87 protein-coding genes, 1 tRNA gene and 1 pseudogene (1 of these 89 running past the window's edge) are annotated in these 98,485 nt (G+C 69.8%); 48 read left to right on the top strand and 41 right to left on the bottom strand.

Annotated elements, in window-relative coordinates:
• Positions 1–243 precede the first annotated feature (243 nt).
• Complete coding sequence (locus tag ACFHNC_RS16360) at positions 244–699, top strand: YHS domain-containing (seleno)protein (RefSeq protein ID WP_437170297.1); 456 nt, start codon at positions 244–246, stop codon at positions 697–699.
• Between the two features lie 434 nt (positions 700–1,133).
• Here ACFHNC_RS16360 and ACFHNC_RS16355 read toward each other — a convergent pair whose 3' ends face one another.
• The 4 genes from ACFHNC_RS16355 to ACFHNC_RS16340 all read right to left on the bottom strand — a co-directional run bounded on the left by ACFHNC_RS16355 (position 1,134) and on the right by ACFHNC_RS16340 (position 6,018).
• Entirely contained in the window at positions 1,134–3,671 is a 2,538-nt protein-coding gene (locus ACFHNC_RS16355; protein WP_437170296.1) for a DNA translocase FtsK 4TM domain-containing protein, read from the bottom strand.
• A gap of 107 nt (positions 3,672–3,778) precedes the next feature.
• Positions 3,779–4,192 carry an alternative ribosome rescue aminoacyl-tRNA hydrolase ArfB gene (gene arfB / locus ACFHNC_RS16350; protein ID WP_437170295.1) on the bottom strand — a complete coding sequence of 138 codons (414 nt, stop codon included), beginning with the start codon at positions 4,190–4,192 and terminating at the stop codon, positions 3,779–3,781.
• A gap of 91 nt (positions 4,193–4,283) precedes the next feature.
• Complete coding sequence (locus tag ACFHNC_RS16345) at positions 4,284–5,639, bottom strand: ammonium transporter (RefSeq protein ID WP_437170294.1); 1,356 nt, start codon at positions 5,637–5,639, stop codon at positions 4,284–4,286.
• 40 nt (positions 5,640–5,679) lie between these two features.
• Positions 5,680–6,018 (bottom strand): P-II family nitrogen regulator, encoded by a 339-nt coding sequence (locus ACFHNC_RS16340; protein WP_304813622.1) that lies wholly within the window; start codon positions 6,016–6,018, stop codon positions 5,680–5,682.
• Positions 6,019–6,216: 198 nt separating this feature from the next.
• Between ACFHNC_RS16340 and ACFHNC_RS16335 the strand changes: the two genes are divergently transcribed.
• Entirely contained in the window at positions 6,217–7,500 is a 1,284-nt protein-coding gene (locus ACFHNC_RS16335; protein ID WP_437170293.1) for an FAD-dependent monooxygenase, read from the top strand.
• Between the two features lie 182 nt (positions 7,501–7,682).
• Here ACFHNC_RS16335 and ACFHNC_RS16330 read toward each other — a convergent pair whose 3' ends face one another.
• From ACFHNC_RS16330 to metZ, 9 genes are all read right to left on the bottom strand, one after another.
• Positions 7,683–8,048, bottom strand: coding sequence for a gamma-butyrobetaine hydroxylase-like domain-containing protein (locus ACFHNC_RS16330; RefSeq protein ID WP_437170292.1), 366 nt, complete (start codon positions 8,046–8,048; stop codon positions 7,683–7,685).
• A complete protein-coding gene (locus ACFHNC_RS16325; protein ID WP_437170291.1) occupies positions 8,048–8,245 on the bottom strand; it encodes a Trm112 family protein in 198 nt (65 codons plus the stop codon). Before ACFHNC_RS16325 ends, ACFHNC_RS16330 begins: the two co-directional genes overlap by 1 nt.
• A 34-nt stretch (positions 8,246–8,279) precedes the next feature.
• Positions 8,280–8,939, bottom strand: a complete 660-nt coding sequence (locus ACFHNC_RS16320; RefSeq protein ID WP_437170290.1) for an LON peptidase substrate-binding domain-containing protein — start codon at positions 8,937–8,939, stop codon at positions 8,280–8,282.
• A gap of 83 nt (positions 8,940–9,022) precedes the next feature.
• Positions 9,023–9,991, bottom strand: coding sequence for a tetratricopeptide repeat protein (locus tag ACFHNC_RS16315; RefSeq protein ID WP_437170289.1), 969 nt, complete (start codon positions 9,989–9,991; stop codon positions 9,023–9,025).
• A 70-nt stretch (positions 9,992–10,061) separates the two neighbouring features.
• Positions 10,062–10,568 (bottom strand): prolyl-tRNA synthetase associated domain-containing protein, encoded by a 507-nt coding sequence (locus ACFHNC_RS16310; RefSeq protein WP_437170288.1) that lies wholly within the window; start codon positions 10,566–10,568, stop codon positions 10,062–10,064.
• Entirely contained in the window at positions 10,568–10,981 is a 414-nt protein-coding gene (gene apaG, locus ACFHNC_RS16305; RefSeq protein WP_437170287.1) for a Co2+/Mg2+ efflux protein ApaG, read from the bottom strand. Before apaG ends, ACFHNC_RS16310 begins: the two co-directional genes overlap by 1 nt.
• A gap of 45 nt (positions 10,982–11,026) precedes the next feature.
• On the bottom strand, positions 11,027–12,601 hold the full coding sequence (locus tag ACFHNC_RS16300) for a GMC family oxidoreductase (RefSeq protein ID WP_437170286.1): 1,575 nt from the start codon (positions 12,599–12,601) through the stop codon (positions 11,027–11,029).
• A gap of 72 nt (positions 12,602–12,673) precedes the next feature.
• Positions 12,674–13,282 (bottom strand): LysE family translocator, encoded by a 609-nt coding sequence (locus ACFHNC_RS16295; protein WP_437170285.1) that lies wholly within the window; start codon positions 13,280–13,282, stop codon positions 12,674–12,676.
• Positions 13,283–13,302: 20 nt separating this feature from the next.
• A complete protein-coding gene (gene metZ, locus ACFHNC_RS16290) occupies positions 13,303–14,673 on the bottom strand; it encodes an O-succinylhomoserine sulfhydrylase (RefSeq protein WP_437170284.1) in 1,371 nt (456 codons plus the stop codon).
• A gap of 294 nt (positions 14,674–14,967) precedes the next feature.
• Here metZ and ACFHNC_RS16285 point away from each other — a divergent pair.
• Positions 14,968–15,042 (top strand) — tRNA-Gly (locus tag ACFHNC_RS16285).
• Positions 15,043–15,106: 64 nt separating this feature from the next.
• Positions 15,107–15,985, top strand: a complete 879-nt coding sequence (gene yghU, locus ACFHNC_RS16280; protein WP_437170283.1) for a glutathione-dependent disulfide-bond oxidoreductase — start codon at positions 15,107–15,109, stop codon at positions 15,983–15,985.
• 8 nt (positions 15,986–15,993) lie between these two features.
• Here the strand turns inward: yghU and ACFHNC_RS16275 are convergent, their stop codons facing one another.
• The 6 genes from ACFHNC_RS16275 to ACFHNC_RS16250 all read right to left on the bottom strand — a co-directional run bounded on the left by ACFHNC_RS16275 (position 15,994) and on the right by ACFHNC_RS16250 (position 22,085).
• Complete coding sequence (locus ACFHNC_RS16275; protein ID WP_437170282.1) at positions 15,994–16,692, bottom strand: SDR family oxidoreductase; 699 nt, start codon at positions 16,690–16,692, stop codon at positions 15,994–15,996.
• Between the two features lie 24 nt (positions 16,693–16,716).
• Complete coding sequence (locus ACFHNC_RS16270) at positions 16,717–17,037, bottom strand: ArsR/SmtB family transcription factor (RefSeq protein WP_437170281.1); 321 nt, start codon at positions 17,035–17,037, stop codon at positions 16,717–16,719.
• A 40-nt stretch (positions 17,038–17,077) separates the two neighbouring features.
• Entirely contained in the window at positions 17,078–17,668 is a 591-nt protein-coding gene (locus tag ACFHNC_RS16265) for a GNAT family N-acetyltransferase (RefSeq protein ID WP_437170280.1), read from the bottom strand.
• Between the two features lie 2 nt (positions 17,669–17,670).
• The gene (gene rpoD / locus ACFHNC_RS16260) at positions 17,671–19,593 is read right to left on the bottom strand and encodes an RNA polymerase sigma factor RpoD (protein ID WP_437170279.1); all 1,923 of its coding nucleotides are present in this window, start codon (positions 19,591–19,593) and stop codon (positions 17,671–17,673) included.
• A 95-nt stretch (positions 19,594–19,688) separates the two neighbouring features.
• Positions 19,689–21,545: a DNA primase gene (dnaG, locus tag ACFHNC_RS16255; protein ID WP_437170278.1), complete on the bottom strand. Its 1,857-nt coding sequence runs from the start codon at positions 21,543–21,545 to the stop codon at positions 19,689–19,691.
• A 75-nt stretch (positions 21,546–21,620) separates the two neighbouring features.
• Positions 21,621–22,085: a GatB/YqeY domain-containing protein gene (locus tag ACFHNC_RS16250; RefSeq protein ID WP_437170277.1), complete on the bottom strand. Its 465-nt coding sequence runs from the start codon at positions 22,083–22,085 to the stop codon at positions 21,621–21,623.
• Positions 22,086–22,193: 108 nt separating this feature from the next.
• On the opposite strand from ACFHNC_RS16250, the gene carA reads away from it, so the two are divergent.
• The 7 genes from carA (at position 22,194) to ACFHNC_RS16215 (ending at position 30,308) form a co-directional block, all read left to right on the top strand.
• Positions 22,194–23,579 (top strand): glutamine-hydrolyzing carbamoyl-phosphate synthase small subunit, encoded by a 1,386-nt coding sequence (gene carA / locus ACFHNC_RS16245; RefSeq protein ID WP_437170276.1) that lies wholly within the window; start codon positions 22,194–22,196, stop codon positions 23,577–23,579.
• A 23-nt stretch (positions 23,580–23,602) separates the two neighbouring features.
• On the top strand, positions 23,603–24,280 hold the full coding sequence (locus ACFHNC_RS16240) for a hypothetical protein (RefSeq protein ID WP_437170275.1): 678 nt from the start codon (positions 23,603–23,605) through the stop codon (positions 24,278–24,280).
• A gap of 10 nt (positions 24,281–24,290) precedes the next feature.
• The gene (locus ACFHNC_RS16235; RefSeq protein WP_437170274.1) at positions 24,291–24,926 is read left to right on the top strand and encodes a LysE family translocator; all 636 of its coding nucleotides are present in this window, start codon (positions 24,291–24,293) and stop codon (positions 24,924–24,926) included.
• Positions 24,923–25,189, top strand: coding sequence for a hypothetical protein (locus ACFHNC_RS16230; protein WP_437170273.1), 267 nt, complete (start codon positions 24,923–24,925; stop codon positions 25,187–25,189). Before ACFHNC_RS16235 ends, ACFHNC_RS16230 begins: the two co-directional genes overlap by 4 nt.
• Position 25,190: 1 nt before the next feature.
• Positions 25,191–28,436, top strand: coding sequence for a carbamoyl-phosphate synthase large subunit (carB, locus tag ACFHNC_RS16225; protein WP_437170272.1), 3,246 nt, complete (start codon positions 25,191–25,193; stop codon positions 28,434–28,436).
• A 142-nt stretch (positions 28,437–28,578) separates the two neighbouring features.
• Positions 28,579–29,052, top strand: a complete 474-nt coding sequence (gene greA, locus ACFHNC_RS16220) for a transcription elongation factor GreA (RefSeq protein WP_437170271.1) — start codon at positions 28,579–28,581, stop codon at positions 29,050–29,052.
• Between the two features lie 17 nt (positions 29,053–29,069).
• A complete protein-coding gene (locus ACFHNC_RS16215) occupies positions 29,070–30,308 on the top strand; it encodes a threonine ammonia-lyase (RefSeq protein ID WP_437170270.1) in 1,239 nt (412 codons plus the stop codon).
• Positions 30,309–30,312: 4 nt separating this feature from the next.
• On the opposite strand, the gene ACFHNC_RS16210 is transcribed toward ACFHNC_RS16215, so the two are convergent.
• Together ACFHNC_RS16210 and ACFHNC_RS16205 are read right to left on the bottom strand one after the other, a co-directional pair.
• Positions 30,313–31,641, bottom strand: coding sequence for a hypothetical protein (locus ACFHNC_RS16210; protein WP_437170269.1), 1,329 nt, complete (start codon positions 31,639–31,641; stop codon positions 30,313–30,315).
• Complete coding sequence (locus ACFHNC_RS16205; protein WP_437170268.1) at positions 31,638–32,126, bottom strand: Lrp/AsnC family transcriptional regulator; 489 nt, start codon at positions 32,124–32,126, stop codon at positions 31,638–31,640. Before ACFHNC_RS16205 ends, ACFHNC_RS16210 begins: the two co-directional genes overlap by 4 nt.
• Positions 32,127–32,307: 181 nt before the next feature.
• Between ACFHNC_RS16205 and trxB the strand changes: the two genes are divergently transcribed.
• The 3 genes from trxB (at position 32,308) to ACFHNC_RS16190 (ending at position 37,088) form a co-directional block, all read left to right on the top strand.
• A complete protein-coding gene (gene trxB, locus ACFHNC_RS16200; RefSeq protein ID WP_437170267.1) occupies positions 32,308–33,279 on the top strand; it encodes a thioredoxin-disulfide reductase in 972 nt (323 codons plus the stop codon).
• A gap of 172 nt (positions 33,280–33,451) precedes the next feature.
• The gene (locus ACFHNC_RS16195) at positions 33,452–34,360 is read left to right on the top strand and encodes a LysR family transcriptional regulator (RefSeq protein ID WP_437170266.1); all 909 of its coding nucleotides are present in this window, start codon (positions 33,452–33,454) and stop codon (positions 34,358–34,360) included.
• Positions 34,361–34,781: 421 nt separating this feature from the next.
• Complete coding sequence (locus ACFHNC_RS16190) at positions 34,782–37,088, top strand: M10 family metallopeptidase C-terminal domain-containing protein (RefSeq protein WP_437170265.1); 2,307 nt, start codon at positions 34,782–34,784, stop codon at positions 37,086–37,088.
• Here ACFHNC_RS16190 and ccmB read toward each other — a convergent pair whose 3' ends face one another.
• Together ccmB and ccmA are read right to left on the bottom strand one after the other, a co-directional pair.
• Positions 37,089–37,748, bottom strand: coding sequence for a heme exporter protein CcmB (gene ccmB / locus ACFHNC_RS16185; protein ID WP_437170264.1), 660 nt, complete (start codon positions 37,746–37,748; stop codon positions 37,089–37,091). It abuts the gene before it with no gap.
• Complete coding sequence (ccmA, locus tag ACFHNC_RS16180; RefSeq protein ID WP_437170263.1) at positions 37,745–38,335, bottom strand: heme ABC exporter ATP-binding protein CcmA; 591 nt, start codon at positions 38,333–38,335, stop codon at positions 37,745–37,747. The genes ccmB and ccmA overlap by 4 nt, the downstream gene beginning before the upstream one ends.
• A gap of 230 nt (positions 38,336–38,565) precedes the next feature.
• On the opposite strand from ccmA, the gene acnA reads away from it, so the two are divergent.
• The 3 genes from acnA to ACFHNC_RS16165 all read left to right on the top strand — a co-directional run bounded on the left by acnA (position 38,566) and on the right by ACFHNC_RS16165 (position 43,146).
• Entirely contained in the window at positions 38,566–41,262 is a 2,697-nt protein-coding gene (gene acnA, locus ACFHNC_RS16175) for an aconitate hydratase AcnA (protein WP_437170262.1), read from the top strand.
• A gap of 139 nt (positions 41,263–41,401) precedes the next feature.
• Positions 41,402–42,382, top strand: a complete 981-nt coding sequence (locus ACFHNC_RS16170) for a diacylglycerol/lipid kinase family protein (RefSeq protein ID WP_437170300.1) — start codon at positions 41,402–41,404, stop codon at positions 42,380–42,382.
• Positions 42,379–43,146, top strand: a complete 768-nt coding sequence (locus ACFHNC_RS16165) for a metallophosphoesterase family protein (protein ID WP_437170261.1) — start codon at positions 42,379–42,381, stop codon at positions 43,144–43,146. Before ACFHNC_RS16170 ends, ACFHNC_RS16165 begins: the two co-directional genes overlap by 4 nt.
• A 1-nt stretch (position 43,147) precedes the next feature.
• On the opposite strand, the gene ACFHNC_RS16160 is transcribed toward ACFHNC_RS16165, so the two are convergent.
• Both ACFHNC_RS16160 and ACFHNC_RS16155 read right to left on the bottom strand, forming a co-directional pair.
• A complete protein-coding gene (locus tag ACFHNC_RS16160) occupies positions 43,148–44,293 on the bottom strand; it encodes an MFS transporter (protein ID WP_437170260.1) in 1,146 nt (381 codons plus the stop codon).
• A 120-nt stretch (positions 44,294–44,413) separates the two neighbouring features.
• On the bottom strand, positions 44,414–45,460 hold the full coding sequence (locus ACFHNC_RS16155) for a HAMP domain-containing protein (protein WP_437170259.1): 1,047 nt from the start codon (positions 45,458–45,460) through the stop codon (positions 44,414–44,416).
• Between the two features lie 422 nt (positions 45,461–45,882).
• Here ACFHNC_RS16155 and ACFHNC_RS16150 point away from each other — a divergent pair.
• From ACFHNC_RS16150 to cysD, 5 genes and pseudogenes are all read left to right on the top strand, one after another.
• Positions 45,883–48,177: pseudogene (locus tag ACFHNC_RS16150) on the top strand (helicase-related protein); the annotation flags it as partial.
• An 858-nt stretch (positions 48,178–49,035) separates the two neighbouring features.
• The gene (locus ACFHNC_RS16145) at positions 49,036–49,332 is read left to right on the top strand and encodes an RNA-binding S4 domain-containing protein (RefSeq protein ID WP_437170258.1); all 297 of its coding nucleotides are present in this window, start codon (positions 49,036–49,038) and stop codon (positions 49,330–49,332) included.
• Between the two features lie 124 nt (positions 49,333–49,456).
• Positions 49,457–49,789 carry a ferredoxin FdxA gene (gene fdxA / locus ACFHNC_RS16140; protein ID WP_437170257.1) on the top strand — a complete coding sequence of 111 codons (333 nt, stop codon included), beginning with the start codon at positions 49,457–49,459 and terminating at the stop codon, positions 49,787–49,789.
• A 313-nt stretch (positions 49,790–50,102) separates the two neighbouring features.
• A complete protein-coding gene (locus ACFHNC_RS16135) occupies positions 50,103–50,804 on the top strand; it encodes a CarD family transcriptional regulator (RefSeq protein WP_437170256.1) in 702 nt (233 codons plus the stop codon).
• 15 nt (positions 50,805–50,819) lie between these two features.
• Positions 50,820–51,740 carry a sulfate adenylyltransferase subunit CysD gene (cysD, locus tag ACFHNC_RS16130; protein WP_437170255.1) on the top strand — a complete coding sequence of 307 codons (921 nt, stop codon included), beginning with the start codon at positions 50,820–50,822 and terminating at the stop codon, positions 51,738–51,740.
• A 60-nt stretch (positions 51,741–51,800) separates the two neighbouring features.
• On the opposite strand, the gene thpR is transcribed toward cysD, so the two are convergent.
• Both thpR and ACFHNC_RS16120 read right to left on the bottom strand, forming a co-directional pair.
• Positions 51,801–52,337 (bottom strand): RNA 2',3'-cyclic phosphodiesterase, encoded by a 537-nt coding sequence (gene thpR, locus ACFHNC_RS16125; protein WP_437170254.1) that lies wholly within the window; start codon positions 52,335–52,337, stop codon positions 51,801–51,803.
• Between the two features lie 30 nt (positions 52,338–52,367).
• Positions 52,368–52,925: an arylesterase gene (locus tag ACFHNC_RS16120; protein ID WP_437170253.1), complete on the bottom strand. Its 558-nt coding sequence runs from the start codon at positions 52,923–52,925 to the stop codon at positions 52,368–52,370.
• Positions 52,926–53,061: 136 nt separating this feature from the next.
• Between ACFHNC_RS16120 and ACFHNC_RS16115 the strand changes: the two genes are divergently transcribed.
• From ACFHNC_RS16115 to ACFHNC_RS16065, 11 genes are all read left to right on the top strand, one after another.
• Positions 53,062–53,772 carry an ABC transporter ATP-binding protein gene (locus ACFHNC_RS16115; protein WP_437170252.1) on the top strand — a complete coding sequence of 237 codons (711 nt, stop codon included), beginning with the start codon at positions 53,062–53,064 and terminating at the stop codon, positions 53,770–53,772.
• 5 nt (positions 53,773–53,777) lie between these two features.
• Positions 53,778–56,294 (top strand): ABC transporter permease, encoded by a 2,517-nt coding sequence (locus ACFHNC_RS16110; protein WP_437170251.1) that lies wholly within the window; start codon positions 53,778–53,780, stop codon positions 56,292–56,294.
• 21 nt (positions 56,295–56,315) lie between these two features.
• Positions 56,316–56,834: a deaminase gene (locus tag ACFHNC_RS16105; RefSeq protein ID WP_437170250.1), complete on the top strand. Its 519-nt coding sequence runs from the start codon at positions 56,316–56,318 to the stop codon at positions 56,832–56,834.
• 129 nt (positions 56,835–56,963) lie between these two features.
• Positions 56,964–57,767 (top strand): Bax inhibitor-1/YccA family protein, encoded by an 804-nt coding sequence (locus ACFHNC_RS16100; protein WP_437170249.1) that lies wholly within the window; start codon positions 56,964–56,966, stop codon positions 57,765–57,767.
• A gap of 95 nt (positions 57,768–57,862) precedes the next feature.
• The gene (locus ACFHNC_RS16095; protein ID WP_437170248.1) at positions 57,863–58,237 is read left to right on the top strand and encodes a DUF2946 family protein; all 375 of its coding nucleotides are present in this window, start codon (positions 57,863–57,865) and stop codon (positions 58,235–58,237) included.
• Between the two features lie 39 nt (positions 58,238–58,276).
• On the top strand, positions 58,277–58,786 hold the full coding sequence (locus tag ACFHNC_RS16090) for a YcnI family protein (protein WP_437170247.1): 510 nt from the start codon (positions 58,277–58,279) through the stop codon (positions 58,784–58,786).
• Positions 58,787–58,796: 10 nt separating this feature from the next.
• Entirely contained in the window at positions 58,797–59,147 is a 351-nt protein-coding gene (locus ACFHNC_RS16085) for a hypothetical protein (RefSeq protein ID WP_437170246.1), read from the top strand.
• Positions 59,148–59,157: 10 nt separating this feature from the next.
• Positions 59,158–59,655, top strand: a complete 498-nt coding sequence (locus tag ACFHNC_RS16080; protein WP_437170245.1) for a copper chaperone PCu(A)C — start codon at positions 59,158–59,160, stop codon at positions 59,653–59,655.
• Positions 59,656–59,707: 52 nt separating this feature from the next.
• A complete protein-coding gene (locus tag ACFHNC_RS16075; protein ID WP_437170244.1) occupies positions 59,708–60,187 on the top strand; it encodes a cupin domain-containing protein in 480 nt (159 codons plus the stop codon).
• 35 nt (positions 60,188–60,222) lie between these two features.
• On the top strand, positions 60,223–61,356 hold the full coding sequence (locus ACFHNC_RS16070; protein WP_437170243.1) for an MFS transporter: 1,134 nt from the start codon (positions 60,223–60,225) through the stop codon (positions 61,354–61,356).
• On the top strand, positions 61,353–62,051 hold the full coding sequence (locus tag ACFHNC_RS16065) for a trypsin-like serine peptidase (protein WP_437170242.1): 699 nt from the start codon (positions 61,353–61,355) through the stop codon (positions 62,049–62,051). The genes ACFHNC_RS16070 and ACFHNC_RS16065 overlap by 4 nt, the downstream gene beginning before the upstream one ends.
• Positions 62,052–62,055: 4 nt before the next feature.
• Here ACFHNC_RS16065 and ACFHNC_RS16060 read toward each other — a convergent pair whose 3' ends face one another.
• Positions 62,056–64,593: a response regulator gene (locus ACFHNC_RS16060; protein WP_437170241.1), complete on the bottom strand. Its 2,538-nt coding sequence runs from the start codon at positions 64,591–64,593 to the stop codon at positions 62,056–62,058.
• Positions 64,594–64,813: 220 nt separating this feature from the next.
• On the opposite strand from ACFHNC_RS16060, the gene ACFHNC_RS16055 reads away from it, so the two are divergent.
• The 4 genes from ACFHNC_RS16055 (at position 64,814) to ACFHNC_RS16040 (ending at position 71,209) form a co-directional block, all read left to right on the top strand.
• Positions 64,814–65,572 carry a substrate-binding periplasmic protein gene (locus ACFHNC_RS16055; RefSeq protein WP_437170240.1) on the top strand — a complete coding sequence of 253 codons (759 nt, stop codon included), beginning with the start codon at positions 64,814–64,816 and terminating at the stop codon, positions 65,570–65,572.
• A gap of 144 nt (positions 65,573–65,716) precedes the next feature.
• Positions 65,717–66,673, top strand: coding sequence for an acetyl-CoA carboxylase carboxyltransferase subunit alpha (locus ACFHNC_RS16050; RefSeq protein WP_437170239.1), 957 nt, complete (start codon positions 65,717–65,719; stop codon positions 66,671–66,673).
• Between the two features lie 30 nt (positions 66,674–66,703).
• A complete protein-coding gene (locus ACFHNC_RS16045; RefSeq protein ID WP_437170238.1) occupies positions 66,704–68,218 on the top strand; it encodes an MFS transporter in 1,515 nt (504 codons plus the stop codon).
• A gap of 216 nt (positions 68,219–68,434) precedes the next feature.
• A complete protein-coding gene (locus ACFHNC_RS16040) occupies positions 68,435–71,209 on the top strand; it encodes an MHYT domain-containing protein (protein WP_437170237.1) in 2,775 nt (924 codons plus the stop codon).
• 119 nt (positions 71,210–71,328) lie between these two features.
• On the opposite strand, the gene secA is transcribed toward ACFHNC_RS16040, so the two are convergent.
• Positions 71,329–74,064, bottom strand: coding sequence for a preprotein translocase subunit SecA (gene secA / locus ACFHNC_RS16035; protein WP_437170236.1), 2,736 nt, complete (start codon positions 74,062–74,064; stop codon positions 71,329–71,331).
• Between the two features lie 233 nt (positions 74,065–74,297).
• On the opposite strand from secA, the gene ACFHNC_RS16030 reads away from it, so the two are divergent.
• Positions 74,298–75,260 carry a peptidylprolyl isomerase gene (locus tag ACFHNC_RS16030; protein WP_437170235.1) on the top strand — a complete coding sequence of 321 codons (963 nt, stop codon included), beginning with the start codon at positions 74,298–74,300 and terminating at the stop codon, positions 75,258–75,260.
• 14 nt (positions 75,261–75,274) lie between these two features.
• The gene (argJ, locus tag ACFHNC_RS16025; RefSeq protein ID WP_437170234.1) at positions 75,275–76,513 is read left to right on the top strand and encodes a bifunctional glutamate N-acetyltransferase/amino-acid acetyltransferase ArgJ; all 1,239 of its coding nucleotides are present in this window, start codon (positions 75,275–75,277) and stop codon (positions 76,511–76,513) included.
• Between the two features lie 63 nt (positions 76,514–76,576).
• On the opposite strand, the gene ACFHNC_RS16020 is transcribed toward argJ, so the two are convergent.
• Entirely contained in the window at positions 76,577–77,590 is a 1,014-nt protein-coding gene (locus tag ACFHNC_RS16020) for a chemotaxis protein CheB (protein WP_437170233.1), read from the bottom strand.
• A gap of 446 nt (positions 77,591–78,036) precedes the next feature.
• Here ACFHNC_RS16020 and ACFHNC_RS16015 point away from each other — a divergent pair, with 446 nt between their 5' ends.
• The 3 genes from ACFHNC_RS16015 to folE all read left to right on the top strand — a co-directional run bounded on the left by ACFHNC_RS16015 (position 78,037) and on the right by folE (position 80,661).
• A complete protein-coding gene (locus ACFHNC_RS16015) occupies positions 78,037–79,014 on the top strand; it encodes a bifunctional GNAT family N-acetyltransferase/(deoxy)nucleoside triphosphate pyrophosphohydrolase (protein WP_437170232.1) in 978 nt (325 codons plus the stop codon).
• A 46-nt stretch (positions 79,015–79,060) separates the two neighbouring features.
• Positions 79,061–79,822 (top strand): competence/damage-inducible protein A, encoded by a 762-nt coding sequence (locus ACFHNC_RS16010; protein WP_437170231.1) that lies wholly within the window; start codon positions 79,061–79,063, stop codon positions 79,820–79,822.
• A gap of 197 nt (positions 79,823–80,019) precedes the next feature.
• A complete protein-coding gene (gene folE / locus ACFHNC_RS16005; protein ID WP_437170230.1) occupies positions 80,020–80,661 on the top strand; it encodes a GTP cyclohydrolase I FolE in 642 nt (213 codons plus the stop codon).
• A gap of 236 nt (positions 80,662–80,897) precedes the next feature.
• On the opposite strand, the gene ACFHNC_RS16000 is transcribed toward folE, so the two are convergent.
• From ACFHNC_RS16000 to ACFHNC_RS15960, 9 genes are all read right to left on the bottom strand, one after another.
• Positions 80,898–81,287 carry a RidA family protein gene (locus ACFHNC_RS16000; protein WP_437170229.1) on the bottom strand — a complete coding sequence of 130 codons (390 nt, stop codon included), beginning with the start codon at positions 81,285–81,287 and terminating at the stop codon, positions 80,898–80,900.
• Positions 81,284–81,937: a hypothetical protein gene (locus ACFHNC_RS15995; protein ID WP_437170228.1), complete on the bottom strand. Its 654-nt coding sequence runs from the start codon at positions 81,935–81,937 to the stop codon at positions 81,284–81,286. The genes ACFHNC_RS16000 and ACFHNC_RS15995 overlap by 4 nt, the downstream gene beginning before the upstream one ends.
• Positions 81,938–81,999: 62 nt before the next feature.
• Entirely contained in the window at positions 82,000–82,986 is a 987-nt protein-coding gene (locus ACFHNC_RS15990) for an Hsp33 family molecular chaperone HslO (protein WP_437170227.1), read from the bottom strand.
• A gap of 187 nt (positions 82,987–83,173) precedes the next feature.
• Positions 83,174–83,722, bottom strand: a complete 549-nt coding sequence (locus ACFHNC_RS15985) for a DUF3035 domain-containing protein (RefSeq protein ID WP_437170226.1) — start codon at positions 83,720–83,722, stop codon at positions 83,174–83,176.
• Complete coding sequence (gene lspA / locus ACFHNC_RS15980; RefSeq protein ID WP_437170299.1) at positions 83,719–84,216, bottom strand: signal peptidase II; 498 nt, start codon at positions 84,214–84,216, stop codon at positions 83,719–83,721. The genes ACFHNC_RS15985 and lspA overlap by 4 nt, the downstream gene beginning before the upstream one ends.
• A 5-nt stretch (positions 84,217–84,221) precedes the next feature.
• Positions 84,222–87,029, bottom strand: a complete 2,808-nt coding sequence (gene ileS, locus ACFHNC_RS15975) for an isoleucine--tRNA ligase (protein ID WP_437170225.1) — start codon at positions 87,027–87,029, stop codon at positions 84,222–84,224.
• A gap of 156 nt (positions 87,030–87,185) precedes the next feature.
• A complete protein-coding gene (locus tag ACFHNC_RS15970; RefSeq protein WP_437170224.1) occupies positions 87,186–87,500 on the bottom strand; it encodes an AzlD family protein in 315 nt (104 codons plus the stop codon).
• A gap of 267 nt (positions 87,501–87,767) precedes the next feature.
• The gene (locus ACFHNC_RS15965; RefSeq protein WP_437170223.1) at positions 87,768–88,511 is read right to left on the bottom strand and encodes an AzlC family ABC transporter permease; all 744 of its coding nucleotides are present in this window, start codon (positions 88,509–88,511) and stop codon (positions 87,768–87,770) included.
• 10 nt (positions 88,512–88,521) lie between these two features.
• Positions 88,522–89,160 (bottom strand): RecX family transcriptional regulator, encoded by a 639-nt coding sequence (locus ACFHNC_RS15960; protein ID WP_437170222.1) that lies wholly within the window; start codon positions 89,158–89,160, stop codon positions 88,522–88,524.
• A gap of 137 nt (positions 89,161–89,297) precedes the next feature.
• On the opposite strand from ACFHNC_RS15960, the gene ACFHNC_RS15955 reads away from it, so the two are divergent.
• Positions 89,298–90,053, top strand: a complete 756-nt coding sequence (locus tag ACFHNC_RS15955; protein WP_437170221.1) for a PRC-barrel domain-containing protein — start codon at positions 89,298–89,300, stop codon at positions 90,051–90,053.
• Positions 90,054–90,080: 27 nt separating this feature from the next.
• The gene (locus ACFHNC_RS15950) at positions 90,081–90,440 is read left to right on the top strand and encodes a hypothetical protein (RefSeq protein ID WP_437170220.1); all 360 of its coding nucleotides are present in this window, start codon (positions 90,081–90,083) and stop codon (positions 90,438–90,440) included.
• Between the two features lie 67 nt (positions 90,441–90,507).
• Here ACFHNC_RS15950 and ACFHNC_RS15945 read toward each other — a convergent pair whose 3' ends face one another.
• Complete coding sequence (locus ACFHNC_RS15945) at positions 90,508–90,957, bottom strand: hypothetical protein (RefSeq protein WP_437170219.1); 450 nt, start codon at positions 90,955–90,957, stop codon at positions 90,508–90,510.
• Between the two features lie 201 nt (positions 90,958–91,158).
• Between ACFHNC_RS15945 and ACFHNC_RS15940 the strand changes: the two genes are divergently transcribed.
• Genes ACFHNC_RS15940 through ACFHNC_RS15925 form a run of 4 tightly spaced genes read left to right on the top strand, consistent with a single transcriptional unit; the run spans position 91,159 to position 96,067 of the window.
• A complete protein-coding gene (locus ACFHNC_RS15940; RefSeq protein ID WP_437170218.1) occupies positions 91,159–92,373 on the top strand; it encodes an aspartate aminotransferase family protein in 1,215 nt (404 codons plus the stop codon).
• Entirely contained in the window at positions 92,370–93,323 is a 954-nt protein-coding gene (gene argF / locus ACFHNC_RS15935) for an ornithine carbamoyltransferase (protein ID WP_437170217.1), read from the top strand. The genes ACFHNC_RS15940 and argF overlap by 4 nt, the downstream gene beginning before the upstream one ends.
• Before the next feature lie 60 nt (positions 93,324–93,383).
• The gene (locus tag ACFHNC_RS15930) at positions 93,384–94,814 is read left to right on the top strand and encodes a M16 family metallopeptidase (RefSeq protein ID WP_437170216.1); all 1,431 of its coding nucleotides are present in this window, start codon (positions 93,384–93,386) and stop codon (positions 94,812–94,814) included.
• Positions 94,811–96,067, top strand: a complete 1,257-nt coding sequence (locus tag ACFHNC_RS15925) for a M16 family metallopeptidase (protein WP_437170215.1) — start codon at positions 94,811–94,813, stop codon at positions 96,065–96,067. The genes ACFHNC_RS15930 and ACFHNC_RS15925 overlap by 4 nt, the downstream gene beginning before the upstream one ends.
• 8 nt (positions 96,068–96,075) lie before the next feature.
• Here the strand turns inward: ACFHNC_RS15925 and ACFHNC_RS15920 are convergent, their stop codons facing one another.
• Positions 96,076–98,485 carry the 3' portion of an ATP-binding protein gene (locus tag ACFHNC_RS15920; protein ID WP_437170214.1) on the bottom strand. The gene runs 596 nt beyond the window's last position, so only the last 2,410 of its 3,006 coding nucleotides appear in the window; its start codon lies beyond the right edge, outside the window; the stop codon is at positions 96,076–96,078.

Genomic DNA, 98,485 nt, shown 5'->3' with positions numbered 1-98,485 from the left:
CGGCAGCGCCGTGACCGGGCGCTCGGACCGGTCAAGAGACCGGTCCGCTGGTATCAGCCGCTGCGTGCTGGCGGTGCGCGAGCGGATGGTGGCCGACATCGCAGAAGATCTGGGCACGGAGGCGCTGGCCGCTGCGGCCGGCCTGCCGCTCCACGATGTCCGGCACAATTCCGCGTCGCTGCGGCGTAACCAAGCAGAGGCGGGCTGCGAAGGAGGGCACGGGAGCAACAGGAAAGGTCCCCAATGCCCATCATCCTCAAGCGCCGTGGCCTTGCCGCAATTGCGCTGCTCGGCGCCACTGCCGGCCTCATCGGCAAGTCACGTGAAGCCGTGGCGGGCAATCAGCTGGCGGTCGCCATCAGTGGCTATGACGCAACCAGCTACCAGAGCGGCACCGCACAGCGCGGCTTGGCGAGGTTCAACGCCACACACAACGCTGGAATCTGGTTCTTCCAGTCGGAAGCGACGCGCGACCTGTTCAAGGCGGATCCTGTTCGCTACGCGCCGCAGTTCGACGGCTACTGCGCCTGGGCAGCTTCACAGGCCTACAAGGCGCCGGGCAACCCGGAGATCTGGCGTATCGTGGACAACAAGCTGTACCTGCAGGTCCATGAACAGGCGCAGCAGATGTGGCTGCGTGACGTGCCCGGCAATATCGCCAAGGGCAACACGAACTGGCCGCGCATCCACCCGTTCTGAGCCGCGGCGGGCCGCCCCTCGCGGGGTTGTCGTGAGTGTCCGATGCCCTGGGCGGGAACGCCGAGGGCATCATAGGCAGTTTCAGAACAGGCAATTTACGGCGAGATGGGATGATACCAGCGGACCGGTCTCTTGACCGGTCCGCTGGTATCACATCCAGCCGCGGTGCGCGCGTGCTGCGCTGTAAGGCGACCTGCGACAGAAGCCCTGCGCGGCGGAGCCCATTGCAGGGCTGTTCAACGCTGGGCGGCACCCGCATCAACCCCAACGTCTTCGCGAGGCTCCGCAGCTTCGCCGCGGCTCACGCAACCAGGACCGATTCCGCGCCGCCATCGGCGACCTTGAGCGATTGCTCAACCTGCTCCGCATTCCAGAGCGTTGAACACCTTGGCCCTCTCCGCCCTTTTGGCTGGAGAGGGTTCCTGGCAGCCCGCCTATTCCCGCGCCCCAGGCGCCAGCACTTCCCGCTTGCCGACATGGTTGGCCGCCCCCACTACGCCGTTCTTCTCCATCTGCTCGATCAGCTTGGCCGCGCGGTTGTAGCCGATGTTGAGGTGGCGCTGGACGAAGCTGGTGCTGGCCTTGCCTTCCCGCGTCACCAGATCCACCGCCTGGTCATACAGCGAGGCCTCGCCATCCGTATTGCCGCCCAGCATGCCGGACAGGTCCGGCCCGGCCGCATCCTCATCGACCTCGGTGACTTCCTCGATGTAGGACGGCTCGGCCTGTTCGCGCAGGAAGGCGACCACGGCCTCCACCTCGTCATCGGTCACGAAGGGGCCGTGCACGCGGCTGATGCGGCCGCCGCCGGCCATGTGCAGCATGTCGCCCTGGCCCAGAAGCTGCTCCGCGCCCATCTCGCCGAGAATGGTGCGGCTGTCGATCTTCGACGTGACCTGGAAGCTGATGCGGGTCGGGAAGTTCGCCTTGATGGTGCCGGTGATGACATCCACCGAGGGCCGCTGCGTCGCCATGATCACATGGATGCCGGCGGCACGCGCCATCTGCGCCAGGCGCTGCACCGCGGCCTCGATATCCTTGCCGGCGACGATCATCAGGTCCGCCATCTCGTCGATGACGACCACGATCATCGGCAGCGGCTCCAGCGCCAAGGGCTGGTCCTCGAACAGCGGCTTGTTGGTCTCCGGATCGAAGCCGACCTGCACGCGGCGCGTCATCACCTCGCCCCGGTCGCGCGCCGCCACCGCCTTTTCATTGTAGCCGCCGATATTGCGGACGCCGAGCTGGGACATGGCGCGGTAGCGCTTCTCCATTTCCCGCACGGTCCACTTCAAAGCCCCGATCGCCTTTGCGGGTTCGGTGACGACGGGGGCCAGCAGGTGCGGGATGCGGTCGTAAACGGACAATTCCAGCATCTTCGGGTCGATCATGATGAAGCGGCACTCATCCGGCGTGAACCGGTAGAGCAGCGACAGGATCATGGTGTTGATGCCGACCGACTTGCCCGATCCGGTGGTGCCCGCGATCAGCAGGTGCGGCATGCGGGCCAGGTCCGCGATCACCGGCGCGCCGCCGATATCCTTGCCGAGCGCCAGCGGCAGCTTCGCCTGGTGGCGGTGCCAATCCTCCGCCATCATCATCTCGGAGAAATACACCATCTCCCGCTTGCTGTTAGGCAGTTCGATGCCGATGACGTTGCGGCCCGGAACCGTGGCGATGCGCACCGCGGTGACGGACATCGACCGCGCGATGTCGTCGGCCAGGCCGATGACGCGGGCGGATTTGGTGCCGGGGGCGGGTTCCAGTTCGTACAGCGTGACCACCGGGCCGGGACGGATCTCGGCGATGCGGCCGCGCACGCCGTAATCCTCCAGCACCGTCTCCAGCATCCGCGCATTGCCCTGGAGTGCTTCCTCCGAAGGGCCGGTGGCGCGGCGGGCGGGCGGCGGCGTCAGCAGGGACAGCGGCGGGTAGCGCCAGGTGCCGTCCGGCAGGTCCAGCATGCCCTGGCGCGCATTGGGGACGGGCTTCGGCGGCGCGACGCGGTCGGCCACGCGCGGCGCAGCGGGCTTGGCACGCGAGGCCGCGGCGGCGGCCGGGCGCGGCGGCGCATCCTCCGGCGCGGCATCGCCGGCGAAGGACGGTTCGCGGCGGCGCGGGGGCGGGGCGTCCTCGACCAGTGCATCGGCGTTGCGCAGCAATTCGGCCAGCGGCGTCTCCCGCTCCCGCCGCCGCCGCACCGCGCCGCCCACGGCGCGGCCGATTGCCTTGAAGGGCCAGGACAGGGCGCGGCTGAAGAAGCCGGGCGGCACACGCTCCCCCACCTGCCCCCCTACCTGGCGCGCGCCGGCCGCGGTGACGCGGGCGGTGGCGCTGGCGGCGGAGCCCGCCACGGCGCCGGCCCGGCGCCATTCGCCGAGCGTCAGGCCGAGTGCGACAAAGGCCAGCAGCCCCGTCAGAGCCGCCAGCACCACATGCGCGATGCCGGCCCCGGCCGGGCCGAGCAGGTCGCGCATCAGCCCCGTCAGCGCCTGCGCCACCACCGGCCCGGCCGCACCGCCGGGGCCGGCCGCGGCCGGCACATCGGTGGGCAGCGGCAGCAGGATCAGCGTGGCGGCCAGCAGCGGCATCGCCGCCAGCAGGCAGGCCAGCCGCAGGACGAAGGGCGCCAGGCCCCGATGCGTCGCCAGCCGCCAAGCCCAGGTCATCAGGCAGGCCACCAGCAGGAAGGCGGCATAGCCGAAGGCCTGCAGCAGCAGATCCGAGGCATGGGCGCCGATCGGCCCGGCCAGGTTGCGGGTGAGCTGGGCGGTGGCTGTGGAGAAGGACGGGTCGGCCGGATCATAGCTGGCCAGCGCCAGGCCAAGCACCAGCCCGAACACCACCAGCACCAGCGCCAAAAGCTCCGCCAGGCGCCGCTGCAACGCGGCCATGACGGCGGGCGAGGCGAAGCGGCGCCCGGCTGCGGCAAGCCGGTCGCCCACGGCCGGGGTGCTGGCGGTGCGGGCCATCTGGGTGGTTCCTGAAGCTTTGAGGGAACTCTACACCGGAAGTCGTTCGGAATGAACGGTGTTGCGATGGGTGCGGCAACGCCGGGCGGGGGGTGTGGCTTGGCTGCTCAATCCGCCGGGGGCTTGTTGCCGCGCAGCTTCTTCACGCCGGCGCGCAGCTTCTTCCCCTCCAGCCGGCGCATCTGCGAACCGTAGCTGGGCTTGGTGGCGCGGCGGGTCGGTGGCGGCGGCTCGGCGGCCTCGGCCAGCAGCGCGTCCAGCCTTTCCCTTGCATCCGTCCGGTTGCGGTCCTGGGTCCGAAAACGCTGCGCCTGGATCACCAGCACGCCATCCTGCGTGATCCGCCGGCCGGCCAGCGTCGCCAACCGGCGGGCCATGTATTCGCCCATATCCAGCCGCCGCAGGTCCAGCCGGAGTTCGACCGCCGTCTCCACCTTGTTGACGTTCTGCCCGCCGGGGCCGGAGGAACGGACAAAACGTTCCTCCAGCGCGTCGTCGGGGATGGGGGGGATGCGGGACATGCGCGCCTCATGGCGCGTCGCGGCGGGCCGCGCAAACAAAAAGGGCGCCGGAGGTTCCCCCCGGCGCCCGGTTCTGTCGATGCCGATGGCGTCAGCCGAGGCGCTCGCCGTGCAACGTCACGTCCAGGCCCTCGCGCTCCTCCTCCTCCGTCACGCGGAGGCCGACGATGGCGTCCACGATCTTGAGCAGGATGAAGGTGGCCACCGCGGTGAAGATGAACACCGCCACCACCGCGTAGATCTGCGTCAGGAACTGCGCAAAGGATCCGCTGATGCCGCCCGGATCGGCCGCGGTGCCGGAGAGCGGGCCATAGGCCAGGAAGCCCACCAGCAGCGCGCCGACGATGCCGCAGATGCCGTGCACACCGAAGGCGTCCAGGCTGTCGTCATAGCCGCACCAATGCTTGAGCGCGGTCGCGCCCCAGAAGCCGGCCAGGCCCGCCACCACGCCGATGACCAGCGCGGAACCCGGCAGCACGAAGCCCGCCGCCGGGGTGATGGCCACGAGGCCCGCCACCGCGCCGGAAATCGCACCGAGCACGGAGGGCTTGCCCTTGGTCGCCCATTCCGCGACCAGCCAGGCCAGCACCGCGCCGGCGGCCGCCACCTGCGTCACCAGCATCGCCATGCCGGCGCGCGCACCGGCGCCGACGGCGGAGCCTGCATTGAAGCCGAACCAGCCCACCCACAGCATGCTCGCGCCGATCACGGCGAAGGCCAAATTGTAGGGGGACATGTTCTCCGTCCCGTAGCCGACCCGCTTGCCGAGCACGATCGCCGCCACGAGGCCGGCCACGCCGGCATTGATGTGCACCACCGTGCCGCCGGCGAAGTCCAGCGCGCCGAGTTCGAAGATCCAGCCATTCGGGTGCCAGACCCAATGCGCCACCGGCGAATAGACCAGCAGGGTCCACAGCGTGATGAACAGCATCAGCGCGGAGAACTTCATGCGGTCCGCCACCGCGCCGGTGATCAGCGCCGCGGTGATGATGGCAAAGGTCATCTGGAAGGTGACGAAGACGCTTTCCGGAATGGTGGTCGCCACCGCGGAATCGCCGGAGCCCAGCACAAAAGGCGCGTCCCAATTCGCCCCCATGCCGCCCAGGAACAGCTTGGACAGATCGCCGATATACGCATTGCCGTCACCGAAGGCGATGCTGTAGCCCGCCACCATCCACAGCACGCCGACGAGGCCGCAGACCGCGAAGGACTGCATCATGGTGGCCAGCACGTTCTTCTTGCGGACCATGCCCGCATAGAACAGCGCCAGGCCTGGCACGGTCATCATCAGCACGATGGCCGTGCTGGTCAGCATCCAGGCGGTGTCGCCGGTGTCGATGGTCGGCGTTGGCTCCGGCGCCGGCACGACCGCGACCTGCGCGAAGGCCGCGCCGGACAGAAGCAGCGCCGGCAGCGCCATGGCAGCGGCGCGCGCAATCCTCGTCATTCCCCCGTTCCCCATCAATGTGTTGTCGCCCGACATGCGGCTACAGCGCCTGGTCATCGGTTTCGCCGGTGCGGATGCGCAGCGCGCGCTCCACGTCCAGGACGAAGATCTTGCCATCGCCGATCTTGCCGGTGCGCGCCGCGCCGGCAATCGCCTCCACCACCGCATCCACCATCTCGGCGGCCACGGCGACTTCGATCTTGAGCTTCGGCAGGAAGCTCACGTGGTATTCGGCTCCGCGATAGATTTCGGTCTGGCCCTTCTGCCGACCGAAACCCTTGACCTCGGTAACCGTAAGCCCCTGCACGCCGAGCGGAGTGAGCGCATCGCGCACCTCGTCCAGCTTGAAAGGCTTGATGATGGCCATGACCAGCTTCATCGCGCCGTAGTTCCCCTTCCCAAGGCGGTATCGAGGTGGTGCAATCCAAGGACCGTGCCACGGGCTTCGTAGACCGTTTTACGCAGAGTTCCGCGCGGTCACGCACCGTTGCGCCGCTGCACCGCAAAAAATCCGCCTATTTTATAGGCAATTGCCTCCCTCTTGCCGAAACGCCACCGCAGCGCGACTTTCACGCGCATGAGCGAGATCGAGACCACCATCTGCATCGTCGGCGCCGGCCCGGTCGGCGCCACCCTGGCCGCCACCCTGGCCGCCGCCGGCATCCCCACCGCGGTGCTGGATCGCGCGCCGTTGCCACCGATGGAACTGCCGGATTTCGATGGCCGCGCCTATGCCATCGCGCTCACCAGCCAGCGCCTGCTGGCGGCATCCGGCATCTGGGACCGGCTGCCGGAGCCGCCGCAGCCGATCCACCACATCCGCGTGGCGGATGGCCGGCCGGGCCATGCCCCCTCCCCCCTCAAGCTGGACTTTCGGAGCGAGGAGGTCGGCCCCGACCCCTTCGGCTGGATGGTGGAGGCACGGTCACTGCGCGTGGCCCTCAACGCCCGCCTGCCGCATCTGCCCAACCTGCGCGTCTTCGCCCCCGCCGAGGCCAGCATCGAACGCCTGCCCGAAGGCGCCCGCATCCGCATCACCAGTGGCCCCGATGCCGGCACGGTGCTGACCGCCCGGCTGGTAGTGGCGGCGGAGGGGCGGGACAGCGCGCTGCGCCGGCAGGCCGGAATCGGCGTGCAGCGGCATGATTACGGCCAGACCGGCATGGTCGGCGCCTTCGCGCATGAGCGCCCGCACAACGGCACGGCGCTGGAGATGTTCCTGCCGAACGGCCCCTTCGCCCAATTGCCGCTGGCCGGCCCTGGCAGCTTCGGCACGCCGGAGTTACCGCACGCCTCCGCCTTCGTCTGGTCCGATCGCCGCGACCTGGCCACCCGCTTCCTGGCGATGGATGATGCCGCCTTCGGGCGGGAGTTGACGCGCCGCCTGGGCGACCACCTCGGCGCCATCCGGCCCATCGGCCGGCGCTGGTCCTATCCGCTGACGGCGCTATGGGCGCAGCGGCAGACGGATACGCGCCTGGCGCTGGTCGGCGACGCAGCGCACGGCATCCACCCGATCGCCGGCCAGGGCCTGAACCTCGGTTTCCGGGATGTGGCCGCGCTGGCGGAGGCCGTGATCGAGGCGGTGGCGGCCGGGGAGGATCCGGGCGGCGCCATGGTGCTGCGCCGCTACGAACGCCGGGCCCGGCCGGATGCGGCGATCATGCTCGGCGCGACGCATGTGCTGGAGAAGCTGTTCGGCAACGACTTCGGGCCGGTCCGCCTGGCCCGGCGGCTTGGCATCGCGGCGGTGGACCGCATGCCGCGCCTCAAGCGCGCCTTCGCGCAGCGGGCAATGGGCATGGCCGGCGCCAGCGGGCTGCTGGGTGGCCAGGGGTTGATGGCGCCGCCGGCCCCATAACCGGCGCGCCCCATGGACGCGGTGCCGCCGCTTCGTTACGCGCAAGCCGAAAGGCGCGAAACTACGGCGCGTCCGCAAGTCAACCAGTCGAAGGCGCTGGGGGGCGGGCGGAGGCCCCCACCCAACCAGCCATCGGCGTTGCGGCAGTGCCACAACCCCCCCGCAAGGGCGGGGGAGGGCTTTCAGGGACGCTTGGGGGGGTCGCGGCTCAGGCCCTTCGCCGCCAGCGCGGCCTCATAGGCGGCCCAGCGATCGGCCTGTTGTTCACCCAGCACCCGAAAGAAGTCCCAGCTATAAATGCCGGTGTCGTGCAGGTCGTCGAAGACCAGCCGTACGGCGTAATGCCCCACCGGTTCGATCCGCATGATGCCGACGTGGCGCCGGCCCGGCACTGTCACGCGCTGACCCGGCCCATGCCCCTGCACCTCGGCGGAGGGGCTTTCGACGCGCAGATATTCCGCCGGCAGGGCGAAGGTCACGCCGTCATCCCAGGCCAGATGCAGCACCTGCTCCGCCCGGCTCAGGCGGATCTCGGTGAGGGTCGGCATCAGGCCGGCAGCTTGCGGGCCTCGTCCGGCAGCATGATGGGGATGCCGTCGCGGACGGGATAGGCCAGGCCCGCCTTCTCGCTCACCAGCTCCCCCGCCTCGCGGTCGTAGCGCAGCGGGCCCTTGGTGACGGGGCAGACGAGGATTTCCAGCAGGCGCGGGTCCACCGCGCCAAGGCTCGGCTCAGGGGCCGTCATCGCATCAACTCCAGAAACATCCGTGCTGATGGATTTAGCTCGGCCGGCCCTCGGGCGCCATGCCGTGGCTGTCCATCTGCATCAGCGCCACCAGCATCTCCGCCCGCGTCTCGGTCGATCGCGATTCCAGCAGGGCCTGCTTCTCCCGCACCTCGAAGGGGCACAGCATGGAAAGCGTGGTGACCAGCATGGCGTCGTCCGTGCCCTCCACCGCCTCCCAATTCGCCTCGATGCTGCGTGCCTTGAAATATACGCGCAGCGCCGCCAGCAGCGCGCCGCGGTCGATTTGCGGGGCCAGGCCGTCCAGCATCAAATCCGGCGCGTAGTCGCCGTATTCGACGCGGGCGCGCCGGTAGCCGCGGCGCAGCCCCACCTCCTCCAGGATGCGGTATCGGATGATGCCGGTCAGGGTGATGAGGAAGCGCCCATCCTCCGTCTCGGCGAAGGAGGTCAGGCGGCCGAGGCAGCCCACCTGGTAGGTCTGGCTGCCGAGATCCGTGCGCGTAAGGCTCGGGTCCGGCTGCACCATGCCGAGGAAGCGGCCGCCGGCCAGCGCATCTTCCGTCATCGCCAGATAGCGCGGCTCGAAGATGTTCAGCGGCAGGCGACCGCCGGGCAGCATCAGCGCGCCCGCCAGCGGAAAGATCGGGATCTCCGACGGCAGGGCGTCGAAGGCGGGATGGAAGGCGGACATATGCTCCGTTTCAGCCACCGCGCGGTCCGGCCGCGCGGTGAACCCTGTTTCCCCCGCGCGGCGATGACCCGGGCCGGGGCGACTTAGCGAAACAGAAGGGTGGAGAGCTTCCGGCGTCCCGCAAGGGTGGCGGGGTCGTCGAATCCCCAGGCCTCGAAGAACTTCAGCAATTGCTTGCGCGCGGCTTCCTCGTTCCAGGTGCGGTCGCGCTTGATGGCGACCATCAGCGCGTCCACCGCCTCCGCCCGCTTGTCCATGGCGTTCAGCGCCACAGCCAGGTCGATGCGGGCGGCGTGGTCATCGGCGTCGGCTTCCAGACGGCGCTCGAACTCGCCCAGCTTCTCCCGCGCCTCACGGCCTTCGCGGGCGAGCTGGAGCTGGCTGCGGACGGAGGCGATCTCGGCGTGGCCGGTGATCTTTTCCGGCACCTGGTCCAACACCTCCTGCGCCTGCTCCTCCTCACCGAGTGCCATCAGGCAGCGGGCGAGGCCGGCCAGCGCCTCGGCGTTTTCCGGCTCGGACTGGGCCAGGGCGGCGAACAGCTCCACCGCGCTGGTAGGGTCGCCGGCTTCGACCAGCGCCTTGGCCTCGGCCAGCAGATCGGCGCCAGGCAATTGGCCGCCGGAGACCTTCAGCAGGTTCTCGATGAACTTCTTCACCTCGCCTTCCGGCAGGGCGCCCTGGAACAAATCCGCGATCTGGCCTTGGGCGAAGCCGACCACGGTGGGAACCGATTGCAGCGGCAGGCCCATCTGCGCGAGCTGCGCGACCAGCTGCTTGTTCTTGTCGATGTCGATCTTGACCAGCTTCACCCGGCCGCCGGCGGCGCGCACCACCTTCTCCAGCGTCGGCGTCAGCGACTTGCAGGGGCCGCACCAGGTGGCCCAGAAATCGACCAGGACGGGGGTTTCGCGGCTGGCCTCGATGACATCAGCCATGAAGGTGCGCTGGTCGCCATCCTTCACCGGGTCGGGGGTGCCGTTGGGCAGGGAACCGGCAGGGCTGGCGCCGCCGGGGGCGGCCTGGCGGGTCGGGTCGAAGATCAGTTCCATGGCAGGCAATTCCTCATGCTTGCCGCATAGATGCGCGACGTGAGGCGCGAAGCAAGCGGTTGCGGGCGGATCACGCGGGATTGGGCATCTCGACCACCTCCGGCGCATGGCCGAGGGCGCGCAGGAAGCGCAGCAGGTCGTCCGGGCGAATGGCGGTGGTCATGGTGTTGGTAAGGGGGTGGATGTTGATCCAGTCGTGATCCTGCATCAGCCCCCGGTCGAACACCGCCCGCACCGCGCCGGGGGCCGCGTTGACCAGGCCGAAGGGGGTGACGGAGCCAGGCTGCACGCCAAGCTGCGCCCGCAGCGCCTCGGCCTCCGCGAAGCCGGAACGCGGCAGGCCGAGGGCGCGGACCAGGGCGTTGACCTTCACGGGCCGGTCCTCCTCGATCGAGGCCAGCAGGAAGGGGCCGGCGGCCTTCTCCGGCTTGAGGAACAGGTTTTTCACATGGCCGCCGGGCAGGTCCGGGCGCAGCGCCTTGCTTTCCGCCACAGTGAAGACCGGTGGATGGGTGACGGTGTGCGCCTCGATCCCCAGCGCGGCGAGGCGTGCCAGCAGGCTTTCGGGCGTTTCCATCAATGCAGTTGGCTGGTGGGCTGGTGCGGGCTGTCCAGGCTGAAGGCAGGCACGGCGACGTCAAACGCCTCCCGCGTCTCGGCTACCACCATGTGGTAGGTGCCGGCCATGAAGCCGGAGGGCGTGTGGAGCGGGGTGCCGGAGGTGTATTCAAAACGCTCCCCCGGCGCGAGCACCGGCTGTTCGCCCACCACCCCCTCGCCATGCACCTGCTGGCTGCGGCCGAGCGCATCGGTGATCTGCCAGCTTCGCTTCAGAAGCTGCACCGTCTCCGCGCCTTCGTTCTGGATGGCGATGCGGTAGGCCCAGACGAAATGGCCGCGTGCCGGTTCCGACTGGTCTTCCAGGTAGAAGCTGCGGACCGTCACACGGATGCCGCGGGTGGTTTCGCTGAACTCATCGGCCTTGGCCATTACGGTTCTCCCCGGCCACGCATTGTCGGCCGGATCGCGGCTGCGTCAACCTTGGGAGGGGTCGGCGCGCATGCGGCGGGCCAGCGCCTCCCCGATCATCACGCAGGTGAAGTGCAGGTTGGCGCGGCAGTCGGTCGGCATGATGGAGGCATCCGCCACGCGCAGCCCCGCGATGCCGCGCACCCGGAGGTCCGGGTCCACCACGCCGCGCGGTTCCTCATGCGCCGTCATGCGACAGGTGCCGGCGGCATGCTGGATGTCCGCCGCCTCGGCCAGCATGATGGCGTCGAGCGCGTCATCCGGCAGGGCGGCGGCTTCGGCCATGGGCAGGCCGGTTTCGCCGAAGGTGATGGCATCCGTGAGGCCCGACAGAGGCGCCAGCGCGGTCAGGCGCGCCAGGCGGCGCACGCCGTCCCGCAGGCGGGCGCGGTCGCGCGGGTCGTCCAGCATGTTCTCCTCCACCACCGGCTGCGCCTCCGGATCGGCGGAGGTCAGCGCGAGGGTGCCGCGGGAGAAGGCATCATACAGCGCGAGGCCCACTGCGCCGCCTCCCGCCGGGCTGCCATCGGTGGTCAGGCCGCGATGGTTGTAGGCGATCATGATCATGTCGCGCTCACCGCCCATGCCGCTGCTGTAGGTCAGGCAACAATTGGTGTGGCGCGCATCGGCGCCTTGCGCGCGGTGCTGCGGCTTCAGGGCGAGGGTGGCACGCAGGATGGGGTGGTCCATCAGGTTCTGGCCGACCCAGGGCAGGTCCTGCACGAGTGGGATGCCGAGGGCCGAAAGCGCCGCCGCCGGGCCGATGCCGGAGCGCATGAGGATGGCCGGGCTGTGGATGGCGCCGGCACACAGCACCACCTCCCGCCCCGCAATCTCCTCCCACGCCCCGCCGCCGAAGCGCACGCGCACGCCGGTGGCGCGTCCGTCGCGCACCAGCACGCGATCGACCAGCGCCTCGCCGCGGATGGTCAGGTTCGCGCGGCCGCGGGCAGGCTCCAGGTAGCCGTCATTGGTGGTGACGCGCTGGCCGCCGCGCAGGTTGATCGGGTTGCAGGAAATGCCCTCCCCCTGCGGCGCGTTGAGGTCGGGTTTCCAGCGGTAGCCGGCGGCGAGCGCCGCATCGCGCAGGCCGAGATCGACGGCGCCCCAATTCTCGACCGGCATGCGGAACACCGGCAGCGGTCCGCCCTGGCGGATGCCCGGCGCCGTGCCGGTCTCCGCATCATCCTCGATCGCGTCGAAGATCGGCAGCACATCGGTGGCGGACCAGCCCTCGCAGCCGGATTCGGCCCAGGCATCGAAGGCCGCCGGCACGCCGCGGATGGCGATCTGCGCATTGACCGTGGAGGACCCGCCCATCGCCTTGCCGCGCCAGTAGAAGCGCGGCGCCTGCGCCTTGGTGCGGCGGGTCATCAGGCCGGGCCATTGCCATGCGGCCTGGTGCGCCGGGTCATGCATGAAGGGGATGATGTTGGCGCTGCGCAACGCCGCTGGCGCTTCGGCCGCGCGCCAGTCCCGCCCGGCTTCCAGCAGCAGCACGCGGCGGTGCCCGTCCTCGGACAGCCGCGCGGCGAGCGGGGCGCCGGCGGAGCCGGCTCCGACCACGATCACGTCATACATGCTGAGCCCCCACATTCCGAAACCGGACCGTAGCGGACCAGTTTTCGGCGCCGGAGGCGAGGGGTGGCGCGCTCAGCCGCGCCGCAGCGCCACCGCCAACCCGGCCCCCATCAGCACGCCGCCGCCCACCCTGTTCAGCACCCGCCGAACCGAAGGCCGCCGCACCGCGCCGGAAAGCCGCCCGGCGAGTGCCGCGTAGATCGCCGCATTGGTCGCGCCCAGCGTCACGAAGGTGGCGATCAGCACTGCCGCCTGCACCAGGAAGGGCCGTGCCGGGTCGATGAATTGCGGCACGAAGGCCACGAAGAAGACGATGCCCTTCGGGTTCAGCGCCGTCACCAGCCAGGCCTGGCGCAGCGCCTTCCCGCCGGCCAGTGGCGGCGCCGCGCCGGCGTCCACCGGCGCGCGCCACATCTTCACGCCGAGCCACACCAGATACGCCGCCCCCACCCATTTCAGCGCGGTGAACAGCGTGGCGGAGGTGGCGAGGATGGCGCCCAGCCCGGCGAGTGAGAGCGTTATCGCCGTCAGGTCGCCCAGCGCCACGCCGGCCACGAGCGGCAGCGCATTACGCGCGCCGCCGCCGAGGCTCTGGCCGATGACCAGCAGGATGGTCGGACCCGGGATCAACAGCATGACAATGGCCGCGGCGCAGAAGGCCAGCCAGATGTTGAGGTCCATCGCCGCCTGTTCCCTTCGGCCTATTTCTTCGGGCCGGGGGCTTCCGGCAGGTCGCCCACCATCTCGAACAGCGTCGCGTCGGCCTGCGGCTTCGGCTTGGCCGGCTTCTTCGGCGCGCGCGCCGGGGCCGGCTCGGCTTCCACGGCGGCGGGCGTCTCGATCACCACCTTGGCGCGCTTCACCGGCTTCGGCGCGGGGGCGATGGCGTCCAGCGCCTCCGACAGATCCGCGATCAGATCGGCCACATCCTCCAGCCCCACGGACAGGCGGATGGTGCCGTCGGTGATGCCGAGCTTCGTGCGTTCCTCAGCGCCAATCCGCATATGCGTAGTGGTGGCCGGATGCGTCACCAGCGACTTCGCATCGCCGAGGTTGTTCGACACGTCGATCAGCTTCAGCGCATCGAGCAGGCGAAACGCTTCCGCCTTCCCGCCCTTCACGTCGAAGGTCACCAGCGTGCCGCCCGCGGCCATCTGCGCCTTGGCGAGCGCCTGCTGCGGATGGTCGATGCGGAAGGGATACAGCACGCGCGCGATCTCCACCCGCTCCGCCAGGAAATCGGCGATGGCGGCGGCGGCGCGGCACATGGCGGGCAGGCGCAGATGCAGCGTCTCCAGCCCCTTCAGGATGACCCAGGCGTTGAACGGGCTGATCGAGGGGCCGGTGTTGCGGATGAAGGGCTGCAGCACCTCATCCACCCACTTCTTGCGGCCCAGCACGGCGCCGCCGAGCACGCGACCCTGGCCATCCATGTGCTTGGTCAGCGAATAGACGACGACGTCGGCGCCGAAATCCATCGGCTTCTGCAGCAGCGGCGTGGCGAAGACATTGTCCACCACCACCAGCGCGCCGGCCGCATGCGCCAGGTCGCAGACCGCGGCCAGGTCCACCAGGTCCAGCATCGGATTGGAGGGCGTCTCCAGCAGCACCAGCGTGGCCGGTGTCTCGAACGCCGCCTTCCATTCCTCGAGGTTGCCGCCATCGACGAAGGTGGTGGTGATGCCGTAGCGCGGCAGCAGGGTGGAGACGATCCAGTGGCAGGACCCGAACAGGGCGCGGGACGCCACGACGCGGTCGCCTGTCTTCAGATGCGACAGAAGGGCAGCATGCACCGCGGCCATGCCGGTGGCCGTCAGCCGGCAGGCCTCCGTGCCTTCCAGCGCCGCCAGCCGGTCTTCCAGCATGGTGACGGTGGGGTTGCCGAAGCGGGAATATTGGTAGTGCTGGGTGGTGCCGAGGAATGTTTCCTCCGCTTGGCCCGCGCTTTCATAGACGAAGCCGGAGGTGAGGTAGAGCGCCTCCGACGTCTCATCGTGGTTGGAGCGCATCTGCCCACCGCGGACCAGCAGCGTGGCGGGGCGGAGCGGGCGGTCGGGCAGGGTTCTGGCCATGAGGGACACCTAAAAGCTGCAGCAGGATGGCTGCGACCACAGGACGTCCGGCCCCCTTCCGGGGCAACAGGACCGCATAGGGCGGACCCCGCGACCCTTTAGCGCGCTTATTTTCAGAGGACCTGAGTCCCCCGCCCGGTACACCAGGACCTCGCCGCAATCAGGCCGGACAAATCGCGAGGGGCGCTTGCGCGCCTGATTGTGGCTTAGGGGCGGGGCTGGCGCCGGTCAAGCACGGCGTGATGCGCGGGCCGCTTGCGGGGTTGGCACGGGGCCGGATATAGAAGCAATGCTGCGGGCGTAGTTCAGAGGTAGAACGTCAGCTTCCCAAGCTGAATGTCGGGGGTTCGATTCCCCCCGCCCGCTCCACGCCCTTGCCCTCCCGCCACGCCGCGCTCACCTACCATCCAAGCATGGTCAGGACCCCGCCCGCATGAGCGACTCCCCCGAATACACGCCCCCGAAGATCTGGACCTGGAACAAGGCCAATGGCGGCCGCTTCGCCAATATCAACCGCCCCATCGCCGGCCCGACGCATGACAAGGACCTGCCGGTCGGCCGCCACCCCCTTCAGCTCTACTCGCTGGCCACGCCCAACGGCGTGAAGGTCACGGTGATGCTGGAGGAACTGCTGGCGGCGGGCCACCAGGGCGCGGAATACGATGCCTGGCTGATCCGGATTGGCGAGGGCCACCAGTTCGGCAGCGGCTTCGTCAGCGTCAACCCCAACTCCAAGATCCCCGCCTTGCTCGACCGCAGCGGCCCCACCCCCATCCGGGTCTTCGAATCCGGCGCCATCCTGGTGCACCTGGCGGAGAAATTCGGCGCCTTCCTGCCGAAGGACCGGGCGCCGCGGGCCGAGTGCCTGTCCTGGCTGTTCTGGCAGATGGGTAGCGCGCCCTATCTCGGCGGCGGCTTCGGGCATTTCTACGCCTATGCGCCGTCCAAGATGGAATACCCGATCGACCGCTTCGCCATGGAGGTGAAGCGCCAGCTCGATGTGCTGGATCGCCGCCTGGCCGAATCCGAGTTCCTCGCCGGCCCGGACTACACCATCGCCGACATCGCCGTCTGGCCCTGGTATGGCGGGCTGGTGAATGGCTGGCTGTATTCCGCCGCGGAGTTCCTGCAGGTGGATGAGTACAAGAACCTCCGCCGCTGGACGGACACGATCGGCGCCCGCCCGGCGGTCCAGCGCGGCCGCATGGTCAACCGCGTACAGGGCGAGCCTTCCAGCCAGCTCCATGAACGCCACGACGCCAGCGATTTCGAGACGAAGACGCAGGCCAAGCTGGCCCCTGCGGCCGAGTAGCCCCACGCCTATTCCGCGTAGATCATCTTCCGCGTCATCCCGCCATCGGTGACGAATTCGGCGCCGGTGACGAAGCCGCTCTCTGGCCCGACCAGCCAGGCGACCAGCGCCGCCACATCCTCCACCCGACCGACACGTCCGGCCGGGTGCTGGGCGTGGTCCTCGGGCCGCAGGGCATCCCCCTGCGTGTCGATCCAGCCGGGACTGACCACATTCGCCCGCACATCCGGCCCCAGGCTGACCGCCAGCGCGTGGGTCAGCGCCAGCAGCCCGCCCTTCGATGCCGCGTAGCTTTCGGTATCCGGCTCCGACTGATGCGCGCGGGTGGAGGCCATGGTCACCACGGACCCCCTTGCCGCGCGCAGCATTGCTTCCGCGGCGCGCACCAGAAGGAAGGTCGCGGTCAGGTTGGTGGCGAGCACGGCGGACCATTCGGCCAGGCTGAGCTGCCCGATCGGCTTGCGGATCATGAAGCCGGCATTGGAGACCAGCGCATCCAGCCGGCCCTCCCGCTGGGCGATGCCATGCACCAGCGCGGCCACCGCCGCCTCATCGGCCACATCCGCCTGCACGAAACGCGCCGCCAGATCCGGCGCCGGGCCTTCGCGGTCGGCCGCCACCACGGTCCAGCCATCCGCCACAAGCCGCGCCGAGATGGCAAGCCCGATGCCGCGCGCCGCACCGGTCACCAGCGCTACCTTGCCCATGCCGGATCCTCCTGTGGCCGCCGGTCAGCCCAGCTTTGGCGCGCAATACAGGCGGTACAGGGTCTCCAGCACCGCCTCCACCTCCGGGCTGGCCAGGCGGTAGTGGATGGTCTGGCCGTCGCGCCGCGTCTCCACCAGGCGCAGATCGCGCATCCGCCCCAGATGTTGCGACAAAGCGGTGGGCGAAAGCCCGATCAGGGCGGCCAATTGGCCCACGGATTTCTCGCCCTCCACCAGATGGCACAGCGCCATCAGCCGCTTGCCATGCGCCAGCGCGCCGAGAAGGCGGGCTGCTTCCTCGGCCTTGGCGGCCAAGGTTTGCAGCGCATCGTCAGGCATCGCCATGGTCATCGCCATCTGCTCACCTTTGGGTGGTGCCGTCCGCTCAACCGGCATGCAGCCGCCCCGGAATTGGCAGGCCGAGGCGCAACGGCACCGGCCACACCTCGCGCAGCGTCCGCATGACCCGGAAGCCGGCCTCGACATAATTCGGCAGGGCGCGTGGGTGGTCGGCGGTGCAGGTGTTCACCGTCAGCAGGCGGGGGCTTTCCGCCCAGGCGCCATCAATGGCGTGGCGCAGCAGGGCGCGCCCCGCGCCGCGGCCGATGGCGTGCGGCATCAGCCCGAAATACGCCAGGTTGGTGCCGTGCTCCGCGCCGCGGCGTTCCAGCTCGTAGAAGCCCGCCGGCTCGCCGGCCTGGTACAGCACATGGATGCTGATCTCCGGCCGCTCCAGCAGTGCCGCGACCTCGGCATCCGGGGTGGTGCGGCGCAGCCACCAGACATAATCGCGGCCGACCGTGTCATACAGATAACGATAGAAGGGCACGGAACAGCGTGCCAGCCGCACCACGCTGCACCCGGGTGGGAAATCCGGCGGCGTGCCGGTGGGCGGCGCATCCATGCGGAGGAAGGTGACATCCACCTCGATGCGCTGCACCGGTTCTCGGATGCCGCTGCGCGCCGCCGTCGCCATGGTCAGTTGTCCAGGAAGCTGCGCAGCTTGCGGCTGCGGCTGGGGTGTTTCAGCTTGCGGAGCGCCTTCGCCTCGATCTGGCGGATACGCTCGCGTGTCACGTTGAACTGCTGGCCGACTTCTTCCAGCGTGTGGTCGGTGTTCATGCCGATGCCGAAGCGCATCCGCAGCACCCGTTCCTCACGCGGCGTGAGGCTGGACAAAACCCGCGTGGTGGCTTCGCGCAGGTTGGACTGGATCGCGGCATCCAGCGGGATGATGGCGTTCTTGTCCTCGATGAAATCGCCGAGGTGGCTGTCCTCCTCGTCACCGATCGGCGTTTCGAGGCTGATCGGCTCCTTCGCAATCTTCAGAACCTTGCGGACTTTTTCCAGCGGCATGCCGAGCTTTTCGGCCAGTTCCTCCGGCGTCGGCTCGCGGCCGATCTCGTGCAGCATCTGGCGGGAAGTGCGGACCAGCTTGTTGATCGTCTCGATCATATGGACCGGGATGCGGATGGTCCGCGCCTGGTCGGCAATGCTGCGGGTGATCGCCTGCCGGATCCACCAGGTGGCGTAGGTGGAGAACTTGTAGCCGCGGCGGTACTCGAACTTATCGACGGCCTTCATCAGGCCGATGTTGCCCTCCTGGATCAAATCCAGGAATTGCAGGCCGCGATTGGTGTATTTCTTGGCGATCGAGATGACGAGGCGCAGGTTGGCCTCGATCATCTCCTTCTTCGCCTGCGTCATGTCCCGCTCGCCGCGCGACACGGTCTGGTAGACGCGGCGGAAATCCGGCACCGGCAGGCCGGTATCGGCGGCCACGCGAGCGATCTCGGCGCGGATCGCCTCCGCATCGTCCTTCGACCGCGCGACGAAGGTCTTCCAGCCGCGGGTCTGCAGCTTGCTGATGCGCTCGAACCAGGCCGGATCCAGCTCGCTGCCGCGCCACTGTTCCAGGAATTCCTCGCGCTTGACCTTCTGAGCTTCCGCCAAACGCAGAACCTGGCCTTCCAGCGTAGTCTGGCGGCGGTTCAGGCCCTTGAGCTGGTCGACCAGCTCCTCGATCCGGTTGTTGTGGAGGTGCACCTTCTCCACCAGCGCCACCAGTTCCTGGCGCTGCTTCTCATAGGTCTTCTCGGAACGCTGGGAGTTCTCGCCGCCCGAGGTGTAGGCATCCATCCGCTTGGAGGACAGCTTCTGCAATTTGCCGAACAGGCTCTCGATCTGCTCGAAGGCGACCAGGGCTTCTGGCTTCAGCTTTTCCTCGAGCGCCGAGAGCGAAAGGCCCACGCCTTCGGCGGCCTCGTCGCCTTCCTCATATTCTTCCTCCGGCGGCGGCGTGCCTTCCGGGGTGTTGGCGCCGGCGGTGGCTTCCAGATCGATCACGTCGCGCAGCAGCATGCGGCCTTCCTTGACCGCATCGTGCCAGGCGACGATGGCCTTGAAGGTCAGCGGGCTTTCGCACAGCCCGCCGATCATCATGTCCCGCCCGGCCTCGATCCGCTTGGCGATGGCGATCTCGCCCTCGCGGGACAGCAGCTCGACGCTGCCCATCTCGCGCAGATACATGCGAACCGGGTCGTCGGTGCGGCCCAGATTGGCCTCATCGACATTGCCGCCGCTTTCTTCTTCATCCTTCTCGTCGTCGTCGGATTTGGCCGCAGGCTTCTCGGCCGCGGCCTCGCCATCCTCGCTTTCCTCGGATTCCACCACATTGATGCCGAGCTCATTGAGCGTCGCCATCGTGTCCTCGATCAGCTCGGAGGACACCTGTTCGGAGGGCAGTGCGGCGTTGAGTTCGTCATAGGTGACGTAGCCGCGTTCCTTGCCGCGGGCGATCAGCTTCTTGACCGCGGCCGTCAGGGTATCCAGCAGCACGCCTTCCACCGCCTCGTCGCGTCCTTCTGCCGTGTCGGCGCCATTCGCGGCCTTGCTCGCCATGCCTTTTCCGCTCCGTCAACGGCGCCCTGGCGAGGCCGGGCTTTTGCCCAACCTGCCCGCGCGAATTCGCCCGTTACCCGCGCCACCGCGCCCGCTCAATTACCACCCATGGCGTGCCCATCCTGTAATCCGGCCGGGCCGGCCGCATCCTCCGCCATTTCTCCGCGGTGCTGCGCTTCCAGCAGCATCGTCAGCCGGATGATCCGTTGCTGGGCGCGGGCCTGGGCGACCGGATCGGTCGCCTCGACCCAGGCGCGCCCTTCCCGGGCCTGGTCCTCCTCCAACTCCGCCCTGCCGCGCAGCAGGCCGTAGAAGTGCCACCATGCATCCAGCGCGTCCTTCGGCTGGGCATCGACGGAAGCGGCTTCCGGCACCCCGGCGCCCCGCAGCAGGCCGGTCGCAAGTTCCGCCATCCCACGGCCGGCGAGTTGGTCCATCAGCCGGGTTGAGTCAAGTTCATGGCCCTCCGCCAACCAAGCCAGCACGGCATCCCGGCACTCGGCCAATGCGGCATCGCCGAGATCCACCGCCGCGAAACATTCTTCCACTTCGCCCAGCAGCCAGGGATGGCGCAGCGTGATGGCCATCAGGGTCGAGGCCTGTTCGTTGCGCGTCCTCTCCCGCGTGATCGCCGGGCGGGCGCGCGGTGCGGCCGGCGGTTTGCGGCCCGCACCCAGGCCGCGGCCCGGCTGGGGCCGGCTGGCGGCGAAGAAACGGTCGAGCAGGCTGCGGCGATACTCCGCCGCCAGGGACTTGTCCGGGATGGCATTGGCCACCGCGGCCAGCCGGTTGCGCAGCGCCGCGCGCTGCTCCGGCGTGGTGGCGGGGCGGCCTTCCGTCAGCAGGGCGTACAGCGCCTCCGACAACGGCCTTGCGCCATCCAGCACCGCGGCGAAGCCGGCCGGGCCGCGGCGGGAGACCAGCGTATCCGGATCCTCCCCCGCCGGCAGGGTGGCCAGCTTCAGGCTGCGTTCCGTCGTCAGCAGCGGCAGCGCCGCCTCCGCCGCCTTGGCCGCCGCGCGGCCGCCGGCGGCATCGCCGTCGAAGCACAGCACCGGCTCCGGCGTCAGGCGCCACAACTCCTCCATCTGCTCCGCCGTCAGCGCGGTGCCGAGCGGCGCGACGGCGCCGGTGAAGCCCGCCTGGTGCAGGGCGATGACATCCATGTAGCCCTCCACCACCACCACCGGTGCGCCCCGGAAGGCACCTTCGCGCGCCAGGTCCAGGCCGTAGAGATTGCGGCGCTTGGAGAACAGGCTGGTCTCCGGCCCGTTGACGTATTTCGGCTGGCCATCGCCCAGGATGCGCCCGCCGAAGGAAATCACCCGGCCGCGCCGGTCGCGGATAGGGAAGATCACGCGGTTGAAGAACAGGTCGGAAAAGCCCTCGCCATCCTCGCGCTCGCGCACCAACCCGGCCTCGGCAAGCTGCTGCGGGGTGATGCCATCGGCCTTCAGCTCCGCCGCCAGCACGCCGCGGCCGCCGCCGGACCAGCCGAGGCCGAAGCCAGTGATGGTGTCCTCGCGCAGCCCGCGGCGCTTGAGATAGGCCAGCGCCGCCTCCCCCTCCGGCAGCCGCAGGCGGCGGCGGAAGGCGGCCTCGGCGGCGTCCAGCACGCCATACAGGTCGCGCGCCCGGCGTTCGCGGGCGGCGGCCTCGGGGGTTGCCTGGGGGACCTGCAGGCCGGCCTCGGCGGCCAGGCGTTCCACGGCTTCCGGAAAGCCCAAGCCCTCGGCCTGCATGACGAAGGTTATCGCATCGCCATGCGCGCCGCAGCCGAAGCAGTGGAAATGGTCGTCATAGACGTAGAAGGAGGGGGTCTTTTCCCCGTGGAAGGGGCAGCAGCCCTTCCAGTTCCGCCCGGATTTGGTCAGCCGCGTCTTCCGCTGAATCAGCGGGGCCAGCGGAGTCCGCGCACGCAGCTCCTCGAGGAAGTTGGGGGGCAGGGCCATGGGTGCTGACCCTATTAGCACCGGACCCGGCTGGGAGAATGGGCGCGGCGCGAATTCTTCGCCCGCGCCGGCGGATCAGCCGCCCAGCGCCGCCTTCACCAGCGGCCCGGCCTTGGCCATGTCCAGGCTGGCGGCGTGCTTTGCCCGCAGCACGGCCATGACCTTGCCCATGTCCTTCACGCTGCTGGCGCCCGCTTCGGCCACCGCGTCCTGCACCGCAGCCTGCATCGCGGCATCATCCATCTGCTGCGGCAGGAAGGATTCAATGATGGCGATCTCCGCCTCCTCCTTCTCCGCCAGTTCGGGGCGGTTGCCCTGGCGGTACATTCCGGCGCTTTCCGTGCGGGACTTCACCATGCCGCGCAGCATGGAGATGATCTGGTCATCCGGCACCTTCTCCACGCCCGATGGCCGCGCGGCGATGTCGGCGTCCTTCAGCTTGGCGGTGATCATGCGGATGCCGGAGACGCGCGCGGCTTCCTTGGCCAGCATCGCGGTCTTCAACTCGGCGGTGAAACGGGTGCGGAGGTCGTCGGCCATAGGGGTTCTCCTTGTCAGCGCGCTGTAGCATGACGGGCCGATTGGGAAAAATATTCCCGGGGCGCGATCCCGCTTGTCCTGGGAAGAAAATTCCCACATTCTGTCGCCATGCGAACCGTCGAAGAGATCATCACCCTGATGGGTGGCCCGGAAGCCGCGGCCCAGCGCCTCGGCATCGGCACGGAGGCCGTGCGGAAATGGCGCCAGGCCCGCGCCGTGCCGGCCAAGCACTGGTCCGCCATCCTGGCCGCCACCGGCCTCAGCCTGACCGACCTGCCCCAAGGGGATACCACCCCCCGCCCCGCCCCGCATCCGGAGACCCGCCCCGTGAGCCAGACCGACACCCCCCCGACTGGCGCGACCGCCGCCCTGGTGCTGGCCGATGGCAGCGTGTTCTGGGGCCGCGGCTTTGGCGCGCAGACCACCACCGTCGCCGAGATCTGCTTCAACACCTCCATGACCGGGTACCAGGAGGTGCTGACCGATCCCTCCTACGCCGGCCAGACCATCTGCTTCACCTTCCCGCATATCGGCAATGTCGGCGCCAATGCGGAGGATATCGAGGCGATCACGCCCGCCGCGCGCGGCCTGATCGTGAAGCAGGACCTGACCGAGCCCTCCAACTACCGCGCCACGCGGCATCTGGATGACTGGCTGAAGTCGCATGGCGTGCCCGGCATCGCCGGCATCGACACGCGCGCGCTGACCATCCGCATCCGCGACGGCGGCGCGCCGAACGGCGTGCTGGCGCATCCGGCCGACGGAAAATTCGACATCGCGGCGCTGGTGGCGCAGGCCAAGGGCTGGCCGGGGCTGGAGGGGATGGACCTGGCGAAGGAGGTCACGACCCGGCAATCCTATAGCTGGGACGAGGCCGAATGGGCCTGGGGCCAGGGCTACGCCACCCAATCCGCGCCGCGCTTCAAGGTGGTCGCGGTGGATTATGGCGCCAAGCGCAACATCCTGCGCTGCCTGGCCGCCGCCGGCTGCGCCGTGACGGTGGTGCCGGCGACTGCCACCGCCGAGGATATTCTGGCGCACAAGCCGGATGGCGTGTTCCTGTCGAACGGCCCTGGCGACCCCGCGGCGACGGGTGAATATGCCGTGCCGGCGATCCGCGGCGTGCTGGAGACCGGGCTGCCCGTCTTCGGCATCTGCCTCGGCCATCAGTTGCTGGCGCTTGCTTTGGGCGCCAAGACCTTCAAGCTCGACCGCGGCCATCGCGGCGCCAACCAGCCGGTGAAGGAACTGGCGACGGGCAAGGTGGAGATCACCTCGCAGAACCACGGCTTCGCCGTGGACGATGCCAGCCTGCCGGACGGCGTGACGGTAACGCATCGCAGCCTGTTCGACGGCTCCAACGAGGGCATCGCAAGCAGCACGAAGCCGGCGTTTTCGGTGCAGTACCATCCGGAGGCTTCGCCGGGGCCGACGGACAGCCACCACCTGTTCCAGCGTTTCGTCGGGATGATCGAGATGCGGAACGCTCGTTAAAGTGCGGAAAGGCGGCTCTGATAGTGATCAAGCGTTGGACAAGTCATGAGCTTCGGCGTGCAATATTTGCGACGCTTTACCTGCATTTAATTGAAGACACACGCAGCATTTGGTCCCTCTCCGATTTGAGTAATTTTCTCGGAAGTCGTGCATCTCTATATATGCTGCGCATGATAATCGACGATTTAAATAATAGCGGATTTCTAAGGAGTTATTCTGGCGAAGACGTGGAGTTTTTACCCAAAGGTCTTTCTGCAGCAGAACAAACTTTGGTCGACCACGATGGCGCAATAAGGACCCTTGAACAACTTGGGGTAAGAATCTCAAGGCAAGTTGATGAAGACACAGCAGTTGATTCGGAGGCAGCGGCCGGCGTTTCAGAGGCTTGGGAACCTCTTCCACTGGATAGGGATTCATACGATTTCAAATCGGCGGTAGAGAACACAGAAAATTTGATAGAGCGTGTGCGCGGGGACAATGGTTTTGCTGTGGCGAAGCCTCAACAACACGCAGGTATGCTTTGGTCTTTGCAGACAGGCCTGCAAGCTCTGAGAGCCGCTTGCCCGTCCAAAGCTCAGCTCGCCGCACTGCTTTTGGCTCCCATGCGATGGCTAGTAGAGAACTTTACAAAAAACGCTGTTGGCGAATTAGCAAAGCAGGCCGGGCAACAAGTCGCCAGGTTAATCGGTTGGACAAACTAAGACAAACCCCATGCCCTCCCCTGAAACCCTGCTGATCTTCGCCGCCCTGTCGCTTGGCCTCGCGGTCACGCCCGGGCCGAACATGATCTATTTGATCTCGCGTTCCCTCGCGCAGGGTACCGGGGCGGGCATGGTGTCGCTGGTCGGCTGCCAGTTCGGGTCCTTCACCATCATGGTCTGCGCCGCCGCCGGCATCACCGCGGCGCTGCTGGCCGTGCCCTATGCCTGGGACATTCTGCGGCTCGGTGGCGTCGCCTACCTTCTGTACCTCGCCTGGCAGAGTGTGCGGCCCGGTGGGCAGCCGATCTTTGCCGCCCGGAAAATGCCGCGGGAACCGCGGGCGCGGCTGTTCTGGGTGGGGTTTGCCACCGCGGCGCTGAATCCAAAGGTGGCGCTGTTCTACATGGCGGTGCTGCCGCCCTTCCTGGATCCGGAGCGGGGCAACCTGTTCCTGCAGGCCGCCATCCTCGGCTTAGTGCAGATCGCCATCTGCACGGCGTGGGACGCGGTGCTGGTCTGGGGCGCCGCGGGGGCCGCGCGCTTCCTCGGCGAGAACCCCACATGGATGGCGGTGCAGCGCTGGGTGCTCGGTGGCGCGCTGGCATTGCTGGCCGTGAAGCTCGCAACGGAAGGCCGCGCCACATGATCACCTTCGCCTTCGCGCTGTTCGCGCTCGCCTATTCGGGCCTGGTGCTGTTCACCGTGGCATCATCCCTCCGTCGGCTGACGTCCCCGATGCGCGCCGCGCTTGGCGCCTTCGCGCTGTCCGTTGTGGTGCATGGCGCGACGACCTTGCTGCTGGCGGAGGAAGCGCCGCTGGCCGTGTATTTCTGGGGCATCCCCCATTTGCTGATCCTGCCGCTGCTGCTGCTGAGCGCGCGGCGCCAATCCAACTCGACCGGAGCCTGACATGCCGAAGCGCACCGACATCAAATCCATCCTGATCATCGGCGCCGGCCCGATCGTCATCGGCCAGGCCTGCGAATTCGACTATTCCGGCGCCCAGGCCTGCAAGGCGCTGCGCGCCGAGGGCTTTCGCGTGATCCTGGTGAACTCCAACCCGGCCACGATCATGACCGATCCGGGCCTGGCGGATGCCACCTATATCGAGCCGATCACGGTGGAGATGGTCGAGAAGATCATCGCGAAGGAACGCCCCGACGCGCTCCTGCCCACCATGGGCGGCCAGACCGCGCTGAACACCGCACTGAAGCTCGATGCCGCGGGCATCCTGACGAAATACGGCTGTGAGCTGATCGGCGCCAAGGCGGACGTCATCGACAAGGCGGAGGACCGGCTGAAGTTCCGCGATGCCATGTCCAAGATCGGCATCGAAAGCCCGAAATCCGCCATCGCCCATTCCATGGAGGAAGCCCGCGCCGGGCTCGATCTGGTCGGCCTGCCCTGCGTCATCCGCCCGAGCTTCACCCTCGGCGGCACAGGCGGCGGCATTGCCTATAACCGCGAGGAATTCGAGCAGATCGTCACGGCGGGCCTCAGCGCCTCCATGACCACGGAAGTGCTGGTCGAGGAAAGCGTGCTGGGTTGGAAGGAGTATGAGATGGAGGTGGTCCGCGACAGCGCCGACAACTGCATCATCATCTGCTCCATCGAGAATCTGGACCCGATGGGCGTGCATACCGGCGACTCTGTCACCATCGCCCCGGCGCTGACGCTGACGGACAAGGAATACCAGCGGATGCGCGATGCCTCCATCGCGTGCCTGCGGGAGATCGGCGTCGATACCGGCGGGTCCAACGTGCAGTTCGGCATCAACCCCGTCGACGGCCGCATGGTGGTCATCGAGATGAATCCGCGCGTTTCGCGTTCCTCCGCGCTGGCCTCGAAGGCGACGGGTTTTCCGATCGCCAAGATCGCGGCAAAGCTGGCGGTGGGCTACACGCTGGACGAGCTCAAAAACGACATCACCATGGTCACGCCGGCCAGCTTCGAGCCGACGATCGACTATGTCGTGGTGAAGATCCCGCGCTTCACCTTCGAAAAATTCCCGGGCACGCCGGCGACGCTGACCACCAGCATGAAGTCGGTCGGTGAGACCATGGCGATCGGCCGCAGCTTTGCCGAGGCCTTGCAGAAGGGCCTGCGCGGGCTTGAGACGGGGCTTTCGGGCCTCGATGAAATCGAGGTGCCCGGCGATGGCAGCCACGCCGCCATCCGTACCTCGCTGGCCACGCCAAAGCCGGACCGTTCGCTGGTGATTGCGCAGGCGTTGCGCGCCGGCATGTCGGTGGAGGAGATCCACGAGGCCTGCCGCTTCGACCCCTGGTTCATCCGCGAGATTGGCCGGATTGTCGATGCCGAGACGCGCGTCAAGGCCGAGGGCCTGCCGAAGACCGCGGATGGGTTCCGTGCGTTGAAGGCACTCGGCTTTGCCGATACGCGGCTGGCCAAGCTCACCGGCAAGACCGAGGCGCAGATCTTTGCGGCACGTGACGCGCTCGGCGTGCATGCGGTGTTCAAGCGCATCGATACCTGCGCGGCGGAATTCGCCTCCGACACGCCCTATATGTATTCCACCTACGAAGGCGGCTTCGGCGCGCCGGATTGCGAAAGCCGGCCCACAGCTCGGAAAAAGATCATCATCCTCGGCGGCGGCCCGAACCGCATCGGCCAGGGTATCGAATTCGACTATTGCTGCGTCCATGCCTGCTACGCGCTGCGCGATGCCGGTTACGAGACCATCATGGTCAACTGCAACCCGGAGACGGTCTCCACCGACTACGACACCTCCGACCGCCTGTATTTCGAGCCGCTGACGGCGGAGGACGTGCTGGCGATCTGCCGCAAGGAACAGGAATCCGGCGAGCTGCTGGGCTGCATCGTGCAGTATGGCGGCCAGACGCCGCTGAAGCTGTCCCAGGCACTGCACAAGGCGGGCATCCCGATCCTGGGCACCTCCGCCGAGGCCATCGACATCGCCGAGGACCGCGAGCGCTTCCAGCTTCTTCTGAAGTCGCTCGGCCTGAAGCAGCCGCAGAATGGCATTGCGCGCGACCTGAACGAAGCCCTCGTCGAGGCTGAGCGCATCGGCTACCCGGTCGTCGTGCGCCCGTCCTACGTGCTCGGCGGCCGTGCCATGGAAATCGCCTACAACAAGGAACAGCTCCGCCGCTTCGGCGCGGAAGCCGTGAAGGTGTCCGGCGAGAACCCGATCCTGATCGACCAGTATCTGGCGGACGCCATCGAGGTCGATGTGGACTGCATCGCGGACGAAACCGGCGATGTCTATGTCGCTGGCGTCATGGAGCATATCGAGGAAGCCGGCATCCATTCCGGCGACAGCGCCTGCTCCCTGCCCCCCTATTCCCTGCCCCCCGCCATCATCACCGAGTTGAAGGCGGAGACGGAGGCGATGGCGAAGGCCCTCAAGGTCAAGGGCCTGATGAACGTGCAATACGCGGTCAAGGACGGCGAAATCTTCGTGCTGGAGGTGAACCCCCGCGCCAGCCGCACCGTGCCCTTCGTCGCCAAGGCCACCGGCATCGCGGTGGCCAAGATCGGCGCGTTGGTGATGGCCGGCGCGCATCTGAAGACCTTCGGGCTGGATGATACCGCCGTCTCCCGCCACGTCGCGGTCAAGGAAGCCGTCTTCCCCTTCAACCGCTTCCCGAATGTGGACGTCATCCTCGGCCCGGAGATGAAGTCGACCGGGGAGGTGATGGGCCTCGATTTGTCCTTCGAGAAAGCCTTCCTGAAGTCCCAGATGGGCGCGGGCGTGAAGCTGCCGGAGGCCGGGACGGCCTTTCTGTCGGTCAAGGATGGCGACAAGGCCGGCGCCGTCACCCTCGCCCGCCGGCTGATCGAGATGGGGTTCAAGGTGCTCGCCACCCGCGGCACCGCGGCCCGGTTGCGGGAGGTCGGGCTGGATTGCGCGGTGGTCAACAAGGTGGCCGAGGGCCGGCCGCATTGCGTGGACGCCATCAAGTCGGATGCCATCCAGCTTGTCATCAACACGGCCAGCGGCGGGCAGAGCGTTTCTGACAGTTTCGATATCCGTCGCAGCGCCCTGACGCACGGTGTCCCGCACTACACGACACTGGCCGGCGCGCGGGCCGCGGTGCACGCCATCGCGGCGCTGAAGGGCGGAACCCTTGATGTGACGCCCCTGCAAGCCTACTTTACCCGTTCATTCTGAGCGGGCGGGGCGGGGGCAGCACCCCTTCCCCGCCTCGCCTGTTTCAGCGCGCCCCGCGATCCGCTTGCAAAAGCCCAGCCCCATCCGGGACACTGGGCCAAAGGCAGGACCGGGCGCGGGATGCCCGGAGGAAGGACGCGACGTGCAGAAGTTCCCCATGACCGCGGAAGGCCTGGCTCGACTGACGGAGGAGCTGCGTGAGCTCAAGGTCGAGGAACGACCTGCCGTGATTCGCGCGATCGCGGAGGCGCGTGCCCATGGCGATCTGTCCGAGAACGCCGAATACCACGCCGCCCGGGAACGCCAATCCTTCATCGAGGGCCGCATCGCGGAACTGGAATCCGTCATCCCCTCCGTCGAGGTGATCGATCCCACCAGCTTCAGCGGCACCAAGGTGCTGTTCGGCGCCCACGTCACCGTGGTGGATGAGGAGACGGAGCAGGAGAAGACCTACCGCATCGTCGGCCAGTATGAGGCCGACATGAAGAACGGGTCGATCTCCAACTCCTCACCGCTCGCCAAGGCGCTGATCGGCAAGAAGGTCGGCGACAGCGTCGAGGTTCCCGCTCCGGGCGGCGCCAAGGTGTATGAGATCGCCGGCGTCCGCTTCGTCTGACCCGGCCCCGAGAAATCATGTCTCCGCTTGAGAGCCTGCGGGCGGTGGATGCGCCATCCATCACGCTTGCCGATGTGCGCGCCGCCGCCACCCGCATCCGCGGCGCCGTGCTGCGGACGCCGACCATCTATTCGGATGCGCTGTCGCGCGCGACCGGGGCGCGGGTCCACCTCAAGCTGGACAATCTGCAGGCCACCGGCGCCTTCAAGGAGCGTGGCGCCGCCAACCGCATCGCCCTGCTGACGGCGCGGGAGCGGGAAGCGGGCGTCATCGCCATGTCCGCCGGCAATCATGCCCAGGCCGTCGCGCGGCACGCCTCGCTGGCCGGCATCACCGCCACCATCGTCATGCCGCGCTTCACCCCGGCCACCAAGGTGACCCGCACCGAGGGCTGGGGCGCGCGCGTGGTGCTGCATGGCGAGACGCTGGCCGAAGCGGCGGCGCATGCGCATGAACTGGCGCTCAAGGGCGGGCTGACCTTCGTCCACCCCTATGACGATGTCGCCGTCATCGCCGGCCAGGGCACCGCGGCGCTCGAAATGCTGGAGGATGTGCCGGAGCTCGACACGCTGATCATCCCGGTCGGCGGCGGCGGGCTACTGACCGGCTGCGCCGCGGCGGCCCGCGAGCTGAAGCCCGGCATCACCGTGGTCGGCGTGGAGGTGGAGGGCTATCCGGCCATGCACCAGCGCCTGGCCGGCCTGCCCGTCTCCGTCGGCGGCCCCACCGTGGCGGAGGGCATTGCGGTGCGCGATGTCGGCGAGGTGCCCTTCGCCTGGCTGAAGCGCATGGGGATCGAGGTGCTGCTCGCCCCGGAACGCAGCGTGGAACAGGCCATCGCCCTGCTGGCCGAGGGCGCCAAGGTGGTGGCGGAAGGCGCTGGCGCCGCAGGCCTCGCCGCGCTGCTGGCGCATCCCGAACGCTTCGCCGGCCGCACCATCGGCATCCCGATCTGCGGCGGCAACATCGATGCCCGCGCGCTGTCCAACGTGCTGCTGCGCCAGTTGCTGCGGGATGGCCGCATCCTGCGCCTGCATTTCGACATTCCGGACCGCCCCGGCATGCTGGCCGACATCGCCGCCCGCATCTCGGCGCTGGGTGGCAACGTCATCGAGGTGAACCACCAGCAGCTTTTCGGCGCCCCGACCGTGCAGAGCACCGAACTGTACCTGATGGTCGAGGTCCGCGACGGCACCCAGGGCAACGCCATCATCGCAGCCTTGCAGGCGGCCGATTACGTGGTCCGGCGCGGGTAGGCTCTCAGCGCGGATTGACGCGGCTGGTCCAGGGCTGCGGCTGGTAGCCCGGCAGGATGCGGCAGGACCCGGTCTCGGGGCCCGCCAGCGTGTCGCAACGGCCGCGGAGGTCGGCCGGGGTCGGACGCCGGCGCAGCTCGGCCCAGTCGCGCAGCGCCGCGGCGGCGGCGGCGTAGATCGGGCCGGCGAGCTTCGAATGCTCCATCTCCTCGGTGAAGACCTGCACCAGCAGATGGTCGGTGCCGGCGCGGGCGAGCGTCTCGCGGTAGGCCGCCTGATGCTCGACGAAGACGGTCATGTCCCCTACCCCATGCAGCGTCAGCACCGGAATGGCGATGCGCCCGTTCGGGTCGCCATCCTCCGCCAGCCGCGCCGCGGCGTCCGGGTCCGGCGTGATGCGGGGAATGCGGGCGTTCAATCCCGCATCGTCGGAGGTGCCGGCATAGTGCACCCCGGCATTCCCGAAGGCGCTGCGACCCCCCATCATCTGCCAGGCGATATCGGCGAATTGCGTGGTGGCCCAGGCGAGGTGCCCGGGGATGGCCCATTCGGGAATCCGGCTGGCGGCCGCCAGGTCGGCCAGCGCCTGGCGCTGCGCCGGGCTGCGGGCCTCGGCCGCCCGGTCGGCACCGGTGCAGGACAGGTAGCGCCCCATCAGCTCCTCCCGCGCCATGCGGGCGCCCTGCGCCAGGCCGAGGGTGACCGGGTATTGCGGTTCCTCCGGCCTCGGGTGGCTGCCGCAGATGGCCTGGAAGGCGGCGCGCAGATCCACCCGCATGTCATAGGCGCGGCTGGGCCCGGCCAGCACGCCGGAGGTCAGCAGCGCCGCCTGGAAGGGGCGCCGGCCCTCCGGCCCCGCCTCATTCAGCGTCTCGATCGCCTTGGCCGCGACGGCCGCACCCCAGGATTGGCCATGCAGCAGGCTGAAGCGGACGGGGCCGAGCGCCTGTTCCGCGATGCCGCGCACCGCCAGCGTATCCTCCGCCGCGCGACGGATGCCGTAGCCGGCGCGGCGGCGGCTGGTGGATGCCCAGGCCCAGCCGGCACGCAGGAATTCGGCGTAGCGCAGCAGATCCTCATCGGTGGTGCCAGGGCCGGGGGCGGCCATGCGGGGGCCGCCGAAGATGTGCGTCACCAGCCCGCCATGCCAGTTCGCGGGGCGGGCCAGCAGCAGCCAGGCCCCGTTCGCGTCGCGACCGCGCAGGCAGCTTGTGCCCTCCGGCAGGCCGGGTGGGCAGGCGGCCTCATGCGGTGGGGCGCTGGCGGAGGCCGGGCCGGTTAGGGCAGCGAGGCAGATGGCAACGAGAAGCCGCCCCCAACCCGGCAGCTTCACGCCGGCAGGCCCTCCACCGGCACGCCGCTTTCGTCCTTGGTGGTGCGGATGGTCTGCAGGGTCTGCACCCGCAACACGCTGGGCGCATCCGTCAGCTTGGCGGTCAGCGCGTTCTCATGCGCCGTGTCGCGTGCCACCAGCCGCAGCATGAAGTCGCCGCCGCCGCGGATCATGTGGCATTCGCGCACCTCCGGCCATTCACAGACCATCGCCTCGAAGGCGGACAGCACGGTCTGCTTCTGGGTCTCCAGCCCGACCAGGGCGAAGAAGGTGATCTCCCAGCCCAGCACCTGCGGGTCGAGGTCGGCGTGATAGCCGCGGATCACCCCCTGCTCCTCCAGCCGCCGCACGCGGCGCAGGCAGGGCGGCGCCGAGAGGCCGACGCGGCGGGCGAGTTCCACATTGGTCATCCGGCCATCGGCCTGGAGCTCCGCCAGAATCTGGCGGTCCACCTCGTCGATATCCGGCGGAAGGGCGTCCGTCATCTAGTCCGTCATGTCCTGGTTTGGCTGTCGGACGCAATATCCTTTCGACACGCGCGATCTACAAGACGCGGACCTCCATTTCCTGCGTAACCGCGCCGGAACCGCCCGCGCGGGTTGAGCATCGGCACCGCACGGCCGATATGAGGGATGCACATCCCCCGCTGCTGGAATCGATACCGCCGTGTCCCAGACCCACCACACCCGCCTGCTGATCCTCGGCGCCGGCCCCGCCGGCTACACCGCGGCGATCTATGCCGCCCGCGCCGGCCTGAAGCCGCTGGTGGTGGCCGGGCTGCAGCCGGGCGGGCAGCTCACCATCACGACCGAGGTGGAGAATTTCCCGGGCTTCGCCGAGCCGATCCAGGGCCCCTGGCTGATGGAACAGATGCAGGCCCAGGCCACCCATGTCGGCGCGCAGGTGATCCAGGACGTGATCACCCAGGTCGATCTCGGCCGCCGGCCCTTCCGCTGCCTGGGCGATTCCGGCGCGGTGTATGAGGCGGAGGCGCTGGTGATCGCGACCGGCGCGCAGGCCCGCTGGCTCGGCATTCCGGGGGAGAAGGAGCTGTCCGGCTTCGGTGTCTCCGCCTGCGCCACCTGCGATGGCTTCTTCTACCGCGGCAAGGATGTCGCCGTGGTCGGCGGTGGCAATTCCGCGACGGAGGAGGCGCTGTATCTGTCGAATCTGGCGCGCCACGTCACGCTGATCCACCGGCGGGACAGCCTGCGGTCGGAGAAGATTCTGCAGCAGCGGCTGTTCGAGCGGCCCAATGTCTCCGTCATCTGGGACACGGCGGTGGATCAGGTGCTGGCCGATTCGAGCGGCCGGGTGGCGGTGGCGCGGGGCTTGGCGCTGCGCCACCTGAAGACCGGCGCCACCAGCGAATTGCCGGTGCATGGCCTATTCGTCGCGATCGGCCACGACCCGGCCACGGCTTTGTTCAAGGGCCAGATCGGCATGGATGCCGAGGGCTATATCCGCACCACCCCCGGCACCACGCAGACGAGCATCCCGGGCGTCTTCGCGGCCGGCGACGTGCAGGACAAGATCTTCCGCCAGGCCGTCACCGCCGCCGGCACCGGCTGCATGGCGGCGCTGGAGGCAGAGAAGTTCCTGGCGCATCTGCCGGCGGTGGATGCCGCAGCGGCCTGACACGGAAGGCCGGGGGCAGAAGCGGGCTGCAATCGCCGTCACTTCGGTATTTTTCGGCCAGGATCGGCAATGCCGGGGAAAAAAACGCCCCGTTTGCAACTGACATGCTACTCAAAACCTGCCCGTGCATGTCATTTTGCCGGGCTTCGGGAACAGGGAATCGGGCGCCGGCATGCCGTTGGATTGGGACAAGCTGCGCGTTTTCCACGCTGTCGCCGAAGCTGGGTCCTTTACCCATGCCGGAGAGACGCTGAATCTTTCGCAATCCGCCGTCTCCCGCCAGATCCAGGCGCTGGAGGAGGCGCTGGCCGTTCCGCTGTTCCACCGCCACGCCCGCGGCCTGATCCTGACCGAGCAGGGCGAAACCCTGAACCGCGCGGTGCGGGAGGTTTTTGCCAAGCTGGCGATGACGGAAGCGCTGCTGACCGAAAGCCGCGAACGCCCGACCGGCAGGCTGAAGGTCACCACCACCACCGGTTTCGGCAGTGTCTGGCTGGCGCCCCGTCTGCGCCGCTTCATGGCGCTGCACCCGGATGTCACGCTGACCGTCGTGCTGGATGATGCCGACCTCGATCTGGCGATGCGGGAGGCCGATGTGGCCATCCGCCTGCATCCGCCGCGGCAGCCGGACCTGATCCAGCGCAACCTCGGCACCTTCGGCTGGCGCGTCTGCGGGTCGCCGGACTATCTGAAGACCGCCGGCATGCCGACCCGGGCCGAGGACCTCGATGCCCACCGGATGATCGTCTACGGCGATTATCGCCCACCGGTCGACTCGGTGAACTGGTTGCAGGAGGCCGGGCGCCGCCCCGGCTCCACCCGCCGCGCGGTACTGGAAATGAACAGCCTGCCCGGCATCCTGGCCGCCGTGCGCAGCGGCCTCGGCATCGCCGCCCTGCCGGACTACATGGGCGATGAGCTGGACGGGCTGGTGCAGGTGCTGCCCGAGCTGAAATCCCCCCGGATCGAGGCGTATTTCGTCTATCCGGAAGAACTGCGCCATTCTAAGCGCGTCGCGGTGTTCCGCGACTTCCTGGTGGCGGAGCTGGCCTCGCCGTCGCGGTTGCAGGCGGCGAGCTGATTCGCCACCCTGGGTGGAGTGATCGTGGAATTCGCTCGCAGTGTTGAGCTGCGTGATTAACGAGGTTGTATTTCGCCTCCATGCACTCAGTGCATGGCCGCTCATCGGAATACGCCCAACCACAATGATGCACTGCACCGTATGTAGGCGTGGTCACGGCGGCGACGCCGGGTCAGGGTCCCTCGAGCCAGTCTCGAACCCCTTCGTCTCCCAGACGTGAAGCCTCCCTGTTTGACTTAGGCCGCTACCCCAACGGGTTGGCGGCCTTTTTTTTGCGCGGGTCACAAGATCGTTTCGCCAAAAGAAATATTATGTGCAGCCTGAAGCGAATCGTTAAACCTTCCTGCAGATTCAGGGAGGGTACCCGGCCATGTGTCTCGTCTGCGGTGCAATCGGATTGCGGCAGTCCGATTCGGCCTTGATGCATGCCTCCCTCGGCTTCACCGCGTCAGGGCCAACCCCCGCCAACCGCGAAGTGACCGGCGTGCCCTATACCGGGGAAGCCACGATCGATTCGCTCCTGGCCGGTACGCGCTGGAGCAGCCAGGACCTGACCTACGCCCTGCCGCCGGACCAGGCCGCCTGGGGCGCCGCCTTTCCCATCGGCCTCGGCAACGCGGCCTTGGCGCCCACCGAGTCGCTGACCCGGGCGCTGGACCTGATCCTGGCCGGCGAATCGGATCTGCCGGGCGGCCAGGCGCAGCGCCTCACCTCCCTCGCCGCCTTCACCAACCTGCAGCTGACCCGAACGGAGGACCATGAAACGGCGACGCTTCGCTTTGGCGCCGCCGCCGCGCTGACCGACCTGTTCGGCTTCGCCGGCTTCCCCGGCATCGAGCGTTTCGAGGCTGCCGAGGTGACCGGCGCCTACGGCTCCGGCGTCCGGGGCGGCGACACCTGGCTGTCCAGCACGATGTTCGAGGACGGCCCGGGTGGGCTGCTGGACCCGATTCCGGGCAGCGTCGCCTGGCACGTCATCATGCACGAGCTTGGCCACGCGCTGGGCCTGTCGCATCCGCATTCGGACAATTCGCGGCCCGGCGGTTCGCTGTTCCAGATGCCGGCCGCCCGGGACAGCGTCGAATTCACCAACATGGCCTACCGCATGCCGGTCGGCGGCGGCACCGGCGACCAGCAGTTGCGGGGCAGCTACGACATGCCGCAGACCTGGATGACCCTCGATATCCAGGCGCTCCAGCATCTCTACGGCGCCAATTACGCGACCCATGCCGGCAACACGACCTATCGCTTCGACCCGGCGACGGGGGAGGTCTTCGTCGATGGCATCGGCCAGGGCGCACCCGGCGCCAACTTCATCCTGCTGACCATCTGGGATGGCGGCGGTATCGATACCTATGATTTCTCCGCCTATGGCACCGATCTGCGGATCGACCTGACGCCGGGCGCGGGCTCGATTCTCGCCGAGAACCAGCTTGCCGACCTCACCCCCGCCAATACCGGGGAGGCGCGCGGCACGCATATGGCACAGCGCAGTCTATACAACGCCCTCCTGCACCAGGATGACCCGCGGTCGCTGATCGAAAATGTGGTGGGCGGCAGCGGCAACGACCATATCCTGGGCAACCAGGCCGCCAACTGGCTGCAGGGCGGCGCCGGGGCGGATACGCTGGATGGCGGCGCCGGCGCCGATACGCTGGATGGTGGGGCGGGCATCGACCTGAGGCGTGGCGGCACCGGCAACGATACCTACCTGGTCGATCACCAGCTGGACCGGATCTGGGAACGGCCGGGCGAGGGCATCGACACCGTCATCGCCAGCACCGGCTATCGCCTCGGCCTGAACCTGGAGGTGCTGCGGCTGACCGAGGCCGCGGGTGCCGCCTTCGGTCATGGCAATGACCTGTCCAACCACATCGTGGGCAACAGCTTCGACAATTTCCTGACCGGCGGCGACGGCAACGACAACCTCAACGGCCTCGACGGGGATGACCGGCTCGATGGCGGCGCCGGCGACGATCTTCTCTATGGCGGCGCGGGGAATGATCGCCTTTATGGCGGGAACGGCAACGACGTGCTGTCGGGCGGCACCGGCAATGACCTCATGCTGGGCGGTGCCGGGGACGACGTCTACCGGGTGGAGGATGCCGGCGACCGCGTCATCGAATTGGCCAATGAGGGATACGACAAGGTCCTGGCCAGCATCGACTACCGCCTGACGCAGCATGTGGAGCGGCTGGACCTGGTGGGCTTTGCAGTGAACGGCTACGGCAATGCCGAGGCGAACTGGATCGTCGGCAATACGCTGGACAATCTCCTTGCCGGGCATGACGGCGCCGATACCATCCTCGGCGGCCTCGGCAATGACACGCTGGTGGGCGGGCGCGGCGATGACGTCCTGATCGGCGGGGCCGGCCATGACCGGCTGCTGGGCGGCGATGGCGCCGACTCGCTGAGTGGCGGGTCCGGCAACGACACGCTGATTGGCGGCGCCGGCGCGGATCTTTTTGGGTTCGACGCGGAAAGCACCGGCCACAGCCTGATTTCCGATTTCGACCTCACCGAGGACCGCCTGGATGCCTCCGAGCTGTTCAGCGATGTCATGTCGCTGATGGCCGCGCTGGTCGATCTGGGCCGCCATACGCGGCTGGATTTCGCGCAGACCGGCGGGTCCGTCTTCCTGCGGAACATCGCCGTGGCGGATATCACCGAGACGATTTTCGTGTTCGAGCCGCCGGAGCCTGCACAGATGAATATCTGGATGGCCTGATCACTCCCCCCGGAGCGCCGCCCCCGCCGCCAGCGGGGCCAACGGCGCGGCGAGCGCCAGCAGGGCTGCCAGCAGCAGCAGATAGGGCCGCGGCGTCAGCCCAGCCGCCGCGGCCTCGATCGCCGCGGCGCCGAAGATCACGGCGGGGATGGACAGCGGCAGCACCAGCAGCGGCAGCAGCACCCCACCGCGCCGCGCCCCCAGCGTCAGCGCCGCACCCGCCGTGCCGAACAGGGACAGCACGCCGGTCGCCAGACCAAGCGCCATCATCGCCGCCCCCCAGGCCTCCACCGGCAGGTTCAGCATGGCGGCCGCGATCGGCGTCGCGGCCAGCAGCGGCAGGCCGGTGACGATCCAGTGCCCCAGCGCCTTGGCGCCCGCGAGCGCCGAGGGTGGCAGGCCGGACAGCAGCAACTGGTCCAGCGACCCATCCTCCGCCTCCGCCCCGAATTGCCGGTCGAGCGGCAGCAGCGCCGCCAGCAGCGCGGCCGCCAGCAGCGCGCCGGGGGCGATACGGGCCAGGATTTCGGGGGAGGGTCCGATGCCAAAGGGGAACAGCGCGCAGACCAGCACGAAGAACAGCACGGCGGCCAGGGTATCCGCCGGGTGGCGCAGCGCCAGCCGCACCTCCCGCCCCAGCACCGCCCAGAAACCCCTCACAACGCCAGCTCCCGCGCGCCGGGCAGGGGCAATGGCAGGTGGGTGGCGGCGATCACGGCGCCGCCGGCGGCGCGGTGGGTTGCGAGCAGCCCGCCGAGACGGGTGACGGAGGCCGCGTCCAGCCCCACCGTCGGCTCATCCAGCAACCACAGCGGCGCCGGCGCCAGCGCCAACCGGGCCAGCGCCAGGCGGCGCTTCTGGCCGGAGGACAGCACCCGCGCCGGCAGTTCCGCCAGATCCGCCAAACCCACGGACTCCAGCGCCGCAGCAACATCGCCGCCCCACAGTTTCGCGTAGAATTCCAGGTTCTCCCGCGCCGTCAGGCTCGGCTTCAGCGCGTCCTGGTGGCTGAGGTAGCGCAGCCGGCCGGCATGGCCGACGCGATCGGCCAGCGCATCGGCGCCATCCCACAGCAATTCCCCCTCCGCCGCCGGGATCAGACCGGCCAGCAGCCGCAGCAGGCTGGATTTGCCCGCGCCATTGGCGCCGAGCAGCAGCAGCGCGCCGCCCGCCTCCAGCGTGAAGGACAGCCCGGCGAAAATTGCGCGGTCGCCCCGCCAGCAGGCCAGATCCCGCGCTTCCAGCACCTCGTTCTCCCCAACCCCGACTCACGCAAGAAAACAACCCGAAAGGCGCCGCCCGCCGCACAACCGGACGTAACCAGCCTGTAGCGGATGGACCGCCTCCGGTCCCTGTGGTTTAAGCCGCCTGCTGCGGTCGCGAAAGCGGCACGGCGGAACCGCGCCAGGCTTGGCGGAGGCGCCCCGCTTCCGGGGTGGCACCCAACCCGGCGCCACGCGAACGGGGACCCCGGACCATGCGGATGATCGGGCAGGACAGCCTGAAGACCCGCCGTACCCTTCAGGTGGACGGCAAGGACTATCATTATTTCAGCCTGCCCGAGGCTGCTGCCGCCATCGGCGACCCGAGCCGGTTGCCGGTCAGCCTGAAGGTGCTGCTGGAGAACGTGCTGCGCTTCGAGGATGGCCGCAGCTACACGGTGGATGATGCCAAGGCCGTGGTTGCCTGGCTCGAGAAGGGTTCCTCCACCAAGGAAGTTCCGTTCCGCCCGGCCCGCATCCTGCTGCAGGATTTCACGGGCGTTCCGGCCGTGGTCGACCTGGCCGCGATGCGCGATGCGCTGTCGAACCTTGGCGGTGATCCGAAGAAGGTGAACCCGCTGGTGCCGGTCGATCTGGTGATCGACCACTCCGTGATGGTGGACTTCTCCGGCACCGCGAACGCGCTGCAGAAGAACGTCGATGTGGAGTTCGAGCGCAACGGTGAGCGCTATGAATTCCTGCGCTGGGGCCAGTCCGCCTTCGCCAATTTCCGCGTCGTGCCGCCGGGCACCGGCATCTGCCACCAGGTGAACCTGGAATACCTGGCGCAGGTCGCCTGGACCGCGCAGGACGGGCCGGACACCTATGTGTTCCCGGATAGCTGCTACGGCACGGACAGCCACACCACCATGGTGAACGGCCTGGGCGTGCTCGGCTGGGGCGTCGGCGGGATCGAGGCCGAGGCCGCGATGCTCGGCCAACCCATCGCCATGCTGATCCCGGACGTCATCGGTTTCCGCCTGGTTGGCAAGGTGCGCGAAGGCGTGACGGCCACCGACATGGTGCTGACGGTCACGCAGATGCTCCGCAAGAAGGGCGTGGTCGGCAAGTTCGTCGAATTCTACGGCCCGGGCCTGGAGGACATGGCGCTCGCCGACCGTGCCACCATCGGCAACATGGCCCCGGAATACGGCGCGACCTGCGGCTTCTTCCCGATCGACCAGACCACCATCGACTATCTGCGCCTGTCCGGCCGCGACGAGCATCGCATCAAGCTGACCGAAGCCTATGCCAAGGCGCAGGGCCTGTGGCGCGATGCCTCCACGCCCGACCCGGTGTTCACGGATACGATGGAACTCGACCTGTCGACGGTCGAGCCCTCCATGGCCGGCCCGAAGCGGCCGCAGGACCGCGTGCCGCTGACCCAGGTTTCCACCAGCTTCGGCAAGGACTTGGCCGCTGGCACCATGGGTGTGCCGGGCGACAAGGCCGATCTGCGCGTGCCGGTCGCGGGCAAGAACTACGACCTCGGCCATGGGGATGTGGTGATCGCGGCGATCACGTCGTGCACCAACACCTCCAACCCGTATGTCATGGTCGCGGCCGGCCTGGTCGCGCGCAAGGCGCGGGCGCTGGGGCTGACGCCGAAGGCCTGGGTCAAGACCTCGCTGGCGCCTGGCTCGCAGGTGGTCACCGAATATCTCGACAAGGCCGGGCTGACGGCGGATCTGGATGCGCTCGGCTTCCAGACCGTGGGCTATGGCTGCACCACCTGCATCGGCAATTCCGGCCCGCTGGAAGACCCGATCCTGGAGGCCATCGAGGACAACAAGCTGGTCGTCTCCAGCGTCCTTTCCGGCAACCGCAACTTCGAGGGCCGCGTCCACGCCAATGTCCGCGCGAACTACCTGGCCTCCCCGCCGCTGGTGGTCGCCTATGCGCTGGCCGGGACCGTCAAGCTGAACCTGACCACGGACCCGATCGGCACCGGCAGCAACGGCCAGCCGGTGTACCTGAAGGACATCTGGCCGACGCAGAAGGAAGTGAACGACACCGTCCACTCCGCCGTGTCGCGCGAAATGTTCATGGATCGCTATGGCGATGTGTTCAAAGGCCCGGCGCAGTGGCAGGCGATCCGCGTCGACACGGATAGCGACACCTACCGCTGGAATGGCGGCTCCACCTACGTCCAGAACCCGCCCTACTTCACCGGCATGACGATGGAGATCCCCGCGATCCCGCCGATCACCGGGGCGCGCATCCTGGCCGAGCTGGGCGACAGCATCACCACCGACCACATCTCCCCGGCCGGTGCCATCAAGAAGGCGTCCCCGGCTGGCGATTACCTGCTGGAACACCAGGTCCGCCAGAATGACTTCAACAGCTACGGCGCCCGCCGCGGCAACCATGAAGTCATGATGCGCGGCACTTTTGCGAATACCCGTATTCGCAATGAGCTGGTGCCGGGCATCGAGGGCGGCATGACCAAGCACCAGCCCTCGGGCGAAGTGCTGCCGATCTATGATGCGGCGATGAAGTACAAGGCGGAGGGCGTGCCGCTGGTGATCTTCGGCGGCAAGGAATACGGCACCGGCTCCTCCCGCGACTGGGCGGCCAAGGGCACCTTCCTGCTCGGCGTGAAGGCGGTGATCACCGAGAGCTTCGAGCGCATCCACCGCTCGAACCTGGTCGGCATGGGCGTGCTGCCGCTGGTCTTCCAGAATGGCGAGACCCGCCAGTCGCTGGGCATCACCGGCGCCGAGATCATCGACCTGGAAGGGCTGGAAACGCTGGCCGCCCGGATGCAGGTGGGCATGGTCATCCACCGCCCCGACGGCACCACCCACCGCACGTCGCTGCTCTGCCGCGTCGATACGGCGGATGAGGTCGAGTACTACAAGAATGGCGGGATCCTGAACTACGTGCTGCGTGGCATGGCGAAGGCGGCCTGATCCGGCCTTCGCTATCGTGTAGGAAAAGGCGCGGTCCGCAGGGGCCGCGCCTTTTTTCTTGGGCTGGTTGTAACATCGCGAATGCGGAACCTTCGGCCGCCCCCGCCGCTGTCATCACGCCACGCTTTCGCCACGGAGCCTGATCCTGCCGCCTTCGCCCCCTGATGGCCCCTCCCCCCGCCGGGTCGCCGTCGTCATCAATGCCGCCTCCGGCACCGCCCTCGGCCGCGACACGATCGAGGCGGAGGTCGCGCGCCACCTGGCCGCGGCGGGCGTGGAGGCGGTGCTGGTGCCCGACCATGCGGAGGGCCTGCTCGCCCGGCTGGATGAGGCGGTGGCGATGGGAGCGGAGGCCGTGGTGGTGGGCGGCGGCGACGGCTCCATCATGGCGGCCGCCGAACGGATGATGGGCAAGCAGGCCGCGCTCGGTATCCTGCCGCTCGGCACCATGAACATGCTGGCCAAGGATCTCGGCATCCCGCTGGAACTGGAAGCGGCGGCGGCGGCGCTGGCGCATGGCACCATCCGCGCCATCGATGTGGCGGATGTGAACGGCCATGTCTTCCTGTGTTCCTCCGTGCTCGGCAGCCCGTCCTGGTTAGGCCGGCACCGGGAACGCGGGCGTGGCAAGCGGGGGCTGCGGCCGCGGCTGGTCTTCCTCCTCGCTGCGCTGCGCTCCGAATGGCGGCACCGGCCGATGCGGCTCAGCGTGCGGCTGGGCGAAGGGCTGACGGTGCGGCTGTGGACCCGGGCGCTGGCGGTGGCGAACAACCGCTATGCCGAGGGCTTCAACCTGATGATGGCCCGGCCGCGGCTCGATGCCGGGGAACTCGCCCTCTATGTCGCGCGTCGCTACGGGGCATGGTGGTGGGTAAAGATGATGGCGGGCATGTTCCTCGGAACCTGGCGTGGCTCCCGCCTCGTGCAGGAACGCACGGCGCAGGAAGTGACAATCGGCTCCGCGCGCACCGCGATCCGCGTGATGAATGACGGGGAGGCGCTGCTGATCGCGCCGCCGCTGATCTACCGCATCCATCCCGGTGCGCTGCGCGTCATCGTGCCCGGCCCGCCCGCCGAAAATCCGGCGGCCGAGACCGGCCCGGTTCAACCGTCCGCATGACGCGCCGCGTGGCGCATCTGTCGGACCTGCATTTCGGCGCCGAGGACCCTGAGGTGGTGGCCAGCTTCGTGCAGGAGCTGGCCGATTGGGCGCCCGACCTCATCGCCGTCTCCGGCGACCTGACCCAGGGCGCGCGGCATGAGGAATTCATCGCCGCCATGGCTTTCCTGGAGACGCTGCCCGCACCGCGGCTGATCGTGCCCGGTAATCACGACATGTCGCCCTACAATCTGGTCGAGCGTTTCACGGACCCGTATCGCCGCTGGCGCCGCCATGTCCACGCGGTGACGGAGCCGGTGTTCGAGGATGCGGAGATCGCCATCGTCGGCATGAACACCGCCCGCCGTGCCGGGCTGTATCTGAACTGGGCGCGCGGCCGCGTCTCCGGCACCAGGCTGGCAGCGGCGGAGGGGCGGCTGGCGGCGCTGCCGCCCGGCCTGTTCCGCATCATCGTGGCGCACCACCCCTTCCTGGCGCCGATCCTCAAGCCCGGCGCCCGGCTGGTGGGCAATGCCGAACCGGCGCTGGCCGCCTTCGCGCGGCATGATGTGCGGCTGGTGCTGACCGGGCATCTGCATCTCGGCGATGTCCGCCCGGTGCGGGAGGGGGGGCTGGTGGTGGCCCAGGCCGGCAGCGCCACCTCCGTCCGGCTGCGCGGCACGCCCAACGCCTATAACCGCATCATCGTGGAGGATGGCCGCGCCACCGTCACGCCGCGCCTGTGGCATGGCGCGGGGTGGGAGGATTTGCCGCCGGCGGCATGATTCAGCCCCGCAGCGCCCGCCCCAGCGCCAGGCTGGCCGGCAGCGCCAGCAGGCACAGCACCGCCATGGCCCAGAACCCCGCCCCGCCCACCGCGGCATAAAGCGGCCCACAGGCCAGGGCCAGCAGCCCCATCCACAGCCCGACCCCCAGCGCCGCATGCAGCGTCTGCGCCGTGCCGGCCTCGGCGGGCGGCACCACCCGGGCCAGCACCGCCATGGTCGCCAAATGCTGCATGCCGAAGGTCGCCGCGTGCAGTATCTGCGCCGGCACCAGCAGCCAGGGATCGACCGTCAGCGCCGTCACGCCCCAGCGCAGCACCCCGGCCCCGGCCGCGACCAGCGACAGGCCGACCGGCCCGAGCCGCGTCACAAGCCCCCGCCCCCACAGGAACAGCGCCACCTCCGCCAGCACGCCAACCGCCCACAGCCCGCCGATCAGCCCGGCGCCCAGCCCCGCCGCCTGCCAATGCAGCGTGCCGAAGCCGTAATACAGCGCATGGCTGCCCTGGATCAGCGCCGAGACCAGCATCAGCCGCCGCACCGCCGGAATCCGCAGCGGCGCCAGGAACCCCGCCCAGCCGCGCGCCACCGCCCGCCCGGCGCGCGGCGCCCGGCCGGGCAAGGCGAGCGCGGCCAGCGATGTCGCGGCCAGCCCGGCCACCAGCAGCCAGGCCGCCGCCTGGATGCCGGCCAGCGCCACCGCCTGCCCCACCACGATCGCCGCCAGCATGAAGGCAATGCTGCCCGCCGCCCGCACGCGCGCGTAATCGAAGCCACCCGGGGCGCGGGAGGCTGCGAGCGCCAGCGCATCGGTCAGCGGCACCACCGGGGCGAAGGCGGCGCTGTGCAGCGCCATTACCAGCAGCAGCAGCCCGAAGCCGGCCGGCACCAGGAAGCCGCAGGCCGCCAGCGCCGCGAGCGCGGACCCTGCCACCAGCAGCACCCGTGCATCGCCCAGCGCATCCGCCAGCCGGCCTCCCGCCGGCCCCGCCACCAGCCTTACGCCGGCCGCCACCGCCAGCAGCACCCCCACTTCGGCCGGGGACATGCCCTGCGCGGACAGGATGGCCGGCAGGAAGGGCAAGGTGATGCCCACCACAACGAATTGTGCGCTGTAGAGCAGGACAAAGCGGGTGGCGGGATTCACCGGCGCAAGCTGACCGCTGCTGCCGTCGCTGCCAAGGGGCCGCCAAGACGCCAACCGCATCCATCGTCATGACCGCCGCGATGGGGATCGGTCTGCTGGTGGGCTGGCGCCCGGGCTGGGTCAGCCCACCAGCATCCTCTCCCTCACCGGCGCCCCCTCTGGCACCCCCTCTGGCACCCCCTCTGGCACCCCCTCTGGCGCCCCCTCCGGCGCGCGCGGCGCATCGAGCTGGGTCACCCCCTGGGCGAGGCGGGCCAAGGCGGCGCTGGCCCGGTCCGTCGCGTCGCGGATCACCACCACCTGCTCGGCGAGCTGCCGCGCCCCCTCTGCCACCTGCCGGCGGCCGGCCTCGCCCCTGCGGAGCGCCAGGCTGGCTTCAAGCCCGCGGGCGGCGGCGGTGGCGGCGATGCGCTCGATCTCGCCGGAGGCGGCCAGCATGCGGTCGCCCGCTTCCTCCATCGTCATCGAATCGAGGCAGGTCTCCTGCCGGGTGGCCAGGGCGGCCAGCCGGAAGCGTTCGAGGGCGCGGGCCAAGGCGCCGGCCTCATCATCGCGGCAGGTGCCCGGCACCGTGATGTCCAGATCTCCTTCCGCCATGCCGGCGGCGGCCGCGCGCAGCGCCCGGAACGGCGCCAGCAGCAGGCGTTCCAGCAGCAGCGCGGCGATGCCGGCCAGCAGTGTGGCGGCCGCCAGCATCACCGCCAGCGCGATCAGCGCCACATGGCCGGGGTCGGCCAGGGTCTCGGACAGGGCCTCGCTGGCCGGCTCGGGCCGAAGGGCGGCGGCGGGCGTCGGGCGCGCAGGGTTGAATTGCGCCGCACGTTCGCGCAGCCGGGACAGATCCACCCGCCCCTCCGGCGCCACCAGACGCTGCCAGGTGCCCAGGTCGCGCTCCAGCACGCCCAGGGCGCGGCTCAGCCCGCTCAGGGTGGCTGGCTCGGGCGTGCGTGCCGCCAGCAGGGACAGTGCCTCCGCCGCCGTGGGCGGGGCGCGGTCCGGCGCCTCCATCCGCGGCAGCAGCAGCACGACCGCAAGGCACAAGGCAATCAGCCCGGCCAGCCCGCCGAGCCAGGCGAGGCGGCCCGGGCCGGTGGCGGCATGCGACTCCGGAAGGGCGTCGGCGCGCGGCTGGATTCGACCCAGCCCGTGGCGGAACGTGGCGGACATGCTGGGCCTCCTGCCCGGGCGTGGCCACCGGGGGACGGGCCACGTGGGGCAGGCTGACCCAGGAAGATTGACGCTTCGTTGCCTGAACCAGGATGCCTCCCGCAGCCCGTCGCAACACTCCCCAGCGGCCCGCCGCGACACTCCTACGCGGCCCGCCGCGACACTCTCACGCGGCCCGCCGAGACACTCTCACGCGGCCCGCCGCGACACTCTCACGCGGCCCGCCGCGACACTCTCACGCGGCCCGCCGAGACACTCTCACGCGGCCCGCCGAGACACTCTCACGCGGCCCGCCGCGATGCATTCCGCGGCCTGCCGCGATGCCTTCCGCGCCCACCCGCAGTTGCCAAGGGCGCAGAGGCGTGCCACGCAACCGCTGCCCCCACGGACCATGCCCAATACCCAATATGTCCGACCATCACATGTCCCATGGCCAGATGTTTGCCCCGCGCGTTCGCGCGGTGCTCGGCCCGACCAACACCGGCAAGACCCATCTGGCGATCACTCGCCTGCTGGCGCATGCCTCCGGCATCATCGGCTTCCCGCTGCGCCTGCTGGCGCGCGAGAATTACGACCGCATGGTCGCCGCGAAGGGGGAGAAGTACGTCGCGCTGATCACCGGGGAGGAAAAGATCGTCCCCCCCGAGGCGCGCTGGTTCGCCTGCACGGTGGAGGCCATGCCGCTGGACCGCCGCGCCGAATTCGTCGCCGTGGATGAAATCCAGCTCTGCGCCGATGCCGATCGGGGCCACATCTTCACCGACCGGCTGCTGCATGCGCGCGGCATGGTGGAAACCATGTTCCTCGGCGCGGAAACCATCCGCCCGCTGCTGCAGCGCCTGGTGCCCCAGGCCGAGATCGAGACGCGCCCGCGCCTGTCACAACTGACCCATTCGGGTCCGGCCAAATTGACGAAACTGCCGCCGCGCAGCGCCGTGGTCGCCTTCAGCGCGGCCGAGGTCTATGCGATTGCGGAGGCGATCCGCCGTCGCCGCGGCGGTTGCGCCGTGGTGATGGGGCGGATGTCGCCGCGCACCCGCAACGCCCAGGTGGCGCTGTATCAGAACCGCGAAGTGGATTTCCTGGTCGCAACCGATGCCATCGGCATGGGTCTGAACATGGATGTGGACCACATCGCCTTCGCCGACCTCCAAAAGTTCGATGGCCACCAGATTCGCGCCTTGAACGCGCAGGAAGCCGCCCAGATCGCCGGCCGCGCCGGCCGCGGCATGCGCGACGGCACCTTCGGCACCACCGCGGAATGCCCACCCCTGCCGGAGGAACTGGCCCGCCAGATCGAGGGCCATGTCTTCGAGCCCCTGGCCCAGATCGCCTGGCGCAATTCGGACCTGGATTTCGCCAGCATCGACGGGCTGCTGGACAGCCTCGCCACATCGCCGCCCACCCCTGGCCTCGCCAAGGGCAATGATGCGGTGGACCACATCACCCTGAACGCGCTGTCCCGCGAGCAGGAGATCCGCCAGCTCGGCCAGGGCCGCGCCCGCGTGCGGCTGCTTTGGGAAGCCTGCCAGGTGCCGGATTTCCGCAAGATCGCGGATGACAGCCACACCCGGCTCTGCGCCAAGATCTTCGGGCATCTCGCGACCGATGGCAGGCTGCCCAGCGACTGGGTCGCCGGCAACATCGCGTCGCTCGGCAATGTCGAGGGTGACCTCGATACGCTGATGGCCCGCCTGGCCAATATCCGTATCTGGTCTTACATCGCCGCCCGCGCCGACTGGATTGCGGATGCCGCGACGCAGCAGGCGGAAGCGCGCAAGGCGGAGGAAGCGGTTTCCGACGCGCTGCATGAACGCCTGATCGCCCGCTTCGTCGACCGCCGCGCCGCGCACCTGATCCGCCGCCTGGACGATACGGAGGAGACGCTGCTCTCCGCCGTGACGCGCCAGGGCGATGTGGTGGTCGAGGGCCATACGGTCGGCAAGGTTACCGGCTTCCACTTCCAGCCGGACCCCGAGGCGACCAAGGAAGAAGAAAAGCGCCTGGTCCTTCGCGCCGCCCGCCGTGCGCTGCGTGAGGAAATTCCGCGCCGCCTGGCCAGCCTGGAAGTTGCCAAGGACGAGGCCTTCCGCCTGACCCCGCAGCACCGCGTGATGTGGGACGAGGCGGAGATCGCCCGGCTGCGGCCGGGGCCGGAACCGTTGAAGCCGCATGTGGACGTGATTGCCACCGAATTCCTGGACAATGCCCAGCGCGAGCGGGTGCGCGTGCGCCTGGCCACCTGGCTGGAATCGCTGGTGAAGCGCGAATTGGGCGGGCTGGAAGCCATCGAGGCCAAGGCCGCCGAGGACAACACCCTGCGTGGCCCGGCCTTCCGGCTGCGCGAAGCCATGGGCCTCGCCCCCGGTGCGACCGAGCGGGAAATTCCCGCGGATTTGCGGGCACGGCTGAAGGCCATCGGCATCCGCGCCGGCCGCTACGCCATGTATCTGCCGGATGTGCTCAAGCCCCGCGCCATGGGGCTGCGTGCGCAGCTCTGGGCGCTGCGCCGCAACATCCCGACGCCACTGCTGCCCAACCCCGGCCTGGTCTCCGTGACCTTGCCGGAGCCGGGCGCGGAGGAAGCGGCGGTTGACCCCAACACGCCGCGCGGGCCGGATGGCTGGCCGCAGGGCTTCGCCATCATGGCGGGCTGGCTGCCGGCCGGACGCGTGCTGCTGCGGCTCGACGTGGCGGAACGCATTGCCGGCGAACTGGGCTACCTGACACGGCGTGCCCCGGCACCGGTGCCGGAAGGCCTGGCGTCGCGCCTCGGCGTGAAGGGTGACACGCTGCCGATGGCGCTGGAGGCGATGGGCTTCCGGCTGATGCCCTCCCCGCCGCTGGAGGAGGGTGAATTCGGCCCGCCGCTGCCCGCCCGCATCAGCATGGTGCGCGCCGATCGCGGCGCCAGCCCGCGCGGCCCGCGCCGCGATGGCCGGCCGGAGCGGAACGAGGCCCGAGGTGACCAACCGAGGGGCGACCAGCCGCGCGGTGAACGCGGCGCGCCGCGTGGCCCGCGGCCGGAGCGTGCGCCCCGCCCGGAAGGCCCGCGCCCGGTCTATTTCGGCCCGCCCATCCCGCCCGAGCTGCGTCCGGCCCGGCCGGATGGCCCGCGCCGCGATGGCCCGCGCCGCGATGCCCCGCGGCGGGAGCGTGTGGATCATGGCCCGCGCCGCGACTGGCGCGTGGATGGCCTGCCGCCGGGCGTCTCGCCGCCGCCGGAGGTGGCGGCCGACGCACCGCGCCAGGATCGCCCCCGCCACGAAGGACCACGTCCTGAAGGCCCGCGCCGCGGCCCGCCGCGCGGCCCGAATGACCGCCCGCGCAGCGATGCGCCGCGGCCGGAGGGTGCGCCGCAGGAAGCCCGACGTGACGATCGTGCGCCACGCCCCAATCGAAGCGCCGATCGTGGTCCGGGCGGTGGGGACCGTTACCCGCGCCAGGATCGCGACCGCGATCGCGGCGGGGATCGCGGTGGCGACCGCAGCGCTCCGCGCGAATGGTCCTCCGGCCCCAAGCCGGATTCGCCCTTCGCCGTGCTGGCGCAGTTGAAGCTCCGCAAGGACTGACGCATGGCGGAGGCGGAGGCCGCCTGGCAGCGGCTCGACCTCTGGCTCTGGTGCGCGCGCACGGCCAAGACGCGGACGGAATGCGCCCGGCAGGTTTCGGCCGGGCGCGTCCGCATCAACAGCCAGCGGACCGACAAGCCGCATTTCAAGCTCCGGCCCGGTGATGTGCTGACCTTCGGCATGGGCAGCGATGTGCGTGTCTGGCGGGTGCTGGCGCTCGCCTCCCGCCGCGGGCCGGCGAGTGAGGCACGCGGGCTGTATGAGGACCTTTCGGACCCCACACCCCCCGCGGATCCGTGATGTTGCGGTGCGGGTGCTTGCCTTGTGCGGGATGCTGGGCCATTTCAGCCGTGCCGCAGCCCTGCCGGGACGCGGCGGTGGGACCGCCAATGGGCGCGGCCCCGCATCTCCGCCGGAGGCGCAGTTGACCTACGTCGTCACCGAGAACTGCATCAAGTGCAAATACATGGATTGCGTGGAAGTCTGTCCGGTGGACTGCTTCTACGTGGGCGAGAACATGCTGGTCATCCATCCGGATGAATGCATCGACTGTGGCGTCTGCGAGCCGGAATGTCCCGCCGAGGCCATCCTGCCCGACAGCGACGACAAGGCGACGCCCTGGGTGGAGCTGAACCGCACCTACGCCACCCAATGGCCGAACATCACCCGCAAGGGCGAAGCGCCGGGCGATGCGGATGAGTGGAAGGACAAGCCGGGCAAGAAGGAGCTTTTCGACCCGGCCCCCGGCAAGGCCTGAGCCACCCCACCCGAATCGCACCAGATTCCGCCCGGGGTGGAAATCGGCGCCGGTTTGTATTATATTATCAATGGGATCGGGAAACCCCTGGCAGAACGCGCAGGTTTCCCACCCATCGGGTCCATGACATGCCCAAGACCGGGCCGCCCCAGCCAATGGCACGGGGCCGGCTTCGGTACGGGATGCAGAATCGGGTCGCCACATGAAGCAAACCGCCCAGGCGAAAACCGGCGATACATCTGCGAAGACGGACTCGGAAAAGCCTGACGCGGAGCGTCCGGTCCCCAGCGCGGAGCGCTCGCCAAAGGACGCCGTGAAGGTCGAAAAGGCGCCGGTGAAGTTCGGCACGCCGCAAACGCCGCCGCGCCAGGACAGCCCCCCGCCGCCGCACCGCCCGCCGCCGCGCCCTGGCTCCACCCCCGCAAATGGGCCGCGCCCGTCCATGTTCTCCCAGCGCGGCGGGCCGCGCACGGTGGAGGATCCGGAGGATGGCACGCCGCTGCCGCCGCCGCGCCCGAAGGGCCCCCCCCCCGAATTCAAGCCGGGCGATCATGTGGTCTATCCGACCCATGGCGTCGGCCAGGTGCAGGGCATCGAGGACATGCCGGTGGCTGGCATGTCCCTGAAGGTGATCATCGTCACGTTCGAGGAAAACCGCATGACCCTGCGGGTGCCAGTGAACAAGGCCGCCTCCTCCGGCCTGCGCAAGCTGGCCACGGACGATCACATGGCGGAGGCGCTGGAAGTGCTGCGCGGCCGCGCGCGGATCAAGCGCACCATGTGGTCTCGCCGCGCCCAGGAATATGAGGCGAAGATCAACTCCGGCGATCCGCTGGCCATCGCAGAAGTGGTGCGCGACCTGCACCGCAATGCCGGCCAGCCGGACCAGTCCTTCTCCGAACGGCAGATCTACGAACAGGCGCTGGACCGCCTGGCCGCCGAACTCGCCGCCATCGACCGCACCGACAAGGCCGCCGCCTCCGAAAAGCTGCTGACCTTCCTGAAGGCGGCCTGAGCGGAGACTGTACGGATGGCCACCGCCACGGCCCACCGCCTGACGCCGCATCTCCGGCGGCTGGAGGCGGAGGCGATCGGGATTCTGCGCGAGACCGCGGCCAGCTTCCGCAACCCGGTGTTGCTGTACTCCATCGGCAAGGACAGCTCGGTGGTGTTGCAGCTGGCGATGAAGGCCTTCGCCCCGGGCAAGCCGCCTTTCCGCCTGCTGCACATCGCAACGGGCTGGGATTTCAAGGCGATGCTGGAGTTCCGGGACCGACGCATGGCCGAGCTCGGGCTGGAGTGCATCGTCCATACCAACCCGGACGGGTTGGCGCGCGGCATCGGCCCCCTCACCCACGGCTCGCAGCTTCATATGTCCGTCATGGGCACGGAGGCGCTGAAACAGGCGCTGGATTCGCACGGCTTCGATACAGCCATCGGCGGCGCCCGACGGGATGAGGAAAAGGCCCGCGCCAAGGAACGCGTATTCTCCTTCCGCGCCCCCGGCCATGTCTGGGACCCGCGCGGCCAGCGGCCGGAACTGTGGGGCCTCTACAACACCCGCATGAACCCCGGTGAGGGCATGCGCGTCTTCCCGCTGTCCAACTGGACCGAATTCGATGTCTGGGACTATATCGCGGCCGAATCCATCCCAGTGGTGCCGCTATACTTCGCCGCCCCGCGCCCGGTGGTCCGCCGCAGCGGCGCGCTGATCATGCGCGACGACCCCCGCATGCCGATCGAGCCCGGCGAGCAGGAGGAAACCCTCTGGGTCCGCTTCCGCACCATGGGCGACTGGCCGCTGACCGGCGCCCATGAAAGCCGCGCCGAAACCCTGGACCAGGTGCTGGCCGAAATCCGCGACAGCCGCACCAGCGAACGCCAGGGCCGCCTGATCGACACCGACCAGGACGCCTCCATGGAACGCAAAAAACGCGAAGGGTATTTTTAGGACGCTGCCGCGGGCGGGTGGTGAAGCGGGGCGCCTGGGCGGCGTGGGATCGGCCAGCTTTCAGCTCAGTTCGTACTCCACCTCCGGCACGTAATGCGCCGCTTCCTTGCCAAGATACGACGAGAACAGCACGAAATTGTCGATCGGCACCGGCGGCGACCGGAACAGGCTGTGCGCGTGGATGAAGCCGATCAGCCTGTGCGTCTCCGCTTTGTCGGTCCGCGCCAGCGTCACATGCGGGGCGAAGCGGCGGCGGTCCGGCTCCAGCCCGACGCGCTGCAACGCCGTCTCCACCTTGGCTTGCAGCCGGGTCAGCGCCTCGCTGCGTTCCGCCGTGATGTGGATGGACTGGATGCGACCGCCCTTCTCGAAGGTGCCGATCCCGGCCAGGGCCAGGTCGAAGCGTGGCGCGCGGATGGCGGCGAGCGCTGCATCCACCTCCTCCGCCTGCCAGCTCTCGATCTCGCCGATGAAGCGGAGCGTCAGATGGTAGTTCTCCGGCGGCACCCAGCGGGCGCCGGGGATGCCGCCGGCCAGGGCGGCAAGCTGGGCCTTCACCGCATCGGGCAAGGCCAGGGCAACGAACAGGCGAACCATGGGCGTGCGCTCCGCGACTCCGGGGCAAACTTACCCTGCGGGAGAATTGGCCGCGCGGTCCAGTAGCGTTTCGATGGCAGGCAGCATCCGCTCCGCCAGGATCTGCGCGCCGCGCGTGTTGGGGTGGATGCGATCCGCCTGGTTCAGCGCCGGCTCGCCGGCCACACCTTCCAGCAGGAAGGGGTAGAACACGATTGCGGGCCGCGCCTCGGCCAGTTCGGAAAACACCGCCGCGAATTCCCGGCCATACTCCGCGCCGAGATTGGGCGGCGCGATCATGCCGGCCAGCAGGGTCGGGATGTTCCGCGCCGCCAGCCCATCCAGGATCGCGGTCAAATTGGTCCGCATCTGCGCGGGCGTCAGGCCGCGCAGCCCGTCATTGCCGCCGAGCGCCACGATCGCCGCATCCGGCCGATCCGCCAGCGCCCATTCCAACCGGGCGCGGCCGCCCGCGGTGGTGTCGCCGGACACGCCGGCATCCAGCAGCCGCACATTCCGGCCCTTCTGCCGCAGCAGCGCCTCGATCCGCGCCGGCGGGCCTTCGCCGCGCGCCAGGCCGTAGCCGGCGGTGATGGAGTCGCCCAGCATCAGCAGGCGAAGCTGCCGGCCTTGCGCGCGTGCGCCCCGCGTTCCGGCCAGCAATACTCCGATACCGAGCGCCGCCTTTTGCAGCGCAGCACGCCGCCCATATGACGTGACACCGCTGTAACAGGATTTTTCGCCCGTGATCCCACCCGCATCACCGCTGATCGCCGCCACCGGCCTGGTCTTCACCGCCAAGGCGGCCTCGGGCCCGGTGCATGTGCTGCGCGGGGTGGACCTCTCGGTTGCGGCCGGGGAGGCGGTGGGCATCGTGGGGCCTTCGGGCTCGGGCAAGACGTCGCTCCTCATGCTGCTGGCGGGCCTCGAGACGCCGAGTGCGGGGCGCCTTACCGTGGCGGGGCGGGATATGGGGGCGCTGGACGAGGATGCGCTGGCCCGGTTCCGTCGGGACGAGGTGGGGATCGTCTTCCAGGCTTTCCACCTGATCCCGACTATGACGGCGCTGGAGAATGTCGCCATGCCGCTGGAATTCGCCGGAAGGCGGGATGCCTTCGACAAGGCGGCGGCGGCGCTGAAGGATGTCGGCCTCGGCCACCGGCTGGAGCATTACCCAGGCCAGATGTCGGGCGGTGAGCAGCAGCGCGTGGCACTGGCCCGCGCCGTGGTGGCCGAACCCCGCCTGATCCTGGCCGATGAGCCGACCGGAAACCTGGACCGCGCCACCGGCACGGTGGTGATGGATTTGCTGTTCGGCCTGCGCGCCCGGCTTGGCACCACGTTGCTGCTCATCACCCATGACCCGGCCCTGGCGGATCGTTGTGAACGGCAGGTGCGGATGGAGGATGGGCGCATCGTCTCCGACACCGCCGGCCTCAAGCTGGCGGCGGAATAAGCGCCATGATGCAGCATCTGGTGCTCGGCGCGCGGCTGGCGCGGCGGGAATTGCGCGGCGGCGTGCGGCAGTTGCGGCTGGTGCTGGCCTGCCTGGCGCTGGGCGTGGCCAGCATCGCCGCCGTCGGCACGCTGCAAAGCGCCACCAAGGCGGGGCTGCTGGCCGATGGCGCCAGGCTGCTCGGCGGCGATGTCGAGGTGCGGGTGAACTACCAGCCGCTGCCCGATGCGGCGCTGGACTGGGCCCGCCAACGCGGTGCCACCACCTCCGAGATCATCGAGATGCGCGCCATGGCCGTCGCGCCATCCGGCGAACGCGCCTTGGTGGAGCTGAAATCCGTCGATGCCGCCTATCCGCTGTATGGCGAGCTGCGGCTCGACCCGCCGGAGGCGACGCTGGCCGCCACCGATGGCCGCTACCGCGTGGCGCTGGAGGCCTCGGTGGTGGAACGCCTGGGCGTCACGCCGGGCGACATGATCCGCATCGGCGAGGCCAGCCTGGTCTTCGCCGGCACCATCGCGCAGGAGCCGGACCGGGTCGCGAGCCCGGCCGTGCTCGGCCCGCGCGCCCTGGTCCTGGCCGCCGCCCTGCCCTCCACCGCGCTGATCCAGCCGGGCAGCCTGGTGTCCTACGACACGCGGCTGCGACTGCCGGAAGGCACGGATGTGCGCGCCTTCGCCACGCAATTCCGGGACGCGGTGGGCGATGGCGGCTGGCGCGTGCGCACGGCGGACCAGGCGGAGCCGGGGGTGAACCGCTTCCTCGATCGCGCCACCGCCTTCCTGGTGCTGGCCGGCTTCACCGCGCTGCTGGTCGGCGGCATCGGGGTGGCCACCGGTGTGCGCGCCTGGCTGGAGGCGCGCGGCCGCACCATTGCCACGCTGCGCTGCCTTGGCGCGCCTTCGGGCACCATCCTGGCCACCTATCTGATCCAGGTTGTGGTGCTGGCGCTGATCGGCATTTCCATCGGGCTGGTCGCGGGGTTCGCACTGACCTGGCTCGGCGCGCAGGCGCTGGCCGGCGCGCTGCCGGTGCCGCCACGCTTCGGCATCTATTGGGCGCCGCTGGGGCTGGCCGCGCTGTATGGGCTGCTCACGGCGCTGACTTTTTCCCTATGGCCGCTTGGGCGGGCACAGCGGATTCCGGGGGCCGCGCTGTTCCGGGACCTGGTGACCGCCAATCCCGGCTGGCCCTCCCGCGGCATCCTGCTGGCGAATGCGGCCACCGCGCTGGCGCTGGTGGCGCTGGTGGTGGGCACGGCGGAACAGCCGCGCTTCGCCCTCGGCTTCTGTGCCGGCGCGGCGCTGACCCTGCTGCTGTTCCGGCTGGGGGCCAGCGGCCTGATGAGGCTGGCCCGCAGCCTGCGCGGCATCCGCCGGCCCACCTTGCGGCTGGGCCTGGCCAATCTGTACCGCCCGGGGGCGCCGACGCCGACCATGCTGGTGGCGCTCGGCATCGGCCTGACCACACTCGCCGCCATCGCCACCATCGAGGGCAATCTGCGCCGCCAGCTTTCGGACCAAATGCCGAATGCGGCGCCGAGCTTCTTCTTCATCGACATCCAGAACGACCAGTCGGACCGCTTCAACGCCCTGGCCGCCGCGCAGCCCGGCGTCTCCGAGGTGCGTTCCGTGCCCTCGCTCCGCGCCCGCATCGTCGCGGTGGATGGCACGCCGTCCGAGCAGGTGCAGGCCACCGAGGACACGCGCTGGGCGCTGCGCGGCGATCGCGGCCTGACCTATGCGGCGACGCCGCCGGACGGCACGCGACTGGTGGATGGGCAGTGGTGGGCGGCGGATTACAGCGGCCCGCCGCTGGTGTCCTTCGATGCCAACCTCGCCCGCGGCTGGGGCATGGGGGTGGGGTCCACCGTCACCGTCAATGTGCTGGGCCGCGACATCGATCTGCGGGTCGCCTCGCTGCGGGAAATCCAGTGGCGGGGCCTTGGCATCAACTACGTCATGGTCGCCTCCCCCGGCCTGCTGGCCTCGGCGCCGCACACGCATATCGCCACCGTCCGCAGCAGCGAACAGGTCGAGCCTGCGGTGCTGCGGGTGCTGACCGATGCCTTCCCCAACATCTCCGGCATTCGGGTGCGGGATGCGTTGGAGGCGGTGGCCGGGCTGCTGACGCGGGTGGGGGTGGCGCTGCAGGCGACCGCCTCCGTCACGCTGCTGGCAGGAATGCTGGTGCTCGCCGGGGCGGTCGCCGCCGGGCAAGGGGCGCGGGTGCGGGATGCGGTGGTGCTGAAGACCATCGGCGCGACCCGCTCGCAGATCCGCGGCGCCTGGCTGGTTGAATTCGGCCTGCTGGGGCTGGTGGCGGGGCTGCTGGCTGCCGCCGCCGGGTCTGCGGCAAGTTGGGCCGTGGTGCGCTACGTGATGGGCGCGGACTGGATCTTCCTGCCCGGAACCCTGGCGCTCACCGTGCTGGGCTGCGTGCTGCTGACGCTGGCGCTCGGCTATATCGGCACCGCGCTGGCGCTGCGCGTCCGGCCCGCGCCTCTGTTGCGGAACGAGTAGCGCCGGGCTTGGATGGGCGGCATGGAAACCGACCTGCCGCCCCCCGACCTGTTGCCGGAAGATGCCGACCACCTCCGCCACGCCTTCCGCCTGGCGGGCGAGGCCCGCGCCCGAGGTGACCGCCCCTTCTCCGCCGTGATCGTGGCGGAGGATGGCACCATCCTGGCAGAGGGCCTGTCCACCCAGGGCAGCGGCGGCGGCGGGACGCTGGCGCATAGCGAGATGAATGCCTGCCAGGCGGTGATCGCCGCCGGCGTGCCGCGCCGCCGGCTGCGGCGGGCCACCATCTATTCCTCCGGCGAGCCCTGCGCGATGTGCGCGGCGGCGATCTTCTACACCGGCATCGGCCGGGTGGTGTACGGCCTGTCCGCGGCGGCGATCCTCCACCTCCGCAACGCCCAGCCGCACACGGCGGGGCTGGCCCTGTCCTGCCGCGCGGTGCTCGATTCGGCGGCGGAGGCGGTCGAGGTGGTGGGTCCGGCGCTGGAATCGGAGGGTGCGGTGCCGCACCAGGGCTATTGGATCGAGGGCGCCGCATGAATCCCCGCGCTTTCGCGTGAATCTTGCGCGTCGAGACCACGCCCCCGTTGATAAGGATTACAGAAGTTCCATATGATGAGGTGTGTGCGGGCGGCCCCTAACCATCGCCTGCGAGGAGATTTCCTGACCATGGCTCTCGGTCCCGACAACCGCTTCCGGACGGGCGCGTCGGCCTGGACCCAGCCCATTGGGCGGTCCGCGGGCGTGGACGCCGCTGCGCTCGATGCAGGCCTGCGCGCCTACATGCTGCGGGTCTACAACTGGATGGCCTCCGGCCTCGCGCTGACCGGCATCGTCGCCTATCTCATCGCCTCCAACCCGGATATCGCCAGCCTGTTCTATGAGGTGGTCCGCACGCCGCGCGGCAACGCGACGGCGCCGACCATCCTGGGCTGGGCCGCGATGTTCGCGCCGCTGGCCTTCATCCTGGTGTTGAGCTTCGGCATCAACCGGATGAGCAAGACTGGCGCGCAGGCGCTGTTCTGGGCCTTCTGCGCCGTGATGGGCGCGTCGATGTCCAACATCTTCGCGATCTACACCGGCGCCTCCATCGCCAGCACCTTCTTCATCACGTCCGGCATGTTCGCCGCGGTCAGCCTGTACGGCTACACCACCAAGGCCGACCTGACGAAGCTGGGCAGCTTCATGATGATGGGCCTGATCGGCATCATCATCGCGATGCTGGTGAACATGTTCCTGCAGAGCTCCGCCCTGCAATTCGCCATCAGCATCATCGGCGTGGTGGTCTTCGTCGGCCTCACCGCCTACGACACGCAACGGATCAAGGCGGACTATATTCAGCACGCCTATGCCGAGGGTTCGGACGAGGCCGGCAAGCGCAGCGTCTTCGATGCGCTCGGCCTGTACCTGAACTTCGTCAACCTGTTCCAGCTGCTGCTCCAGTTCATGGGCGTGCGCCAGAACAGCGACTGACGCGATCCGACGCGGCCTGATACGGCGCGGCGCGCAATCCCACGGGGGTTGCGCGCCGCTTTCGTTTTCGGGGGTGGTGGTGGTATGGCCAGGATGTGCGTATTCGCCCCGCCTTCACCCGGCTGCTGGTTGTGCTGCTGCTGCTGCAGTGGGGCACCGCCTTCGGCCATTGCCTGAAGCTGGCCGCGCCCTCGGGCGGCGTGCTGCACATGGAGATCTGCACGCCCGACGGGATGCGGAGCATCCCCCTGGCGCTGGAGCAGGACGAACAGGCGCCGCAGGATCACGCCGCCGGCATGTTCTGCCCGCTCTGCGGTGGCGCCAGCGGCGCGGCCCTGCCGCCACCACCGGTCGCGCTGGTGCCGCCGCTGCTGCTGGTGCAGACCGCGCCTCTGCCACCGCCGAGCACGCCCAACCCGGCGCCCCCGCCGCGCTGCCAGCCGCCGCCGAGGGCGCCGCCCACCTCCTGAAGCCACCGGATGACCCTCCATGGATTCAGGAATGCACACATGTTCAAGACCACATTGGCCACGCTGGCGCTTGCCGGCGCGGCCCTCATGCCGCTGCCTGCGGCCGCCCATGTCACGCTGGAAGTCCAGCAGGCCGCGGCCAACACCACCTACCGCGCCACCTTCCGCATCCCGCATGGCTGTGACGGCGCCCCCACCATCCGCGTCACCGTCCGGGTGCCGGAGGGTATGACGGTGGCGCAGCCCATGCCGAAGCCTGGCTGGACGCTGCGGACGGTCGCCCGCGGCGAGGCTGGCAGGGGCCATGGCGCCGTGGCGCCGCTCTCCGAGATCATCTGGGAAGGCGGCCGGCTGGAGCACGCGCATTACGATGAATTCGTCATCCGCATGCGCCTGCCCAACACCCCGGGCGAGCTGCTCTACATCCCCGTGGTGCAGGATTGCCCGGATGGCAGGCAGGCCGCCTGGACCGAGATTCCGGAACCTGGCCGCCGCATCACGGACTACCGCATGCCCGCCCCCGCCCTGCGCCTGCTGCCGCGCAATTGAGGATCGCGTCATGAACCAGACCCGCCGTTTCCTGCCGCTCGCCGCCGCCGCGGTGGCCGCCGGCAGCCTGCTCTCCTCCCGCCGCGCCGCCGCCTGTGATGCGGAGGCGATGGAGGCGCATCTCACCGCCGTCTGCGACGGGGCGCTCGCCCCCGCCCGCGCGGCGCTGGAAGCCGCCTTGCCGCATGCGACGCCCGCCGAGGTGATGGCCATGCAGCGCGCGTTGACCATCGCGAATGGCACCTGCAGCACCGGTGACCCGGTGGCCGGCGCCCGCATCGCGGCAAATCTGGCCCGGCTCGCCGGGCGTATCGAAGGCCGCGCGGGCGTCAGCCCGGACAGCCTCGAAATGCTGGGCTGAGGAGTTGAAGATGAAAGTATTTTCGCGTCGCGCCGCGCTGGGCACCATGCTCGGCCTGGTCGCCACCCGCGGCATCGCCCAGGGCCACGGCCCGATCCAGGTCGAGGCCGGCTGGAGCCGCGCCGCCGGCGCCGGCCGGGTCGGCGCCGGCTTCCTCACGCTGCGGAACACCGGCGCGGCGGACCGGCTGGTTTCGGCGCGGACCGAGATCGCCGGCACGGTGGAGCTGCACACGCATATCCACGACAATGGCGTGATGCGGATGCGCCCGGTGGCGGCGATCGAGCTGCCGGCTGGCGAGACCGTCACCCTGCGGCCGGGTGGGCTGCACCTCATGCTGATCGACCTGAAGCAGCCGTTGAACCAGGGCGATACGGTGCCCGTCACCCTGGTCTTCGAGAAGGCCGGAGAGGTGCGGACGCAGCTTGCCGTTCAGGCCGCGGGTGCCCGCGGGCCGGGTGCCACGATGCCGGGTGGTGCGATGCCGGGTGGCAGCCACCGCCACTGACCACGCGCCGCCGCCCATGCTGTGATGCCCTTCGCTTTGAAAGGGCCACAGCATGGGCAAGCGCATCGACCCCGCGAACATTCCGCCGGTCATCGGCTGCTTCTACCCCGCACCGCATGACCAGCCCTGCAGGGCGCGCGAACGCCGGCGCCTGGGGGATGCGGCAGGACTCACGCAGTTCGGCGTCAACCTGCTGCGCCTGCCACCCGGCGCCTGGTCCAGCCAGCGGCATTGGCACAATGGCTCGGACGAATTCGTCTTCGTCCTGGCCGGGGAGGCGACGCTGGTGACCGATGCCGGCGCGGAAGTGCTGCGCGCCGGCGACGCCGCCGGCTTCAAGGCGGGCGAGCAGGATGGGCACCATCTTCGCAACCTCTCCGCCACCGAGGCGCTGGTGCTCGAGATCGGCAGCCGCACCGAAGGCGACGACGCCACCTACAGCGACATCGACCTGCTGGCCCCGCCACACGACCAGCCCGCCATGTTCACGCGCAAGGACGGCACGCCGTTGCAGGCGACCAAGCCCGGGTAATGGCCAGGCGGCGCTGGCCGGTGTAGCTCGCCGCCGTGCCCCTTCTCGCCCTCGCCTTCCTGGCCTTCATCGGCCTCGGCCTGCCGGACCCGGTGCCGGGCAGCCTATGGCCGGAGCTGCGGCCCTTCTATGGCGTGCCGAATGCGGGGCTCGGGCTGATCCTGGCGGTTACGGCGGGCGGCTATGTGTTGGCCGGGCTGTTCACCGCGCAGTTGATGCGGGCCTTCGGCATCGGCTGGCTGCTGGTGGCGAGCCTGGCGGCGACGGCCACCGCCGCCCTGCTGCAATCCACCGCACCACCCTTTGCCGGATTTGTGGCGCTGGCCGTGCTGGCGGGCGCCGGGGGCGGGGCGGTGGATGCGGCGATGAACGCCTTCGCCGCCGCCCGCTTCCAACCGCGCCACATGAACTGGCTGCACGGCTTCTGGGGGGTTGGCGCCACGCTCGGCCCGGCCATCGCGGCGGCGCTGCTGGCGGTGGGGTTCGGTTGGCAGGCGGGCTACCTGGCGGTGGGGCTGGCACTGGCGGCGCTGACGCTGGCCTTCCTGGTCACGCGCCATCGCTGGCAGGGCGCGGCGCCCGGGGATGGTCCTTCCGATGGCCCGCGCCTCAATGCCTGGACCGTGCTGCGCAACCCTCTGGCGCGGCTCCAGGTCGCGATCTTCTTCCTCTACACCGGGCTGGAGGCCGCCGCGGGGCAATGGGCCGCGACCATCCTGACGGCGTCACGCGGCGCCACCCCGGCTGAGGGCGCGGCGGCCGCCACGCTGTTCTTCGCGGCGCTCACCGGTGGGCGCATCGGGCTCGGCTTCGTCGTGGACCGGATCGGGCCGGACCGGCTGCTGCGGCTGATGGCGCCGGTGGCCGTGCTGGCAGCGCTCGGCTTCGCCACCGGGCTGGCGGACCTGCCGGCGATCGCCCTGCTGGCGGTGGCGCTGGCGCCGGTCTACCCAACGCTGATGGCCCGCACCCCGGCCCGGCTCGGCGGGGCCGCGGCGGTGCCGGCGGTGGGGTTGCAGGTCTCGGCCGCGACGCTCGGCGTGGCGGCGGTGCCGGCGGCGATGGGGCTGGCGACGGATCTCGGCGGGGCTGGGCTGGTGCCCTGGCTGCTGGCGATTTTGGCCGCTGGCGTCGGCGCGCTGATCTGGCGACTGCCGATGACGCGATGAGGCGCCTGCTCGCCCTGCTGCTGCTGGCCACCCCGGCCCAGGCGCAGCTTCCCGGCGTGGCGGACAGCACGGCACGGCGGCCGGTGACGGTGGCGGAGGCGCCCTGGTCCAGCCTGGTGCGGGTGCAGTCCGAGGCCGGCGGCCGCTGCACCGGCGTGCTGATCGCGCCAGACCGGGTGCTGACCGCGGCGCATTGCCTGGTGGCGCGGCTGACCCGGCGCCTGGTGCTGCCCGGCCGGGTGCATGTGCTGGCGGGCTACGACCGAGGCAACTTCACCGCCCACGCCACCGGCGCCAGGCTGCAGGTCGGCCCCGGTTTCCGGCCGGAGACCAGCGGCCCGATCGGCGCCGATTGGGCGCTGCTGCGCCTGGCCACCCCCCTGCCCGGCCCGACCCTGCCGCTGGCCGCGACCCTGCCGGCGGCGGGCGCGGCGGCGATGCTGGGCGGCTGGCAACAGGACCGTGCCCATGCGCTGCTGGCGGATACGGATTGCCAGGTGCAGGCGGTGCTGCGGGATGCGGAGGGCCGGCTGCTGCTGCGCCATGGCTGTGCCGCCACGCGGGGCGTCTCCGGCGGGCCGCTGCTGGTGCGGCATGGCGAGGGCTGGGCGGTGGCGGGCGTTGCGGTCGGCGCCACATCCGGCGCGCAGGGTGGGCTGGCGGTCGCGGTGCCGGGGTTGGCGCTGGGCGAGTAGGGTTTCAGGCCGCGCGGGTGCCCGTGGACTGGCCGATCAGCCCCAGCTTCCGTAGCAGCGTATCCCGCTGCACCGGCTTGCCGAGGTAGTCATCCATCCCGGCCTCCCGGCACTGCCGCTCGAATTCCGGGCCGACCGCCGCGGTCAGGCCGATGATGCGGGTGGCGCGGTTGGGGCCGGGCTGGGCGCGCAGCGTGCGGGTCGCCTCAAGCCCATCCATCACCGGCATCTGCAGATCCATCAGGATGAAGTCGTACAACTCGCCCCGCCCGGCGGCGACCGCCTGCGCGCCGTCGCCGGCCACATCCACCACCGCCCCGGCGCGGGACAGGATGGTTCGCATCACCAGCTGATTGGTCGCGTTGTCCTCCACCAGCAGGATGCGGATCTGCGGGCGGTCCGGCTCCGGCGTCGCGTCGGCTTGCGGCAGCTCCGCCGCGGCCGGTTCGGCCTGCCGCGGCGCCAGCGCCAGCAGCAGGGCATCGCGCAGACGCGTGGGCAGGGCCGGCTTCAGCAGCAACCCGTCCAGCACCCCCTGGCCCGATGATTGGGTGCTGCCTTGCGCCGCACGCGGATCGGCGGAACCGGAGGCACAGAGCAGCAGGCGCGGCGAGCCGAGCGCATCCCATTCCTGGCGAATGCGCCGCGCCAGCGCCAGGCCATCGCCATCCGGCAATTGCCCGTCCAGCACCGCTGCCTCGAATGGTCGTCCCTGGCTGGCGGCGGCCCGCAGCGCGGCGAGTGCGGTGCCGCCATCGGAAACCGCCGCGGCCTCCGCCCCCATGCCGGCCAGTTGCCGTACCAGGATCTCCCGGTTCAGCGGCAGGTCGTCCACCACCAGGATGCGACGCCCGGCGAGGCCGGTCAGCGGCTGCTGATCCCCCTCCACCCGGCCGATCTTGACCGTGAAGCGGAACACGCTGCCGCCGCCATTGCGCACGCCGGCCAGCCGCGGCACCGCCTCGATGCCTCCGCCCATCTCCTCCGCCAGCCGCTTGCAGATGGCGAGCCCGAGGCCGGTGCCGCCATATTTGCGGCGGATCGAGGCATCGGCCTGGGTGAAACGCTCGAACAGATGCGCGATCTTGTCACGCTCGACGCCGATCCCGGTATCCGAGACGGAGGCGCGGAGCCGCCAGTAATCCAGCTCCGCCTCCACCGAGATCGCCACCTGGATCCAGCCCGTCTCGGTGAACTTCACCGCATTGCCGACCAGGTTGAACAGCATCTGCCGGATGCGCCCCGGGTCGCCCAGCACGCGGGCCGGCAGGTCCGGCGCAAGCGCGCAGACCAGCTCCACCCCCTTGGCGGCGGCGCGCGGGGCGAACAGTTCCACGATCGTCGCGATCTCGGCCTCGATGTTGAACGGCACCGCTTCCAGCTGCAGCGCCCCGGCCTCCAGCTTGGAGAAGTCGAGAATGTCGTTCAGCACCATCATCAGATGCTCGGCGGAGCCCTGGATGGTCTCGGCATAGCGGCGTTGCAGCGGGTCCAGCCGCGTGTCCAGCAGCAGCCCGGTCATGCCGATCACGCCGTTCATCGGGGTGCGGATCTCATGGCTCATCGAGGCCAGGAATTCCTCCTTGGCGCGGGAGGCGGCGACGGCGTGGCGCTCCGATTCGGTCAGCCGCTGGCCCTGCACCTTCAGCGCCTGGGCCTGGCGCACCAGCAGCCACAGCGCCACCAGCGTCACCACCGCCGCCGCGGCCACGCCCGCGGCCAGCAGCGCGCCGAGGCGGTGCGCGCTGTCCAGCGCATCCACCCGGTTCCGCGCCACTTCCACCACGAAGGCGCCCTGGCGCGTGACGGCGAAGGAGGCGACGACCTCCTTCCGGTCCTGGTCCACCCCGGACCAAGTCCCATTCTCCCGCCGCGGCAGGAAGTTCCGGAATATCCAGGCGGAGGAGTTCAGCTCCCCCACCCCATCGGCGCGACCGTCGGAGCGGGCCAGCAGCAGGCCCTGGAAGGAATGGATGCGGATGGTGACGCCGAAGCTCTCGGCATGCCGCCGCGCGACGCCCGCCAGATAATCCGGGTTGAGGATGGCGACGACGGTACCGAGGAATTCGCCCCGCGCGCCACGCAGCGCCCTTGCATAGGGAATCGCGTAGAGGCCACGGGCATGGCCGATGGCCCGGCCGGCGGGACCCAGGTAGCGCCCGGCCTCCGGCGCGCCGAGCCGCACCGCCTGACCCCCGAAGCGCAGCAGGCGGAACCATTCCCGGTCCGCCACCGAAGCCTCCCGCAGCCCGTCGACGGAACTGGCGATGATGAAACCCTGGGAATCGGTGACGAGGAGCGCGCGCATCTGCGGCACGTCGCGAATGCGGATGGCGATCTGCCGGGCGACCGCTGCCGGATCCGCCTCCGCCAGCCGGTCGGTCGCGTCCAGCAGCACCAGATCCACGGTCTGCACCGCCCGGGTGAGCTGGTCCGCAAGGCCCGCTGCACCGCCCTGGGTCAAACGTTCCGCTTCCGCCAGGGCGTCCTGCTGGCCGCGATGCATCAGGATGCTGTAGATGCCGAGCAGGGATAGGGCCACAAGCCCGACAGCGGCCGCAAAAAGCAGCCATGGACGCGGCTCGGACGGGCGCGGAGCGCCTAGCCCGAGCGAACGCCGCAAGGCGGAACGGAGTTGGGTGATGCGAGTTACCATCTTTGCGACAGCGCTTATCGTCGCTTTCGTCTTATTTTGCGAGCGCGGAGGCGGCGTTCGGGCACAAATTCTGAACCCGCATCATATTCTGACCGATACGGCACCCGTGCTACGGGTTCAGGCCGTCGCGCCACCCGTCCAGACGGGCCGGTTGCAGGACATCCGGGCGCGAGGCGATCTGCTGGTCTGCATCTGGCCGGACTATTTCGCCATCTCCTACCGCAATCCGCGGAACGGGGAGATGGAGGGTCTCGACATCGACATGGCGCGCGCGCTGGCCGCAAGGCTCGACGTGCGACTCGTCTTTTTTGAGACCAACTTCGGTGAATTCATGGACCGCCTGGAGGATGGCAGCTGCGACATCGCCATGATGGGGGTGGGCGTGACGCCTGCGCGGGCCCTGCGGGTGGCCTTCACCAAGCCCTACATGGCCAGCGCGGTCTATGCGGTGACAACGCGCACCAACACCCGGATCCAGGCATGGAACGATATCGACCAGCCCGGCACGGTGGTGGCGGTCGCCGCCGGCACGGTGATGGAGCCGCTGATGCGCGAGACGCTGCGGAATGCGGAATTGATGGTGGTGGCCCCGCCCCGCACGCGGGAGGGGGAGATCCTGTCCGGCCGTGCCGATGTCTTCATGTCGGACTTCCCCTACACCCGCCGCATGGTGCTGATGCATGACTGGGCGCAGGTGATCGCACCGCCCAATCGCTTCGGCGATACGCTCTATGCCTATGCGCTGCCGCGCGGCGACCAGGCCTGGCTGAACGAGGTGAACGCCTTCCTGGAGCGCACGCGCGTGGACGGCAGCCTGGCGCGCGCGGGCGACCGCCACGGCCTGTCTGGCATCCTGCTGCCATGAGGGGGGCGGGCCCCGCCATGACGGATATGGGCGTTTCGTTGCTGAGCCGGCCTGGGATGCATCCTGCCGACAAACGGCTTTCCGCCCCCTGAACTGCCATGCGCCCTTACGCGCCCCGCCCTTTTCGGCTAACCCGCCTGCGCCATGCGCCAATTCCTGGACTTCGAAAAACCCATCGCCGAACTCGAGGGCAAGATCGAGGAGCTGCGCCGTACCACGGACGCCGGCGGCATCGACGTGGCCGAGGAGGTCGGCAAGCTGCGCGACAAGGCGCACAAGCTGCTGCTGGCCACCTATGCCAAGCTGACGCCCTGGCAGAAGGCGCAGATCGCCCGCCACCCGGAACGCCCACATGCCAGTGACTACATCGCCGGCCTGATCGAGGATTTTCTGCCGCTGGCAGGTGACCGCGCCTTTGGCGACGACACGGCAGTGCTCGGCGGCATGGGCCGCTTCCGCGGCCGCGCGGTGATGGTGATCGGCACCGAACGCGGCCATGACACCGAAAGCCGCGTGAAGCACAATTTCGGCATGGCGCGGCCGGAGGGCTATCGCAAGGCGCGGCGGCTGATGGAACTCGCTGGCCGTTTCGGCCTGCCGATCCTGTCCTTCGTCGACACCGCCGGGGCTTTTCCCGGCATCGACGCGGAAGCGCGCGGCCAGGCGGAAGCCATTGCGCGCGCCATCGAGGCCGGGCTGGACGCGCCCGTGCCCTTCATCGCCACCATCATCGGAGAGGGCGGCTCGGGCGGCGCCATCGCGCTGGCCGCGGCGGACCGCATCCTGATGCTGGAGCATTCCATCTACTCCGTCATCTCGCCCGAGGGCTGCGCCAGCATCCTGTGGCGCGACGCCGCCCAGGCGGCCACGGCGGCGGAGGCGCTGCGCCTGACGGCGGAGGACCTTCGCAAGCTGGCCCTGGTGGATGCCGTCATCGCGGAGCCCTTGGGCGGCGCGCATCGCGATGCGCCCGCCATGCTCGCCGCCGTGTCCCGCCAGATTTGGGACAGCCTGGAGCCGCTGCTGGCACTGGATGGCGCCACGCTGCGCGCACGTCGGCGTGAGAAGTTTCTGGAAATGGGGCGCGCGGGGGTCGTTTGACGTCGCGGCGGGTGGTTTGATCCGGCCCGCATGACGCCTCCCCCCGATAGCGGCCCGCCATCCGCCGCCACCGTCTCCCCGGCCGAGCTGCGGCGGCTGTTCTTCAAGGTGTTTCCGGCCGTCGCGCTGGCGATGTTCGGCGCCGCGCTGGACCAGACCATCGTCGCCGCCGCCCTGCCGGCCATCGCCAAGAGCCTGGGCGATGTGGAGCGCATCTCCTGGATCATCGTGCTGTACCTGGTCGCCAACACCGTGGCGGCGCCGGTCTATGGCCGGCTCGGCGATGCGTTCGGGCGGCAGCGGATGCTGCTGGTGGCGCTGGCCGTCTATGCCGCCGGCGCCGTGCTGTGTGCGCTGGCCGGGTCGCTTTCCACCCTGGCGGCGGCGCGGGTGGTGCAGGGTTTCGGGGGCGGCGGGCTGATCAGCCTGTCCGTCGCGCTGATCGCGGAGGTGGTGCCGGCGCGGGAACGCGGGCGCTTCCAGGCCTATATTGCCGCGGTCTTCACCACCGCTAGCGCATTGGGGCCGGTGCTGGGCGGGGTGCTGGCGGAGTATTTCGGCTGGCGCAGCATCTTCCTGCTGCAACTGCCGCTATCAGCCCTGGCAGCCTGGCTGGCCGTGACCCGGCTGGGCGATTCCGCGCGCGGGTCCTCCCAGGGCTTCAGCTTCGACTGGTGGGGGCTGATCCTGTTCGCCGTGTTTGTCGCGCCGGCGCTGCTGGCGCTGGACCAGGCGCGGCGGCTGGCGCCGGGGCCGCTGGCGGTGGCGGCGGTGCTGGCCGTGGTGGCGGGTGTCGCGCTGTGGCTGTTGCTGCGGCAGGAACGCCGGGCGCCGCACCCACTGCTGCCGCTCGGCTTGCTGGGCAATGCGACCGTCTGGCGCGCCATATTGATGTCCGCCTGCGTCGCCGGCGCCTTTGTCGGCACCATCGCCTTCCTGCCGATCTATTTCGCCGCGGTGCGCGGCCTTTCCCCCGCCGCCTCGGGGCTGGCGCTGCTGCCGCTGGCGGCCTGCGCCGGGTTCGGGGCCATCATCTCCGGCACCATGCTGTCCCGCACCGGGCTGCTGATGCGCTGGCCGGGCATCGGGCTGAGCATCTCCACCACGCTTCTGGTGGTGGTGACGCTGGGACTGGGGGATTTGCCGCTGGTTCTTATGGCGGGGCTGCTCGGCGTGGTCTCCATGGGGTTCGGCATGTCCTTCCCCATGGTGCAGGTGACGGTGCAGGTGGCGGCGGGACCGAAGCTGCTGGGGTCCGCCACGGCATCCGTCCAGTTCACCCGTTCCCTCGGCGCGGCGACCGGCACGGCGCTGCTGGGGGCGGTGCTGTTCGGCGCGCTGACCCTGCAGGGGCCGGAGGCGACGCGGCTGTTCGTGGCGCTGGTGAACCAGGGGCCGGCGGCGCTGGCCGGGCTCGATGCCATGGCGGAGGCGGCGTTCCGCGCGCAGATGACCACCGCCTTCCGCGCGAGCTTCGCCACCGCCGCGGTCCTGGTGTTGTTCGCCGCCTGGATGTCCACGCGGGTGCCACTGCGGCGGGTGTGACCCGCCCACTCCGCCGCGTCTCCATTCCCAGGCGTGTTGCGGTAGAATCAAACACTGCAAGATATGGCAAGTAATTGTGATCCAGGTGAGGATGGAGGCGGAAGTTGAACCGACCAACCCTTCCGTGTGGCCAACTATTTGGATAAGGCAGTCTCATCCAAAGCGTGCCTTCCGGCGGTCCCGTGCCCCGGGGCTTTCTGAGAGGACCACACCGACTTGAATGGCCTTCCGTTGACAGGGAGCCACGACCCGCTCCTGGCGGCCCTGTCCGTCCTGGTCGCGATGGCTGCCTCCTTCGCGGCATTGGACCTGGCCGGGCGCATGCGCGCCTCGGCGGGCCGCCGGCCTGGTCGCGCCTGGCTCGCCACCGCCGCACTCGCCCTGGGCGGGGGCATCTGGTCCATGCATTTCGTGGGGATGCTTGCCTTCAGCCTGCCCATCCCGGTGGCCCACGACCCCGGCCTGACCGTTCTATCTCTTGCCGTGGCGGTACTGGTCACCGGCCCGGGCTTCTGGGCGATCTGGCAGCGTGGCGCGCGCCGGCGCGACCTGACGCTCGGCGGCCTGCTGATGGGCTGCGGCATCGCCGCCATGCACTACACCGGCATGGCGGCCATGCGGATGCCGGCCGACCTGCAATACGACCCCGCGCTGGTCGGCGCCTCGGTGCTGATCGCGGTCGTTGCCGCCACGGCGGCCCTCTGGCTTGCGCGCCGCGACGCCACGCCGGGGCGGCGGGTTGGGGCCGCGGTGATCATGGGGCTGGCGATCGCGGGCATGCACTACACCGGCATGGCGGCGGCAACCTGGGTCCCGCATGCCGGGACCGCCGTCGCGGAGGCTGCGCATCTCGGCCATGCGGGCCTCGCGCTCGGCGTGGCAGGCATCACCTTCCTGGTCCTGCTCCTGGCGCTCGGCGCCGCTTCCATCGACCGGCGGCTCGGGGCGCTGGCAGAACGCGAGGCGAGGGTCGCGCTGGCCGAGAGCGAGGCCCGGTTCCGGGCCGTGGTCGAGCAGGCCGGCACCGGCATCGCCCAGGTCGATCGGAACGGGCGCTTCATCCTCGTCAACGACCGGTATTGCGAGATCGTCGGCCGGCCGCGTGAGGCGCTGCTCGGCGGCCTTCGCATGCAGGACATCACCCATCCCGACGACCTGACCGGAAACCTGCCTGCCTTTGCGCGGACCTTGGGCGACGGCGTCCCCTTCTCGATCGAAAAGCGCTACCTCCGCCCCGGTGGTGCGGAGGTTTGGGTGCACAACAGCGTCGCGCCGGTGCGCGACGACACAGGCCGCGTCCTCGCCGTGGTTGCCGTGGCGCAGGACGTGACCGCGCGGCGCGCGGCCGAGGCGGCGCTGCGGGATGGCGAGGCCCGGCTTCGCGACCTGCTGGCCACGCTGGACCTCGGCGCCTCCATGGCGCGCGATCTCGACGGCATCATCCGCCACTGGTCGGCCGGCTGCGAGCGACTCTACGGCTGGAGCGCGGCAGAGGCGCTGGGCATGAGAGCGCACGCGTTCCTCCAGACTGTGTTCCCGGTACCGCCCAGCGAAATCGCGGCGGCGCTGGAGCGCGACGGCGAGTGGACGGGGGATCTGCTGCAGCGGACCCGGGACGGGGCCGAGATCGTTGTTGCCGCCCGCAAGGCGCTACGGCGCGGGCCGGATGGGGCGGCAACGGCGGTGCTGGAGGCTCTTACCGATGTGACCGCGCAGCGCCATGTGGAAGCTGCGCTGGCCCTGCAGCGCAACGAACTGGAGCGCATCGTCGAGGAGCGCACCGCTGCCCTGCTGCGCGCAGCCGAGGAGCGTCGGCGGGCGGAGGACGCGGCGCGCCAGGCCGAGAAGCTGGCAGCTCTCGGCGAACTCACCGGCGGCGTCGCGCATGATTTCGGCAACCTGCTGCAAGTCGTCACCAGCGGAGCGGCGCTGCTCAAGCGGTCCTCCCTGCCGGAGGCGAAAAGGGCCGAGATCCTGGAGGGCATGATCCAGGCGGGCCGGAGCGCGCGCGAGCTGACTGGGCGTCTGCTCGCCTTTGCCCGGAAGCAGACCTTGCGCCCCGAGGTGATCGATGTCGGCATGCGCCTTGCCGGCATGTCGGGCCTGCTGCGGCAGACGCTCGGCTCCGGCATCCGGGTGGAAACCGATCTTGCCTCCGACCTCTGGCCGGTTTGCGTCGATCCCGGTCAGCTCGAAGCAGCGCTCCTGAACCTGGCGGTAAACGCCCGCGACGCCATGCCGAACGGGGGGACGCTCACCATTCAGGCGCGCAACGTGGCACTGGAGGCGACCGCGGAGCGCACCGACGGCGAGTACCTGTGCGTTGCCGTCAAGGATACCGGCGGCGGCATACCGCCGCACATCCTCTCACGGGTGCTGGAGCCGTTCTTCACCACCAAGGGGCCGGGCCGGGGTACCGGCCTTGGCCTGCCGCAGGTGCACGGCTTCGCCCGGCAGTCCGGAGGCGACTTGCGGATCGAGAGCGAGCCGGGGCGGGGCACGGCGGTGTTCGTCCACCTGCCGCGCGCCACCACCGCCCTGGGCGGCGCGGAGGTCGGGGCGGCGAGCGGGAAGGACGAGGAGCCCGACGTTCTGCAGGGCATCGGTCGGACGGTGATGGTGATCGACGACAACCCGGACGTGGCCGCCTTCGCCTGTGGCCTTCTTGAGGAGCTCGGTTACGCCACGCGGCGCGCCGGCGGCGCGGCTGAGGCATTGGCGATGCTGGCGGAAGGGAAGGCAGTCGACGCAGTCTTTTCGGACGTGGTGATGCCCGGGGGCGCGGATGGTATTGAACTGGCTGCTATTTTGCGTTGCTCGTTCCCTGGCGTCGCTGTGGTCCTCGCCACCGGCTACAGCGAGCGGCTCGCGCGCGGTGGCGCGCCGAAGGACGTGGAGACGCTTCTCAAGCCCTATCACGCGGATGAACTGGCGGCCGCGCTCGGACGCGCACTGATGCGGAGCAGGAGGTCGCCGGAGGTGACAAGATAAACCGCGGCTCCGGTACCGTTGGCCGTGGTGAGACCGCGACACGGAATGCTGCCCTCACCCAGTTAGATGCGGGCCTGTGATCGTTCATCCCACACGAAGGGCCGCAGCCGGCAGCCCGACTAGGTGCGTCCGTGGCAGTGCTTGTACTTCTTGCCCGACCCGCACGGGCAAGGCGCGTTGCGCGGCGTGGCGGCCCAGGTGGTGGGGTCGTTCGGGTCCACCCGCTGGGCGGTCAGCGACTGGCGCACCGGCTGGGTGGCGGCGCCATAGGAGGATTGCGGGGCCGCATCCGCGTATTCCAGCTCTGCCATGCCGCTCGGGTCCGGGTGCCGCATATCCATCACCCGCACCGGTTCCGGCATCGGCGGCGGCGCGTCGGGGCGGATGTCGATGCGCATCAGCACGGTGGTGGTGCGCTCCCGCAGATCCTCCAGCATGCTGTTGAACAGGTTGAAGGCCTCGGACTTGTACTCGTTCAGCGGGTCCCGCTGGCCATAGGCGCGCAGGCCGATGCCCTGGCGCAGATGGTCCAGCGCGAGAAGATGTTCCTTCCACACCGCATCGAAGATCTGCAGCAGCAGGGATTTCTCGACCACCCGCATCAGGTCGGCGCCGATATTGGCGACGCGGGCGGCGTAGCTTTCCTCCGCCGCCTTGATCAGGCGCTCCCGCACCTGGGTCTCGTCGATACCTTCCTCGCGCGCCCAATCGGCCACCGGCAGGTCCAGGCCGAGGACGCTCAGCACCTTCTCCTGCAACCCGGCCAGGTCCCATTGCTCGGGATAGGCGTTTTCCGGGATGGCGGCGTCGATCAGCTTGCCGATCGTCTCCCGCCGCATTTCCGCGACCGTCTCCGCCACATCGGGCGCCAGCATGAAGGATCTGCGCTGGGCATAGACCTCCTTCCGCTGGTTGTTCATGACGTCGTCGTATTTCAGCAGGTTCTTGCGGGTGTCGAAGTTGCGCGCTTCGACCTTCTTCTGCGCCTTCTCCAGGGCCTTGTTGATCCAGGGGTGAACAATCGCCTCCCCTTCCTTCAGGCCGAGCTTCTGCAACATGCCGCCCATGCGTTCGCTGCCGAAGATCCGCATCAGATCGTCTTCCAGCGACAGGAAGAAGCGGCTGGCGCCCGGGTCACCCTGGCGGCCGGAGCGGCCACGCAGCTGGTTGTCGATGCGGCGGCTTTCATGCCGTTCCGTGCCGATCACCAGCAGGCCGCCGGCGGCCTTCACGGCGGGGCGGATCGCCTCGACCTCCGCCTTGTGGCGGGCCAGTGCAGCATCGTATTCCGGGCTGTCGCTGTTGCCGATCTCGGCGCGGGCCAGCATGTCCGCATTGCCGCCGAGCTGGATGTCCGTGCCGCGGCCGGCCATGTTGGTGGCGATGGTGACGGAGCCGGGGCGGCCGGCCTGCGCCACGATGCCGGCTTCCTGTTCGTGGAAGCGGGCGTTCAGCACCTGGTGCGGCACGCCCTTCTGCTTCAGCAGTTCGGAGATCAGCTCCGACTTCTCGATACTGGTGGTGCCGACCAGGGTGGGCTGGCCCTTCTGCCGCGCCTCGGCGATCAGGCTGGCCACCGCCTCGTACTTTTCGCGCGCGGATTTATAAACTTCGTCGTCCGAATCCTGGCGCGCCACCGGCACGTTGGTGGGGATTTCCACCACTTCCAGCTTGTAGATTTCCGCGAATTCATCGGCCTCGGTGGAGGCCGTGCCGGTCATGCCGGACAGCTTGGGATACAAACGAAAATAGTTCTGGAAGGTGATGGAGGCCAGCGTCTGGTTTTCGGGCTGGACCGTGACGCCTTCCTTGGCCTCCAGCGCCTGGTGCAGGCCTTCCGAATAGCGGCGGCCTTCCATCATGCGGCCGGTGAATTCGTCGATGATGACGACCTTGTCCTGCCGGACGATGTAGTCGACATCCTTGGTGAACAGCACATGCGCGCGCAGCGACTGGTTGGCGTGGTGCACCAGGGTGACATTGGCGCTGTCATACAGCGCGCCTTCCGTCAGCAGCCCGGCCTCGGTCAGCGCCGCCTCCAGCGCCTCCGTCCCCGCCTCGATCATGTGGACGGTCTTGAACTTCTCGTCCTTCTCGAAGATCGAGGTGTCCTTGACCAGCTCCTTCATCACCGCATCGACGCGTGAATACAGGTCGCTGCTGTCGTCGGACGGGCCGGAGATGATCAGCGGCGTGCGCGCCTCATCCACCAGGATGCTGTCCACCTCGTCGACGATGGCATAGGCGAAGTCGCGCTGGACCATTTCCTCCAGCCGGTACTTCATGTTGTCGCGCAGGTAGTCGAAGCCGAATTCGTTGTTGGTGCCGTAGGTGATGTCGCAGTGATAGGCGTCCCGGCGTTCCTCATCCGACTTGCCATGCACGATGGTGCCGGTGGTCAGGCCGAGGAAGCCGTACAGCTTGCCCATCCATTCCGCGTCGCGGGCGGCGAGGTAGTCGTTCACGGTTACGACATGAACGCCCTTGGCGGGCAGCGCGTTGAGGTACACCGGCAAGGTGGCGACCAGGGTCTTGCCTTCGCCGGTCTTCATCTCGGCGATGCGGCCATCATGCAGCACCATGCCGCCGATCATCTGCACGTCGAAATGCCGCATGCCGAGGATGCGCTTGGCCCCCTCCCGCACCGTGGCGAAGGCCTCGGGCAGGATGTCGTCCAGGGTGCGGCCGGTGGCGAGCTGGGCGCGGAATTCCGCCGTCCTGCCGCGCAGCGCCTCATCGGACAGCGCGGCCAGCGTGGGCTCCAGCGCATTGATCGCGGGTACCCGGCCCTGGAAGCGCTTCAGCGCCCGGTCGTTGGTGTTGCCGAATACGGCACGGACAAGACGTTGGAACATCTGCGAAAGCTGTCTCCGACCCGCACCGAGAATGCCAGCCGCGTTACGGGGATCGCGCCCGGGCGTCGGGGGCGCAAGGCCCAATTCGGGCTGGGGCGCGAGGCCGGAGAGATAGGCGCCCGGCCCTGCCGCGTCAACGCGAGCGGCCGGATTGCCCGCACGCCGCCTGCCCGCGCCTTGTGGCGCCCACCGGCATCGGCCATCTTCCGGGACCCATGATGAGAATCCCCCCGATGCGCCGCCCCGCCTCGCCTGCAAGCCTCTCGCTGCTTGCGACCCTGCTGATCTCGACGGCGCTCGCCACCGGCCCGGCCTTGGCCCAGGCACCCGCAACCCAGGCACCCGCAACCCAGCCCCCCGCAGCCCAGGCGCCCGCCGCCGCGGACCCCGTGGTGGCCCGGGTGGACGGCACCGAAATCCGCCTGTCCGAGCTGCAATCGGAGATGGAGCGCCTGCCGGCGGAGCTGCGCTCCATGCCGCAGCCCATGCTGATGCCGCTGCTGCTGGACCAGCTCATCACCCAGAGGGCGATCACCGCCGCCGCCCGCGCCCAGGGCCTGGCCAATGACCCCGAGGTGCAGGCCCGCCTGCGCCGGGCGGAGGAGGAGGCGCTGCAACAGGCCCTCATCACCCGCGCCGTGGCGCCGCGGATGACGGAAGCAGCGCTGCGCGCCCGCTACCAGCGCGACGTCGCCGGCCAACCGGCGGAGGAGGAGGTGCGCGCCCGCCACATCCTGGTGCCGACCGAGGCCGAGGCCCGCACAGCCCTGGCCGAGGCCCGCGCCGCCGGCGCCGATTTTGCCGAGGTGGCCCGCCGCCGCTCCACCGGCCCCGGGTCCCGCGAAGGCGGCGACCTCGGCTTCTTCAAGCGCGGCGACATGATCCCGGAATTCGCCACCGCCGCCTTCGCCATGCAGCCCGGCCAGATTTCCGAGGCCCCGGTGCGCACCCAGTTCGGCTGGCACGTCATCAAGGTGGAAGCCCGCCGCGCCGTGCCGCCGCCGCCCTTTGAGGAGGCACAGGAAGCGCTGCGCCAGCGCGCCTTCGAGGAAGCGGTGAATGCCGAGGTGGAACGCATCCGCGGTGCCGCGCGGGTCGAGCGCTTCGCCATGGATGGCAGCCCCCTGCCCGCCCCCGCCGCGCCGTCCCTGCTGGATGGCGCCGCGCCGCCCGCCGCCCCGCAACCTCGCCGCTGAGAAGACCCGCAAAGATGGCTGGCAAGGACCTTCCCGTCTCCCCCCTCGCGCTGCCGCTGCCGGCGATGCCGCCGGTGCCCGGCGTGCGCCTCGGCTCCGGCCGCGCCGGGATCCGCTACAAGGCACGCGAGGATGTGACGATGATGGTCTTCCCAGCGGGGACCACCGTGGCCGGCGTCTTTACCAAGAACAGATGCCCCGGCGCGCCGATTGACTGGTGCCGGGCCGCGCTGAAGGGCGGCAAGGCCCGCGCTTTGGTGGTCACCGCCGGCAATTCCAACGTCTTCACGGGCAAGGCGGGCCGCCAGACCTGTAGCGACACCGCCAAGGCGATGGCGGAACTGGCCGGCTGCAAGCCTGGCGAAGTGTTCCTCGCCTCCACCGGCGTGATCGGTGAGAAACTGCCGACGGAGAAGCTGGTCGCCGCCCTGCCGCCGCTGTTCGGCCAATTGAATGAGGATGGCTGGGCCGGTGCGGCCAGCGCCATCATGACCACCGACACCTTCCCGAAGGGCGCGACGCGCACGGCGCAGATCGGCGAGACCACGGTGACGGTCTCCGGCATCGCCAAGGGCAGCGGCATGATCGCGCCGGATATGGCGACCATGCTGTGCTTCCTGGCGACCGACGCCAAGGTGCCGGCCGCGGCGCTCCAGGCCATTCTCGCCAAGGGCACCCAGAAGTCCTTCAACTGCGTGACCGTGGATAGCGACACCTCCACCAGCGACACGGTGCTGCTGTTCGCCACCGGCAGCGCGAAGCATTCCCGGGTGCCGTCGGATGGCGGCAAGATGCTGAAGGATTTCGCCCGCGCGGTGCACGAGGTGCTAATGGACCTGGCCCTGATGGTCGCCCGCGATGGCGAGGGCGCCCAGAAGCTGATCCGCATCGACGTGACCGGCGCCGTCTCCGCCAAATCCGCGCATCGCATCGCGATGAGCATCGCCAATTCGCCGCTGGTGAAGACCGCGATTGCGGGTGAGGACGCCAATTGGGGCCGCATCGTCATGGCGGTGGGCAAGGCAGGCGAACCGGCGGATCGCGACCTGCTCTCCGTCGGCGTCGGCGGCACCTGGATGGCGCGGGAGGGCAGCGTGGTGCCGGGCTATGACGAGACGCCGGTGATCGCCCATATGAGGGGCCGCGAGGTAGAGATCACGGTGGATCTGGCGCTCGGCCGCGGCAAGGCGACGGCCTGGACCTGCGACCTGACGCATGGCTACATCGACATCAACGGGTCGTATCGCAGCTAGCCCACCCGCCGCCGGGGATGAAAGGCGATGCGCGGTGCACGGGTCCGCATCGCCGCCCGCCGGTCATGCGTCCAACGGCCGCGCCGCATTCTTTTGCAGTTCGTCAACCGCAGTGCCGATAAGATCAGCGAAGTGCTGGGCTTCGCCGGCCGCAGTCTGCCAGCGGGCCGCTTCCTGGGCGTGATCGCGCTGCCTGGCGGCACGCTCCATGGCCAGATACAGATTGCGCTGGTCCCGCTGCGTCCGATAGGCGATCCCCAACGCCTTCTCCAGCGATTCCGCCTGATGCGCCACCAGCGTCTTCGCGCCATAGGCATGGCCGACCTGGCACCGGAAGCGGGGCCAAGGCGTCTCGGCCACCACGTTGAGCACGCCGCCGCATTCGGGGCAGCCCAGCGCACTCGGGGCGCCGACGGTGATGATGTCTTTGCTCATGGCCGTGATCTCTTGCCGGGATATGCGAACCTCAAGCTGGAGTTCGCCTGGAATCTCAACCGATGGCCCGGCATCACTCTGGGCCAACCGCTGCAACAAGGCCGGCATCTCCGCTGACGGCAGGCAATGGTCTGCACCGGCCCGTTCGCGCGCGTTGCGCGGCATGTCAGGCCATTCGGCATCGAGCGGATCCTGCACCACGGTTATGCCGCCGCAGCGGTGAATGGCTGCAAGGCCCTCTGCCCCGTCATCCAGCATCCCGGTCAGCACCACCCCGACAACCTTGGAGCCGCAAGACACGGCGGCTGATCGAAACAGCGCGTCCACCGCGGGCCGGACCCGGTTCTCCTGCGGACCACGGCGCACCAGGATTCGGTCTCCACTGTCGTCGAACAGCAGATGATGATCCGGGGGAGCGACGCAGATCGTCCCTCGCTGAACCTGCTCTCCGTCCACGGCATGGTGCGCCTTCAGGGGCCCGGCTCTGCTCAATATGTCGGGAAGCATGCTCTGCCCGCCCGGTGGCACGTGCAGCACGACGAAAAGAGCTGCCGGCAGATCATTCGGCAGGCCGCGGCAGACAGTGCTGAGCGCACCTACACCGCCTGCCGACGCACCCAGTACGATGATGCCGTGGTTCACTTTGTGGGCCTCGCATTGGCGACCAGGTTGGGGACGGGGAGAGGTGGCAGACCATTCAGGGTTCTGCGCTGCCGCCCCTTTGTTCCGGGAGCATCGCGATGACCACCTGCAAGAACCGTGACCGGACCAAAAGGTTGCTCGGCACCCCGCACGGACGAAGCGGACCGCGACCATCCTGCCACACTGCGGCACGGATGCCGCAAAAGCCGGATCGGACCATGACGTGGCCGTCGTTCCAGCCCATACAGGCACTCGAACGGCTGGACATGTCTCCGGCGCTCGCCTGACACATTGGACCTGCGACTTCCCGCATGGCGATAACGACACCCATGGCGCCCGCAAAATCCCCGGACCTCTCTCGGGCGGTGCCCCCGTCCTTTGCGCCCCCGTCCTTTGCGCCCCAGTCCTTTGCGCCCCAGCCCTTTGCGCCCCTGTCCTTTGCGCCGTTGCGTACGGACCGCCTGACGCTGCGGCCGCTGCGGGCGGAGGATGCGGCCGAGCTGCACCGCCTGGTGAATGACTGGGAAGTGGCAAAGACCCTCGCCCGGGTGCCCTTCCCCTATCCGCGCGCGCTGGCGGATGAATGGATCGCCTCCACCCACGCCCAACTGGCCGAGGGCACCGCCTGGCACCTGGCCATCACCGGCCTGGAACCGGAACCGGCGGAGCGGGAGGTGCTGGTGGGCTGCGTCGGCCTGACCCGCCATGCCAGCAAGCGCGAGGCGGAGCTGGGCTACTGGATCGGCCGTCGCTATTGGGGCCACGGCGTTGGCCCCGAAGCCGCGGCACGGCTGGCAAGCTGGGCGCTGGCCAATCTGGAGCTGGACCGGCTGGTCGCCTCCGCGCTGACTGAGAACAGCCGCAGCCAGGCCGTGCTGAAGCGCATCGGCTTCCGGGAAACCGGCGAGGGCGTGCGTGATTTCCTGGCCCGCGGCGGCACCATGCCGGTAAAACTGTTCGAAATGACGCGCGCCGACCTGCCCGCCACCATCGCCGAAGCCGCGCCGGCGCCGGAAGGCGCTTCCCGCCACATCCTGCTGGTCGCCGCCTGCGCGCTGATCGATCCCGATGGCCGCGTGCTGCTGGCCCGCCGGCCGGAGGGCAAGCCGATGGCGGGGCTGTGGGAATTCCCCGGCGGCAAGGTCCATGCGGGGGAAACGCCGGAGGCCACGCTGATCCGCGAATTGCGGGAGGAGCTGGGGATCGACGTGGCGGAAAGCTGCCTCGCCCCCTTCACCTTCGCCAGCCACCCGCTCGGCGACCGGCATCTGGTGATGCCGCTGTACCTCTGCCGCCGCTGGGAAGGCCGGGTGCAGCCGCTGGAGGGCCAGGCGCTGGCCTGGGTGCGGCCCAACAAGCTGGCGGAGTATGCCATGCCGCCGGCAGACAAGCCGCTGGTCGCCATGCTGCGGGATTTCCTGTAGCCCGCGATCCGCTATGCTTTCCCCTGCCCCCTGGGACACTCGCCCGATGACCGTGCCAAACCCCACCGCCTGCCTGCTGGTGATCGGCAATGAGGTGCTGTCCGGCCGCACCAAGGATGCCAACATCAACTTCCTGGCCACCCGGCTGGGCGAAATAGGCATCCCGCTGCGCGAGGTCCGCATCATCCCCGATGTGCGGGAGACGATCATCGCCACGCTGAACGACGTGCGGGCGAGATTCGACCATGTCTTCACCACCGGCGGCATCGGCCCGACGCATGACGACATCACCAGCGACTGCGTCGCCGGCGCTTTCGGCGTGCCGTGGGAGCCGCACCCGGAGGCCTGGGCGCGGCTGGAGCGGCACTACAAGCCGGGCGATTTCAACCCCGCCCGCCAGCGTATGGCGACCATGCCGCGCGGCGCCCTGCTGATCGACAACGCCATCTCCATCGCGCCGGGCTTCACCATGGGCAATGTCCATGTACTGGCCGGGGTGCCGCGGATCATGCAGGCGATGTTCGAATCCCTCGCCCCCACCTTGGCCGGCGGCCCGCCCATCGCATCCCGCGCCGTGCATGCGGATGGGGTGATGGAAGGCCGCATCGCGGAAGGGCTGGCGGCGATCCAGGCGCGCTGGCCGCAGCTCGATATCGGCAGCTATCCCTACTACCGCATGGGTGGCGGCGGCGTCGCGCTGGTCGCCAAGGGCAATGATGCCGATGCGGTGGAGGAAGCCGCGCGGGCCATCACCGTGCTGCTGCGCGCCCTGGGCAGCCAACCGATCCAGGGTGAGCCCCCGGTCTAGGCTTTGTTGGATCGCGCGATTCAGACTTTCCTGCGATTCCGCCTCATGTCATCGCGCTCTGATTCCGGTGGCGGACAAACCATTGCGTGATGTCCGACTGCCCCCATCTGCCTTTGCACTCCCTGACACTCCACAGGGCGCGACGATACGGAGGCAACCTGCCGCCGCTGCGTCGAGATGCCGATAGGACCTGACCCTTGAACATCCAGACCCCTGCCCGCAGCCTCGGCGCCGACCAGCCAGGCACCTTCATCCGCCCGACGCGCGAGGAAGCCGAGGCCGCCGTCCGCACCCTGCTGCTCTGGGCCGGCGACGACCCGGCGCGGGAGGGGCTGGTGGACACCCCGGCCCGGGTGGCGCGCGCCTATGGCGAGTTCTTCTCGGGCTATGAAGTGGACCCGGTGGAGCTGCTGGCCCGGTCCTTCGAGGAGACGGACGGCTACGACGAAATGGTCGTGCTGCGCGACATCCGCCTGGAAAGCCATTGCGAGCACCATCTGGTGCCGATCATCGGCAAGGCGCACATCGCCTACATCCCGGATGGCCGCGTGGTCGGGATTTCCAAGCTCGCTCGCGTGCTGGAAGCCTATGCCAAGCGCCTGCAGATCCAGGAAAAGCTGACCGCCCAGGTGGCGAACACCATCGAGCAGGTGTTGAAGCCCAAGGGCGTGGCCGTGGTGATCGAGGCGCAGCACCAGTGCATGACCACCCGCGGCATCCACAAGCCGGGCGTGTCCATGGTGACCAGCCGGATGCTCGGCGCCTTCCGCGACGATGCCTCCACGCGGCGGGAATTCATGGCGATGCTCGGCGCGCCGCGCGCCAACGCGGAGGCCTGAGCGGCACTTTATACCAACGGCCCTTTTGCGTGACCGCTCCAGGGCCCCTCGAACGCCGGGCGGAAACCTCCGGTTTCCTTGGCTTCGCCGCATAAGCGGCGGGTCGCTTTCGCGGCCTTGGACCGGTCAGCAGACCGGTCCGCTGGCTCCAGCTCCACGAGTACGACCTGCACCCGTCGAAGGCGGGTGAGTGGCCGAATGGCCGCCGCGGCCTAGCAGCCAGAGGCGCCGGCGCCTCAGGCGGAAAACGCTTCCGCCTCCACCTCGAAGACGAAGCGCGGGTCGGCCAGGCCCGCCACGATCAGCAGGGTGCTGCAGGGCGCGATCGGCCCCAGCACGGCATCCCGCTGCGCCCGCCAGGCCGGGATCAACGCGCGGTCGGTCAGGAACACGCCCATCTTGACGATATGCTCCGGCGCCATGCCATGGGCCGCCAGGATGGCGCGCAGATTGGCCAGCGCCTGGGCGACCTGCGCCGCGCCGCCCGCGGCGACGGTGCCATCGGGCGCCACGCCGATCTGGCCGGAGATCACAAGCCGGCGGCCGGGGCCTTCGACCAGCGCGGCATGGACATAGCGGGCGCCGGGGGTGTGGACGGCGGGCGGGTTCGTGAAGGTCAGGGTCATGTGCGGGGCTGTGCTCCGGGCAGGTCTTCGCGTTCGACCGGCACCGCGGCCGGCGCGGTGGGTGTGAGGCCCTCGGCCAGCCAGGCGCGCAGGGTGCTGCGGAGTTGGAATTCGAACTCCACGTTCATCTCCTCCATCGCCTGGCGCACCACATCCTCGGCCGCCTGGCGGCGCGTGGCGGGGGTGGCGCCATCGGCCACGGTCTGCAGCCGCTGCACCTGCGCCTCGACGAAGGCCACGCGCGTTTCGCCGGTCAGGATCTCCACCCGGCAGGCCAGCTCGCAGGCCAGGCGCTCCCCCGGCTCACCGCCGAACATCCCGCCGAGGCCGCCGCGGGCCGGCAGAGGCTGGCGGATGAAGCGAGCATTGGTGATGACGAAGCGGGCGCGGCCCTCCGTGCCGATCGGCACCAGCCGCTGTTCCGCCATCCGCCGCAATTCCACATCCGGGCGCATCGGTGCCGGCTCGATCACCTGGATCGCGCCGGGCACCGGTTCTCCGATCTGGATCTCCAGCACATTCAGCCGCAGCGGGGTCAGGTGGCGGTAGCCGGTGACCAGCGGGCGCAGCGGTGGCAAGGGCTGCTCCGTGGTGGCGCAGGCGGCGGCCAGCAGCGGCAGGGCCTTCAGCAGGTGGCGGCGTTTCGGCATGGCGACGTTCCCTTGCAGCCCGCATCCCGGGTAGTGCAGCGCGGGCCGCCGGTCCAGCGGCATCACGCCCGCCCAGCCTTGCCATCCACCTCGGCGCGCTCGAAGCGGAAATCCACGGCGCAGAATTCGCAGGTCATGGTGATGGCGCCCGATTCGGCCATGTGGTCCAGATCCTCCGGCCCGAAATTCTCCAGCACCGCGGCCAGCCGGGCGCGGGAGCAGCGGCAGCCATAGGACAGGGCGCGGGGCCGGTCGGTCGCCAGACCCTCGGCATGGAACAGGCGGTGCAGCAGGCGTTCGCCTGGCAGTTCGTCATCCAGCATCTCCTCGGCCTTCAGCGTGCCGATCAGGGCCCGGGCGGTGCGCCAGGCATCGTCCTGTTCCTCCTGGTCCAGCTCCCCGATGCCGCCCTGGCCGGCGACACGTTCGATCACCAGGGCGCTGGCGCGCCAGCCGGCAAGGCTGCGGCCGCAGGCCAGGCGGACTTCCGTCTGCAACTGCTCGGAGGTCTGGAAATAGGTGTCGGTCATCTCCGCCAGGGTCTCGCCCTCGATGGCGACGATGCCCTGGTAGCGTTCCATGTCGTCACCCTGGTCGCAGGTGAACGCGAAGTAGCCCTGGCCAAGAAGCTGGGCGGCGGTGGGCTGCGGATGCGTCACCAGCAGCGCCTCCAGCCTTTCCGGATCCGCTTTGGCATAGCCGCGCAGCGCGCCGGCATCCGTGCAATCGGCCAGCAGCATAGAAACCGGGCCGTCGCCCTTGGCCTGCAGGCTGAAGGAACCCTTGAATTTCAGCGCCGTGGCCAGCGCCGCGGTCAGCGCCAGCGCCTCCCCCATCAGCCGCAGCACGGCGGGGTGCTGGGAATGCCGGCCGATCAGCGCATCCGCCAGCGGGCCGAGCTTCACCAGCCGGCCGCGCACCGGGCGCTGGTCCAGGTGGAAGGGCAGCACGCCGCGCGGCACCACGAGGTCCGGCACCGGCGGGCGGTCATGGTTGAGGAAGGCGGGGGTGGCGGAGGGCAGGGTCGGATCGGTCACGGGCGAAACCATGCATGGGCGCAGCCCCGCGGCCAGTGAAAAATGGCGGGGGGCGGTGCGCGTCAGGGCTGCCGGGGCTCCGGCAACCGGGGGAGGCCAAACAAAACAAGCCGGGCACGCCATGCGGCGCTGCCCGGCCATGAGTGGCACAGATAGGTAGCCAGGGCGCCTCCGACCACCTCTCGGAGGTCGGCGGGCGTCAGCCGCCGAACAGCCGCTGGATCAGGCTGCGCTGCTGCGGCTGCGCCACCGGCGTCACACCCTCCGTCGTATCCCGCCCCAGGGCGGCATTCTCGCGCAGGCGCTGGGCTTCGCGCTGCGGGTCCACCGCCACACCGGGCGGGGTGGCATCGCCGCGCCAGAACATCAGGCGGTCCGCCACGCTGCGATCGGGGCGATCGAGCCGCAGGCTCTCGGCATCGACACGGGCGCGGATATTGTCATCCACCGGCTGGCCGGCCTGGGCCAGCAGCGCGCGTTCGGCGCCCGAGGGGGCGGCGGCCTGCGCCGGAACACCGCCGAGGATGGCGGCCGCCGGCAGCCGCTGATCCTGCGGCCGGGGTGTGCCGGGCGTCGGTACCGGCAATTCGGCCAGCCGCGGCGGCACGGAGAGCGGCGCGCGGGTGGTCACCTGGAATTCATCCGGCGGGTCCCGGGTGAAGCCGAGGGAGCGGGCGGTATCGCCGCCGCAGCCCGCGAGCACCGCGAGGAGAGGCAGGCCGAGGAGGAGGGTGCGAAGCTGGGTCATGGCGTGGAACCCTTAGCCGTGGGTGAAGGCCGGAACAAGGCATCGCCGATCAGTGCGACCACGCCGAGCACAATGGCGGCGTCCGCGGGGTTGAACACATACCAATGCCAGCCCCAGGCGTGGGCATCGAAGAAATCCGCCACCGCGCCGAAGCGGAAACGGTCGATCACATTGCCGACCGCGCCGCCGACCACGGCGCCGAGGGCCAGCGCCGTCAGCCGGTTCTCGGCGCGGGCCATCCAGCGCAGCAGGAAGCCGGCAATGGCCAGCGCCAGCAGGCCGAGCGCGGCCTGCGACCAGGGGCTGTCACCGGCCAGCATCCCGAAGGTGACACCGCGGTTCCAGACCATGGTCAGGTCGAAGCCGAAGGGGCCGAAGCCCACCAGTGGGATATGGCCGACGATCGGCAGGTTCAGCACGAACAGCATGTAGTGCTTCGTCGCCTGGTCGAGGACGAGCACCCCAAGCGCGAGGGCAAGGCCGATGCGCATCATGGGGTTCAAGCGACCACCGACTCGCAGCGGCGACACAGCATCGGGTGAGCGAGCGAGCGCCCGACCTCCGGCAGCACGCGCCAGCAGCGGTCGCATTTGTGCCCCTCGGCCACCGTCACCACCGCATCCGGCGTCTCGGCCGCCGTCACGCGGGCCTGGGAGACGATCAGCACCTCTGCCCATTGCTCCGCAGTCAGCACATTGGCCGGGTCCTCGGCCGGCAAGGCGAGGGTGGCGCTGGCCTGGAGGGAAGCGCCGATGGTGCCGGCGCGGCGCAGGTCCTCGATGGCGCCAGTCACGGTACGGCGGAAGCCGCGCACGGCGGACCACTTCTCTGCCAGCGCTTCATCCCGCCATTCCGCCGGGATCGTGGGCCAGTCGCGCAAATGGATGCTGTCCGTCTCATCCGGGAAGCGGGCGAGCCAGCTTTCCTCCGCCGTCGCCACCAGCACCGGCGCCAGCCAGGCGGTCAGGCAGCGATGCAACTGGTCGATCACCGTGCGCGCGGCACGCCGGCGCAGGCTTTCGGGCGCGTCGCAGTAGAGCGAATCCTTGCGGACATCGAAGTAGAAGGCCGAAAGGTCCGTCGCGCAGAAGCCGTGGATGTCGGGGTACACGCCGGTCCAGTCGTGGTCCTTCACGGCCTGGCGCAGGCGCGCGTCGAGTTCCGAAAGGCGGTGCAGCACCCAGCGCTCCAGCTCCGGCAGTTCCGCGTGGGGCACGATCTCGCTTGCGTCGAAGCGATCGAGGTTGCCGAGCAGCCAGCGCAGCGTGTTGCGGATGCGGCGGTACAGCTCGCTCTGCTGTTTCAGGATTTCCTTGCCGATCCGCTGGTCCTCGGTGACATCGGTGTTCATCACCCACAGCCGCAGCAGGTCGGCGCCGTGATCCTTCACCACATCCTGCGGCGCGACCACATTGCCGAGCGACTTCGACATCTTGCGCCCCTGCTCATCGAGCACGAAGCCATGCGTCAGGATCGCCTTGAACGGCGCGACGCCGCGCGAGCCGACCGATTCCAGCAGCGAGGAATGGAACCAGCCGCGATGCTGGTCCGAGCCTTCCAGGTACAGATCGGCCGGGAACGGCAGCCCGCGCTCCGGCGTCAGGACGAAGGCGTGGGTGGAGCCGGATTCGAACCAGACATCGACGATGTCCATCACCTGCTCATAGGCCGCCGCGTCGCGGCCTTCGCCCAGGAAGCGTTGCGCGGCGCCTGGCTGGTACCAGGCATCGGCACCCTCAACTCGGAAAGCTTCGATGATGCGCTCCATCAGCGCCGGGTCGCGCAACGGCTCGCCGGTGGCTTTCTCGACGAAGACCGGGATCGGCACGCCCCAGGCGCGCTGGCGGCTGATGCACCAATCGGGGCGGACGGAGACCATGCCGCCGATGCGGTTGCGGCCGATATCCGGGACGAAATGCGTGTCGGCAATTGCCTGCATCGCCTTGGTGCGAATCTCGTTCGCGTCATCCATGGCAATGAACCACTGCGGCGTGGCGCGGAAGATCACCGGCTTCTTGGACCGCCAGCTATGCGGGTAGCTGTGCGTCAGCTTGGACTTTGCAACCAGCGTGCCCTGCGCGATGCAGGCGGCATAGACCGCGTCATGCGCCTTGAAGACATGCTGCCCGGTGAAGCCCGGCGCGTGCTGCGTGAATGTGCCATCGTCGCCCACCGTCTCCGGCACCGGCAGCCCGTTCGCCTTGCCGAGCACAAAATCGTCCTCGCCATGGCCGGGCGCGATATGGACGAAGCCGGTGCCGGCCTCGGTGGTGACGAAATCGCCGGGTAGCAGCGGCACGTCGAAATCATAGCCGCCGGGGGCGCCGTCCCAGCCGGCCAGCGGATGCGCGGCGATGGCGCCTTCCAGCTCCGCGCCCTTCAGCAGGCGCTTGATGCTGTGCGCGCCGAGGCCGGCATCCTTCTCGAATTGCGGCAGCAGCGGCAGGGCAACGAGCAAAAACTCGCCCTGCACCAGGGCGCTGCCCTCGGCCACGCCCTCCACATGCACCAGCGCGTAGTCGATCTCCGGCCCATAGGCGACGGCGCGGTTGCCGGGAATGGTCCAGGGCGTGGTGGTCCAGATTACCACCGAGGCGCCAACAAGGTCCGGCGCCGCCGCGGTCTTCACGCGAAAACGCGCCCAGAGCGTCGGCGAGACATGGTCGTGGTATTCGATCTCCGCCTCGGCCAGCGCGGTCTTTTCCACCGGGCTCCACATCACCGGACGCAGGCCGCGATACAGCGATCCGTTCATCAGGAACTTGCCGATCTCCCCGGCAATGGCGGCCTCGGAGGCGAAGTCCATCGTCGCATAGCGCCCGGCCCAGTCGCCGAGCACGCCCAGGCGCTTGAACTCCTCGCTCTGCACGCCGAGCCAATGGGTCGCGTAGTCCCGGCATTCGGCCCGAAAGTCCAGGATCGGCACCGCGTCCTTGTCGCGACCCTTGGCGCGGTATTGTTCCTCGATCTTCCACTCGATCGGCAGGCCGTGGCAGTCCCAGCCCGGCACATAGTCCGCATCGAAGCCGGACATCTGCGCGGCGCGGTTGATCACGTCCTTCAGGATCTTGTTCAGCGCGTGGCCGATATGCAGGTTGCCGTTCGCATAGGGGGGGCCGTCATGCAGGATGAAGGTGGGCTTGCCCGCGCTTTGCGCCCGCAGCCTGTCCCGCAGCCCCATCGCCTCCCACCGCGCCAGCCAGGCGGGCTCGCGCTTCGGCAGGTCGCCGCGCATGGGGAAGTCGGTCTTCGGCAGGAAGACGGTGCCGCGATAGTCGCGCGCAGGGTCGGTCGGGGCGTCGTTCATGGGGTGCGGTCTCAATTGGCCTGCGAGGTGGCCGGAAGGGGCGTGCGCGGAAAACCCGGCCTTATGGGGCCGGGCGGATAATTCGGAGGCCGGACATCCCGCGGAACATGACGCTTATATGCGGATGCAGGCCGGTTTGGGTCAAGGACGCGCCCCTCATCCCCCCAACCCCAGCGCCGCATGCAGCCCCCAGGTCACCGCGACCCCGGCCAGGATGGCAGCGCCGATGTTGCGGACGGCGATCTGCACCGCCACCACCACCACCGCCCCAACCCAGGCGGGCGCGCCGCCAGCCAGCAGCGGCGGGGTGACATAGGCCACGAACAGGCACCCCGGCAGGTGGCGCAGCAGCGCCTGCACGAAGGGCGGCGGCCGCACCGCGCGCAGCACGGCATAGCCCCCGGCCCGGCTGGCATAGGTCACCAGCGCCATGCCGATGATCGCCAGCAGGACATCGAACCTTACCTCCACCTTGCTATGCCAATGCCTGAAAATGCTGGCGCATTTTCTGGCCCCTCATACGGCGGGCGCGCGCTCCGCGCGCTTGCCTTCGCGGCATAAGCCGCGGCGGCCATCCGGCCGCTCGGCCGGCGCCTTGCGCCGGCCGCAGATTTTCCCCATCCCTCATACGGCGGGCGCGCGCTCCGCGCGCTTGCCTTCGCGGCATAAGCCGCGGCGGCCATCCGGCCGCTCGGCCGGCGCCTTGCGCCGGCCGCCGATTGTTTGCGCGGGGCATCCTCACCGCTTCCACCCCGGCGCCCCCCGCCCACGCAGCTCGATCCAGGCGCCCAGCCCGGCCCCGGCGAAGGTGCCGAGCAGCAGCGGCAGCGGGACCGGCCAGCCGGCCCGATGCGCCGCCAGCGCCACCAGCCCGGCCACCAGCCAGGGCAGCGCATCCACCCGCACGCCGCGCCACAGCGGCACCAGGATGGACAGGAAGGCGGCGATGGCGGCGAAGAACAGCGGATGCCCGGGCGGCACCTGCAACAGCCCGCCGCCCAGATGCCCGGCCAGCACCGTCACCACCCAGGACACCCAGATGCCAAGCCCGTTGCCGAGCAGGTAGCCGGCATCGCGTCCCCCTGCCCGCTGTTCCGCGATGGCCATGGCGAAGGAATGGTCCACCAGGGTGGCCAGGCTGCCCCACAGCCGCCAGCCGCGCAGCCGGTCCAGCCAGGGCGCCAGCGCCGCGCCCATCGGCGCCATGCGCAGGTTCACCACCAGCGCCGCGACGGTCGCCGCCAGGATCGGCGCCGGATCGGCCCACAGCTCCAGCGCCACGAGTTGGGCGGAGCCGGCGAAGACCAGGCTCGTCATCAGCGCCGTCTCGGCGAAGGACAGACCCTTGGCGGCGGAAAGCACGCCGATCACCACGCCGAAGGGCAGCATGCCGACCCAAAGCGGCAGGCTCGCCACGGCACCGCGCCCCACCCCGGCGCGGGTGAAGACAACGCGGCCGGCCTGGCCCGGACCCGGGGGCATCGCCACGCCCTCAGCCCCGCTTGAAGGACAACAGGCGGTCCTCGGCCTCGCCCGGGTCCATCCGCAGCGCATCCTCCGCCGTGCCACGCCCGAAGCCGGCGCGGGCCAGCGTCGCCAGCGCCTTCAGCCGCGCCTCCGGCGGGGCCTCCGGGTCGCCGAAAGGGCCGATGCGGCGACGGCGGCACAGGGCGAGGGCAGCGTCCATCTCCGCCGCCTCGCCTTCCGGCAGGGCGGCGGCGGCCGTTTCGGCATCCACGCCCTTCTGCGCCAGATGCGCCAGCGCGGCGCGGCGGGACCGGCCGGTCCGCAGCAGGCGGCGGGCGCGGCTTGCGGCGAAGGCGGCATCATCCACCGTGCCGCTGGCGGCCATCTGGCGCGCCACCGCGGCGGCGGCCTGTTTCGCGGCGGCGACCAGCGGGGCCAAATCCTGCATCCCGAAGGCCTCCGCCGCGCGCGCCCAGCGATCCACCCGGCGGGCCAGCACGCGGCGCAGCCCGACCTCGGTTGTCGCGTAACGAGCCAGATGCGCCACGGCCGCCTCCCGCAGCCGCGCCTCGCCGGGCGGTGGGCCGGGCGGGCGGGGCGGCGCATTCGGGTCGCGGGCGGTCCGGCCAGCGGGTCGGGCAAGAGGCCGGGGATGCTGTCTCATCACCCCCCATCCTGGCACGCCGGCCGCGCCGCTGGCGACTGGCTGCGGCACCGCAGCAACCTTTCCGGGTGTAACGGCGTTGAGGGATCAGGCACGGAGCGCCCCGGCGCACCCCGTCAGCCAAAGGAGACAACCCCATGCTGAACAGCAAGACCTTCCTGTCCGTTTCGACCGCGGCCGCCATCGTTGTTGCCCCGATGCTCGCCTTCGGCCAGACCTCCCCCGCCCAGAATGACGCGCGCGGTGGCATCACGGCCCAGGCCCCGCGGGACGGCACCCCAGGCAACCCGCCATCGACCGCGACGCAGCGCGCCGTGGATGGCGTAACCGGCAACCGCACCGCTCCGGACGGCACCGGCAACAACCCGCCGGGCACTGCGGCCGGGCGCGCGCTCGACCGCGCCACGACGGGTACGACCGGCACGACCGCGACCGGCACAACCGCGACCGGCACAACCGCAACCGGCACCACCGGGACCGGCACCACCGGGACCGGCACAACCGCGACCGGCACGATGGGCACCCGCGCGACCGGCACCACCGCGACCGGCACCACCGCGACCGGCGCGACCATGCCGACCCTGTCCGTTGACAGCATGAGCCTGCGTCAAAGCCGCCGGGCCAGCGAGATCATCGGCTCCAACATCTACAACGAGGAAAACAACAGCATCGGTGAGGTCGACGACCTGATCGTGCCGCAGGGCGGCGCCGCACCTGTCGCCGTGATCTCGGTGGGTGGCTTCCTTGGCATTGGCGCCAAGCTGGTCGCCGTTCCGTATGAGCGCCTGACCCATGACAGCGAGCGCAACCGCTGGGTGCTTCGCGGCGCCACCAAGGAAAGCCTCGAGAGCCTGCCGACCTTCTCCTACGACAATTCCGCACGTCGCGGCTGAACTGCTGAACCAAGGAAAACGCCCGAGATGAAAAAGTCCCTGTTCGTGATGGCAGCGCTTCTGCCGATCGTGGCCTGCACCAACAACGCGCCGCGCGACGGGGTGGCGGGCAACCCGCCCTCCACCGCCACGCAGCGCGCCTATGACAGCGCCACCGGCAGCCCGCGCACCAGCCCGGACGGCACCGGCAACAATCCGACCGGCACGGCGGCGGAGCGTGCGCTGGATCGCGCGGCGGGAACCAACACCTCGGGCGCCTTCCCGCGCCAGTCGGATGGTCGCCCGGGCAACCCGCCCGGCACGGCGGTGGAGCGGGCCTATGATCGCACCACCGGGTCCAACACCTCTGGCGCCTACCCGTCCAACAGCGGCGGCGTCCGGCAGTAATCTGCCACTTGCGTGACTGAGGAAGCGGCCGGGCCTGTCCCGGCCGCTTTTGCGTCGGGGCTAGCGCTCAGGGTGCCGGGTCCAGCAGCGCCGGGCCGACATAATCGCCCTTCACCACCACCACCTTGTCCACCGCGCGATAGAACAGATTGGCCGGCGGCACCGCAGCCACCAGCAGCGCGCCCGGAATGCGCACCGTCAGCGGCGCCTTCTGCACATTCATGCGGCGCGTCCAGGTGCCCGGCTCACCGAGGAACAGATACAGGTAGCGGCCGCGATCCGCCGGCGAGAAGGTGGCCGGGTCCCAGACGCTGGCATCCCGGATGAACTTCCAGAAATCGAGTTGCCAGCCGGTGGGCGCCGAGAGCCTGATCCGGGCATTCGGCTGCTCCGGCCCGCCCGGCAACTTCGCCTCCGTCAGTTGCTTCGGTGTGGCCTTGCTGAAATGCCAGGCCTCCCCGGCCTCGATCGCGTCCCGCTCCGCCGCCGATGCCGGCGTCACCAGCAGCAATCCCATCCTCGAACCCTCCCGCGGTTCGGCGCATCCTAGCGGCCGGCAGGGCGGCGAGGTGGGTTGGCGAAACCGGCTGAAACAGGGCGGCGGCACCCCCCAACGGCGTGCTTTGACCGCCCGCCCGAAATCGTGCAATTTCCTGCGCTTCCGCGCTCGCCTTGGCGAATGGCGCCTGGCCGCGCGGCGTGACGGAGGATGGATCGCGTGATCCCCGCCCTGATGCCGACCTACAACCGTGCCGACCTCGCCTTTGAGCGGGGCGATGGCGCCTGGCTGTGGACCGTGGACGGGCGACGATTCCTCGATTTCGGCGCGGGCATCGCGACCAGCAGCATCGGCCATGGCCACCCGCACCTGACGAAGGTGATCGCGGAGCAGGCGGCCAAGGTGATGCACGTCTCGAACCTGTACCGCGTGCCGCAGGCCGAGGAACTGGCCGCGCGCCATGTCGCGGCATCCTTCGCCGACAGTGTCTTCTTCTGCAATTCAGGCGCCGAGGCGAATGAGGGCATGGTGAAGGCCGTCCGCAAATATCATGCGGAGACCGGCCACCCCGAGCGCTTCCACATGATCTGCTTCGAGGGTGCTTTCCACGGCCGCACGCTGGCCATGCTGTCCGCCACCGGCAACGAGAAATACCTGGCCGGCTTCGGCCCGCCGGTGCAGGGCTTCGACCATGTCCCCTTCGGCAACATGAATGCGGTGCGCGACGCCATCGGCCCGCACACGGCCGGCATCATGATCGAGCCGGTGCAGGGCGAGGGCGGCGTGCGTCCGGCCGATCTGCGCTTCCTGCGCGAACTCCGCGCCGTCTGCGACGAATTCGGGCTGCTGCTCGCCCTCGATGAAGTCCAGACCGGCATGGGTCGCTCCGGCAAGCTGTGGGCGCATCAATGGGCCGGGATCGAGCCGGATGTGATGTCCTCCGCCAAGGGCATCGGCGGCGGCTTCCCGCTGGGTGCGATCCTGGCGAAGGAGAAGGTGGCCAAGTACCTCAAGCCCGGCACGCATGGCACCACCTATGGCGGCGGCCCGCTGGCCTGCGCCGCCGGCAATGCGGTGCTGGACGTGATGCTGGCGCCCGGTTTCCTCGACCAGGTCGATGGCGTGGCGCGCCTGCTGTGGCGCGGGCTACTGGAGCTGGCCGAGAAGCACCCGAAGGTGATCGAGGGTGTGCAGGGTGCCGGGCTGCTGCTCGGCATGAAGCTGCGGCCGGAGATCGTGAACAGCGAGATGCAGGCCGCCGCCGTGGCCGAAGGCCTGCTGACGGTGGCGGCCGGCATGAACGTGCTGCGGCTCGCCCCGCCGCTGATCATCACGGAGGCCGAGGTGGCGGAGGCGCTGCGCCTGCTCGACCGCACCTGCCTGCGGATGACACCGAGCGCGGCCCCAGGGACAATACAGGTCGCCGCCAAGTGAGCGTGGCGTTCAAGAGCGTGGCGGGAGGGGGCAGCCCCTCCCCGCGGCATTTTCTCGAACTGATGGACCTGGATGCGGCGACGTTGCGCCGCATGCTGGATCTCGGCGTGCAGGCCAAGCGCGGGCAGGTGCCGGGCAAGCCGCTGGCCGGCAAATCCGTGGCGCTGATCTTCGAGAAACCCTCCACCCGCACCCGCGTCAGCTTCGAGGTCGGCATCCGGCAGTTGGGTGGCGATGCCATCGTGCTGTCCTCCAAGGACATGCAGCTTGGCCGTGGCGAGACGCCGGCGGATACCGCCCGCGTGCTGTCCCGCTATGTCGATGCCATCATGCTGCGCACCGACAACGTGGCAAAAATCCGGGAGCTGGCGGAACACGCCACCATCCCGGTGATCAACGGGCTGACCGATGTCTCGCATCCCTGCCAGTTGATGGCGGACATCATGACCTTCGAGGAACATCGCGGCCCGATCGCCGGCCAGGTGGTGGCCTGGACCGGCGATGGCAACAATGTCGCGCAATCCTTCATCCAGGCCGCCGCCCGCTTTGGCTTCACCCTGCGCCTGGCCACCCCGCCCGAACTGGCGCCGCCGGCCGAGCTGATCGCCTGGGCGCGGGCGGAAGGCGCGAAGATCGAGCTGACCACGGACCCGCAGGCGGCGGTCGCCGGCGCGCGCTGCGTGGTGACGGATACCTGGGTCTCGATGTCCGATGAGACGGCGCAGGAAAAGCTGAACCGGCACAATCTGCTGGCCCCCTACCAGGTGAACGAGGCGCTGCTGAAGCAGGCCGCGCCGGATGCCATCGTCATGCATTGCCTGCCGGCGCACCGGGGCGAAGAAATCACCGATGCGGTGATGGATGGCCCGCAGAGCGTGGTGTTCGACGAGGCGGAAAACCGCCTGCATGCCCAGAAGGGCGTGCTGATCTGGGCGCTGGGGCAGGGCTGAGTCCTGCCCCCGAGCGAGAGGCGCTTTGCCAATCGCCCCGACAGGCCCATGTAGGGGCGCATGAAAGCCCTCACCCGCCGCGCGGCCTTGCAGGCCGCCGCCCTCGCCGCAGCTGCGGGCACCGTGCCCGATGTGCTGGCCCAGACCTCCAACCCAATTTCTGGCACTCCGCCCATGGCCGCCCTGGCGGATCGCCCCTTGTTCGGTGCCACGCTGCGCACCCTGCCGAACGGGCTGCGCGTGGCGCATGTGGACCAGCGCCGCGCGCCGGTGGTGGCGCATTACGCCTATGTCGCGGCCGGTGGCGCGGAAGACCCGCCGGGCCTGTCCGGCATCGCGCACTACCTGGAACACATGCTGTTCAAGGGCAGCGCGAACGTCGCCTCCGGCGAATTCTCCCGTCGCGTGGCGCGGGAAGGCGGCAATGACAACGCCTATACCTCCCGCGACGTCACCGCCTATTTCCAGCATGTCGAGGCCGGCCGGCTCGACCTGGTGGCGATGATGGAGGCAGACCGCTTCGCCAGCGCGCTGATCCCGGCCTCCGAAATGGAGTCGGAGCGCCTGGTGATCCTGGAGGAGCGCGCCCAGCGCACCGGCTCCTCCCCCCGCGCGCTGTTCTTCGAGGAATTCGCCGCCGCCATGTGGGGCCGCCAGCATTGGCACGGCCGCCCCATCATCGGCTGGGAGGAGGAAATCCGCGCCATCCGGCATGAGGACCTGATGGCCTTCTTCCGCGCCCGCTACGCGCCGGGCAATGCCGTGCTGGTGGTGGCCGGTGCGGTGGGCGGCGACAGGTTCTGGGACGAGGTCACGGAACGCTGGGGCGCCGTGCCCGCCGGCCCCGCCGTGCCGCGCGACCGTGCGCCGCCGCCTTCCGAAATCCCCAACCCCCGCCTGGTGAAGAACGACCCGCGGCTGCGCGGGGAGGCGACTTTCGTGCGGTCCTGGCAGGCCCCGTCGCTGACCGCCGGCGAAACCCGGCACGCGGACCCGCTGGAGGTGCTGCGCCATCTGCTCGGCGGCGGCCAGGGCTCGCGCCTGTACCGGGCGCTGGTTGATAGCGGCCTCGCGGTGGGCGTTTGGGCTGGCTACAGCGGCGACACCGCAAGCTGGTCCGATTTCGACATCGCCGTGACCCCAAGGCGGGACGTGCCACCCGGGCGGGTGGAGGAAGTCGCCATGGCCGAGGTGAAGCGCCTGCTGGATGAAGGCGGGCCGACCGAGGCAGAGGTGGCGCGCAGCATCCGGCAGATGTCGGCTGGCGCGCTGCTGGCGCTGGATGGGCTGGGTGCGGCACCGCGGATGATCGGCAGCGCGCTTTCGGTCGGCCTGCCGATCGAGACGGTGGAATTCTGGCCGCGCCGGCTGCGCGCGGTGACGCGGGACCAGGTGGCGGAAGCGGCCGTCGCCGTGCTCGGCCGAGCCCCCTCGGCGAGTGGTTGGCTGCTGCCTGAAGGGGTCTCGGCCCCGGCGGAGGTCCGGCTGTGAGCGGGAATTTCCAGGTCGCGATTCAGCGCGTCAGCGCCCCCGGCGGACAGACCGCCTGGCTGATTGAGGATCATACCGTCCCGGTCGTCTCCCTCGCCTGGGGCTGGGGCGGCGGGGCCGCGCTGGATGCGCCGGAACATGGCGGCGCGCTCGCCATGGGCGCGGCACTGCTGACGGAAGGCGCGGGCGATCTCGATGCGCTCGCCTTCGCCGATGCGTTGCGCGATTCCGCCATCGGGCTCGGCTTTGGCGCCCAGCGGGATGGCTTCGAAGGTTCGCTGCGCGCCCTGGTGCCGGCGCTGCCGGAAGCGGTGCGCCTGGCCAATCTGGCGATGCGCTCGCCCCGGCTGGAGGAAAGCGCCATCGCCCGCGTGCGCGCCCGCGCCCTGGCCGGCGCCCGGGCAGCGCTCGAAACCCCGCGCGGCCAGGTCGGCCGCGCCTTCTGGGCCGCAGCCTATCCGGACCACCCCGCGGGCCGGCCGGCCTCCGGCACGGTGGAGACGCTGACCGACCTGCCGGAACAGGCAATCCGCGATGCGCTGGCCCGCCAGCTGCGCGCGGGCGGCGTGCTGGTGGCGGCCAGCGGCGCCATCACCGCGGCGCAACTGGCGGAGATCCTGCCGCAGCTTTTCGCCGGCCTGCCGGAGGCGGCGCCCCCCGAAGCGCCGCCGCTGCCCGCATTCCGCCACTTCCCGACGCTCGTGGTGCCGGTGCCGGCGCCGCAATCGGCCATCCAGTTCGGTCAGCCCGGGCTGCCGGTGACCGACCCGGATTGGGAAGCCTTCCAGGTGGTGCTCCGCATCCTGGCCGGCGGCGGCTTCTCCTCGCGTTTGATGGAGGCGGTGCGGGTGCAGCGCGGCCTGACCTATGGCATCGGCGGTGGGCTGGACACGCTGTTCGGCCAGGGCGTGGTGGTGGGTTCCTCCGCCACCGACAATGCCAGGGTGGCGGAGACGCTGGAGGTGACGCGCGCGGAATGGGCGCGCATGGCAGCCGGTGGCCCGACCCAGGCGGAGCTGGAGGATGCGGTGGCGTTCCTCACGGGCAACCTGCCGCTGCAATTCACCGATACGCGGCGCATCGCCGGCACGCTGCTGGCGATGCAGCGCAATGGCCGGCCGATCGACTGGCTGGAGGGCCGCAACGCCCGGCTGCGGGCGCTGACGCGGGACGGCACCGCGCAGGTGGCGGCGCGGCTGCTGCGGCCGGATGGGCTGGCAGTAGCGGTGGCGGGGCAGCCGGCGGGGCTGTAGCGGCGCCGCTACAGCCTGTCTCGCAAGGCGGCCGCAAGCGCCTGGGCGATCTGCGACTGGGTGTAGGGTTTAGTCAGGCGCGGCGTGCGATCCCCCTCCGGCCAGGGGCCGGCATGGCCGGTGGCCAGGATCACCGGCAGGCCCGGCCGGTCCTGCGCCAGCCGCTCGGCCAGCACGGCGCCGCTGATGCCGGGCATGGCGTGGTCGGTAACCACCGCCACGGGCCGCGCGCCAGCCGTCAGGGCCGCCAGCGCCGCCTCCCCCGAATCGGCTGTCTGCACCTCATAGCCCAGGTCGCCGATCAGGGCGGCGGTGCTTTCCAGCACCAGCGGCTCATCATCCACCAGCAGCACCAGGCCGCTGCCGCGTGGCACCTCGGCCTCCTGCCCCGCCGCCGCTTCCACCGCCGCCTCGGCGGATACGGGCAGCCACAGGGCCGCCACCGTGCCGTGCCCCGGCGCGCTCTCGATATGCAGCGCCCCCCCGGATTGATGCGCCAGGCCGTGCACCATGGACAGGCCCAGCCCGGTGCCCTGCCCCGGCCCCTTGGTGGAGAAGAAGGGCTCGATCGCGCGGGCCAGCGTCGCGGCGTCCATGCCGCTGCCGGTATCCTCCACCGCGATCCGCAGGTAGCGGCCAGGCGTCAGGCCGGGTGGCGCCGTGGGGTCCGCCGCCTCCCGCGCATCCAGCCGCACCTGGATGTGTCCGCCCTCCGGCATGGCATCCCGGGCGTTCACCACCAGGTTCATCAGCGCCAGTTCCAGCGCATGCGGATCGACCAGCGCCGGCGGCAGGCCGGCGCCGCCCTCCACCGCCACCTGCACCCGCGGCCCGGCGGAACGGCTGAGCAATTCGCCGAGCCCGGCCAGCAACTGGCCCAGGTCCACCGGGCGGGGGTTCAGATCCTGCCGCCGGGCGAAGGCCAGCAGCCGCTGGGTGAGCTGCGCGCCACGTTCCGCGCCGAGTGCCGCCGAATCCAGGTGGCGCAGGACCTGCGGCGTGGCGGCCTCGCCCAGCCGCTTGCGCGCCAGAGCGAGGTTGCCCAGCACCGTCATCAGCAGGTTGTTGAAATCATGCGCCACGCCGCCGGTCAGGCGGCCCAGCAACTCCATCTTCTGGGCTTCCAGAAGCTGCGCCTGGGCGACCTTGAGGGCGGAGACGTCGCGCGCTTCCGGCACCAGCAGGGAGACGATGCCATCCTCGTCCCGCACCGGCTTGACCGAGAAGTCGATGGCGAGCGTGGCGCCGCCGGGTCCGCGCATCGCCAGTTCGCGCCGCACGAAATGCCCGGAAGCGGCCTGCGTCACGGCGTCCCGCACGGCGGCCCGCAGCGCCGTATCCTCGGGCCACCAGGGGGCTTCCCAATAGGGCCGGCCGATCACTTCCTCCGTCGGGGCCTCACCCAGCTCCAGCATCGCCCGGTTGGCTTCCAGCAGCGTGCCGTCGGGGGAAAGCAGGCCGATGAACTGGAAGGTGGCGTCGAAGATGCCGCGGAACCGCGCCTCACCCTCCCGCAGCCTGGCATTGGCATCGGCCAGCGCGCCGGTGCGTTCGGCCACGCGGCGTTCCAGCGTGGCATTGGCCTCCGCCAGCGCCTGCGCCTTGCGGCGGCGATCGGTGACATCCAGCGCGATGCCGAGCATGCGGCGCGGCTGGCCATCCGCCCCGCGCCGCATCTCCGCCCGCACGGCGATCCACCGGTCGGGCCAGCGTTCGGGCGAGCGGTCGGACCCGCGTTCGGTGCGATCATGCGCCAGGCGGAACTCGGCCTCCAGCGGCACCTCTCCGCGCACCGCGGCGGTCAGCGCGGCGGCCAGGGCCAGGCGGTCCTCCGCATGGACGGCGCGCAGTGCCGCGCGGGCGGTGATGTGGCGGCGGGAGCGCAGCCGCCATTTGGCGAAGACATCGCCGATCAGCGACAGCCTGCCATCGCGCAGGTCCCAGTCCCACAGGCCGATGCGCCCGGCCTGTTCCGCCAGCCGCAGCCGCGCCTCCCCTTCCTGCACGGAGGCGAGCAGCTCCTCGCGCTCGGCCAGGGCAGCGGCGAGCGCCGCGCCGCGTTCCTCCGCCGAAAGCCGTGCCGCGCGGCCGCGGCGGTCCGACCGCAGCGCCGCCCCCGCCAGTACCCCGGCCAAGGCGGCCGCGAGGGCGAAGATCAGGCCGTTGCGGCGCAGGCGCTGCTGGAAAGGCGCCAGCAGCTCCGCGCGCGACAGCGCGGCGGAGGCGATGACGGGCATGCCCGGCACGCGGCGCCAGGCCAGCAGGCGGAGGGTGCCATCGACGTCCCGCACTTCCCGCACGCCGGACTCCGCGGCCGGTGCGATGGGGGTGGCATCGGTATTGCCGGCGGCGGCCAGCGGCCAGCGTGCCACGAGGGTGCCATCCAGCCGGCTGAGTTGCAGCACCGCCGCCCGGCCC

The sequence above is a fragment of the Falsiroseomonas sp. E2-1-a4 genome, assembly GCF_051433165.1.
Taxonomy (GTDB): Bacteria; Pseudomonadota; Alphaproteobacteria; order Acetobacterales; family Acetobacteraceae; genus Falsiroseomonas.
Note: the sequence above shows the minus strand (reverse complement) of the source record. Positions and strands in the feature narration are given on the sequence as shown.

Coding starts and splice junctions, on each gene's coding strand:
- ACFHNC_RS16360 (WP_437170297.1), top strand. CDS start 244: ATGCCCATCATCCTCAAGCGCCGTGGCCTTGCCGCAATTGCGCTGCTC.
- ACFHNC_RS16355 (WP_437170296.1), bottom strand. CDS start 3,671: ATGGCCCGCACCGCCAGCACCCCGGCCGTGGGCGACCGGCTTGCCGCA.
- arfB (WP_437170295.1), bottom strand. CDS start 4,192: ATGTCCCGCATCCCCCCCATCCCCGACGACGCGCTGGAGGAACGTTTT.
- ACFHNC_RS16345 (WP_437170294.1), bottom strand. CDS start 5,639: ATGACGAGGATTGCGCGCGCCGCTGCCATGGCGCTGCCGGCGCTGCTT.
- ACFHNC_RS16340 (WP_304813622.1), bottom strand. CDS start 6,018: ATGAAGCTGGTCATGGCCATCATCAAGCCTTTCAAGCTGGACGAGGTG.
- ACFHNC_RS16335 (WP_437170293.1), top strand. CDS start 6,217: ATGAGCGAGATCGAGACCACCATCTGCATCGTCGGCGCCGGCCCGGTC.
- ACFHNC_RS16330 (WP_437170292.1), bottom strand. CDS start 8,048: ATGCCGACCCTCACCGAGATCCGCCTGAGCCGGGCGGAGCAGGTGCTG.
- ACFHNC_RS16325 (WP_437170291.1), bottom strand. CDS start 8,245: ATGACGGCCCCTGAGCCGAGCCTTGGCGCGGTGGACCCGCGCCTGCTG.
- ACFHNC_RS16320 (WP_437170290.1), bottom strand. CDS start 8,939: ATGTCCGCCTTCCATCCCGCCTTCGACGCCCTGCCGTCGGAGATCCCG.
- ACFHNC_RS16315 (WP_437170289.1), bottom strand. CDS start 9,991: ATGGAACTGATCTTCGACCCGACCCGCCAGGCCGCCCCCGGCGGCGCC.
- ACFHNC_RS16310 (WP_437170288.1), bottom strand. CDS start 10,568: ATGGAAACGCCCGAAAGCCTGCTGGCACGCCTCGCCGCGCTGGGGATC.
- apaG (WP_437170287.1), bottom strand. CDS start 10,981: ATGGCCAAGGCCGATGAGTTCAGCGAAACCACCCGCGGCATCCGTGTG.
- ACFHNC_RS16300 (WP_437170286.1), bottom strand. CDS start 12,601: ATGTATGACGTGATCGTGGTCGGAGCCGGCTCCGCCGGCGCCCCGCTC.
- ACFHNC_RS16295 (WP_437170285.1), bottom strand. CDS start 13,282: ATGGACCTCAACATCTGGCTGGCCTTCTGCGCCGCGGCCATTGTCATG.
- metZ (WP_437170284.1), bottom strand. CDS start 14,673: ATGGCCAGAACCCTGCCCGACCGCCCGCTCCGCCCCGCCACGCTGCTG.
- yghU (WP_437170283.1), top strand. CDS start 15,107: ATGAGCGACTCCCCCGAATACACGCCCCCGAAGATCTGGACCTGGAAC.
- ACFHNC_RS16275 (WP_437170282.1), bottom strand. CDS start 16,692: ATGGGCAAGGTAGCGCTGGTGACCGGTGCGGCGCGCGGCATCGGGCTT.
- ACFHNC_RS16270 (WP_437170281.1), bottom strand. CDS start 17,037: ATGGCGATGCCTGACGATGCGCTGCAAACCTTGGCCGCCAAGGCCGAG.
- ACFHNC_RS16265 (WP_437170280.1), bottom strand. CDS start 17,668: ATGGCGACGGCGGCGCGCAGCGGCATCCGAGAACCGGTGCAGCGCATC.
- rpoD (WP_437170279.1), bottom strand. CDS start 19,593: ATGGCGAGCAAGGCCGCGAATGGCGCCGACACGGCAGAAGGACGCGAC.
- dnaG (WP_437170278.1), bottom strand. CDS start 21,545: ATGGCCCTGCCCCCCAACTTCCTCGAGGAGCTGCGTGCGCGGACTCCG.
- ACFHNC_RS16250 (WP_437170277.1), bottom strand. CDS start 22,085: ATGGCCGACGACCTCCGCACCCGTTTCACCGCCGAGTTGAAGACCGCG.
- carA (WP_437170276.1), top strand. CDS start 22,194: ATGCGAACCGTCGAAGAGATCATCACCCTGATGGGTGGCCCGGAAGCC.
- ACFHNC_RS16235 (WP_437170274.1), top strand. CDS start 24,291: ATGCCCTCCCCTGAAACCCTGCTGATCTTCGCCGCCCTGTCGCTTGGC.
- ACFHNC_RS16230 (WP_437170273.1), top strand. CDS start 24,923: ATGATCACCTTCGCCTTCGCGCTGTTCGCGCTCGCCTATTCGGGCCTG.
- carB (WP_437170272.1), top strand. CDS start 25,191: ATGCCGAAGCGCACCGACATCAAATCCATCCTGATCATCGGCGCCGGC.
- ACFHNC_RS16215 (WP_437170270.1), top strand. CDS start 29,070: ATGTCTCCGCTTGAGAGCCTGCGGGCGGTGGATGCGCCATCCATCACG.
- ACFHNC_RS16205 (WP_437170268.1), bottom strand. CDS start 32,126: ATGACGGACGCCCTTCCGCCGGATATCGACGAGGTGGACCGCCAGATT.
- ACFHNC_RS16195 (WP_437170266.1), top strand. CDS start 33,452: ATGCCGTTGGATTGGGACAAGCTGCGCGTTTTCCACGCTGTCGCCGAA.
- ACFHNC_RS16190 (WP_437170265.1), top strand. CDS start 34,782: ATGCATGCCTCCCTCGGCTTCACCGCGTCAGGGCCAACCCCCGCCAAC.
- acnA (WP_437170262.1), top strand. CDS start 38,566: ATGCGGATGATCGGGCAGGACAGCCTGAAGACCCGCCGTACCCTTCAG.
- ACFHNC_RS16165 (WP_437170261.1), top strand. CDS start 42,379: ATGACGCGCCGCGTGGCGCATCTGTCGGACCTGCATTTCGGCGCCGAG.
- ACFHNC_RS16155 (WP_437170259.1), bottom strand. CDS start 45,460: ATGTCCGCCACGTTCCGCCACGGGCTGGGTCGAATCCAGCCGCGCGCC.
- ACFHNC_RS16145 (WP_437170258.1), top strand. CDS start 49,036: ATGGCGGAGGCGGAGGCCGCCTGGCAGCGGCTCGACCTCTGGCTCTGG.
- cysD (WP_437170255.1), top strand. CDS start 50,820: ATGGCCACCGCCACGGCCCACCGCCTGACGCCGCATCTCCGGCGGCTG.
- thpR (WP_437170254.1), bottom strand. CDS start 52,337: ATGGTTCGCCTGTTCGTTGCCCTGGCCTTGCCCGATGCGGTGAAGGCC.
- ACFHNC_RS16120 (WP_437170253.1), bottom strand. CDS start 52,925: ATGCTGGGCGACTCCATCACCGCCGGCTACGGCCTGGCGCGCGGCGAA.
- ACFHNC_RS16110 (WP_437170251.1), top strand. CDS start 53,778: ATGATGCAGCATCTGGTGCTCGGCGCGCGGCTGGCGCGGCGGGAATTG.
- ACFHNC_RS16105 (WP_437170250.1), top strand. CDS start 56,316: ATGGAAACCGACCTGCCGCCCCCCGACCTGTTGCCGGAAGATGCCGAC.
- ACFHNC_RS16100 (WP_437170249.1), top strand. CDS start 56,964: ATGGCTCTCGGTCCCGACAACCGCTTCCGGACGGGCGCGTCGGCCTGG.
- ACFHNC_RS16090 (WP_437170247.1), top strand. CDS start 58,277: ATGTTCAAGACCACATTGGCCACGCTGGCGCTTGCCGGCGCGGCCCTC.
- ACFHNC_RS16085 (WP_437170246.1), top strand. CDS start 58,797: ATGAACCAGACCCGCCGTTTCCTGCCGCTCGCCGCCGCCGCGGTGGCC.
- ACFHNC_RS16080 (WP_437170245.1), top strand. CDS start 59,158: ATGAAAGTATTTTCGCGTCGCGCCGCGCTGGGCACCATGCTCGGCCTG.
- ACFHNC_RS16075 (WP_437170244.1), top strand. CDS start 59,708: ATGGGCAAGCGCATCGACCCCGCGAACATTCCGCCGGTCATCGGCTGC.
- ACFHNC_RS16065 (WP_437170242.1), top strand. CDS start 61,353: ATGAGGCGCCTGCTCGCCCTGCTGCTGCTGGCCACCCCGGCCCAGGCG.
- ACFHNC_RS16050 (WP_437170239.1), top strand. CDS start 65,717: ATGCGCCAATTCCTGGACTTCGAAAAACCCATCGCCGAACTCGAGGGC.
- ACFHNC_RS16045 (WP_437170238.1), top strand. CDS start 66,704: ATGACGCCTCCCCCCGATAGCGGCCCGCCATCCGCCGCCACCGTCTCC.
- secA (WP_437170236.1), bottom strand. CDS start 74,064: ATGTTCCAACGTCTTGTCCGTGCCGTATTCGGCAACACCAACGACCGG.
- ACFHNC_RS16030 (WP_437170235.1), top strand. CDS start 74,298: ATGCGCCGCCCCGCCTCGCCTGCAAGCCTCTCGCTGCTTGCGACCCTG.
- argJ (WP_437170234.1), top strand. CDS start 75,275: ATGGCTGGCAAGGACCTTCCCGTCTCCCCCCTCGCGCTGCCGCTGCCG.
- ACFHNC_RS16010 (WP_437170231.1), top strand. CDS start 79,061: ATGACCGTGCCAAACCCCACCGCCTGCCTGCTGGTGATCGGCAATGAG.
- ACFHNC_RS16000 (WP_437170229.1), bottom strand. CDS start 81,287: ATGACCCTGACCTTCACGAACCCGCCCGCCGTCCACACCCCCGGCGCC.
- ACFHNC_RS15995 (WP_437170228.1), bottom strand. CDS start 81,937: ATGCCGAAACGCCGCCACCTGCTGAAGGCCCTGCCGCTGCTGGCCGCC.
- ACFHNC_RS15990 (WP_437170227.1), bottom strand. CDS start 82,986: ATGGTTTCGCCCGTGACCGATCCGACCCTGCCCTCCGCCACCCCCGCC.
- ACFHNC_RS15985 (WP_437170226.1), bottom strand. CDS start 83,722: ATGACCCAGCTTCGCACCCTCCTCCTCGGCCTGCCTCTCCTCGCGGTG.
- lspA (WP_437170299.1), bottom strand. CDS start 84,216: ATGATGCGCATCGGCCTTGCCCTCGCGCTTGGGGTGCTCGTCCTCGAC.
- ileS (WP_437170225.1), bottom strand. CDS start 87,029: ATGAACGACGCCCCGACCGACCCTGCGCGCGACTATCGCGGCACCGTC.
- ACFHNC_RS15965 (WP_437170223.1), bottom strand. CDS start 88,511: ATGCCCCCGGGTCCGGGCCAGGCCGGCCGCGTTGTCTTCACCCGCGCC.
- ACFHNC_RS15960 (WP_437170222.1), bottom strand. CDS start 89,160: ATGAGACAGCATCCCCGGCCTCTTGCCCGACCCGCTGGCCGGACCGCC.
- ACFHNC_RS15955 (WP_437170221.1), top strand. CDS start 89,298: ATGCTGAACAGCAAGACCTTCCTGTCCGTTTCGACCGCGGCCGCCATC.
- ACFHNC_RS15950 (WP_437170220.1), top strand. CDS start 90,081: ATGAAAAAGTCCCTGTTCGTGATGGCAGCGCTTCTGCCGATCGTGGCC.
- ACFHNC_RS15945 (WP_437170219.1), bottom strand. CDS start 90,957: ATGGGATTGCTGCTGGTGACGCCGGCATCGGCGGCGGAGCGGGACGCG.
- ACFHNC_RS15930 (WP_437170216.1), top strand. CDS start 93,384: ATGAAAGCCCTCACCCGCCGCGCGGCCTTGCAGGCCGCCGCCCTCGCC.